We start from the raw sequence: 115,343 nt of genomic DNA on the forward strand, positions 1-115,343 counted from the left end.
GTGACGGCCGGGTGGAGGAAAACGGTGACGGACAGAGTGGGGGAATTCCGTGACGGAACTACCCCTCACCTGGAGGAATTACTTGACGGCTGACACCAGGCGGCCGGTCGGGTCGAGGGCGGCGGCGGTGATCGTGCCGCGGTGTTCGGGCAGTACCGCCAGCCGGGTGGGCCGGGTGGGATCGGTGACGTCCCAGAGCGCGGCGATGCCATCCAGGCTGCCGGTGAGGAGCGTGCGCCCCGTCGGCGCGAAGGCGTAGGCGAACATCCCGGTGAGCGTCGCCAGTCGCCTGCGCCCGGCCACGTCCCAGAGGATCGTGGTGTTGTCGTCGCCGCCGGTGGCCAGGATCTGACCGGTCGGGTCGAACGCGCTCCCGAAGATGCTCTTGCTGTGCCCGGCCAGATCGGCCGATCTGATCGGTGCGGCGTCCCCGACCACGTTCCACAGCACGGAGCTGTGGTCCGCGCCGCCCGTGGCCGAGCGGCGTCCTTCCCGGTCGAAAGCGACCGAGAACACCGGCTCAGTATGGCCGCCAAGGGTTTTCAGCAGGGCAGGGCGTTGTGGATCGGTGACCCGCCACAAGATGGCGGTGTGGTCCTCGCTGCCGGTGATCGCGGTGCGCCCGCCGTTGGCCAGTGCCACCGCCCGTACCGGGCCGGTGCGGCCGGGTCCGCCGACCAGCGTGGAACGCAGCTTCGGACGGGCCGGGTCGGTCACGTCCCACACCGTGGCCTTGTTCCGGTCGGACGAATTGTCCCAGCTTGCCACCAGCAGTGTGCGGTTGTCCGGGCTCAATGCCAGCGACGCGGTCCAATTCAGCGCACCGGCCATGGTGGCGAGAACCTGCGGACGCGCCGGTGTCGTCATGTCCCACAAGGTCACCAGGCCGGTGGTGCCCGCGGTCGCCATCATGCGGCCGTCGGAGCTGAAGACGATCGCCCAGACCTCGCCGTCGATCTCGCTCGGCATGGCCAGTCGCTTCGGATCCGCCGGATCGGCGACATCCCAGATCACCAGTGGCGCCTCACCTCCGCCGATGACGGCGATCGGTCCGCTCGGGCTGAATGCGATGGCGGATACCGGGATACGCTGCCCCTCCAGCGTGCCCGCGTAGTGGTTGCCGAGCAGGGTTGTCATCAAGCCCGCACGGGTGACTACGCACAGCATCGCGTCGGCACGATGCATTTCTCGGTAGATCCGCTGCTCCCAGTCCTCCCCGAAGACCATGCCGTGGTCGGGGGAGCGATCGAAGAACACCTCGTACCCCGCGGCGGACAGCCGGTCGTACACCACCTCGGAAATGGCGGAGTCCGGTCCGGCGTGACTGAGGAAAATTCGTTCCATGACTACCGCCTCGCAGCGACGACAGGTATCACCGAGATGGTCGGCGTCGAGCCGCTAATCGTTACGTACTAAAAGGTCGAATTAGCCTGCGCCGCCGTGGTTTCCAGAAAGGTTCGCGTACCGCACGGTGTGTTCTGGGAATTCGTTGACGGGTTACCGTGACGGGGCTCTAATGAAAACCATGAAGCTGTTCCGGAGCCGGTCGGCCTTCGTTCCGCTCCTCTCGACCGGATTCGCCATCATCGCCCTCCTTCTCGGCACAGCAGGCGCGTCGGCCGACCTGATGCAACGCGCCGAGCCGCTGCTGATCGCGCACTGCACCTTCGCCCAGGCCGATGCCGCACTGCACGTCGAGTCACCCCAACTGGCCGCAGCACTCGACTCGTATCCCACGTTCAAGGCCGACCTGCGCCGCAAATTCGATCAGCCGGTGGAGCAGCGGCGTGCCGCCCTGCGGCAGATGATCGAGCAGAACCCCGAGCTGGCGCGCGAGCTCGACGAATCACCGCGCTGGGCGCACCTGCGCAACGCCGTGTCGGCTGTGGCGGTCACCTGCCAGAACTACTGACCGAGGCGGGCATTACCCGGCCTGCCCGGCCCGCCGTGCACTAATGACCACAAGCCCAAGCCCGGATACGGCGGGTCAGCCGAGCTCGCGCGGCTGATGCGCTGAGCCCCATTGCGCATTCGACTGTGCGACAACGCTGTCCAGCCGTTCGGCGAGCAACTGCCGCGCGTCTGCGCCGTCGTAGGGCGCGAGTGCGGCGAGGTAGCGAACCTTCTCCTGTTTCAGCGTCTCCGTGGTGGCGCGATAGGTGAGCCAGTTGGCATGCCATTGGAACAGTTGCTGGGCGCCCTCGGCCACGACGACGATCGCCGACAGCGTGGCCGTGATCACCGCGGGCGCCGAAAGGGCCGCGACGACGGGCACCGCCCCGCCGACGACGATCTGCCCGAGTTTCACCCGCTTGTAGGCGCGTTGCATCGACGCGCTCTTCTTGCTGTACCAGTTCAGCTGATCGACGAACCGTACCCACACCGGGTCGGTTTCGTCGGGTTGTCGCGCGATGAATGTTTCCGGCAACGTGCCCCTGCCCGCCTACGTTGGTCAGCGCTGTTCAGTCAGGAATTGCTTCAAGGCCACATGGTCCGGAATACCGACGTTCCCGAACGTCGCGCACTTCTGAGCCGCCGTCCAGGACGCGATGTCCAGCGCCGCGTCCACCGGTGCGCCCGCTGCGATCGCCCAGGCCAGCGCCCCGTGGAACGTGTCGCCCGCACCGCAGCTGTCTTCCACCGTGACCTCGAACGCTCGATAGCGGTGCGTACCGGTCGCGTCGAGGTAGACCCCACCCCGCTTGCCTTGCGTCGCCACGAGGACTTTCGGCTCGAAGTCGGCGAAGACCCGCGCCATGCCGCGGTCCAGCGGCTCGCCCGGGTGCCTGCGGGTGAAGAACTTCTCCGGAGCGGCGATGTAGTCGACGCCGTGCAAGAATTCCTCGCTCGACTCTTTGTACCCGCCGGTGTCGATCACGATCGGTACACCCAGTTTTCGACACGACTCGATGGCGGCCTTGCTCAGTGCGGGGTCGGTGCAGTCGAGCAGCGCGGCGTCCGCCCCGGTGAACGCCTCCGCCAAGGTGCCGAGCATCGCCAGGTCGGCTCGCGGCTGGGGTGTCCAGATCGTGGTCCGGGTTCCGTGATCGGCCGCGATGATCACCGCGGAGTGCTGGCTCTCCTCGGCGCGCTCGAAGAGGACGAGTTCGAGCGGTTCACTCGTCAACTCGCGTCGTAGCACGTCCGCGTGGATGCCGGTGCCGCACATCGCGTAGAGGCCGACGCCGCCTCCGCCCAGTCGTGCCGCGGTGATGGACCCTCGACCGGCCGGTCCGCCTACCACGACCGTGTGCCTGCGGACCGGGTTCTCGCTGTCCTCGGCCGGGTGGCTGTCCAGAACGTAGAGGTAGTCGATCGTGGCCATGCCGACGACCGCCACCTTCGGCATCTCCTTCAGGCGAATCTGTTGACGATCCATGCGCTGCCTGCCTCCGCTGACTCCGGAAAGTGGGTGTTGTCGAGTTCTGCCGCTTCGGCGATGGGGCGAGTGGTGATGACGACCGCCCTGGGATTGCGGCGCAACAGGGTGGCCGGGACTCCGGCCGTCTCGGGGAAGTGCGTCATTTGATGGATGATCCGGGCCTTGGCCTTGTCGAAGGCCAGCACCATGAGGCCGGAACATTCCAGCGCCGAGGCCAACCCGATGGTCAGCACCGAGCGTGACGGCTGATGCGGATCGATGTACCGGCGGCCGTGTTCGCTCAGTTCCACGATCCGGCAGCCGTCGCTGACGATCTCGTCCGGATCGGTGTAGGCGCCGACCTCGTATCCCAGCACCTCACCCGCCGGTGATATCGAAATCCCGTGCACCGCAGGGGGATACAGGCGAAGGATGCGCTGTGTCCGCAGCAGTGGATCCTCGCGTTCGGAGATCTGGCCGGTCAGCAGATGCAACTGATCGGGGGTGGGGCCGAGCCCGCGTTCGGTCAACGGTTCGATCAACGTCTCGACGACATGCCTGGTGCGCGAGGTGTGGTGACCGGGGTGGACGCCGAAAGTCTCCGTGTCCGAGAGGATATGAGCCTCGCCGAACGGCGCGGGCGCGTAGCGATGTGCGATCCGCAGCATCGCGCGGAAGACCTGCGTCGCCGCGCGACCCGTCGGAAGGACCACGCTCCGGTCGGATGCGTCGCGCGCGATCCGGAAGTAGGTGTGCGCCGCCGCCTCCGCCGCGACGCGTTCGTTCTCGAAGACGGCGACGCCTGCGGGCCACCCGGAGACCGGTACGGGTTCGGCGTGGCGCGGCGTCGCGTCGGTATCCAGTGCGCGACCGCTCAGGCCGGGTCGTCGCAGGTCTTTGACGAGCGAGTCCAGAGTGGTGTCGCGCCGGTCCAGCCAGTCCACCCACTGTGTCGGTGACAGGTAATAGCCGAGCCGCTCCGGCTGAACCTGCTCCAGCCGGACCCAGTAGATCGGGATCTTCGCCTTGTCCGCGAGATGGACCTCCCGCTTGACGTGGACGCTCGAATCCGCTGAGGCGCAGAACAGCAGGACCAGCGCCTTGGAATTCTTGATCGCACGCGATATCGCCTCGTCCCAGTCCGACCCCGGCGGTACGTCGCGCGGCGCCCACCACGTCGAAATGTCATGGCGGGCAAAGTATGTGGCGATATGTTCGACGACGGGCCGCTTGCTGCTGTGATAGCTGATGAAGACGGCCACACCCCTCCTCCCCTCGAGTCAGTCGATATCCGCATCGTATCGACTTCGGCGCTCGCCTGCGGAGTTTCACGGCGGATGTCTGGCCCGAAGGTCAGGGACCCGCGGGAAAGCCTAGCTGGTGCCGAGTGCTGGCATGGCCGATCGACGCCAGGGGCCCACTCGTCGCGGCGTCGATGGTGTCGGCGAGATCGCCATTTCAGTCCAGGTACGGGTCGGATTCGTCGGCGCGCCCGCGCCGGAACGGAATCCACAGTGCGGAGCCGATGCCCAGCGCGACCAGGCAGGCGAGTGAGCCGATCACGGCGATGCGGCGGGGGCGGGGATCGGGGCCGGGCGGCGGGACCGGAGCCGGAAACGGCCGGGGCGCATCCGCATGTGCGCTCACCGGTTCGTCCGGCAGTTCTGCGGTCAGCGCGGCGACCGGATCGATCAGGCCATGTCCGATGCGGTCGTCACGGCCCGTGCCGGGCTCGTGCGCGGTGCGGACGATGCGCTCGATCACCTGTCCCGCGGTGAGGTCCGGGAATCGGGATCGCACCAGTGCGGCCAGGCCGCTCACATAGGGCGCGGCGAAGCTGGTGCCTTGGATCTCGCTGATGCCCTCGGTGGTCTGCACGCCGTTCACGAGTCCGGTACCGCCCGGCGTGCTGTCGAGGGAGACGATCTGACGCCCGATGGCGGCCGTGCCGACCCACGGCCCGTGCAGCGACGTCGGCGAAACCGTGCCATCGGGATCGACCGAGGCGACGGACAGGACATAAGGGTGAAACCAGGCGGGGCTGGCGACTGCTTGCACAGCGCCCCAGCCGGTTCCGGTGTTCTGCTGCGAGCAGGCGCCGTCGGACCGGAGGTTGCCCGCGGCCGCGACGACCACGACATTGTGGTCGTAGGCGTACTTGACCGCGGCTCCGAGCGGGGCATCGGCGGTGTCGGCTCCGGCTGCGGTGCAGGAGACTTCGGAGATATTGACCACAGTGGCGCCCAGGTCGACCGCGCGCACCACGGCGGCGGCGAGGGTGAGCACATTTCCGTATCCGGAGTTCAGGATGCTTCCGGGTGGTGGATCGCCGCGGCGGTCGGTCGGCTCGTAGGCAAGGCTGAGTTGGCGAATGCTGAGGATCTCGGCCTCCGGTGCGACACCGGCGAATCCGTCATCCGGACTCGGCCGCGCCGCGATGATACCCGCGACCAGGGTGCCGTGGGCGTCGCAGTCCGCTGTGCCGTCGGTGTCGGCAACGTAGTCGCCGCCCGCGTGCAGCGCGGGCAAACGCGGATGGCGGTTGACCCCGGTGTCGATGACCGCAACCATCTGGCCGGCCCCACGGCTGAACTGCCAGGCCGCGGGCAGGTCGAGGACGCGCTGCCCGATCGGCGCCTCGTGCGGACCCCCGCCGGTTCGAACGGGCTCCGCGCAGACCGCTCGCTGCTCGGTCGGTTCCAACGGAGCCGGTCGCCCGCTGAGCGCCTCCGCGATGCCCAGCGCGGCCGGATCGATGACAGGCTGCGTGACCGACAGGCGTGGTGGAACCGCTGCGATCGGCCCTGTCTGCCACATCAGCGCCGTCGATATGAAAAGCGCTGCGGCGCAGGCGCGACCGATCCGGCGGGTTGGGTTCTCCGATGCATCCCGGCTCAGGCGGCTCATAGGTTCCTGGCGGCGGAGTACACGTCCATGATCCACAGCACGAGCGGGATCACTGCGACGATCAGTAGGTATTCGAAGATCTCGTTGGCACGCCGCAGCACGGGGGTGATCTCGATGCGCGGCCCGATGACGCCGAATCCGGCGGCGGCCCCGGCAAATCCGAGCAGCAATGCCGCCGCGATCAGGCCCGTGTCGGGATCGCCGAGGGCCAGTGCAATGGTGAGGAGCACCAGGGTCGCGCAGCCGCCGACGATCAGGGTGGCGGCCTGGGTCAAGTCGGAGAACGAACGCCCACGCAGGCACAGGATCACCGCGGTCACGACCAGCAGCGCGATGCCTTGCCAGCGCTGGACATCGAACGGTTCGGCAGCGGTGACGGCGCCGAACACCGCGATGATCGTGCATCCGGCGAGCATGCCGGACTGAAAGCAGTTCGCGGCGCGGGCCCGGTCCGCGAGCCCCGCGGCCGACGGCAGCGCAGTGGCACCGATGGCGCCGATTCCCTCGATGGCGGGTCGTGGTTCGTGATCGCCCGGGTCGATCGCACCGCCCGCGGTGGGCACCGGCGGCACCGGCAGCCGCGCCAGCACGGATGCCAGCCGTGGCACCGCGGATATGACGGTGAGAGCGGCGACGACCAGACCTGCACTGATCTTCGGCAGCGCCGGATCCCACACCAGCCGCACCGCCGCGGCCGGCCCGCCGAGCAGCGCGACCGTGCCAGCGGTCGCGAACACCGTCGCCCCTGTGGCGATGAGCCGGTAGGCGAGGACAGCGGCCACCAGCGTCACCGAGAAGCCCAGCAGCAGGTGGGGACTGCCGAGATCGCCAGGTACGAACAGCGCCGCGCTACCGCCGAGCAGCACCAGCCCGGCCGACGCCAGCCAGGTCGCGGTCAGTTCGTCGAGGTATCTGCGTGCGGCGATCCACGCCGCCGCGAAGGCCGCGACCCCGCACCCGCTCGCGAGGAAGGGCGCCGCGAGTCCGTCACCGGACGGGCGCGCTACCACCAGCACACCCAGCGCGGCGACCACCGCAACCACCGCCACGGCCAGCCCGGTCCAGCGCGCCGCGACCGGGGACCAGCTGTGGAATTCCGCGGTGGTGAGCCGGGATACGGCATCGATGACGTCGTCGAACAGCGCTGGAGACACCGTGGTCCGGACCGGGCGAAGCACCAGCAGTTCGCCGTCGTGCACCTCTGCATCGGTCAGCGTGCGGTTCGGCGCGATCGGTTCCCGCCCGATGCGTGCCAGGGTCCAGTGCTGCGTCTGCTGTGGCGCCGCACTGTCCTCGCTCTCCGCCGGATCCGGGTTGCGTGACTCGATGAGCGCGACCAGATCACCGATGAACGCGACGATAGGCACCGCAGCCGGCAGGCCGACATCGAGCTGGGTATTTCCACCGATGACGGAAACCCGGCACAATTCGGGCCCGGCGGAGCGCGCGGTGTCGCTCGGCGACTCGATCAATAGGGGAGCGACCACGACTCTTTCCGGAAAGACAACGACCCTGGCACTTGCGAAACAACTCTTCCTGCTGTCCGAAACATGAGCGAATCCGAATAATCGGATCTCGATCGGCCCAGGGTAGAACAGAAGATACGAGCCGACGACCCTATGTGCATGGAATTTGCACTCCATTGAGCATGCCGCCGGGAAGGCGGCTCAGGTAAACGTAAAATCGACGCGAGAAAGGGTGGCCCGCCGCCGACTGCGGCGCCGGCCGGATACGGTTGTTTACTCACAACGACGCTCGAGGAAACGGTGATGCCTGAGTGACGGACGCGCACCCCGCAGACGCGCAGTGCCCGGTCTTTGCCGCGACTTCCCTGTCGGGTGCGATCACGGTGCGAACCACGGAACAGGGCCTGCCGCTGAGCCTCTCGATCGAGGCTGCCGAACTTCGCCGTGATCCTGCCCAGCTGGCCGGTGAGATCCTGCGCCTGTGCCGGCGATCGGCCGATCGGGCCGGACTGCTGCGTCGCACACAGCTCGAGGAGTCCGGCCTGAGTGCGCAGGCGCTCGCGCTCGCGGGACTTCCGACGCCCGAGGATGTGGCTCGGCGAGAGGCACTGGAGGAGCAAGAATACGACACGGAGCCGGGCAGCTGGCTGCGGCCGGTCTGATCGATCAGCGGCGAGGAGACAGCATGGTCGAATCGATGGAAGAACTCGAGGCGCAGGTGCGCCGGCGGATGTACCAGATGCAGGACCTCGCTGACCGGCTGGTCGCGGTGCGGGTGCGGGAGAGTTCGCCGGATGGCACAGTGGCGGTCGAGGTGGACGGCAATGGTGCACTGCTCGCGCTCGAGTTGTCTTCCGCGATCTCGGGAATGTCGCCCGCGGAATTCGAACGCGTGGTTGTGGATACATCCGGTTCGGCCGCGCGGAAGGCGTTCGAGCAGCGGGCCGAGTTGATCACGGCTTTCAACGAGGAGACGACCGGGCCGAGATAGCCGATCAGCGTACGGCGATGAGAGATTCGCCGATGTAGCGCATCTCGTCCGGCGTGGTGACCATGTGGACGGTTGTACTGGCGCCGGCTGTGCGGACCGTGATCTGGTTGGGTGTCCTGTCGTCTTGGACGAGTGTCACATCGGCGTCGAAACTACCGCCGGGATCGCGCGAGGGCCGCACGTGCACGATGGTTGCGCCGCCTGGTGAGGCGGCCGGGGCGATGCCGTCGAAGACGAGCATGGACGCTGTCGGTGCCGGTGCGCCCGGTTGCGGCGCCGCCGGTGGATGGCTGGCGGCGGCCGAGCGGGGAGCCATCGAAAGCCAGTACGGGGAGCCGACATTGGTCACCATCGAGTGCCAGGCCTCGGGCCGGTCGCTGTGTACGACCACGCGGGCGCCGAGTGCGATGGCTCGTAGGATCACCTGCTGGGCGAGGGCGAGTGTGCCGATCACGTCGAGGTGGCGGGTGCCGTCGCCGGCCAGCGGGACCGCGATTCCCTGGCCGAGTTCGTCGGCGCCGATCAGCTGGCCGCAGCCGCCGGTGGGCACCACCAGCCCGGTGAGAGCCGGGAGCGGGCCGCGGTGGCTGGTGCGGGCGCTGCGGTGGGCGTGGCTGCCGGTCGGCAGGCACGCCAGGAGGGTGGGCAGTTGTCGGCCCGGCAGTGCGCGGAGCCCCGGGACCGGTGGTTCGGCGAATTCGTGGGTGGTGTCGAAGCGGACGACCGCGTCGAGCGCGATCATGGGTTCGCGGTCGCGCTGTGCCGGGTTGTCTGCGGCTGTGCGCAGCCGAAGAGTCACCGTGGTCGACCGGCTCTGGGTGGCCCAGATGTCGGCGAAGCCGCGGGAGCTGATCAGGCCCGCGCCGATTTCATAGCTGGTGAGGTGCAAATCGTTGTGCCGCAACGTGGTCGGTGTCTCGGTGAGTTCCGCGAGCGTGATGCCGCGGGTGAGTTCCCGTACCGCGTTGTTCATCTCGGTGGCAGTGAGTACCGAGACCGCGATGTCGCGGGCGGCCAGCCGGTTGGCCACCCGCCGGGTGGCGATGATCGCGGATCGGGTCACCCCCGTGCCTCCGCCACCGCGGCGGTCGACTGCGGCGGCGTTGGCCAAGGGATCCAGGCGCAAGACCAGCCACACGGTGCGGTGCGCGATCGCAGGCAGCGGGCCGATGATGCGGTCGTACAGTTGCGCGACGAAACCCGTTTGCGCGGTGCGGGCGCCGATGCTGATGACGTCGATAGAAGCCAATGCGATGTCGAATTGCACCAGGCAGCGGGCGATGTCGGTGAGCGGAAGCACCTGGTCGGTGCTCAGCGAGCCGGGCCGCAGCAGGGTCAGCGCGTCCGGCGGCGGGTTGATGCGCAGCATAGTGAGCAGTCGGTCACCGTCCCAGCGCAACCCGTAACTGCCGCCGTCGGGCAGCGGCACATCGAACGCCTGCGGAAACTCCTGGGCTCGGTGGGTGCGACGCCGCCACAGGTAACCGAGGCGGTGGGCCAGCATGCCCGAGGCGGTGCGCGGTTCGGCACGCCGGAGTGGCAGCAGGCCGATCAGCGCAGCCGCGGCACCAACGGCGACTGCAGCCACGGCCGGCGCGTCCAGCGCTATCGCACACCACGCCACCGCGGCGGCCGCGAGCAGCACCGGAATCACCGAGCGCAGGGACAACAGCCGCAGCAGTGGTAATTCCGCATCCCATGATCGGAAGGCTCCGGGATGAGAATCGCCGGTGCCTGATGTATTCGTCGGTCCCGCTACCATCGTTTCGTTCTGCAAAAGTTTTACATTGATTTGAGTTTCGGCCCGTTCCGTTGTCGATAAACAGTTCCGGTCCGTGAATTACGGTACCGTACCGTAGGAAAAAGGGCAGTCGGAGATATTTGGAGATTCAGTGCCGGCACAATTGACGACCCGGGCTCAGGTCAACGGATACCGTTTCCTGCTGCGTCGGCTCGATCACGCTCTGGTGCGCCGGGATGTGCGGATGCTGCACGATCCGATGCGCTCACAGCTGCGTTCGTTGGTCGTCGGCGCCATCCTCGGGGTGCTGGTCGTGGCCGGTGCCGCGATCCTGGCGTTCCTGCGCCCGCAGGGTGCGATCGGCGATGCGCATATCGTGGCCGGAAAAGACAGCGGCGCATTGTATGTCGTGATTCGTGACGGCGAGAAGGGCGACCGGCTGCATCCGGTGCTGAACCTGGCCTCGGCCCGGCTGATCACCGGGACCGCCGAATCCCCGAAATCGGTGAAGGACGCCAAGCTCGGCTCGATGTCGCGCGGACCGATGCTGGGCATACCGGGGGCACCCGCCGCACTACCGGGTTCGGGGCAGGGGGCGCGGTCGGAGTGGGCGCTGTGTGATGCGGTGCAGTTGTCCAGCAGCGGCAGCGCCACGGGTGCCGGTGTGCACACGACCGTGCTGGCCGGGCATACGCACCTGGGAGCGCGTGTCCGCGCTGTCGGGCGCGACGAGGCGTTGCTGGTGCGCGGTGGTGACAAGACCATCGGCGACAAGACGTATCTGGTGTACGACGGCAAGCGGGCCGAAGTCGATCCGCGCAACTCGGTCATGGCACGGGCCCTGAATCTATCCGCGTACCAGCCGCGTTCGGCGAGCCCGGGACTGCTCGCCGCCACCATCGCGGTGCCGATAGTGGCGCCGCCTCAGATTCCGGGGGCCGGGCAGCAAGGTCCTGGCAAGCTGTCGGGGGTACCGATCGGCGGCATCATCGCCGTCAGCACACTGACCCACGGGGCGCGGCCCGACCTGTATGTGGTGCTCGCCGAGGGCGTGCAGCCGGTGTCGGCGTTCGCGGCCCAGGTGATCCGCACTGCCGACTCCTACGGGATGAGCGAGATCGCCACGGTGCCACCGGATGTGCTCGACGGTGTGCCGGTGGTTCATGCGCTGCCGATCGAGCACTTCCCGGTCGACGCCCCGGAAATCCTTGCCGCCGAGGATGCGCCGGTGGCCTGTATCGCATGGTCCAAGGCGCCGGGTACCGGGCCGGCGGCGCGTGCTTCGGCCACCGACGGTCCCGCCGACCGGGCCGTGGCGACGCTGCTGGCAGGCACCGAACTGCCGCTGTCGGAGGCGGCGAGACCGGTGCGGCTGGCTACCGCCGATGGCACTGGCGACCGGGTCGACCAGGTCTACATTCCCCCGTCGACCGGGGAGTTCGTGCAGGTCACCGGCATCGATGCGGGAAGCCCGCGGCGCGGCAGCCTGTTCTACATCGCCGACAGCGGCATCCGCTACGGGATCCCCGATGCCGAGACGGCCGCGGCACTCGGGTTGGAGAAGGATCCGCGCCTGGCGCCATGGGTCATCGTCGGCCAGCTCGTGCCGGGGCCGACTCTCGCGAAACAAGAGGCGCTCGTCAGCCGCGACACCCTGCCGACCGGGCGATGACACCACCTGGGCGGGATCCGACGGGAGGCCCCACGGTGGCTCACAAACTCTGTCGACCTGTAGGCAGTGCTACGGTCGCGCGCCAGGAACATCGTCGTGCTGTTGTGTTCTGATAGATGTGCGATGCTGGTCCGGTCGGCGGTGTTCGGGCCAGCACAGGGCCGTGACTACGATCAGTATCTCTATGCCGATAACGGCGTAGATCACAATTTGAAGCATGGTCATTTCCACGGGTGCCCAGCTTTTCCAATCTGCGGGACGGTTCTCTGATCTGTCCTGACAGATTTCACGGCAAGCCGCATAAGAGGCTCATAAGAGAGCCTTAACGACGCCGTAACTGATCAGCAGGTTGCAGGCAGCCGAGAGTTGCCCTAGGCGCGTGCGACGAGGGTTCGAAGAGTTTGCAGCCCTCTTTTGCCGTCGTGGAAGTGTTTGCCGTAATCGGCAGAAGTGATCGCCGCCGGATGTGCTGCACAGGCCACCAGAGCGGGCGGCCGAGGCCGGCGCCCACGCCTTCCACCTGCTGACGACCGTCGACCCGCGCAGGTAGGCCGCGCGGACGCGGCTGGCTCGCCGAGGTGGAGGTCGCCTACGGCGATCTGGTTCGCGATGTGCGGGGCCGGTCGCCGGTACCTGCCGGCCTTCGACGGCCCCGACGACCCTGTCGTGTTCAGTCCTGTATGCGTCGCTTCTGCCACTCCTATGGCGCATGGCCGACCTTTATGGTCGTTCTGTGACGCCGACGTCACTCCGATCAGACGTCCGCGGCAGGTACCGAGCAAGGAGACGACCGATGATCCAGATAGTGGCGTGGGCGGTCATCGCCGTGGAAGCTCTTCTGATCATCACGGCGCTGTGCTGGCCGGAGCGCAAGTGGCACGGCCTGGACGGCGAATCCCCCGATACGCTGCACCGTGAGCGGGAGCGGGAATCCGTCGGCAAGCCGTAGCGGAACTTGCCCGTTTGATCCGCCTCCGACGTGGCTGTGCTGAGGCCGAATCGATCTACACCCCGGAACGCTGGCGGTCGCGGAAGCGCTTTTCGAATCCGGCGACGAATTTCGTGGGCGGAACCGAGGAGGAGGACAGTTCCAGCACGCCGTCGTCGGCGATGTAGAAGATGGCTCGGCCGATGGCGATTTCGCCCTGCGGTACAGGAACGTACACCATCCAGCCGCAGCTGATCCGGTCGGCGACGAGCTCGTCGAGAGGGTACCCGCTGGTATCGAGACCGCGCCCGAGCACGTACTGCCGCACCCGGACGATCGCGAGCGGCTCCGGCATCGAGTCCGGCACCTCGATCACCGAATCGGCCAGGCGGAGTTGGTACAGGGCGCCGTCGACATCATGAACACCGTTGTCCCCGAATACATTCACGACGGTGTCGCGGGTCACCACACCCGCTTCCGCCGCGGTAACCAAAGTCCCTGCCGCGGTCCGCTGCTCCGCACTCGGCTGCCGCGTCAGCAGGCGAGCCACGATGTCGGCTACGGTGTCGGCGCTCCACACACCGGGCATCGCGGGGGCGCACTGCTCGGCCGCCGGGGACTCGCCCCGATACCATCGACCGGCCTCCCACCAGTAGCAGAACGACATCAGGCCGGTCTCGGCCCGTGGGTTCAACACCGGGTCCGCCACCCATTCCGGCGCTCCCGCAAAGAAATTCGGCATCTCGTTGCCGCCGTTGAAGACGGCGTCCAACGCCGGGGCATTCCACACGCCGCCCGACAGCACGGCACGGCCGCCCGGTAGCGAACACAAGGTGGAGCCGCTGCGTCGAGAACCTTCGAACCACGCCAGCGACGGCATCATCCGCGGGCCCCACTCGGAGCCGACCGCGACGAACGCCGCCGCGATTGTCGCCCACCGCGCCCACATCACCGGGAACGGAGGGAGTTCGTTCTCCATCAGTTCCGACCACACCTCGGCGGCCCGGTCTGCCCGCGCCGCGACGGCGGCCCGCTGTGGGCTGCGCGTCTGCCTGCCCTCGTGCCCGATATAGGCCGCCAACCACACCGGAAGCCGCTCACGCGGATACCGATCCAGGTCCGCGCGGTACTCCGCGGGAGAGAACAGCTGCTCTTCCGGGAAGGGGCGTTCGCCGTAGTCGTGGTCCACATCGACCACGCCGTCCGCGGTCACATGCAGCAGCAACCGCCACCACGGGCCCGAATCGTCGTCCGCCGCAACTTCCCGATGCGCGCGGACCAGTTCCAGAACCCCCTTCGACACCTCCGCCACCACCTCGGTGTCGCCGACGGAGAACACGGCCTGCGCTGCCTCAGCCGTGACGGTCACCGCGAACTCCGCGTAGAGCGCACGCCACTGGTCGGGCGCCGCGCTCGTCAACTGATCGACGATCCGCTGAATGACGTCCGCAGGCTCGTCCGCGGCGGGCGGCTGGTCGGCGCCCTCCCCATCGTCCGATGCATCGGCGTTCGAGCCGGAGATGGCGGGTTGCGCCTGCTCGTCGAGACCCGCGAGGGTGAACGCGACATCCGGAGTGCTCTCCGCCGCAGTCTCGTCCCGGTCATCCTTGTCCTGTCCCGTCATCGGATGTGAAACCTTCCAGCCATTGCCGTTCCGCACACCTGCGCTCTCGAAATACACCGGCCGACATCGATGTCGCGCCGATCGCGGACGAAATACGACTGGTCGATACTTCGCCCATCGGGCTCCGGTTCATAGACATGGTTCCACGAATTTCCGCGGGCGGGTTCGCTCAACGGAATCACCGCGCTCAAGGGATTGTAAATTCCCCATATATGGCATCACTGTTCGAATAGTTTGCGCGGTACTACACGGATCACCGGGCTCGTAGGTGCCGGGCAACTATACCGCCGCGCGACTGTTGGTGAACGGCAGCGCGCCCGTGCCGCCAGCTGTGAAATCAGCCGATGCGCGTATCTGTCCAGTTTCGCCGCCGGCAGCGCGAGATCCGCACTCCCGCAGTCGAATCCGGTGGGCAGGTATTCCGCTTCCCCACAAATATCGTCTCGGCCACGGTGAACGCGGCATCCGGTCTGGCAAATGTCGACGTACCCGCGTATGACGTACTGTATGGATGCGCCATCCCGACCACACCACTGGCCGAACGTTCCGCACCGCCCAGCACCATTGCCGAACCGCGGGCCTTCCGGGCGGCCTCATGAGTCCGCCATGTGTAAGAGGTTCACGCATGGCGGAATTTCAACTGCCCTTGTACAGCGGCGCCCACCTGGCACCGCTGACACCCAGCACACCCTCCGACGGCCGCCGCTACCGGCGGCGATACATGTCAGTCGTAGGTGGGATCACGAACTACTGCCGGAGGCTAGACGCCGAAGGGGTGGCAGGTGGCCACGGCCTCGGCGAAGTAGGGCCACTTGATCTTGACGAAGGTGTTGCGCCCATAGATGCCGTCGGCGGCGGTACCCGCATTCTTCTGGGCAGTGATCAAGGCATCTCTGGTCCTGGGGCCGAATTGGCCGTCAATGGACAGATTGTGACCGTAGCACTGCTTCAACGCGACCTGGAGGGCTTTGACGGCGTCACCCGAGTCGCCCTGGCGCAGTGTGCAGCCGCCGCCGTCCGTCGGCACGTTGGCGACTCGGCCGTTTCGGTCTTCGTGGTGGAAGGTGTGGCGGCAAGCGTCGGCTGCGTGCGCGGGCGCCGCAGTGATCACGCTCAGCACGGTGCCGCTCAGCAGGGCGGCGGCGATGGACGCGGCCGCCTTGGTGCGCATGTTTCCCATGGTCCCTCATTCTCGTTCCTGGGGCATTCGGATAGTTACTACCGCAATCGATAGTCCGGGCGGTCCGGCCGTTCCCCGGCAGGATCGGTTCCGTTACCAATATCGTCACAACCGAGGTGAACGAAACGCTCGGAAGGGATTTCGGTCGAGTCTTTACGGTGTCTTTGGAAAGATCGGGTTCCATATGGATGCCGAAACTCAAGGGACCGTAAAATCGGCGTCGCAGATCCATATGAATCCATCGGCTGGAGGTGCGGCCGGACGGTTCGAGATGTGGCCCACCTCGATCGGGTATGGACCTCAAAGAGATGTAAAGAACGTCCTGCGGGCTCGGATCGACGCTGACACTGTGCCGCCGCACGACCGACCCGCCTGTAGCGCCAATCGACGCTGCGCCCACCCCAAGTCACCGGACCTGGTCGGGGCCGTGGATCATATTGTGGCACAACACAATCGACTGCACACCGTCGCAATTGGCAACCACCTGACGGGCTGGCCGACACGGCCCCGAAACCGACATCGACGTGGAAAGTTGGGCAGGCAGCGGCTACTTCACGCCAGAACACGCCAACCGGCGTCCCGGACCGGCCCGAAGCCACCTGGTGGATTGAGGTCAAAGCTCATCTCGAGGTGTTGATGTAGTGCTCGGAATTTACGAAGATTTGAGCATGGCGACCGGTTCGTGGCGAGGTGAAACTTCGGTACATTGAGTCCAATGGACGGACTTTGGCCAATACTGGATGGAGCGGGTAGATCATGAACCAGGTGAACCAGGATGCGGATGTCGTCTCCGTGGCACAAACGGAGTTCGTCGACGCGCTCGACGGGTTCCTCGCGGACGTACGAGCATTCTCGAACGCGGTTGAGGACGCCGGATACGGCTGGGGAGGAAGGGCGAGGGATGCGGCGGTCGGCAAAGGAATCTCCATGCGCGACGACGGCGAGGGCATCATTGCCCTGGCAACCGATCTGGTTGAGATGCTGGGGATATCGAAAAATGACCTGATCGCGACCGAGGAAGAGAACGAGCAAACCTACACAACCCTCGTCTGACAGCGTCGGGGAAGGAAAAACGATATGCATTACGACCGCGGGGTATTCGATTCGCTGGATTCCGATCTTGCCAAGGTGGTGGGCAGCAACGAGGCGAATACCGAACGATTCCTCAATGCGGCAAAAACGGTGGCTTACGACGCTTGGGCTGATACCGACATGGCCGAAAAATTCTTTGCCAAGGCCATGGAGATGGTGAAACGCTTCGAACACATGAAAGATCAAGTCGTAAATTACCAGACTGCGGCGTCGACGACCTGCGAAAATGCTTTCGAAACCCAACGCCATATTGTCAGCAGGTGGTGTTGACGAGATCTGCCCGGCATAACCGCACCTCCGGCGCTGGACAGTTTGCAGATCACGGAGCTGCCGCGGGAAGCGGCGGCACATGATGAGAAGCTGGCATCTCACCGGGCTGGAATTTGCGGCGCTGTGGGAGGACATGCGAGAGTCGGGGCAACTGCCCAGGCCTTTCATATTCACGTGCCGGATACCGGTGTATCGAGACTATCTCGAGGCAAAGCGGGCGGCGGGAGCAGCGGTGCGGGACCGGCTCGGTGGCGAATTCGAGGAGGTGCTCGATGTCGTGGCCAGACCTGATATCCGGATCGTAGTCAACGGCGTGAATCTCGCCGCGGACGGGGCGAAAACCCGGGTGCACGCGGCGCGCCGGGGGAGTGACGGGTACTTGCTGGAGCAGGTCTGGGGTGAGCCCGGCGAACACGGTGGCGAATTCATCGTGCGGGAATACGGGGTGGTGGAACTCGGCGCGGCTGTGGTGGAACGGATACCCGACGCCGAGCCCGGCAGGCTCGGTGCAATCGACCTGTCCGGTCGTGTCGACGAGGGCATGGACCATGAATACGGCCAGTCCCTGGTCAGTGAGCCGACCGAAGACCAAGCCCGGTACCGGGCCGAGCAATTTCTGCGGGCACCGGTCACGACCATCGGCACTATCTTTGTCGGCCAAGGAGTTTCGAGATTCGGGCCACGACACGCGGCTCGCCGGGTGCTCGAGTGGCGCGATCTGCGCGATGACGGCAGGTATGTCATCGCAGGGCAAGGACATCCGATGGCTTTCGGTGTGGACGCCCGAGGCTTGACCGCCCGTATCGACAGCGAGCTCGCCGAAGTGGTCCGGGCGATCAAGGACGAACGTCGTTGATTCTCAGACAGTGCTAGGACAAAGACAGGTGACCGTTCCCGGTGCGGCGGCGACAGCTGGCGTGGACGCCCGAGCGCGGCAGAGAACGGGCAGGAGAATGACCAATGGCTGGCGGAGAGGACGAACAGTCGGCCGGGACCGGGGAGGAAGCGACCGATCCGGTGTATGTCAGTCCCGAGGACCTCGGTTTGACGGGAACCGAGGACGGTGGGACCGATCCTGCCACCACCGCGGTGAGCTGGGATGGGCTGCAGGACGCAGTCTCCAGCGGCAAATTGAAGCTGGACAATGGCGTCGCCTATAAGACGGCGGCACTGTATCGCGACATTTACTATGATGTGACCGCGGTGAAGTCGTACGGAGAAAAGAACGCATTCGTCGATCTGGCGCTCTCACCGCTGCCCGAGGGCGCACCTCTTTCGGAGAAGCTCTCGGCAAGAACTGTGGAATTCCTTGGAATCGTGGACCAGGTGCTGGAGCGACTGCAATCGGGATTCGAAACTCTCGTGGACGCGGGAAAGGCCTTCGATAGGGCGGACGCCGACTCGCAGAAATTGTTCGATGGCCTGGGTCTGTCGGAGTATTCGGAGTATTCTACGCCGCCTTCGATGCCAACGGGAGGTGCCTTGGCCGGTGATTCGTACGACTCCTTACCGCAGAACCCGCACTTCTCGGACAATGCGTATATTCCCGAGCCCTCGGTTGATTACGGGAAGGGTGTGGCAGCGTACCCGAAAATTCTGGGTGCGAGTATCACATTCGAGAGCCCATTTTTGTATGATCTCGACAATCATGCCGAAGGTATGGAGTTATGGTATAAAATGGCGTCGTTGGGAGAGTATCTCAAGACCTACAATATCTCCGACTACTTGTTCAATCTGGCCCGCACCTGGCAGCAGTTGGGCACAGTGCTTTCCGAGACCTTTTCCGACTTTCGGAGTCGAGCTACCACCCTGACCAATGAGGATTGGGAGGGGGATTCGAAGGACGTTTGGATGGCTACCCTCATGAAGGATGTCAATGACGTCCAGAATATCCAGCCGGCGACCGAGGCGATGCGTGATCTCGGCACCTATATGGCGTACTGGATGAGGGCAACCGGGGAGGCGATGCCGACTCTCAACGAACTGAGTGAAGTAACCGTCGCATCGGAAGCGGACTGGGAACAGGTGAAAGAGTTCGTCAGAGAAGATCGCGACGCCATGGTAGCAAACTACACCAGTAAAATGGAGATAGCGGATTCCAGTTTTCCCGACCTCGCCGAACTGATCGCTTTGATGAATGATGTAGGTGCAGAACGCTACACCGGGCTCGAGTTGAAGGCGTATGATGATTTATTGGATTCCCTCGGACTTGATCCCGATGACATACTCGGTGGTGGTTCGGATTCCTCGGCCTTCACCCCTGCCGCATTGGCATCGCCCGCCTCGGACTATTCTTCCACCACACCCGGCTACCCGTCCTACACCGACGACCTCGCTGCCCAGCAAAAGGAATGGGCTCGGGCGCAGCGAGAGGCCGCACAGCAACAGGCGCTGCAATCGGCGCTCCAGCAGGGTATCGGCGCCGCCCAGCAGGCCCTGGATCAGGGTATGAGGCTGGCTCAGCGAGCGGCGGAATCCGCTGCGCAGTCGATGGCGCCGTCGACGCTGCCTTCGGTTCCCAGCAGCCTCGATTCGGCCGAGACGTCGGCCTTCGAACCGAGCGCCCTGGGTGGTGCGGGAAGCGCCGGAGTTGGCAGTGGCACTGGTGCCGGTACGCCGAAGGGGACCTACGATGCTTCGAGACTGTTTCCCCGGGCAGGTCTGGCTCCCGGCGCCACGGCATCTCTTACTGCCGGCACGCCGATGGCGGGTATGCCGATGGCCGGTGTCCCTGGCGCGCCGGGGGCCGCTGGTGCCCCCGGTGCTGGTGCTCGGCCTGGGCAAGACAGTAAGCATGAGCGCGCCAAGTACCTGGATCGCGCCGACAATATCGATGAGGCGCTGGGCGACGCGCCCGACATGACGAGGCCGGTGGTGGGCGACGGTTCGATCCGGCCTGGTTCGGGACAGTCGTCGGCGGGGGCCGTGGCCACGCCTGCCCAGGAGCGCTCGTCGGCGCCTGCGGCTCCGGCAACCGGCCGTAGGCAGGTACCGCCGTCGCAGCGGACAGTGTCGCTATCGGACCAATGACGGGGTAGCTTGCCGGGTGTTGCCGTCGGCTTCGATTGAGCGCATAGAGATTTGATGTTTTCTTGAGGCGGGATGGTGGCTGATTCGTGAAATGATTGCTGCGCAGATTTATCGGCGGCTGTGGTGGGTGAGGAGAACGGGATGACCGGGGAACTGAACGTTGATCCCGACGAGGTGCGAGCTGTTGGCAAGCGTTTGCAGCGTGTGGGTCACGACATGATCTCCATCGCCGAACGATTCCTCGCCGACACGGCTGCCTATGACTGGGTCTGGGGAGAAGATAAATACAGCAAGCAGATCGAATACGGGGACAACGGTTATCGACCGTCGCGCGAGAGTCTTGCTGACGTCGATCGGTCGAGGGGTGAGTTGACCGTCGAGTACGGGACCGGTTTGGAAGACTCCGCATCCGCGCTGGAGCAGACCGAGGCGGACAACGCGGAACTGTTCAGGTGACAAGCGTGCGGTGACCGCACGCGTCGCGAGACGGCAACCTTATCTGTGTCGAGGACGGGAGGATACGTATGGCGAACCAGGCAGCCAAGGAACAGCTTGCCGCCCTGATGGATTCGTTTCGCTCGGACATGCAGACGCTGCAGCAGATGCAGCAACAACGAGCGCGTCTGTCGGCCTCTGCCTCGGCCGCCCAAGGACGGGTCACCGTGACCGTCGATGCCGATGGCATTCCGGCGAATATCGAATTCTCGTCCCGCATAGGCACATTGAGCTACCCGGAGATCGCGGAGGCGGTGCTGTCCGCCGCCCGCGACGCCGCGGTCCAGGTGCGGCAACAGTCGGCGGATCTGGTGAAGTCGATGCAGGACCCGCAGAATCTGCCCAACCTGTCCGATTTCCTGCCTGGCGCCCCCGACCTGACGGCTCTGATTCCCGATCCGCCGACGGCGCTGCTCACGCCGCCGGAAACCGACACCGCGCCAGGCGAAGACGACGAACAACTGGTGTTCACCAATGTGGTGGAGTTGCCACCCGCTCCGGATTGGGGAGTTCGCGACAGCGGCTGGCACGGTGATCCTGCGGCTGATCCGGAACCGCAGTCCATCGACTCCGATGATGACCTCGAGCAGCTCGCAACTTCGGATTCGGAGGTCACCGATCGCGGCTGGTGAATCCGGGCCGATCGCTTCCGGATTCCGGCCGTGCACGGTGAGTCGCGTGTATGTCTGTTACTGATCTGTGGGCATGGATAGATCCGAGAATTCTGACGGCGCTGAACTTCTTCGACGAGTACAACGACAGCAACCCGGACGGGATGTTCGAGCTCGCGGAGGTAGTGAGATTCTTTGCCGACGAGGTCCGGGCACTTTCTCCCGAACTGAAGGACACCGTCGATTCTGCACTGAATTACGACGTGCTGTACGGAGACCTGGCCGATACGGTACGCAGCCAGCTCAATGACCTCATCTCGGGGGAGCTTTCGTTCGAAAACCTGGCCGTGGGATTCGATGACCTCGCGGATTTCATCGAGAAGGCCGCCACCCAGATCGAGTACGATCAGATAGTAAAGGCGATCATCGCCGCTATCACTGCTCATGCGATCATCAGGCTCTTGATGGTTGCACCACAGTGGGCTGCGATGATCATTCCGACATTGCTCGGCTGGGGCCGGAAGGCCATCGCCGCAGCCGGGGTGCGGTCGGGGGAGACACTCGCCCTGATGGCGGCAACGCCGGGACCGCGAAATTCGCTTCTGCCATTGTTCAAGGAGATCATCATCGGCCCCGGCTTGAAAGCCGGCGTAAAAATGGGTGTCATCGGAGCGGCCACAGACGCGGGAATCCAGCTTTATCAGAATGCAGTCGGCCATCGGCAGGGTTTCGACGTATGGCAATTCTTCGGCACATTGGTGCAGTGGGCAGCGGGCGGCATGGTCGGCGTCTCGGTCGCGAAACAGGTCGAGCGGTGGCTGAGTCAGAGCCTGTCGATGATGGTCCGGAACACGATCTCGGGCGCGGCCGGTGGTGCGGCCGGCGCGGTCGGCATGTGGACCGCAGGCATCATGTACCAGGCGGCCATGCAGCTGGGGCAGAACGGTGCTATCGATTTGGGCGCCATCGACTGGACGTTCCACAAGGAACTTCTGTTCGGCGGTGCCGCAACCGGGGCCATGCATGGTGCCGCCTCGGGCATGCGGGCCGAGCTTGCGATGGCGCAGCCATATCGGCAACCGAACAGCGATGGTGCGGTATCTGCGCCCAAGGCCGATGTGCCTGCGCCGGAATATGGGACGAGGCATGAGGCGGAGCAGCTGTTCCGCACCCTGCTACGCGAGACCCGAATAAACGAACACGCCATGACTGCCGAGCAGCGAGCCTTCTCCGAAAGCATCGCGAAGGAGGCCTCCGCAGCGTACGAGGACATCAAACGCAGCCATGACGCCGGTGAGCCGATCGACCTTGCTCCGCTGAAGAACCTGCATCGAGAGGCGGGCGCGAGCACCGGCGCGCCCACGGCGTCGGCGGCTGCCACCTCGTCATCCGCAGGTTCGAACACTTCGGCATCCTCTGCGCACACCGCACCATCAGCAGGCACGACGACATCGTCTACCACTGCTACATCCGCCCCGCGGGCCATCGCAGCGACCCCGGCGGAAGGTGTCGGCGCGAAAGGCGCTGCACCGAAGGCGCCTTCCGCACCCAGTGAGGCCGGAGCCGGCAAGCCCGGTCCATCCGGTGCCGCGTCGGTGGATGGCACGCCGAGATCGAATGTGGCGGCCGGACCGCAGGACGCACCAGGTGCCGCCAAGCCGGGCGGCGCCGACGCGGCGCCGGATCCGCGGGTGCCCGCCGGAGCTGTCCCGGAACGGTCTAGCGCGGTCCCAGAATCGTCTGTGAGCGTGGAGATTCCGCGCGGACATTCGGCCGGCACTATGAAGGCGGCAGATGCGGTCGCGGCGGCAGCAACCAATGCAGGTTGGTCTGGTAGGGCGGTCGAAACGTTGCGTCAGGCGGTGGCCGGAGACGTGGCGGGTGCCGTGGACGCCGGCGGTCCGGTGCGGGTCGACGCTGCGATGCTGCCGGACGGGCGTCTGCGGGTGGATGTCACGGTGACGAACGGCCAGGCGGCGACGATGTCGCGGCCGGGTGGAGCTTTGCGGTCGTTGCCCGACAGCAGCATCGAGGTCGCTTCGGCGAATGGTGCCGAGCGGATTCGGTTCGAGATCCCCGAACCGAACAGCGGCCGAGTCGATTTCACCGTGCAGATCCGGGCCGGTGACGAGGCCGGACCACAGCTCGAGCCGGTGCTGGCTCCGTTGCGGAAGGCCGGAATCGACCCGTCTCGTATCGATGCGATCGCCGCGGCGTTGGGCGAGGTGGTCGAGCACGCTGCGGCCCGCGGTGCCGGGTCAACCGTGCGGGGCGCGGTCATCCCTACCGAGACCGGGCAGGTCGGGCTGTTCGTGAACGTGTTCGCCAGCAGCGGAAGGGTTTCGGCCGATGTGTTCGACGGTCCGGAGGGCCGGAACTTCCCCAAAGCGCGCGCCGCGGCCGACAGCTTCCGGATCTACCAGGAGGAATGGGGCGGCACACGGTATCAGATGCGGTTCGACGAGCTGCCGATGCTGTTCACCGAGATGCCATCCGGCAACCATCCGATGGAGAGCCGGACCGGCTTGTCGGCCGGGCCGATGGCAGAGCTGATGTTGCGGCAGAGCATGGCGATCCTGCTGCGCGGTGTCCTCCCTCCGCCTCTGGCCGGCGAGTCGGGTTCCTCGGCGGTGTCGGTGATGGGTGGTGCCCCGGCAGGGCCGTCGCGGGTGGCGGACATGTATGCGGCGTGGGCGTTGTTCGAAGCGGCTCACCGTCTGGTGCAGACAGGGTCCCCGGATGCGACGATCCCGGGGGAGACGGCTCGCGCCGGTGTGGCCCCGGACTCGACCCCCAGTGCTGTTGAAGTCCGGCGGACCCAGATAGCGCCACCATCGGAAGCCAGTGGCCCCATGACAGATATCCGCTCGGCGATCGAAGCGGTGGAGGCCAGGGCACGGTCGGAGTCGATTCTGCAGCGGCTCTACCGCGAGGCGCATCCGGACTTGTTCCCGGAAGGGCCTGCACGTACGCGCGCGGAGACGTTCCTGGGGGAAGCTTCGCGGACCGCGAATGGCTCGCCGATCGACGGGCGCGTGCTGAGCGACGGCGAACGACTGGCGCGACTGGAACAACTGGCGAAGGATTGGGACGCCGGAGCCGCCGGGATTTCGGATTCCGGTGTCGTGGGTAGGAAACCGGATGCGGTATCCGGTGCGATCGGATCGAATACCTCCCACACGGTGGTTTCCGGAGACGCGGCCGGGGCAGCGGATGCGGTAGCGCGCCTACTGACCCGTGCCGGGTGGCAGCTCGAGCGGGTTGCCGAGATTCGGCAGGCGGTTGCCGATGCGGTCGGTGTCGTGGATGCCGACGGTCGGACACAGGTGGAGGGGCGGCAGCTCGGAGACTCGGTGCGGGTCGACATTATCGACACCACCGGCCATGCTTCGGCGCAGGATGTATTCGGGAAACCCGCTGACCGGCCCTCCACGCGGATGCACAGTGTCGAGCCGATACCTGTTGGTGGGCAGCGGTTTTCGATCGGATTCCGGGCTGCACCGGATCCGGCCGGGGTGGGCGTTACTCCGGGTGATGCCGCCAGCGCGGCGCAGGCGGTGTACGAAGTCGGTGTCCGGCTGGCCGAGGCGGGGGTGTCACCAGACGAGGTTTCGCGGATTCGAACTGCCGTCGGCGAGGCCATTGAAGTGGTGTCGCAGACTGGTGGGCCGGTGCGGGTTGAGGTGCCGCAGGGCGAAGGTGTGCGCGTCGACATCATCGATGTCGAGGGGCGCGTTGATCTGCTGGATCTGCTGAACGAGAACAACGGATGGTTGACGGCGCGGGGGGCGGCAGCGGGACTCGAGTTCGAACCCATTCGCGGTGGCGGCCACCGCATTTCGATGCGTTTCGATGGTGAACAGGCGCGGCCCGATTCCGGATCTGAAATCGCCGGCCAGCAGAACAAACCCGCCGCCCGGACAGGAGGCGACGGTTCGAAGTCGGCGTCGGGCGGCTCGACCGCAGGACCGGGAAGTGGCGGCGGAACCCGCACCGCCACCCGGATGCCCGGGATCCGTTCTTCGGATGCGAGCCCCTCTGTTCCCCAGCGGACGGATCTGGTGGAGAACGTGCTTGCCGGGACGAAGGACGCCGGTACGGATATCGCGGCCAAGGCCGACGCCGCGATGCAACGGCACGGGTGGTCGCCGGAGCAGGCCGGGGAACTGGCGAACAAGATCGGGAATGCCGTCGACACAGTGGTCGGCAGTGGTAGTGCAGCATCAGCAAAGATATCGATCTACGGTGATCACGGTGTGTGGGTCGAGCTCACGGCCGCCGCCGGAAGAAAATCGGCCGATGTATTCGGTTCTCCCGAATCGGAAGAGGGTGCCGCATACACGACGATGCAGACCCGCACAGCGAAGTACCTTGGTGATGGGGGTGTGCGGTATCGGGTCTTCTTTGTATCGGCGGGAGCTGATGACGACGATCAGCGCGACGATGTGGCGCTGCTCGAGGATCATGCTCAGGAGCTGATCGCGGCCTTCACCGCTGCCCCTTCCCCCGAGGTAGCCGAGCAAGCACGGAACCTGCTGCGGTTCTATAAGAACCCCACCGTCCCGAGAGACCGGTTGGCGACGATGCTGGCCGTCTACGAGTCGATCGATGAGCTTCGCGCCGCTGCTTCCGACGCCGCGGCCGCGCGGGCCCGCGAGCTGCTGTCGCTGGTCGGCATATATCCGGACAATCTGCGCACCGAACTCGGGAACGAACTCGCCTCGTATGAGGCCGCGACAGTCGCCACCCTGGCGGAGCAGCTGTCGACCGATCCTTCAGCCGAGGTCGTGGACCGAGCCCGGGAGCTGGTACGCGAGCGTGGCCTGTCACCGGAGCTGCGGCAGGCGCTGGTGCAGGCGCTGGCAGCGGTCATGGATGCCGAGGCCTGGGCCGAGGTCGAACAGCTGCGGCTGCGGTGGGATGGGACCGCGGCCGAGATCAAAGCCTGGCTCGAAGAGCGGTACGGTGTCGAGGTTGTCGGCCTGGATGGCCGATACTTCATCCCCCGGGACTTCGTGGCGAGGGAGTTGTTGCGCCGGCTATCGGCGCTGCTGGGGCGGAACCCGGACATCGCTCAGGCGCTGCCACGGATATTCGTGGGAACACACTTCCAGCATTGGAGCACGGGTTTCCGGGCTGGTCAGAAATCTCACTCGGATATCGCCGGCGAGGATCGTGCCTTCCACAGCGATCTGGCCCGGCTCTTACTCGATGCCGGGGACGGACGGGCGCGAAAAGCTGTTGTCGACAAGCTGACAGAGGCCTTCAGCGCAGCGCGTCCGTACCTCGAAGACGCGGATGAGGAAGAAAAGGCCCGCGCCATGCGCGCATGGGTCCGGGAAAAGCTCGGACCCGACGCTTTCCCCGGCGAAAAGCTCGACGCCACAGCGGTGATGGCTGTGGTGGTCGACCAGATGACACGGCAGCAGGACAGCGTGTCGGACCTGGCGGCGCAGTTGTATGCCTTGCTGATCGAGCAGGCGAGCGAGTCGTTTACCGAGCAGGCGCCTCGCAGCGGCGGGCTGGGGACCGCCGAGGAGGTGAAGGCCGCACTCGACGCCATGCGTACGGAGATTCTGGGCGCACCGGATCACGACGACGACATCGATGAGCTGAGCGCCCAGATTCGCGGCATCCTCGAATACCTCGACGCGGTAGCCGAATACGCCGAGATCTACCAGTCCGCAGGACTGGGGTTCCCCATGGCGACCTTCGACGAGCTGCGCCAGAAGCTGGCGAAGGCGTATGAAGCCGCCGAAGCGGATGCACAGCAGGTTGCCGATCTGCTGAACAAACTATCCGGTGATTCGGCGCTCGAGGCCGTAGACACCGCACTGGACCTGGTTCGCCGCGACTACCTGTCGCGCAATCAGCGACGAACGTTGCGTGAAGCGGTTCTCCCCTACCTGGACACCGAGGAATGGACCGAAGTAACCGAACAGGGGCTGCAGGACGAGGGAACCGCAGCCGAAATCGCGGCGTGGATCGAACAGCGCTACGGGGTCAAGGTGTTCGGATTCGACGCACCGTACTTCGAGTCACCGGACACGGTCGCCCGAAACTTCCTGCAGCGGCTGTCACAGCTGTTCTCGCTGTATCCCCGTCTGGCCGCCGGAGTTCCGCGGATCGTCGTCGGGAAGAGCTTCCTGGAGTGGAGTCGGCGTTTCCGTACCGGCGCCACGCCGGAAGCCACGCAGTTCGCGGCAGACGAACATACCTTCGTTCGAGAACTGCTCAGCCTGCTGGTCGGCTCCGCAGGCGAATCGATCCGGAACCTGGTGGCCGCCGGGCTGAATCAGGGATACCGGAGGTATGTCGACGAGCAGAGTGAGGGGCTGCCGTTCTATCAGCCACCTGGTTTCTATTCCTGGGTACAGGAGCGGATCAAGGCCCCGATCATGCGCGAGGGCAACCTCGATCCGATGGCGGTGCTGGTTGCGGTGGTCGAGCAGATGACGCGGCAGCCGGAGGACGTGCCGGAACTCGTCACCGAACTGCACATCCTGCTGGGTGATGCGATCCCCACAGCTGCCGGATATCAGCAGTACAAGAAGGCGTATCACGCCCTGCTGAAAGAGATTTACCCGTACCAGGATCGCCCAGTCGGCGACATCGACGACGATTTGCGTGCACTTGCCCGCGACATCGTCGAAAGAGCCAATGCGGAATTCGCGGCGGGCGAAACGGCTGCCAGGCAACGCAGTGGCGTTGACCAGGAATTCTCCACTGCGGTATTCGACGCTTTGCGCGCACAGTGGCAGCGTGCGCTTGTCGGAGCGGACCACATCACCGAGATACCGAAGGTGAAGCAGCCGCCCGCTGACAGATCCGGCGAACCGCTTGCGCTCACCGAACTTCCACATGCTGCCGAAAGGGCAAGGGCGGCGTCGGATGCCGTCACACAGCGGCTCTACGGCTATATCGACAGCCGGGTCCCGCAGGGAACCGCCCGGAAGGATGCCCACCAGGCCCTGGCCAACAAGATCCTTCAGGTCAATACCGGAGTCGACGGTCAGCCGCCGACGGAATCCGAACGGTTCGCTGCCCTGGTGCATATCGAGCGTGAGCTTCTCGAGTTGTTCGCGAACGATGCGGACGCGCTGCTCGACCGCATCGCCGAGACGGAACTGCAGGAGGCCACGGAGACCGAGTCGCACGATGGGCCGGAAGTGGAAAGCTCGGCACCGGCTCCGAAATCCGACCTGGAGTCCGCCGATGCCGGCGGGGACCAGTCCGGACGAGCGGCACCTACGGCTACGCAGACCGACAATCCGTCGGCCGGAGATGATGCCCGCAGACGCGGGCCGCGCGGGCCGATATGGCGACCTGGCGAGCCCTGGCCGCCGCGGAAGTTGCCGGCGGAGATCGGATCGACGGCCTCGCATCGTGGCCTTTCCGGTCACACCGAAAGCCGGGCTTCCGCACCAGTCGAAACCGATGAGGGGCCAGAGGTTCTCACCCTCGAGGAGATGTCGGCCGAGTGGGAAGCACTGTCCGGCCGGTTCCCGTGGTTGGAGGTGCGCAGCGCCGCCGCGGCGGAGTTCGACAGTGACAGTTTCGGGCGGGTGCAAGCCGTGCTCGAAAACGGTCGGCTGGTGGTGGATGTCGTCCTGAACGCGCGGCTGCTGGCGGACCGGGAGTTGTTGACCCAATCCGTCGTGGAGCGCGGCGGTACCCCGGAACATCCGGGACGTTTCGCCGCCGCTTTCCTGATCGGCGCTGCGATGGACAGCACCGTCGCCGGCCGCCGCTTCGACGGCCTGGCAGATGTCGAACTGTTCGAGCAGTACTGTGCGGCGACGGATGTTGCACCAAGCAGGGCGGGAAGCCTGAAATGGATAATCGACCAGTTCAGTCCGCGCAGTACCCGTGACGGCGCGCCGAATCTGAGGCATGCGGCGGCGGAGTCCCTCGCCCGCGTCGCCGTTGCCGCCACCACCGATGCGTCCGCGAGCCCGGCCGTCGATACGCTGTGTGCGCTACTTGTTGCCGAGACAAGTCGTGCGCTGCGTGTGGAGACCGAGCAGGACCTCGATCCGGACCCGGGCGGGCGCAAAGCCGCCCTCGTCGCCGATGTGTGGGACCGGTACAAGGTGCGGCTCGTGGGGTTCGTGGAGCGGGCGAGGGTACCCGTGGAGACGGTCGAGCAGATCGTCGAAGCGCTCGCCCGCATCAGCCGCATGCACCCGGATCTGATGCCGGCGGAAATCTGCGTGGAATGGCTGAGCCGCGACGCGGTGGCCGCCGCGTTCGACTACACCACCGACGGGCAGCGGTGGGGGGTGGTCGCGCTGGATGTGACCATGGCAGAGAATCCCGACCTGTTGCGACGCAAGACTGCCAAGGACATTGCCACCGGTTTTGCTGTCGGTTCGGTCGAGAATCCCTGGTACGCGGTGATTCTGCACGAACTCGGGCATTTCGCGCACCAATCCGTGCAACAGCGGACGGACGCGGAGGTAGCCGGTCTGCAATGGGAGGCCGACCGCCTCACCAGCTACAGCTTGCGGGACGGCGACCTGAACAAGCCGGAAGCGTTTCCCGAGGCTTTTGCCGCAGCGGATCTCCACGGTGAGAACATCTCCGAGGAACAGCGGTCATTGGCGGACACGCTGGACCGGGCCCGGGCAGCGGTCGGCACCGAGCCTCTCGGCACACCACCACATCCCCTTGGCGTTCACACAGTGGATGGCGAGCAACGCCTGATCGTGCGCAGTCATGCCACTCTGCGGGGCGGCGAACTCGATTCGACTCTGCGCGACTGGGGGTACGACGACCTGCGGCCTACGTTGCGCTACTTGGTGTGGCTCGGATGCAACGACTTCGACGGCCAGACCGTGGTCACTCGCCCGGAGGGTGCTTCCGGTCCGCTGCGTTTCCGGGCCACCGCCGAAGACGGCGCCACGTGGCTACAGCTCTCTGTCCGCGGCGAGGCGAACAATCGCCGACTGATCGCGACCTGGACGATTTCCGCTGGCGAAAGGGCGGCCTTGATCCGCCAGGTCGAACAGTTCATGGATGACTGGGCCGATCCGCGTCAGATCAGCGACGCGACAGAAGCAATTGGGCAGGCATTCGGCTACGGCGGCGGTGAACTCGTCGCCACCTGTTCGGGTGCGTATCTCGACCGGGTGGTGACGATCAAGGTGTCCGGTGTGCCCGGCGCCACGTGGACGTTCCGCGAATCCGGTGACCGACGGGATGGCGGTAACGCGGGCCTCCTGAGACAAAGACCAGACGGGGATGGTGCTGGTGTCGCGCTGGGCGAGTCTGAGGCCGACGCCCACGAGGCTCCGGTGTCGTCTGTCGAGGAGCTGGTCACCGGGACCGACGCGGCCGTCTCGAACGAGAACGACGCCACGCAGCCAGACCCGGGCGGTGCGGACACAGGTCGCGTCGGCGGCACCGACACCGAGCGAGGCGGCAGGCCCGAAGGCGGGTCCGGTCGTCGGGATCGGCTGGGCGGTTGGAGTGGTCCCGACCGCAAGTTGATGCGGGGTCCGGAAGCGCATCCCAACATCCGGAGGTTTCCCGGGGACGCGGTCGACGGCGCCGAATCTGCGGCGCCGGATCGAAAGAAGGTCGACTGGGAGCAGGCCGGATCCGCCGGAGGTGTTGAGCCAGAATTGATGTCGGAGTCCGGCAGTAGGCAATCGGGATCGCAGAGCGAATCCGGTGGCGACATCGCGGCGGCACGGGCGGCGGTGTTGGATGCGCTGGCGGAGGCGGCGGAGGCATATCCAGGTGTGCGCGGTCTGCTTGAAGGTGGGCAGCCCGATCTGAGGGCGGACCTGTTCGAACCGGACAGGCACTTGCGCGCTTTGCATGCGATTCTGAGCAACATTCCGCTGAACCTGCTTGTGGCGCAACCTGATTCGGAGTCACCGTACGACCGGTTGCGCAAGGCGGTGGCGGCCTACCACCGGTTCCCGCTGGAAGACATTCGGGCAGACCAGACTTCCGCGCGTTCGGCGGCGGAGCACAGTGCCCCGGAGGATATATCCGCCGCGGACCAGGCCGAAGCCTCGCCCGGTCCTGTTTCGCGTGAGGTTGCTTCGGCCGAGCCAGACGATCCGTCGTCGATGCGGCAGGCGGCGGCTTCGGATGATCAGGAATCCGGACGGAATGGTCACGGGGATGGTGAGCGTTCTTCGCGGCCGGAACCGGACGGAAGGGTGCTGCGGAATCTGGGTTCGGTTGCCATTATCAGCGATCCCGGCGAACAGCTCGAGCACCACGGCGGGGCGGCGTCTGCGGTGGTCGAGCACGGTGGTGCGCCCGTCAGCTTGGGTGTGGTTTGTGACCCGCTGCCAGGGAAGACGGGTATCGGACAGGTGGCGCAGGCCGCCGCTGACGCGGCTCGTGAGCATCTGGAAAGCTTGCTGCGGGATTCGGATCCCGACCGATTCGATGCGGAACAGGCGGTGCACGGCGCGCTCGAGGCGGCACAGCGAGTGGTGCACGCCGCGGTCGCACCCGGATACCTGGTGGGGGCGAATCCGCAGGCCTGCTCGATCGCGGTGACACTGGCGCGGCCGGGGCAAGTGACGGTGGCGTGGGCCGGTGACGTCCGGGTGTACGCATTCGGGGACGCCGAGGGCGGGTCGGGACTGCTGACCGAGGACCACACTGTCGTCCCGGTGCATATGAAAGGCGGCAAGTCCGAGGCAGCGGCGCTGCGGATGCCATTCGCCGGTATGAGGTTCTGGGCGCTGGGCAAGGAAGACCGGGAGTTCGTCCGGGATAACGCGGTGCGCCCCCGTGCGGGTGTGCCGATGGGCACGGAGTTCATCCGCAGTTTCGCGATCTCCGGCGAGTGCACGATCGCGATCCTTTCCCGTGGTATGTGGAACGCCGGTGTCGCGGATGCTGAGTGGTCAACGCCGGGGCTGGCACGGATAGTCGGTGCGGCTGCCAGCGACGTGGCCGGTCAAGCGGTCGAGCTGGGCAACGCCGCGCATGCCTTCGCTCACAGCGACAACGGCTACGTCGAGCTGAACCGGGTCGGCGTGCTTCTGCAACACCCACCGGTCTCGGTCGACACGCAGCGGGAGCGTCAGACGCGCCGGCCGTTCCGGCTCGGGGACGGCAGCATGGAAGGCCCACAGCATTGGACGCAGCTGCGTTCCGGCGAGGAAGAGTTCATCGCCGAGCAGTTTGCCGCCGAGGCTGCTCGCCAGGCAGCCCGGGATGGCCGGGCAGACGCCAGTCCGACGGAGTCATCAGGGACCGGGTACGCCGAGTGGGAGTTCTCGCTGGGCACGACCGAATCGGTCGATCATGTGGTGCACCAGATGAAAGCGAAACTGTCCGGTCTGCCGGGGTGGAAAAACCCGTTGTCGCAGGCCGTCATCGCGGCCGCGGAGGCCATGCTGCGGTCCGTGCCCGAGGGCACGGCGGCCGTGCATCTGGGTGCGGAAACCGGTCTGCGCGTCGGTATCGGCGAATCACACCGGCTCGAATTCGGCGTCCGCGGGGCGAACGGCCGGTCGGAACTGACCGCGGACCTGACATCCGAGGCCGCCGGTGCTGTCCTGGGCGCGCTCGCCGCGGTCGGATTCACCGACGCGCCGTCCAGGTTCCGCGCGTGGGCCGCACCGGCTTTCGGCGACTCTCCGGTTCGGATCGGTCTGGTCGCTCCGAGCGAGGCGGAGATGGCGCGGCGCTCCACGGTGGCGATGGGCGGGCGCGCAAAGCATCGCGCTGTTCTGACCGTCGGCGCGGATGCGACGCGCATCGACTTCGATCGTGACGGAGGAAGCACGCGGTTCACCGCGATGGCCGGCCAGCCCCATGGCAGCAAGAAATTGGGCACGATCGTGGAGTCGCTGGTACAGCAGGCCCAGCCGCGCACCGACGCCTCCTGGGTGAAACGCTGGGTCGCCGAGGGTGTGGGTTCCGGATCCGTGACGGTTGACTGGCGGGCTGACGGATCGGTGACCATCGCACTGCTGGATGGACACGGCCTCGAGTGGAACACATTGTCTTCCAGTCAGGATGGGCGATGGGTGGTCTATTGGGATGTCCTGTCGGGCGACGGTCGGCGGGAGTGCGACATCGCGGTGAAACAGCTGACGGCGGCGTGGGGGAGCGGCTGGCGAGACGGCCTCGATGTCCGGCCCGTGCTGGAGGCGTGGTTCGGCATTCTTGCCGAGGGCGGAATTTTTCGGGCTGAGTTGTCCCGCACGGCCGCAGCGGATTCCGGACGGCACAGCAGTAGGGCGCAGGAGCGTTCCGGGCCACCGCGCCGTCGGCTCCGGTTGGTGAACAACTGGAACTCCGAGGACGCCGTCACCTACACCGAACCGCCGCCTCCGCTGGGCGTGCTTGATCGGACGGAGGCGGAGATACGGGCGATCGACCGGCAGTTGCGGGACGCCGAGACGGCCGCGCAGAGCATCCGCGCCAGGATCGATGGCGACAGCCATCAACGGTGTCTCTCCGATTTCAAAACCATTGCCGCGCTACAGAGGTCGATCTCAGCCGCAGAGCAGGGCAACAGCGAGGTCTCGGGCCTCGGCGAGTTGCTCCGTGAACATCTCGCGGCATTGAGCCAGGAATTCGCGGACGGCACCGACGGCATCGAGCAGCAGGTCGACACGTTCCTGTCGCTGTGGAAGTCGAACGACCTGGCCGCATTGGACGACGCACAGCGGACGCTGACCATCCCCGCCGCGCGCGACACGCTGCTGCTGCGAGGTCTGAAGTTGCGCGGTGACCGGCTCCGGTCCCGGAGAACGCTGCTCCGGGATGCGTTGGACCGGCTGGACACGGACCCAGACCTGCGGGCGACCCTGGACGCAGGCGATGTCGAGTATGTGTTCATCGGTGAGGGTGGTGTTGAAGGCTGGTATCCGATCGGCGGTGAGGATTCCGCCACCGCCGCCGCGAAGGATCCGGAGGCGCTGCTCGATCAACTGGTGGGACAGCAACAAGCGGACGGTGACTGGGATCTGTCGGATCTCGACGACAGGCAGCTCGCGGTCCTGGTCGACCATGTCAGGCGCGATCAGAGCCTGCGCAAGGAGCAACTGGAACGCCTGTTGCGGCCCAACCGCTACGCCGATAGCCCCGAAAGCGATCAGCAGCGGGTGTACCAGCAGGTGACGAAACTGTTCCGCGGTGGCCGGAAGGCCATCAAGGCTCGTCTGATGGGCGAGGTTGCTGATTCCGGTGCGCGCCACGAGCTCTCGAATTCGTCCTACACGCCGCGTGATCGCTTCACCGTCCCGGCGGAGGCCGAGCTGTTCGACGGCGGTCTCGACGCCGACACTGTCTATGCGGCCGTGCGGTCGCTGTTTCTCGACGGCGTCGAGGCGTCAGGGCAGCTGGCCGCGCTGCGTCTGTCCGACCTGGCCGGTGATTCGGAGCGGCTCGGTGCGGCTGTCGATCTCGCGATCGATGAGGCGCAGCAGCGGTACGAGCGGGCCGTGACCGAGGCCGACCTGCACCAGAGGAGGAAGCAGTGGAGCCTGCCGAAGGCAGGGAAGGATTACGACTTCGCGCGTGGGCGGCTTCGGGAGCTGATCGATCACGTTGCGGCGCTGCGGGATCGCGAGGACGCCGCGACCGCGCGGCTGCTGGGGATCCTCGAGGTCACCAAGGAGGCACTGGCGGCTCTGGGTGTCCGGGCAGCACAGGCTCCCGCCTATCGGGGAGTGCTCGCCTGCTGGATGTTGGACTCGCTGATCGACGAGATCGAGGCCGCGGGACCATATGGCTGTAAGTGGACCGTTCGGCTGGAGAACGGCGTCCTCGTCGTCCGGCTCGTCAAGAACCTCGAGGACCTCGGCAAGAATGCGCTGGGCCCCGTCAAGAAACCGCTCGACGAACTCGCCGGAATCGAACAGGGGGTGCTGCTGGACGAAGTGCTGAAGGGGCGTGCGCATTTCGTCATGCTGGCCGATCCGATGCACGAGCTTCCCGAATACGCCGAGCACCTCCGCATCGGAAAGTCCGAGAAATTCCTCGTTGAAGGAAAGGATGAGGACGGCCGCTACCGCTACACCCGCGCCGGGCAGGAATTCCTGGTCAAGCTGGAACTGTTGTTGCGATCGCGCGGAATTCCCGGGGGTCGCCTGCTGATCATCGACGAAGGCAACGTCCTGACCGACGATTTCCTCCCCTATGTGTCCGAGCGTGCGGAACAGACCGGCAGGGTTTCGATCTTCTACGCCTGTCCAGACCATCCCGGCACTCGCTCGGAGGTCCCGGGCAACTGCGGTGAACCGATCCGCGGTGGGCGCGGTGCAGCGATACGCCGCGGCCTGCTATGTGGCAAAACGTTGAGCCGCTTCCTCGACTACGGCAGTGGTACAGCAGAATTCGATGATGACGATTGTGTAACGCTGGACGCGGCCAAATACGCCAGCGACGAGCACGCCCTGCTGCGCAATCGCAATGCGGCGCATCTGCTGATCCTCAACGACCACATGGCCGACCAGATGGAGGCGGTCTCGACGCTCAACGAGCTGTCCGGATTGCTGTACAGCGCAGACACCTTCAGCTTCGACGAGGCATCCGGGCTGACGCAGGATCAGATTATCGCGGCCCTGCGCAGTGCCCAGCTCATCGAAATCGAAACGGCGCTCCGGCAACTCGACGAAGATACCCGGACTGTCGAGGGCCTCGCTGACCTGATCACGATCTACGGCCGTTCCCCCCTTCAGGGTGATCTTGCTCAGGCTCTGAAGGTCATGAAGCAGCGGCAGAAGGCCCTCGCCAACAAACAGCAGTCACCGGAGGCGCTACTCGCCGAGATCGAGTGGCTGGGCAGGGAGCTCGAACGCAAGACCAAGGAGGCCAACAAGCTGGCCGAGGCGGCATGGCGAACCACAGCATCCATTTCAGACCTGGAGCCCTACGGTTTCCGCTACTCAGGCCCGGGCGGCAATGTCGACGATCAGCTCGAGCGGTTGGCGAGAAAAGCCGCGACAACATCTGCCTCCGCGTCGGAAAGCGTTGCTGGAGAGCCGGAGTCGACGCCGAAGCACGCTCTGTCGGGCGGTTCCGGCGATATGCCCGTCGATAGCACGCCGTCGACATCCGAGATCGACGGTGTGGCGATCGATGTCATTCTGGAGTTGTCCGCTCGGTATCGCGCGCCGCGGGGTATCAGGATATTGAGTGAACGGGACCGGACGTCTGAACCATCCGGGTGGAGTGTTGCCGCCGGTGGTGTTCGGGATGGCTGGATAACGCTCAGCAGTGAGCTGTTCGTCGGGACCGGAGTGTCGCCGGATTCGGTGCGGGAGTCGGTGGTCGCGGAGTTCGGGGCCTGGCTTCTCGAATCGGACGGTGCCCCGGACGATTCGCTGGTTCTCGACATGCTGATCGATCTCTACCTCGCGGATGCAGATCCGGTCGAGACCCGATTTCGGGATTGGGTGGATGCTCTGCTGGGCGACCAGGCGCTCGGCAAGTCTGGCACGCTTTTTCCCAAGCGGGCGTTGTTCCTGGCGTTCAGGGGTGCGCACACTGCGGGTGCTGCCGCACACCCTGCGCTGAACGCCTTGTGCGATCTGCTGGTGGCGCCGGAGATGGTGGTGGTGCAGCCGGTGGCCGAGTTGTCGGGTTCGGGTTCGGTGCGTGACATGGCCGGTGCCCTCCTCGCGCCGGGGGAGCGGATTGATTTCGGACCGGAAGACAGGGACGGCGGGACGAGGTTCCTCGCCGGATTCTTGGTGCGTCCCGAATTCCGCACCGCCGCACCGGATATTTTCGCTATCACGCGCGCTGCTCTGGATGTCGGCAGTGATACCCGGTTGTTGATCGAGCGCACCGGCGAGGAAGTTTCGACGGTTCGGGTCGCCGACGATGCTGGTGCTGGCATTACGGTGAGGGCGTACGGTGAAGGTCCGGTGGAGGTCGTGCTGACAGCCGGACCTACCGATACGGCATGGGTACAGTTCGCACGGCGCGTCTTGGTGACGCTCGAGGAGCGGCATGGGATCGACCGAAACCATGGGGCGCGTTCGAGGGCGCGGCAGAAGATGGTGGACGGGTTCGGCGATGATGTCGAGGTTGTATTCACCTGGCGTTTCGGTGATTTGACACGCGGTTTCGATATTGATGTCTTTCGAGGTGGACGCCGGGAGCATGTCTCGCACGACATCGGCGGGTCCGCCGACGGCGGCGGCGCCCCGAATGGTGAAGACGGGCGCTCGCCCACACCGGATCCGTCCGTAGATGATGGCCGCACGGATCCCTCCCACAGGGTTTTCGATGCCGACGACCCGCTCACCGTCGAGGACACGATCGTGAGCATGCTGCTCGGGATTCGCGCTGGGGCGGGGGAGGGCCTCGACGGTTTGGTGGAGGTGTTGCAGGGTGCGGATGCGCTGGATTACGAGATGCTGTTGGGCCGGATCGCATCGCTCCGTCTTGCTGACGAGTGGGTGCGGGCGCGGTGGGCGGCGGGCCTGCGGCCGTCGGCAGTGGAGCTGTCGATGTTCCTCGGTGGGCAGGTGTCCGCTTATCTGACGATCCAGCTGGATCGGCTTGTCGCCGAGGGTGTGCTGATGTCGGACGCTGTTTCCGAGATCGTGGACGATCTCCTGGATTCGGTCGTCGAGCGTGCCGAACGCACGATGGGGGATCGGGTGGACCCGGTCGCTATCGCTGCGCACATGTCGGTGGTCGCCCGCAATGTCGTCAGCGAGTACCGCGACTTCGCGGCACTGCGGCGCCGGCTTGTGTCGGCCTACCGGAGCGAGAAGTGGGTGCGGGATAGCGATCCTGCGCTGGCGGTTTTGGCGGATGCTAGCCCGGCCCAGTTGCGGTGTGCCATCGGGGGATTCGACCGCATCACGAGTTCGGCGGTTGTCGCGGAATACGGGACGGGCGCGGCAGCCGAGGCGGCTCGCTTGGTGATCGAACGTTGGATCGGCGACTGGGGCGTAGAGCCTGAGACGCGCGGCGACGACGTATACGATCCTCGGGCAGATGCGCAAGCCAAGCGCCGGGCAGCGGTGCGGCGGATCGCTGCTCGGCTCACTCCCGGGCCGAGCGGCAACCCGAGAGCACGCGACGCCGCGATGTGGCGCGCGTTCGACCGTGATCCTGGATTGCTGCAGTCGGTGCCGCCACAACTGAACGCTGTGATGCAGTGGTTCCTCGAGCAGAGATTCGTGCAGCGGCACTCACTAGTGGCGATGGCATTGCAGCACGGTATGCCGATCGCCACTGTCGAGTCGCTCCAGCGGCAGCTGATCGAAACCCTCGAGCATCTGAATCCTGGCGTCTTCGTCGATGAGCCAGCCGCGCGCGCGGTGCGGCAGGACAGCCTGGCGGCGTCGACCAAAATTGGCTCTGCGCAAGAGTTTCTCCGCGAGATGAGGGACCGCGACGCACAGTGGTTCGACCGCTGGCTGATGGTGCTTCCGGAAAAGCAGCGCACGGCCGTCGAATTGGGTGTGCTGGCGGAGTCGCCGTTGTCCGATGCGGAGATTGCGGCCGAAACCCACTGCGAGCGCACGGATGCGAAGAATGCGCGCAGCCAGGGCACAACGCGGCTCGAGGAGTGGCTGCAGCAGCTGGAGTTCATCCGAACCGTGGATTTGCCGGTGGTGGGGGACGTTGCGGCCGAGCTGGCTGCTACTGGTGAGCTCACCTCGTTGCAGGCGGGGACGTTCACGGCGCTCTTCGTGCACGGGACGCCCGTCGATCAGCTCTCGGAGAGCTTTCGCAAAGATGCGGAGCGCACGTTCACCAGGGCGCTGCGCAAGGTGGCACGGCATTTCGCCGGGCAGCACACCGACGTGCACGCGGAAGGATCCACCGATGAGGCTTTCTCACCGGAGCAGTCTCCCTCACCTGAAACGGGATTCGCTGCGCCACAGCAGAATGCCGCTGGTCCACAGGGAAGAACGGATGAACGGGAGAGCGGAGAAGCGGGCTCTTCGGATCCGGCCGACGGCGAGAAGGGACAACAGGCGGGATTCGTGTCCGAGCCCGGCGGGCCCGAACACGGGGCACAAGTTGCCCGCATCGTCGAGCAATCGTTCGATTTCCGGATCGGTGAGGATGGCACCGTTGTAGTGACGGGGCCGGTGCGCGACGACCTGCCCCAGCGAGTGGCGGCGAAATTGGACGAGGATTCCGCGCTGAAGCTGGCCGTGTGGAACCGCCAGGGTGCGATGGTCTACCAGAATGTCGACGTTTCCGGCGAAATGGGCGAGCGTCGCCCGATGCGCGCGATGGTTGCGTACTCGTCATCCGGGGCTTCCGCCTTGGTGCGCGGTGCGGACCGGCGGTGGTACAACAGCGAAGGTCCCGCGACCGAGTCCGAAGTCGCGACGATGCTGGACGTTCAGACGGGTGGCGGCCCGGACCGGCTCGGTTCGGGAACACCGAGCGATAACGCGGATTCGGGCATCTCCACCGCTCAGTTGAGTGGCGAACCGGTGACCGACGGCCCGGATGCCCTGCCGATGGGGGATCAGCTGTCGGGCGCGGTCGCGGATATTCGGAATCGGCTCGAGGCGATGACGGCTGCCGCGGAACAAGCTCGTGAAGCATTGGCGCCGAATGGATTCGTGGTGCAACCCCGGTCGCTGAATGATCTCGACCATCTCGACCGGGAGATCGAGCGAGCCGCTAACTCGATGCCGGGTGACCGGATATTCGCTGCCGGCGCACTGCGGCTCGCGGCGGATGTGGGCCGTCGCGCTGCCAAACATGTTCAGGATGTGTGGATTCTGCCGGGATCCGCACCTCATCAGGTCTCGCTGCTGTTCGCGCAGACCGGTGAGGTGCCGTGGTATCGAGTGGATGTCTCGAGCGAGTTCGGAAATCAAACCTTTCAGGTCTCGTTCGGTGTCGGCTCGGGTGTCAAGGAACGCGCCGAGAATGTTCGGCAGCTCTTCGGCAAGATGACGGGTCTGGTCCCCGAGCGGGTGTCGGCGACGGAACGCCGACACCTTGTCGACGAAGCGAAATCGGTTATGCAGGAGCTGATTGCGAAGCGCAAAGCTATGGCGTTGCGGCTGGCGATCGCGGCGGACGGTGTGATATTCACGGTCGATGTGCTGGGTGCCGGGGCATTCAACAGGCCGGATGTCGCGGTTACGGCACGACCTGAAGCCGTCGAGTCGTCACCGGAACGTCCTGGGCATCGCAGACCGGTATCCGGTACTTCGCCGAAGGCCATGAACAGGGCGACCGCCAACGCAGCCGTCGAAGCCGCGAAGGAATTGCTCACCACCGCACGCGATGTCGGCGCTCCGCAGTTGAGCCGCATGTTGAAGGTACTTTCCGGGAGTCGGCTCGAGGTATTCGAGCGCTGGCTGTCCGGTGAGATGGACGTGGATGCACTGGAGGCGGTCAGCTACGGAAAGAATCGAGCCGGGCGCATGGCCATCCTGCAGACGGCCGATTACCTTTCGGGATTGAAAGAATACAAATCTTCTGATTCGGCAATCGCCGAACAGATTCGGCGCCGCCCCGACACATTGTTCATTCAGGCTTATACAGCGCTCGTTGCCCAGCACCCGCAGTGGAGGCGCGAAGGCGAGCGCGCCGATCGACGGATGGTCGCATGGCTGGCCGAGAACCATCCGAAGGCTATTGCGCAACCGACGCTTTCGGTGTTCGGTAGTGCCGTACCTGAGTGGGCGGCGAAACAGATCGCCGAGGCGCGAAGCAATACGGATGGTGTCACCGACCACGAGTTCAACGCCCTGCACTACCGACTCGCCAAGGAGCACCTGGAAGCAGTCGCGCTCACTGATGGACAGACCTCGGCATTCGCACTGAACGACGGCACCGCACCAGTGCCGCCGCCGAGCGCCTCGGTGGATGACCTCCCGGGCATCTGCGTACAGAACACGTGCTCGGTCATCAATGCCGTCCAGCCCGGCACCGTGGACGACTCACGGAGTTCGAATGCGGCATTGGCGGGCGAAACCGTCGCGCAGATCCTCGCTCGGCTGCGTGTCAACAATCCGCACGCCGAACTCGAACTGATCCGTCCCGAGCTGGGAAAGACCGCCCACGACAAGCTCGCCGAGTCTCTCGAAGACGGCGACGTGGCCTTCGTGGCCGATCGGCACCCCGGTATGCCCGGTGGCATGGAAGGCCACACCTACGCGGTCACGAAACTGCCCGGCGGCCTTGTCGTCGCCTGGGAGCGCATCAACGGTCGGTGGGTCGCCATCGAACATCATCGCGGCGAAGTGTTCGGCACCGGTGCCTATGGCGAACCGACCGCCACCTGGGCGACAGTCTTCCGCGACGGCCACGTGGTTCCCGGTGTCGGCGATCCCGGTGCCGAGCCACTGTCCGGCGACACGGTGTTCGCCGGCCAGGGCATCGGTCCGATTCCGGGCGGCGGCGATGTCGATCCGCTCGATGCTGGTGCACCGTACGAGGTGACCATCCGGGGCCAGCGGTGGTCCATCTGGGCGCGCGCGGCGGTCCTGGCCAACGTAACCGAGAGACTGCGTGCCGCCCCCGGGCTCGACGGCTCTGTCGACCAGGACCCGGCACAGTTGGGGCCGGAGCGCATGGCCGCGCTGGACCACGCCAAGCGTCGGCTCGAGAGTCTGGAACAGTTGGCCGTCGAGCTTCGTGACGCTGCGGCCGTGACCGCCCGGGCCGATGCCATTCTGAGTGGTCGGCCAGTGGAAATGCCGCCCGAATTCGATTGGGAGCAGCGGGCCGAGGTGCTGGCGGAGGCGGCTGCCTCGTACCCGCGTGTCGCGGAAGAACTTTCGCGTGTCTTGGCGGCTGCGACCTATGCTCGCAACCTGACGGAGGCGGTGTCCGCGCAGGGTGCCGGCACAGCGGCCGTCCACCGAATCCTGGACGAGATCTACGACAGCACAATCGGTTCGGGTGTCGGGGCTTGGGTGGTGGAAGCCCAGGGCCACCGGGGCGCTCGTGGCAACTGGCCGGAAAACATCAACCCGGCCTTCGCGCGGGCGATGGCGGCGGGCGTGCATGCCATCGAACTGGATATCCAGGTGACCCTGGACGGCCACCAGGTCATCTACCACGACGAGGTACTGCAGGCCGGCACCGTGCCCGACGAGTTCGTCGGTCGGCGGATCAGCACGATGACGCTGGAACAACTCCGCAGGATCAACGCCGCGATGGCGAATCCTGCGTATCCCGGACAGCGCCCGGTGGGGTGGGCGCCGATCCCGACGCTCGAGGAACTGCTGGATCTGGCCGAGCATCTCCACTGGAAGGGCACCTTCCTCATCGAGGTGAAGACCAACCCGAAGACCTTGTCGGCGTACGAAGCCGAGGATCGGCAGAAGAAGCCCTGGTCCGAAAAGAAGACGCGCTGGGTGCTCGACAAGATCATGGACGAGTTCTCGTACCGTGATCAGCGCTATCGGATCCTCGACTTCGACTGGCGCGGCGTAAAAATCGCCAGGGAGCTGGCCGCCGAACGCATCGCCGATGCGCCCGAAGTCAACGTGCCCGCAGAATTCGTCGCCCTCGTCGACGAAGACAGGTTCGACGACGCACCGGCGAACCTGCGCCGGTGGATGGACGCCCCGGACGCCGACGTCACCGACCTGCCCGCTGCCGCGAAAGCCGCTGGCGCGACTGTGATCTCGGCCAACGACAAGCAGGTCGACGCCGCGTTCATGGCGCAGGCCCGCGCGGCCGGCATCGGCGTCACGGTGTGGACCGTCAACGACGCCGACCGCATGCGCGAATTGATCGCCCTCGGCGTGGCCGGCATCGTCACCGATTGCCCGGACGTGCTGCGCGCCGTCCTCATCGAACTCGGCCTGGACGTACCCGAATCGGTCACCGGCACAAGCACCGCCGCCGACCGTGCTGCGGCAGCGGACGGTCTGCGCCGGGCCCGCGACACCCTGATCCAGGCGCCCCGCGCATCCGAAACCGCCGATGAGGGGCGGGCCAGCAAGCTTCAGCTCGAGCAGGTCCTCGACGATCTGCGCCAGATCGATCGACTCACTCGCATTACCAACGCGTCCGACACCCCGCAGGAGGTGCGGGCGGATGCACGGCGCAAGCTGGACCAGGCCCGGGAGAAGGTGGTCGAGGCTGCCGATCGTCTGGGAATGCAGGCACCGGAAGAGTTCTACTCGACTGACGACGGCCCGATAGCAAGCCCGCGCGCCCGGCAGATCCGCGAATTGCGTGCCCTGGACGAGCAGCTCGAGAATTTCGAGACTCGCCCGGTGCCCGGTCACTCCGCGCGGATCGTCGGTGTGGGTGACGGCCGCCGGCTCGTGGTGGTGGCGGACTCCGAGGTCGAACTGGCCCGCGCCGTGGCGGATGTGCTCACCAAGGTTCCGTCGAATAATGGATGCCCCGAGGGGTTTTCGGGTGCGGAGCTGGCGGCGCGAGTCGAGGCGCGCGGTCTGGTGCTGCAAGGCGGGAGGATCGAGGGCCGCCTGGGTGGCAGCGACGGCGAACTGATGCGGATACGGGCATTGGTGTCCACGTCCGGGGACGAGGTCCTGGTTCGGGTCGGCAGCGGCGACGACGAACAGTGGTATGGATACGACCGCGACGGCAACTGGCTGACTGCCTTCGATGAGGAGGTGGCCGGGCGGATCGCCGAGGAGGCCGCCGCCCACGTTCACCTGCCGGAACTGAATATGCCGCGAATGGAGTCGGGGCTGCCGGAACCCGAGTCCGGCGACACTGCGCGTTACGTGGCAGGACAGGCTGAGCAGTCACAATCGGATGCCGATGACGCCGAGCCGGGGACCGGCCGTGCGGCGAGTGCGCGGATCGCGCAGCGGGCGCAGGAGGTGCAGGAGAAGTTCGAGAGCGCCGAAGCGAATCGTCTCCAGTTGGAGAACGAAATAAGGGACGCCGCAGACCGTTTCGGTATTGTCGGGGACGTCGGGCCCGCCGGGATCGACGGCACGCTGGCGAACAACGTGCCGGGGGATGAGACCTCGCGTGGCGAGTACTTCGACCTATTGGAAACGGCCATCGCCTACAAGCAGGCGGTGTACGCAGCCGATCGGCTCCAGCGGCGGGCAGACCGCCTCCGTGATCTGGCGGACCGGGTGCGGGATCTCTCCTCGGTACCGGACGGGCTGGTGACCGAATACCTCGTCGCCGACCTCCACAACGAGAAGGCGACCGCGCAACTGCACAGGCATATCGCCCAACTCGAACTGTGGATTGCACCCGAGGACCTGGCGGCAGCACCGTTCATCGAGCGGGAGATAGCTACTCTCGTGGGGCGTCCGCTCCACGAGGACGAGTATGTGAACTTGAACCAACCGCTCATGCGAGCCCGGCACGCTGCGCGGAAACTCGCGGAATGCGAACAGGACGTAGCTGAGCACCGTTTCAAGACGCTTGCGGCTCTGAACGGGGTATCGCCCAGTGAACCGGCGGATGCGCGCGGGGTCGAGCGGTTCCACCACGACTGGAATGACGTGGACTGGGCGAAACGGTTGCGCGTCGTGCGCACCAGGCGTGCTCAGGCTGCGCATCTGCTGGCGGGATCGCTCGGGGTACCGGACGATGCGGTCGATGGCGCGCTGCTGGAGCGTGAGCTGGTGCTGATCGGCGTTCTCCGGCCCGAGAATGCGGGTGCGGACGACTCGGTCCTCAGAGATGTCATCGAACGGTTGCTGCGGTTCGACGAAATGATCGCTATCGCCGAGTCGATGCTGCCGGAGGGTGAGCAGGATTCCGGCCGGGCCATGGCCACCGCGCAGCGCGAGCTGTCGCAGCGTGATCTCGTCGCATGCGCTGTGACGTTCGGTGCTCTCCTGAAGGAGATCGGCATCGACGCGGCTGTCGTCGGCGGTGTGGCCGAGAACTTCTTCCGTCACCGCCCCCGTGAAACCGGCGCCGTCGACTTCCTCGTGCGGGAACTGCCCGACGATGTGCGGCAGACGTTGAGCGATGAGTACGGGCAGGCTTCCGGCACCGATGCCGCGGGGCAGACCGGCTTCGGCGGCCGTGACGTGCTGCGCTTGCGGGTCGGGGGTGTCCCGGTGAACCTGCTGGTGGCCACCGAACCGGTGGAATTGCTGGCCCTGGATGGGGCGGCGGTGGAAACCCCGCGGAACAACCAAGTGCGCAGTGGCTGGGCCACCGCCGAGGATCTGATCCTGCTGAAGCTGCGCAGCCGCCTGCCCGATGGGGTACGCGATTTCCTCGACATCGTGTCGATGGAGCGGTCAGGCCGAATATTCGATATCGCGCACCTCATGCTGAAGGTCACCGAATTGGGCCTGGGCGACAGCTTCGCCGACATCGCCTACGGCATGGATGTGGTGCTGCGGGCGCGGGCACTGGGCGAGAGCCGGGTGGCCGATGCCGCCGTGGACGAGGTTTTCGCGCGGTTCGAGCAGGCGATCGGCAGCCCCGGCAGCCGCGATCGCCAGGAATGGCTCGACGAACTCGAAGCCGAGTTCCGCGTTCCCGAGCCCGGTGGATCCGGATTCCGCACCATCGAGCCCGGCGAATGGTTGCGCGATGTGGTGGCGACGTTCGTGATCGACGCCAATGCGCGGGCCGTCGGGTTCGCGCGCTGGCTCGACGAGGTGTTCCGGGACCAGCTGACCGGCGAGGCCGAGCTGCCCAGCGGACTGGCCACCGTGACCGCACCGGAATGGTCCGCCGCCATGAACGCGCTCGACCCGCACGCTCATCGCCTCATGGAAACGCTGTTCCATCTGTATGCCGAGGGCACGCGACCCGACGACAGGGCGAGAGCCGAATTGTCACCCGTGGTCCGCCGGATGCGGGCACTGCTGGCCTCGATCGGTTCGGTGCCATCGCTATCGCACGCCGAGATCGATCGTGACGTCACGGAACTTCTCCCGGCCTACTCCACGGCCAGCAGCATCATCGACGAGACGTCCGCGCACGCCGAACCCCTCGAACTGGACGACCTCCTGTCGGCCGTCGAATCTCCCCACCCGGAAACCGATTCCGGCCGTCCGGAACTGGATGCGGTGCGGGAGCGCCTGCAGGCTGCTCTCGCCGTTGCGCGCGACACCATCCGGCAGTTGGGTGGCGACCCCGACACGGACGAGGCCGACGGCGATGACAGCCCGGCATTCATCGAGGCGGCCGAACTCGTGCGGGAGTTGCACGATCTGGTCATCTCCTTCGAGTCGGCGTCCGGCCCGGATGCCGAGGCGCGGCAGATGGCGTTGCGGCGGCAGATCGGCGTGCTGATCACAATGGCAGCCCAAGCCAGCGTGAGACGCGCCGAACTGCCGCACGAGAAGGTCGTCGAACTCGGTCGTGCCGTGGCGTCGATGGCACCGGATTCCGGTGAGATACCGCGGAATTGGTACGACCGCTCGGAGCAGGGCGGGACACCCGTGATGCAGCGGGTGATCGCGGCGCAGGCGCTGCGCCGGGCACGGGCGCGTGCGCGGCATCTGGCGAACCGCCTCGCCGGATTGGAGGTGCTGTCGGGGCCGGATATCGTTGCGCTGACGGCTCGGGTGGGACTCGAGCGTGGCCAGCAGGTGATTGTTGCTGGTACCGATGGTGACACCGAGGCCGATCTGGCGCGGGTGGTGATATCGGCGGCGAAGGCGAATCCCGATGCCGTCACAGACGGGATGCCGGTCGAATTCCGCTGGGTCACTGCCACCACCTCGGCGGGCCGCACCGTTCGCGGCGAACTGCGCGTGACTGATGGCGAAGTTGCCGTCAAGATTTACGGCAGTGTCATCGTCGAGCGTGCAACGGGCGTCAAGGCGGATCGGCTCTACGACGACAGCGGCGCGCAGTATCCGGTGCCTACCTGGCTGTCGCGGGGCAGCATGGCCGACCGGCTGGCGGTTGCCAAGAACGTGGTGGCAGGGTTGGCGCTGCGTGCGGACCAGCAGGCCGATGCGCGAGACCGGCTGCTGCATGCGTTGACGCTGGCCGACCCGGATGACGAGTCACAGCAGGTGCGGGTGACGGTGAACCACGCCGAGGGCGTGACCCGCATCGCGGTCGACGGGCTCGAGGAGCCGCGCTACTGGGACTACCCCGTGGATTGTCCGGGGCCGTCGCCGCTGCCGCCGCACGTTGCGCCGCCCGAGCTGTCGCCTGATTCGGCGAGCAGCGATACCGAGCTCCCGGCAATGATCCAGTCCTGGTTCCCATTCGGACACAGGGAGTCGGGGCCGTGGTATACGATGCCCCCTGCCCCGGGAGAATTCGGCGAAAATGCCGGGTCGGGGAATTCGGATCTGCGTGATGTCTTGCGGCGGGCACAGTTCGAACAGCGGTGGGCGGAATCGGATGAGGATGTCGAGATCGCCGAGGCACGAGTCGCCACCCGGGCGGGTGCCGAAGCCTGGGGATCCGCACCTCAGTCGCAGCGTGAGAAGGCGATGTCGGATCCGGATACCGGTACCGCGTGGGGTGTCCCGTGGGCGGACCGTCACGCGATCAATTGGGCGTGGTGGGGTAAGGCGTTCGGCAGCGTACCGCTCGAGGCTGGGAAGCTGCCGCAGGTACTGTCGCCGACGCTGATGCGGAAGCTGAGCCAGATCTTCGGCACCATGCCCATGTTGTCAAAGGATATGGCGGAGACGCTGGGCATCCCTGCTCATCCGCAGCTGCACCTATTGTCGATGGATCCGGTCAGTGGACGGGCCGTGTTCGCGCTCGGTGATGTGTCGGCCGATCGAATCGTCACACTCGTCGGTGACGGCCCGCTCGAGGACGATGTGGACCTGGTGGGTAATGCCCTCGACATGTACCAGCAAGTCGCCCTGGCCGATCCGGATCATTCGGTGGCAGTGGTCGTCGCGATCGGCTACGGGCAGCTGCGGCCGGACGGGTCGGCGCTGAATGGCTTGCTGGCGTCGATCGCCTCGGAAGCGCAGTACCGGACGGGGCGGGCTCCGCAGCTGCATCTCGTCGGCGAGGGCAAGGGCAGCGGGACCGTGGCCGTGGCGGCAGTTCGCGACGACCTACCGACGGAGGTCAGCACGCTCACGTTCGTCGATTCGCATGAGGCGCGGATCGATCCGTGGCAGGACATCGTGGGCGGCGCGTCGGAGTACCGGGTCGGCAAGGTCATGGTGATCACCAGTTCGCGGGCGGCCGAGACGTTCATCCCGGACCAGCCGCCGTTCACCATCGGCGCAGCCCGCATCATGCGTGACGAGATCGGCGTGGAAATCGTCGGCGAGAACTTGGGTGCACAAGCAGCCCCGGGCGCTTCGGCACCTGAGCCGGAAACCACTGATGATGCGCAATCCTCCACTGCGGACAGCGCTGCCGAAGGCATCCCCTCCTTCGGTCTTGGTGACAGTGAGTTCGACCTGCTGCTGCAGGATATTGCGAAGGCTCGGCAGCGCGACACGATCCGCAGCAATCAGGAACCGGACCAGTTCGGCGTTGCCGTGCTGTGGGAGCAGCTGACCGGAATCGATATCACCCAGGCGCACAGCGGTGCCCACAGCTGGGAAAAGCGGTTGCTGCGTGAGATCACCGACGATGACCGCGCCCGGGCGGACGCGGTTGCCGAGCGCTTTCTCGATGAGGTGCAACCGGGGTGGCGCAACGAGTACGGTCCGTCCGTGGCGCAGGCCCGCAGCGCGGGTGCCTTCTTGCCACAGGGTAAGGACATTCGGGCCTACGCCGCCGCATGGCACAAGCTGGAATGGCGGGACAAATGGCGGTGGACGTGGGGCCGGCCGGAGGACATCGCCCACCTGCCGGGTACCACGAGTCAGTGGCGTGATCTGGCGCACCGGTACCTGTTGCTCCGCGGCATCCGCTATGTCGAGGGTGTCATCGACCAGATCGAGGCGCTCGGTGACACAGGCCTTGTCGCGGAGCGGGGCTTCTTCGAGCGTGTTGTGGAGGGCCGTCTCGGGGATGCCCTCCGGGAGTCGTTGTGGCAGTCGAGGGCGGTGCTGCGGGCATGGGGTGATCTGAAGCAGTGGGGTCGCGAAGCAGGTGTGCCGGTGTACTTGAGGCACTTTTCTGCGGACGGATTCGTCGAGTTCGAGATCGGCCAGCGGGCGGACGCTGAGGCTGTCGACACGTACGTGGTCGAAGGAGGCCTGCGGGACACGTCGTCCGCTCTGGCTGCCGTCGCCGCCGAACATATGGACCGAACTGGGCCGGGCTCACCGCGGCGGTTGTCGATCCTGCGCCTAGGTGCCAAGGTGCTGGATGCTGGGGCGGATACCGGGCAGGCTGCCTACTACGGCTATGACGATATGGTCACGACCCGGCAATTCCAGACCGGGCTTGCGGGTGCGGCGGAAGCTGGGATCGCCGAGTTCGAGTTCGATGTTTTCCATTGGGACCGTGCGGAATTCGCTCGACGGATCAACGCCACGCGGTACTTGCCGGCGATCTACGACTATGAGCCACCTGGGGTGACCGAGGAGCAGAAGGCGTGGCTGGACACGGTGATGTGGGCACCCCAGCGGTGCGCCCTGGTCGTGTGGGGTGCGGCGTCGGTCCTGGCCGACGATGTGGCGGCACCTGAGCCGAAGGACTTCACGGAACTGCTCGCCGGCACCGAACTGTCCAAGGCACTGCGCACCGAGTGGGTGGGCATCGACTCGGGCGCCGACCTGCGTGCCTGGTTGAGTACACAACCTGCGGGCACCTTCGTCGTTGCGGCGGTGGACGGGCACGCGGTGCTGTTGCGCCATGTCGGTGCGGGCGTCATCAAGATTCTCGACCCGCGCGACGTAGACCCCTCGGACGTCGATATGGTCGCCGGCGATGCGGGGCCTGCCGTATCGGGCGCTCCCGCATCGGCATACGAGTGGCTGCTCGAGCACTACAGTCGCGACCTGCGCGAGGACGAACTCACAGACGAACCCGTCGACGTGCTCGCCTTCCGCGGCCGCACCCGCATCGTGCCCGCCGGCACCAAGGCTGGTAGCGAGGTTGATATCGAGATTCCAGGTCGCGGCAGGTGCAGGGTCTCCGATGGCCCGCATTTCCTGGCCGGTCCGGTAGCGGGCATGGAAGCCGGGCGGTTGAAGCGCATCGCGGAGCTGAAGGAGCAGACCCGCGTCAATCACGGGTTCTACGGCGATAAACCCGCGGAGTGGAGCGCTCCCGCGGGCTCACATCTGGAAGAGCTGGCGCGGTTGGCGAGAGGCTCCGCGAAAGGTGGCGCAGCGCTCACGGGGCCGTCGCCGAATCGCGGTGGTTTCGGTGCGGGTCTTCGCCGTGCGGAAGAGCCGCTCGGGGGTAAAGGGGTTCTGCACGAGATGTTGGGGGGAGGCCCGCGGAATGCGCCGCCGTTTGGACTGGGGATGCGGGGAGGCCCCCATCCGCGTTCATCCCGGCGAGGTGGAAATGACGGTGCACCGTACGAACTTGCCGATGGCTCCGGCCCGTTCGAGAAAGTAGGAACTGAGGAGCCGGGGCCGTCGGTTGACGTCACCGACGCCTGTCCGCACGGATATCCCGTGACGGCCGACGACGCAGCGCCCCTGTCGAACGTACGTTTCGTCCAGATCAATCGTTATGGCGGGACGCATCGTTCGTACATCGTGACGGAGCAGGCACGGCGATGGATTATCAAGTCCAGCGACTGCCCGGTGTGTGGCGACTCCGCCGCCGAGGGCGCGGCGTCGGTCCTGAATGACGCGATGGGCTTGAAATTGGTATCGACAACCCTCGAGGTTTCCGATCCGCCGCCCTACGTAACGACGAAGCCGGCGGTCGATCCCGGTTCGCAAGCAGAGTCGTTCGACTCCGACGGAGGCTCACGCGTCGCTTCCCTGGCCGGCCGGATAACGCAACTCGACTCCGTGACTGCTCAAATATGGCAGGGCCAAACCGGACTGAAGTGGGACCAGTATCCGGTTCGGGTTCAACAGGAAATGGCTGTCCTCGACTATGTGCTCGGAAGTTGGGACCGTCACGGGGGGAACTGGCTCACCAAGTGGCGCAACGGTGAGGTCGTCGGTATCTACGCCATCGACAACACGCTGGCGTTCCCGGAACATTGTCTCGGCATCTGGTCTCCCTTCACGCTCGCCTACCACGACAAGGCACTTGATCCCGACCTCGTCAGACATCTCGAGTCGTTGGACTTGAAGGCTGTCGAGGCCCAGCTCCGTCAGAAGACCAGATTGAACGAGCACCAGATAGCCGGCGCCATGGCACGTTTGAAGGAGGTGCGCGATCACGGGCGCATCAAAGGTGATGCGGTAGACCACGTCATCATGCCGCAGCTGGCGATACTGCGCGCCCTGTACCGAGGTCTCGATGAATGCGAGCCGCAGGACCGGGAGGAGAAGGCCAAGGCCATCCGTAAACGCCTCCTCAGTGCACGTGTTGATGCCTGGGACGGACGGGAATCCGACGAAGAGCGTGCAATTCTGACTGAATGCACCGACAGCCGGTGGCTCGAAGCTGTTTGCGTGCTGGGTCCGGCGATGCGGCAGTTCATGGCGGCGGGAGTTGTGCAGGGATGGACGGCCCAGCAGCTGGGCACGTCCGACGATCAATTCGAGGCCTGGCGCGACGATCTCCGGCGGAAACTGGTTGCCGTCATCAGATACCTCAACGGCGTCGACGCGGACGATCCCGCATGGCGAATGTCGCTGGTTGCGCAGGCGCGGGCGCGGACACCCGAGCCGGACAATCTGGCAGAGGACGAGGTAGACACTTCGCCGTGGTGCGGGGATGTGCCACCAGCCGTACCCAAGTGGGGTGCGGAGCGTTCGGTGTGGGATCCCGGCCCTTCGGAGCCGGTGGTCTGTGACTCGATCGATGCGGCAATCGCAGCGCTGACGGGCAACCCTGGAGCGCGGGTCGAGGTGACAGCCACCGGAGAAGCCGGGTCGGCCGCGGGTACCGGCGCGGCACAGCCGATCCGCATCGAGTTCCACAACGCGGGCGACCCGAGCGCCGATCGGATCGCGGTCCTGGATCCACGAAGCCTCGACGACATCGATGTCGGGAGGCTGATCGCCGGTGCATCGGCAGGGATGCTGAAGTTCTTCGAGGGAACGATGCCGGGTGATGGATTGTCTCCCGAGCAACGACGGGAGCTCACGCGTGCTCTCGCTGATTCCGAGCGGCAGGTGTCGTCGAGCACGTCGGCGAGCATTCTCGACGAGCTACTGCGCTTGTCGAATGTGCCGAACAGCGTTATTGGCAGGGCCAGTGCTCTGATGACGGAGCTGCTGAATCATGGTCTGGCCGACATATATTCGGGTCGCCTGGCGACGGCGGTCGTCGGTGATCCGGGTTCGCAGCGGTTGGTTGTCGGGTTGACGATCACGGGATTGGATCGGTATCTCAGGGCCGAGCTGGTCAGGACGTTGCGGGGAGGGGCCGACAGCTCGGGGTGGTATCCGGCCGTTGCCACGGAGCAGGCCACGGTGGTGTGGTTCGAGCTGCACGGGGTGCCTGAGACTGCACCTGCTGAACTCGAGGGTGACGTGGTCGGCCGACTCGGGCCGGTCGAAAACGTCGCCCTTCCGCGCGACAAGCGAATTACCGCACTGACAGAGTCGGAGGACTCCGCTGAAAACGGCACGGCGTCAACCAGGGGCCACGCCGCTGGGCGCGAGGTGCACCTGACGGTGGACTTCGCCGAGGGGAAGGCCGAGGTCGACGAGTCCGATTCCGGTACGGATCGGTCCTCCGGTCGAGATATCCGGCCCGCTGTCGGCCCGGTACCGGATGGGGACAGTGGCGCACGGCAGCCGCTCAACCATTCGGGCGAATGGCCGGATAACTTCCCGAATTCTGAGGGCGGAAATTTGTCCGGCGATGGGCGGCGCAGGGTCTGGAATCCCGATGCGAACACCGTCGTCGAGCTCATGGGGCAGCCGGGGGCGCGCATCATCGGCGTCGACGAGGCGGGCCTGGGTTGGTTGTGGCTGGACACCGGCGCGGAGCCGAACGGCCGGCAGCTGTCACTGAGGTGGTCGACACGTGGTGAACCCGACTCCGAAGAGCGCGCGTTCGCCACGGACCTCGTTTCCGCGCTCGGCCTGCGCGCCGGGCAGCGCGACGACGCGGTCCACCGCCTGCTGCACGCGCTGACTCTTCCCGCGCGCGATGCGCGGATGTCGGTGAAGGTAGAGCGGTTCGACGAGACCGATCAGCACACCGGTGAGGTCCTCGACACCGTGGTTCGGTTCCGAGTCGAGGGTCTGCCCGAGCCTTGGGAATGGAAATACCGCGCACAATCCACGGGGTCGGCGCCCGCCGTCGAGCTGTCGGCGGAATCGAGGACGGAGGAGCCACCGCCGACGCCGAACTCGAGGGCCGGCAGCCGGCATCCCGGTCAGCGAACGTGGTTCGCACATATCGGCGGGCCGAACTCGGGTGATGGCCGCTCCGATGGGACGGAGTCGGCGCGCGATATGGCCGACCGCAACGTGGCTGGAGCCGCTGCTGTGGTTGAGGACGCGGCTGTCATCGTTCACGAGGTGCCCGTCGACGATCTGGATTCCGTTCGCGTGGTCGCTGAGCACATCGCACAGGTGCGGGAGTTCGCGGGATCTGCCAAGTCGGTCAGGTTGCTGCTGATCTGCGCGGTAAAGACAATCGGTGGCGGCTCGGTGACCATCAGCGTCGCGCATGACGTGAATGGCTCCAGGCTGAGAGTCGTGTTGCGGGACCATGCCGGCGCGATGAAGGTGGGACTCGGCCTGCTTCGCGAGAAGGGGAGTTACGAAACCAAGATCGCGGTCGACATTCATGGTGGTGCCGGTGGCGCGGAACGGAGCGAGTTCGCGCGCACTGTACTGACATCACTGGCGGATGGTCGGCTGAGGCCCGATGACATCCCCCGAACACGATCCGAAATCGAACGCCGCCTCGGCGATGGAACCGATCCTGACCGGTCGGTGACTTTGTCGGTGTGGAAGGCTTCGGAGGGGTCGGTGCTCGGAGTCCGTGGGGCAGGCGGTCCGTGGACGGAATTCGGCCTCAGAAGAGTGTCTGGTGCTGCACGTACTGCCTGGACACCAGCCAGCTTGTCCCCGGACGACTATGGTCCGGAATTCGCTGATCGGGTTCGTCGCGAGCTGGGAATCGATGCGATCCTGGTTGGGGGCGTCGCCGCCAATGTCTATCGGGACCAGCGACGCAATACTCAGGACGCCGATATCCTTGTGCGTGACTTGACCGGCGTGGCCAACTATTTCCTGGCGCTGGGTTACGACGTCAAGCCGAAGGCAGACGAGGACGGCGTGATCTTCGCTGTCGAGGTGCGAGGGCCGCGCGCACGAGTCGATCTGCTGCTGGCCGAGTCTCCGGTGGCGTTCGAAGCCCTCCGCCGCGGGGCGGCCGATGGGCGGCTGACGGTCGAGGACGCGATCGTGGGGAAACTCAGGGCGTTCCGAAGTCAAGATCGCGATGATGTGGCGGCGATCCTGCGGAATTATTATGACGGCGACACCGGACACCTCGATTTCGATACCGCATATCTTGGACGCTGGATCCGCGAGTTCGGTCTCGGTGCGGAGTGGACCGAAATGTGCCTCGCTGCCGGAATCGAGGGCGAGTCGATCTCCGCGGCAGTGGTATTCGAGGCAGTTGCTGACGGGCCATCCGAGCCAACCCGGCGAAACGACGACGACCCTGAAGGGCAGACCGGCTCGATGTCCGAGGCGGGGCTGGTCTCGGACGCCACCGTGGATTTCCTCGCCGCTGTGAGCGGGCCAGGGCCAGCTGTGCCGACCATCGGTCGGTCGCGCTCCCCCCTGGCGGATCTGGACCGTCCACTGTCGGCGTACGCGGACCTGGGGCAGCACGGACCGAATACCGGTTGGGACCGCGAGGACGCCGAGATTCTGGCGGTGCGTGATCGCTTGGAGGAGGCGATATCTCGCGCGAGTGCCGAGGTGGAGCATCTGCGCGGTAGGCATGCGGTGCTTGCTCACCGTTTCCCTGGATCCGAGTTCGTCGAGGCGTCCGCGCTGATCGATGAGCTGGGCGCGTTGGTCACCAAACTCGAGACGGTATCCGGGGAGGACATCGAGTCGCGACGTGTCGGACTGCTGGTGCAGATCGATGAGCTGGTCCAGATGGCATTGAATTTCGGTTCCGATCCGGCGGTCCTTGCCGCTGCGGTACGGGGGATGGACTCGCCGCCTTCCCCGCGAACCTCCGATGTGGCGGTTTCGTTGATCGAGCAGGTAATCGACCTGCGTGCCGAGCAACGTCGAGCAACAGCCCAAGTCGGCCTGCTCGCCGATCGGCGAGCCGGGCTGGTGGCGTTGTCGAATACCGGAGCGAGCTTCGTTACCGGGCGGGTGGCGGTCGCGCCGGGCGGGGCGATTGTGGTTGGTACGCCCGCCGATTCGGAAGCCGACCTGATTCGGGTGCTGGCTACGGCGGTGGATTCGAGCCCCGAGTTGCGGTTCCGGGCCAATGACCGGCTGCCGGTGAATGCTCTTCGGACGTCGGCAGATTCGCTTGAGCAGTCAAGCGTCGAGTTCGGTGACTTGTATGTCATCGACGGCCACGTGGTGCTGCACCGATCAGATGACCGATGGTACGACCGGGACGGCAGTCCGGTGACCGAGGAGTGGATCGCTGAGGCGCGCGAACGCGATCGGCAGTCGGAGGTTGTTGCCGCACACCGCATTCTGCTGCTGTGCCAGGAGTGGGATCCGAACAAAGGCGGGGTGAGCAGCGTCAATCAGAGCCTTGCTCTCGGCTTGGCCGAGGCTGGGCACGATGTGTATGTCATGGTCGGGCATTCGGTGGACGGCATCGAAACACTACCGAACGTGAAGCTCATCGGCCCACCGCATTACGACCCCGAAGTCGATGAGCAGGATCAGCTGGGTTTCTACACACCGGACTGGCCCGACGAGGTGGATATCGTCGTGGGTCACGATCGGTTCACTGGTCCGATCGCGACGCAGTTGCGCAACCTTATCTATCCGGCGGCGAAGCTGGTGTGGTTCAACCACATGGTGCCCGACGTTGATGCCGTGGTGCTCGGCAATGGTGAGGCCAGCCGCGAACTGCTGGAGATCTCGCAGGGCCTCGCGGCGGCGGCCGATGCCGTTGCCGGGATCTGTCGGGTGCTCGCCGCCAAGGGCGCCGCTCTGGCAGATCCGGCTGAGCGTCAGCCGTTGATTCACGAGATGACCCCAGGCATCCGCTTCAAAGACCAGCCCGATCTTCCCTCGAGTGGCGAACCGAAGCGGATCATACTGTTCGGCCGCGCTGACGACGTGGGCAAGGAAGCCCAGGAAGCGGCTCACATGGTGCGCATGCTCGGTGAACGCGGTGAGAGCGTGGAGCTGGTGGTGCACGGCGTCGCGCCCGAGAAGATCGTTGACGTCAGTAGGGAACTGTCCGAGCTGGCCGGGCGGCCGGTGATCGTTGAACCGCGCATGGGCGCTGGCGAACTCCGCGCGAGCATCCGCCGCGCTGCTCTGGTGATCAAGCCGCGCGCCGACGGCTTCGACCCGGTCGCCTTCGAAGCCATCGGTATGGGCATTCCGGTGCTGGTGCCTCGCGGCAGCGGGGTTGGACAATTCCTCACCGACCCGTGGCGCGTGCCGACACAGCTGGCCCAGTACTCGGTGGTGGAGCAGGATTTCAGTGAGCCGGTGCCGGTCGAAGCCTGGGTGGACGCGATTGCCTACCTTGTCGGTGATCTTCCCAGCGCATGGGCGGACGCCGCTGCGCTGCAACAACATCTGCGCGAGCGGAATACCACGTGGAAGCAGGCGGGTAACGAACTCGTCAAGGCTGTCATGGGTGCCGACGAGAACACCGATGACGATTATCTGTCCCTTTTCGGACCGGCTCCGCGCACCGAGAGTGGCAGTCCGCGCGTACTCGTGCTCACGCCAGCATGGGACCGCGGCCAGGGTGGCCTCGAGGCGCTCAACATGGACATGTGCACCGCCTTGGCGCGAGCCGGGGGCGAGGTGTTCGTCCGTGTCGATCACCCAGCGGACGGAATTGTCACATCGCCCGGGGTGACACTGATCGGATCGGACGATGATCTTCCCGACGATATCGATATCGTCCTCGGGCACTCCTCCATCACCGGACCGGCCGCTCTGGACGTCCTCGACGCCAACTACCCCGACGCCAAATACGCGCACGTTGTGCACTTGGTCGCAGACGCCTACCACCGGGTACTCGGCACACCAGAACGCGGGGAGCAGATTACGGCTCAGCAAATGCCAGCGATTAAGAGAGCCCATCTGGTGCTTGCTCTGGGGCCGGTTCTACTCGATCACGCTCGCGACCTGGTGCGCCGGTCCGGGCGTGACGACATGCCGCGCTTTTTCGAAATCACCCCCGCCGTTGAGCGGGTCGAGCTATCGCAAGCCAGCCCACCAGAGGGCGATGAGCCGTTCCGTGTTCTGTTGTTCGGGCGGACGGAGGATCCGCAGAAGGGCGCGATTGAAGCGGCTCGGATCGTACGGCGACTCGCGGAGCAGGGGCGCAACGTTGAGCTCATCGTCCGCGGAGTGCCCGCAGACCGTATCGAAACCGCTCGGCGAAGCCTGGAAGCTGCGGCCGGTTCGGTTCATGTCGTTGTCAGGCCACGCACGCCTTATCTCGCGGACCTCCGGGCCGACATGGAGGAAGCGCATGTCGTCATCTCGCTGGGGCCAACGGAAGGGTACGGCAAAGTCATACAGGAAGCGGCTGAAGCCGGTGTTCCTTTTGTCGTGTCGAGGGGCAGCGGTGCGGGCCGCGACTTCGAGGAACGGTTCCCTGCCGAAATCGTCGGACCCAGCATCGTGGAGCAAGGTTTCGAGGACCTGGTGCCGGAGGAACTCTGGGCCGAGGCATTGGGGGAGATCCAAGACGATCTGCCCGCAGCCCAGGAACGTGCGCGTGCGTTGCAAGAGTTGATGCGGCAGGAATACTCGCAGCGACGACTCGGCCGGGCTCTGCGGGCGATGCTGGTACTTCTTGTCGAAGAGCCACTGCCCGAGTCCGCCCAGAACCCGGCGACAGCCACGCACACCCAGCGAGTGCTTTGGCAGGTCGACGACGACGGCACGATCACCACCTCCGATCCGATCGCCGCGGAGCTGCCCGAATCCGAGATCGGTAGACGTTTGCTCCTCGACATGCGGGCGCATCCGTATTCGAATCGGGTAGGACTGCTAGGCGAAGGCCGTGACGCGCGTGTGATCGTGCTGGAATCCGAAGTATCCGAGGATGATCCGGCGTCGACATCCGACGCGGAACGGGTCCAGGTCGTGGTGGCTGCGCTCACCGACCGGGCGATGGCTGCGGTGGAAGCAAAGTTGTTGGCCAGGATCGGCGCTAGGACCGGAGTTCCTGCGCGTTCGGGTAGGACCTGGGGGGTACCGGTTGATTTCTATCGGGTCGGTGCGTTGCAGAGCGCCCTGGTGGAGACCGCGGAGATACTGGTCGACGATCGCACCGTGCTGATCCGACTCGGCGACGTCTGGTACCGCCATGACGGCAGCCGAGCCGATGCGGACGAAATATCCGCCGCCCGCAACTCACTGACGCGAAAGGCCGCTGGGCCTCGGGTCGACGGCCTGTTCACCAACATGGGAAGTCTGGGTGACGGAGGCACCAGTGGTCGCCGGGACGCGGAAACGACCGCTCTGACCGACGATGGTCGCCTGCGTCTGCTGGAGGCCGTTCAGGAGGACCACGGCCTCGATCGGTCCGAGGTACATCGCCTCCTGGAACAGTCCGACACCGAACTGATCAATACCGGACTGGCGCAGCTCACCGAACCTCAGCGCACCGCGTTGCTCCTGCGCTTCGGCCCGCGTCAGCACAGCCTCTCGGCGGTCGCCGTCCAAGCCGGATTCGGTTTGGACACGGCGGGATATCTGGCCTCCGAGCAGGCCGCGATCGAGGCACTTGCGGCCGACCTCGGAGGTGCCGACCACGGTTCTCCGAGCAGCGCGCACCGAGAACGCGAGCCCAACACGTCCAGTGCTCGGGAAAGCGACTCGGACGCAGTCGGTGGGGACACCGGCAGCAACCTGGAGGCAGTCGCGTTCGCGGCGTGGCCGGAGGGCCTGCGGCCGTGGTTGCAGGAGCTGGACGGTCGGGCCGATGCCGAGCGGGTGATGGCCGACCTGACCACAGTGTGGGAATTCCTGTGCGGCCCGGCACGCAATCCCGTCGGCGATATCGCCGCTGAAGCGGATGGCCGGCGCACCGCGGGCGTCGGGCCCGATTCTGCTGATCGGGTCGGTGCCGGCACCGAGACCGAACCCGGCACCGAGCCGGATTCTTTCGCCAAGCCCAAGGTCATTGTCCTCACCGGCAGCGAGGATCTCGGCTCAGCGGCGGTACTCGCCAATTGGATCCGTGACATCGGATCGTCGAATGCCTACGTGGTGCTGTCGGGATTCAAGGGTGAAACCGCTCGATTCCGTCTGGTTCTCGAACAGATGGGGGTCGATCCCGACCGGATCTTCGACGAACCCGAGGCGCGCAACTCCGTCCAGAACATCACGAAATCCCTTGCGAAGCTCGAGTCGATCCTCGGCGAGGGGGCGGTGGAGGAAGTCCACTACCTGAGCAATCCGCATCACGCACCGCGGGTGCTGTGGGAGGCGCGGCGCCTGTACCCGGGAATTCGCGCTACGGGGGTGTCGGCGGAGGTCTCGCTCGACGCCTATCTGCTCGACGGAATGCGGACCGATCCGGATCGGCGGACGCCACCGGAGGACATCGCGGCGGTGATCCTGCTCGAGGCGAAAGGAATGCTGGAACTGCCGAGGCGCCGGAAGTCCCCCGGGATTCGGTTCCCGGACGACGTTCTCGAGGCCTTCAGCCGCCTGTCCGCAGTATTCCCCGCGGTATACGCGCTCGATGTGCGAACGAGTCTCACCAAGAAGTTCGGTGCGGGGCCGGTGGTCGAGGCGGCCCTGGCGGAGGTGATGGCGCTGGCGAAGGGGCGGTCGTCCGAGCTCTACGCGGCGTCGGGCGATGCGGGGCTGCACCAGTTGCGTTACAGGCGGTACCTCCCGTGGCTGGAGAAGGAGGCAATACCGCTGGTGGTGGACCGGCACCGGCGGTTCGCGGATCGAGCTGGCGTCGGTGTTCGCGAGTTGAACGCGATTCTCGGCGATGGGTTCGGCATCGATGTCGAGGTTCGTCGGCGGGTGGCGGACGCGCTGCAGCAGGAGCGCGAGAATCCTGAATCATCTTTCGGCCCTGTCGGTTTGGTTCCGCCGCCGAGAATGGGTCCTGCTCGACCGGCGGCGTGGCGCTCGAACGTGTGGACGCGGGCGGAGTTCGCGGCCGCACGAACCGCGGACGGGACGCCGACCGAACTCTCGACGCTCACCACGACCTTGCGCGAATTCGGTTTCGGCACGGCCGCGATAGAGGAAGCGGCGCGGGTGTATTCCGCGGCGGTCGAGGAGGCGGTTCGGCACACCGGAACGTCAGCGAGCGTGGCGATGGTGGTGAAATACGAAAACGGGCGTGCCGTATTGCGACTCGGTGTCTTCAGCTCATGGCCGGTAACCGCCGACATCACCGACATGTCGAGGCAGGGGGCGCAGGGAGAGTTCATATCGAAGGTCAGTGCCGAAACCCTCGCACACGACGAATGGCGGACGGTCACCTATGTCGAGATGAGCGCACCAACCGATGCCCGGATAGCCGGGACGGGTCGGCCGGAGGAGCTGGGCGTGCGCCCGGATGACGGTGGGGCCGTCGTGGAGGGCGCAGAAACGTCGCCGTTGGACGGACTGTCCACCCCGACCGAGGAAGCTTTGGCTCTGGCCAAGGCGGCTCGCCGTCACGTCGGGTTGCTGCTCGCCGAAGTGGTCGAGGGATTCGGTCCCCTTCGCCGTCAATTCCTCACCGAACGGATCGAGGCGGATTGGGCGCGCGGCGGGCCCAAGGGCGGGATCAAGGCAAATGAGGTGGGCAGTACTCCGACCGGCATGTTGCTCGAGTTGGCCTCGCGTGCGGTGACGAGGCGAACCGCTCGTGGCGAGCATCTCGACGAGCTGGCCGATGTTCTCGATCGTGATACCGGCACCTTCGAGGCGGTCGCACGGACCATCCCCACGGAGAATGTAGACCTCGTCCGCCGGTATCTCGAGCACAGGCGAGCCGGGACACGTACCGAGGAGATATTCGCCGCGCTCGCAGCTGAAGTCAAAATCGACGGCAAGACACTGACGGCCGAAGCGCTGAAACAGCGCATCTATGGCGCGGCCACCGCGATGGCCCACGCATTGCCGCCAGGTGCGGCCGCACTGGGAGATATCGCCCTGGCGATCCAGGCACACGACCCGGGGTTGGTCGAGGACTGGCTCCACGACCTCGAGCGCTTCGGACTGCGATCCATGGCGGAGCGGCTTGTCCTGCGGGGTGAATTGCCGACGACGGTGGCACGTGACCCGAAGGTGCGTGCGAATGCGCCGACTTTGAACGCAGTGCGCTTCCGGTTGTTGCGAACCCTGATCGAACGTGTGCCCGAAGGGTCGCAGATTTCTCACCAGGCCAATGGGGTACGGGCATCGGTTGAGAACGGCCGGCTGGTGGTGGTTTCGCACGGCGAGGCCGATCTCGCTCAGTGGTTGGCCCGTCTGCTGGACCAGGACTCCGAACTCGCGCTCGCGGCGTGGCGTGGACAGGTGACGCACCGCCATGTCGATGCCGACGGATCTGAGCGCGAAGGGAGGCTGCTGCGCGTTTCGGTGGGTTACTCGTCCGGGCATGAGCCCGCATTGGTGCAGGTGGACGGTGAATGGTTCGACAGCACGGGTTCGGTCGCCGCTATCGAGGTGTCGGAGCTGCTCCGTCGGCGCGGTAGGGAACGAGAAGGTATGTCGGCGCGGATAGAAGCCGCGGATGCCGCCTGGGCACTGTTGCCCGACGGGGTAGACGGTGTGCGCCGGCAGTCGCAGTACGACGACCTGGACGACGCGGCAGGCGAGCCCGGTAACGACCTGCTCGGCGATGCTCTCCAGGGTTCGTGGGCGTCCGCCGAAACTTCCAGGCCGAGTGAGGAGCCGGAGTTTGCGGCGGGGCGAGCGGTCGAGGCCGAGGCGGCCGCAGCAGGGCCGGATTACGCGCCCGCAGGTCAGATCGGAGACGACGCCGATGCCGACCACAGGGCCAGGCGGGGCGCGGGCCACCTGGAAAAGGACACATCGGGCGTCCCGACGGTACTCGAGCCCCACGGCGGACCGCAGGTGTGCGCTCCCATGTCGCTTCTCTTCGCGGCCGAGCATCTTCTCGAATTCGATGACGAGCAGATGCGAATTCTGCAGGAGGTCCTGCAACGAATCGAGCAAGCAGAGCAGGTCAGCGAATTCGGGATGAGTCCGCGTACTCTGTCGCGTCTGATGGGTGCGCCATGGCACGTGGGCGGATTCGAAGATCGAGACGACGCGGCACAATGGGTGGCGTCGTTCGGTGGGTTCGTCATTCTCGTCGAAGAGTACGAGAATGCGATCGACCCGGACCGGTCCGGTGCCCATGTGAGTGTCATCTACCGCGACGGGGGAGCACCCGGAACACTGGGTGACGGCGACGTACGCATTTTCACCGTCGAATTCCCTGACGGCAAGCCCCCGGTGGGCACCGATACGGAATACGAGTGGGGACAGCTGCCGGAGAACGTTTCGAAGACGTTCGGCATGGTGGTCAAAGCCGATCGGCGTCCGGAAAGGGAGCTGTACGACGGCGAAGACACATCTGTGTTGGCGGGGGTTCGATTCTCGAAGTTCGCATCGGGCGGGCCAGCCCCCGCCATGCTCGAATCGCCGACGTATGCGCGGACGGCTCTTGCGGTTCCGTCTCCCGTCGCCGACTGGGACGAACTCGATGCCCACCACCGGTCGGCGATGCTGCGGGACCGGGAGACGATGCGTGACCTGTCGACCACCGAGGCGGCGAACTTGGAGGCCTCGCTCGCGCGGCTCGCCGTCGCGGAGGTGATGTCGCGCGCGGCGGCCGCTGCCGGAGGTCGGCTCCCGGTTTATGTGACCTCGTATGACGCGGTGGCAGATGGTGGTTCGGGTGTTGCGACAGTCGTACTCGGTGGGTCGGAGCCGGTGGACCCGGCCGACTGCATCGGGAATCCACTGGTTTTCGATAACGGTGTCGACCTGGATGCGTGGTTCATCGCCGAACATGGGATGGCGTTCACGGGAACCGACCATCCCGACGTGGATCGGTCGGTGGCGCTCGCGTTGGCACGCGCGTTCGACGAGCGTCTTCTCGAACACCCCGAGCTCATGCTGCTGGGGATCGGGATCGTCGAGGATCGGTGGATGGGCCGAGTCGATGGCAACACTGTGCCACCGACGCGACATCGTCATGGCGTCATCGTTCCCGATGAGCTCGGATACGCGGAAATCGAGATCAGCCGAGCATTCGCCTCGAATGGCCTGCGTTGGCGCGGTCTGGCGGCCCAGGCGTTCGGCAAGGGCTCCCGGTCGGCGGCGGTCTTGGCCCGGCCGGTGCTCAATGTCGCCGTCCACGAATTCGGCCATGCCCTGCACCTACTAGTACACAATCAGGTCGATGAGCGATTGTTGGAGGTAATCGACCACACCTACATCGCCGAGCACGGGATCGCACCGACGACCACCCAACGGATCGCCTGGGTGAAGCGGGAGCTGGGCGACTACATCGCCGAAGACGGGACGATCGATGCGGGGGAGTTGGTCGCGGAGTCCTACGCGAACCATATCGTTCGCGGCGCCGGTGCATCGGCGCTCGCCACCGCAATCCACGACCTGCTGATCGAGAAACTGCGTGCGGCTTATGGTGATTCCAGTCAATTCGTCGACAACGCACTGAGAAGCGCGGCCGACCGAGCACTCGCGTCTCGGTGGATGCTGCCTGAGCACACGATGGTGAGCCGGTTCAACGGCTGGTGGTCGGCGCTGGCCGAGGGACAGGAGATTCAAGCCAACGGACTCTCGTGGTTGCAGCAGGCAGTGGTGCACACCTACCCGGAGTACGTGTGCAGATCCCCAGATGTTCCGCGTCAGATCCGCCACCGCGCTGCATTGCGTGCCATGACGCGAGATCAAGCCGACCTGCAATCGATTCCGCCGGAGCTCCGCAGCCCTGACGACCAACGGCGCCTGCGGAACCTGCTCGACGCGCGCGCTGAGTTGGCCGAGTTCGAGCGGGCTGTCCACCACGCGGTCGAGGACTGGATCGATCTCAATCGGTCGTTGCTCGGGAAGCTGACCGGGATGAGCCACGTGCCAGTGGCGCCCGTGTACGTCGACGACTACGTCTCGCGAAGATTGGTGGGGCACCAAGCTCTCGATGTGGGGGACGTCGATGGCGACGGCATCGTCCGGGGCGACTGCCAGGCGAGAATCGTGATCGGTGGGGTCCAAGTGGTGGACGGCCGACCGGGCTTCGATATGCCGTCGCCGGGCACCGATCTCTCGGATGTGCCCGGACTGCGGCTGCTGCCAACGGTTGGTGCCGATGACACGAATTCGATTTCCGTACCACGGAACTCGGTGTACTCGCCAGGCACTTTCGTGCCGACAAATCCGGGCAATTCTGTCGGGCAACAGCTGTGGAGCGCATCCAGGCGGCATTCAACCATTGAGACGTCGAATGTCAGCACGGAACCTCCGGCCATCGATGGTTCGGCGACCGGAGCGCCTGCCCCGGGCGCCGAGCGGACTACCGATGATGCGCAGAACTGCGCGTGGTTGATGCTGTTGATCAGGCGTGCGAACTCGATGTCGGCAGGACTCCCGATCAACCCCGCCGACGAGGAGAACTACCGAAGTGGCCTCGCCGGCATCGAGGGCGATACCTACTCGGCCTTGACCGGCGAGCGCTGGACACAGACCTACTACTCGCCAACCGGCCTGCGGACGGCCATCGAGACCTTGTACACCGCCCCAGCCGGGACATACATTGAACTGGCCGTCGACTGGATCGCAATAAACGACAACGGCGAATACACATGGGGTACCCACCTCATCGGAGGCCGCAACACCGACGACGGCAAGATCCAGATCCTCGACCCGAGGGACCTCACACCCGGCGATAAGGCCCTTCTCGAGGAGGGCAAACCGGTCCCCGATGATCGCTACAGAAATTACCCAGAGGGCCTGCCGGAGTGGGTCGGCGACACATCCCGGGTGAGCGTGCTCGGTGGCAGCCCTGCCCCGAGCGAACAGCACAACAGCGGCCCGCATTACGCGATGCGCGGGCTCTCATCAGGGGCGGGTGCCGAGGGTGACTCCCGGCGTGGTAACGGAGCCGGCGGCGGTGGCATACGGCCGACCGGCGGGCCTGCAGATCCCATCGAACTTCCTGTCGAGGAGGCGGATTCGACGGTCGGCGGTCCGCGCGTCCGGGCAGGCGCTGTGGCTGCGGCGGTGACACGCAACCCCGGGGTGCAACAACAAGTCCTTGCTGCGTTGCACCAAGCTCGCGACGCCGTGGTCGAATACCGTGCCGGTGACGGTTCGCCCAGCCGGTGGCCGGTGGCGATCAGCAGGGGCAGGGTGTACGTCCAGGATTGGGACGGGGACGGCCGCTGGTACCGACCAGACCGGACAGCTGTCGAATCGTTCGACGACGGTATGGACTGGACAGAATCCGGACTGGAAATTGCTGGGCCGCCCGCGGATTGGGTGGACTTCCCGCGTAGCGAGTCGGAGGTGTTCCCCCGCTGGGAGGATTCGGCGCTGGCAGGGATGGGGGCCGGGTTCTTCGCGGGCGACGTGGCACACGAGTTCGTCTTCGTGATTCCGCACGACACTGTGCGTGAACGAGTGTGGCTGGCGAGCGGGTTGACCGACGCTGTGCGGATGTCGGCGCTTCCCGCGGAGTGGACGGAACTCATCCGGAACCGGTTGTCCGCGGCCCTGCGCTCGGCTCGGGACTCGGACCGGGATGTGCGCGAGGTGCGGGTTCAGGTCAGGGAAGGTCAGGTCTCGCTGGTTCTCGTCGAGAACGGCACACCGTGGTACGAGCTGGCGGTGCACGAACGCGACGGTTCGCTGCATACGTCCACGACGGTGGTTCCCGAGAAGTCACTCGGTGTTGCGGACCCGATGATCGAGCGCAGCATCTACGATGCTGTCCGGGACCTGCCGCCGGACGAGCAGGACGCGGTCCTTCCGAAGATGCTCGCGGATGCGCGGGCGGTCAAGATCGGCTCCAACCGCCCGGCGGTCCGAGTGGCGATAAACGCCGAGCGGGGCGTCTGGAAACCGGAAGTGGTTTCGGACCGGCGCATGCCGATCCGTGCTGCGAAGCGAACCGTGCTCGATGCCGATCTCATGGCCGGGCGGCAGGCACTGTCGGCGATCGCCGCCGCGCGGGGCGATCGCCGGCCCGTGGATTCGGACACCACGGTGAGCCCCGGACCGCGCCCCACTGATCGAGTGTCGATCACGGCGGAAAGCGGAAGCGATTCGGGAACTGCTGCCATGGAAATCGCGGACTGGCTGAGTAGCCACGGATTCGGTGCGTGCACCGCGGAGGTCGCCGCGATCACGGCGGAGCGGCCGTCCGGTTCCGTCACGGCATCGATATGGTCGACCGACTCCTCCGCATGGCTGCTCGTGGAGTTCTACGACGGATCCGGACAGCGACAGGTCACGCTGGACGTCGTCGGTCCGGAGGGTGATCCCAGGACAGTCAGGCGTGTGGACGCCTTGTGGTCCACGTCATCGGAGCAGGCTCCGGCCGAGCCGGAAGGCGTGCAGCACGCTCATGCCCGCGCGCAGGTGCGGCGGTTCGGAAAGGCAGTGTCGCGACCGGACACAGCGAGCGCCGAGCCACCGGCAGACATTCTCTCCGATACCTATCCGGTGGTGGATGCGGCTCTGCGGTGCGCCGGTCCGGCATACGCGACGACCGAGATCCTGGACGGCTCGAGCGTCCGCGTCACCGTGCGCGATGCCGAAGGCGCCGGTACCCGGCTGATACTCACCGAGCAGGCGCCCGGGGACGAACCGTGGTCGGCTGCCGAGCTCGGTACCGCATTGACGGCGGAAGAACGCGACGAGGTGCTGGACGCCGTCGTCCGGTGCCTGCCCGCGGATCGGCTGCCCATGGCCGCCTCGTGGATAGGCCGGCTGGCGGATATCCAGAACGGGGCGGCACCGATCCGGATCGAGATGAAGGGTACGCACCAGCGCACTCTGGTCGCCCACAACGTAACCGGTGTCGGTGCGCGGTCTTCGTGGATCGAGCTCTCACCGCGCACCGCTACATTCACCGGGCGGGTGGACGGCGAGGTCACGATCGAGAAGCTGGCCGCGCTCGGGGCCACACTGACCGACACCGTTCCGGAGTTGTCGATTTCCTGGCTGGCCGAATGGCTGGCGGCGGCGATGACCGAAAACACCCGGCTCACCGTGACGGCCCGCGACGACGGGTCGGTGGAAATCGCGCTGTACGAGGGCTCGCACCGGACGCCGTACCACCGGATTTCGGTACCCGCTTCTCGGCGGGCCGATCGAACCGATGTCACGGTCCGATGTACATGGGACACGCGCAATATGAGCGACGGCGCGCGAGACGCTTTGGTCGATACCGTGCGGACGCAGCTTCTCGAGGTGTGGGGGCGTGGGTCGAAAATCGTGAAGCGCAGGGATTACCGCAGCCCGCTCGACGCCTTCCTCAGTGCATTGGCCGCGGAGTCCGGCGAACTCCATGCGATTGCCGCGGAGGTGACCAGCGATACCGGCAACAGGCAACCCGCGGTGCGATTGACCACTAATACCGGCAGGAACACCGAGTACGTCACTGCACCGGAAACCATGGCCGAGCTGGTCCGGGACGAGCTGGAGAGCGCCGAACGGGCACAGCGCCTCGCGGGAATCGACGCGAACGCCGCGGGGCTGACCGGGTCTTCCCGGGTGATGCCCAATGCCGGGGAACGGCTCGCGGAGGCCACCGCCCGCGTCGCGCGGCTGCGCGAGGAATTACGGAACCTCGAGGAGAACCCCGCCTTGCGGGGAGCGGTTCCGCGCTGGGATCCGTTCACGCGGATGTTCCTGCCGTGGTGGCCGGATGCGTTTCCGGAACCGGCCGTACCCGATGGCATGGGTATTCCGGCCGATGTGGCGTCCATCCTCGACAAGGTGCGCCGAGCCACAGTCGACGAGCGGAACGGCCGGCCCCTGTACCGGACCGATGTTCTCACTTCGGAGGAGATCGACCGCGCCTACCGGTATCTGGTCGAGAACCAGGCGAATCGCCCATATCAGTTCGAGAATATGCTCGGTGTTTCTCGCGATCTGTTCGGCCCCGTCGGGTACCGGCTCAAGGCGTATCAGGCCTGCGACCAGTTCTTTACCGAAAAGCCCCCTGCCAAAGACCCGGATTCCGACGCGAAGGTGTATGGGCGCCGGGCGCTGGTGCGGCAGCTGAAGGCGGCCCTGGCCGATGATGGTGCGCGCGGCGAAATAATTCGTTCGGCGGCGGGGATCATCGCGGATCCGGACCGGCGAGACGATCTGCTGGCGATTCTGGACGACAATCTCTTGGTCCTCCTGTCCACGAAGAAATGGTTCACGGACGGAAATCTCATCTACCCGGAAGACCGGCCCGGCCCTGGAGAACTTTCCGGAAAGAAGTTGAAAAAGGCCACGGCGGAGTGGAAGAAACGAGAGAATGAATGGAAGGAAGCCGAACGGCATCGCCAGGACCAGTTGGCGACGGAGATGCTGGAGGGGGGCGCGGTCGCTGGATTCGTCCGGGCCGCACTTATCGACAGGGTGGCCCACAGCATCCTCGACGACTCGTCGGTCCGCGAGTGGAATTCCCAAGGGGCCAGCGCCGAAGACATGATAGCCGACATCCTTGGACAAGAGGACGTCGTGGAGCGCTGGATCGAAGAATCCATCGACCGGGTGCACCAGAAATACAAAGAATCGATCAATGCGGCGGACATCAGCGAATGGGCCGAGGAATGGTCGCTGCGGGAAGCGGACAGGCGGCAGCACGATCTGCTGCACGATCTGGACGAATGGTCCCTGTGGATCGACAAGATCACGGCCAGATATGAATACGGGATGCGCCGCGCGTGCGGTGGTGACGCGTTGTTCGACGGAGAACGCTGGAACGCCGAGCACGGTATCGAACCGGTAATTCCCATAATCGGTGACACTCCCGTCCTCGAGATCGCCATGGCCTATCTCAAGGGATTATTCATCGAGGTCGAGGGTGCCGGGCCGTACTACTGCAAAGCCATGGAGCTGAACGACGACGGAAGCATCACGATCACGCTCGCGAACGCGCCGCTCGACGAGATCCTGGGCGCCGTGATCGCGGCCACGATCTACGAGATCCTGCGTGGCACACGGGTACATATCGTCATGCTCGAGGACAGCCTCCATGAGGAGCCCGGCAGAACCGAACTGGCGGAAAAGCAGAAACAGCTGAAAGAACGGAACCCCGTCCTCGCCGACCTCGAACTGGACATTCCCCTCATCGCGGAGCAGTCGGACGGTATCACCACCTACACCGATGACGCCAAGGCGTATTCGCTGATGGTGGGCTTGTTCTACGCCGACGAGCTCGGTGTCCCGCTCCGAGATCAGGTGAAAGTGGACGAGGGCAATGTCCCCATCGACTATCTGATCGAAACTCTGGAAAACGCGACCCATCTCCAGAACAGCGGTTTCCTGGAGCTGTATTGGGCCTGCCGGGATCATCACGCACCCGATACAGGCGACCTGCAGTTCGATGCCGGTGGCCACTGTGCGGTGCCCGGGGAAGACCCGGAGCCAGGTAAGGACAGGAAGCCATGTGGGAAGAATCTGTGCCGGTACGTGCGGTTCGGCGATGTGCACATGCGGCTGACCGAGGAGGACGGCACCGGTACGTGTGAAGCGCTCGATCTGGGCGCGTATCTGCGGGATGCGCTGGCGTACATGCGCAACAAGAGCATTCTCAGCGTGGTCTTCCTGCGCCAGTACATGAGAGATCAGATGGTGCCGGTGGGGACGGGAGCACAGGCGCTGGGCCTGTACTACAACAGTGCGGGGTTCGAAGTCGACGAAACCCTTGCTACCGAGCCGCAGATGATCGCCGGCTTGCGATACGGGATGGCGCGGGAATTCCAGCGAGCCGTCGAACTTCTCCGCGAGATATTCGCCGACCGCACCAAGCTCGCCGAGAAGTTGCGGGAACACCCCGTCACCGCGCAGCCGGGCGACCTCATGCGTCACCGAACGAATTACAATAAAAATCAGAAGGAAGCCGATGCACGCCAGGCAGCCGAGGCGGAGCGGCATATTGCCGCACTCGAAGCACAGCTCGCCGAGGCGAACGCGAAAATCGCGCGGCTCGAACAGACATCCCGCTGGTCTGGCAATCCGCCCCCCGGATTCCACGCCCAAGGCCCGGATGGGTTCTACACCCCACGCGACCCAGCGGATTCCCAGCGCCGCCGACTGGCCTCCCGCGCGAAAACCGTCGCGGATTGGTGGCACGGCCTCACCGATGCCGTGCGCACCGACATTGTGGAGAATCGCAGTTCGGACCTGGGCCGGATCCTCGACCGGCCGGTGCTTGGGGAAGTCACCAGGCAGTTGGAAGCACGCCCGGGTGCCCGGACCACCGGGGTCGGGTCACCGGCACTGGCAGCGTGGCAATTGCTGCTAGATGTTCTCGGCCCGGCCGCCGCCGATACGCGACCCCGTAGCGGCGAACGTGGATCCGCCTCCCCTGCTGAAACTCCGGCCGGCCCCGACGCTAGCCCTGATCCGTTGGTGCCCAAGTGGCGGCGCAGGGCGGATCACGAAATGGCCGCGCTGCGGGAACGCATCGCGACGTTGCGCGCCGAGATCGAGCAGGAGCTGGGATCCGGTGCGGGACCGGACGCTCTCCTGGTCATCGTGCGTCGCGCCGAGCATCTCCTCGACGCCGCGGCGCAGTCACGGGAAGACCTCGCCGAACTCGACGCTTCCAGTCCATCGATGGGGTGGAAGCGCCGAGATCTGAATCTTCTGCTGGATCGCGCACGAGCAACCGTCGACGATGCTCGTCGCGAGCTCACGTCCGCGTGCTCGGGCGAGGCCGAACGACGAGCGCGCGCGGGCTATGCCGAGGCAGCGGAGATCCGGGACCGTGTGCGCGACGAGATCACCGCGCTGGGTGCGGATCCGGCGTCCGTCCTCGACCACGAGCGTTTCGCCACCGCGGCCGAAGCGGCCGGGTCGGCGATCGGCAGCGACCGGCCGGAGTACGCCACCCTGCTCGAGCTGATCCAGCAGGATCGCACGGCCTCGATGAACGTCGACTACTACGGCGCGCGCATTGCTGAACTTTCCGCCCTATCCGAACGGCTGCGCTCTGCGCAGGTTCTGCCGGACCTGCTGTGGGAGCTGTTGGCGGCCGACCGCCGTCGCGCCGCACACGCCGAAGCGATCCTTTCGACCATCGCCGAACTCGGTCTTCGGACGGCGGCCGATGGCTTGCATCCGAACCGGATCGGCGCGACGGTCGACGACTTGGTGTCGGGTTCCTCCGGTGGGCAACTCTCGCCCGAGTCCGGAGCGGTGATGGACCGGCTGGCGGAAACGGCTTTGCTGTACCGGCTTTCCGATGCGGAAGTTATGGGGTTCGTCCGGCTGGCGGACGATCCCTCCGCCAGCACCGGCGCTGATTTCGCGACGGCGACGCACGCATACGCCGCTGCATTCGTCGAGCACCGCAGCGTCCGGGCCCGGATCACGGCCGCCGATCCCCGGCTGTGGCTGACACGAGGCGATAGTGTCTACGAAGACGTGCTGGCAGCGGACCCAGAGCGGCGTGCGGCGCTGATCGAACTCGCGCCACTACTCCGAGTCGCGGAATGGACGCGAGTGCACTACGGCGAGCGTGCGCGTGCCGCGCTGCTCGCGAAACCCGCTGAGGGAGACGCCCGCGGTGTTGACGCACCAGTCGTGCTGGGTCCCGAGGTTGCGAAGTTGTACGCCGAGGATGTCGTTGCCAGCGAAAAGACGCGGAAGCAGCTCGCCGATCGGTTGGCGGCAGATCCCTCGACAGCGGACCTGCTCGAGGGGCAGGTCGATCCACGGACGGCGCGAGATCTGGCAGCCGAGCTCGACACGCTGCTGGAGGAACTGGACGAGCGGATAGCGGAGCTTTCGGACGACGAGCGGCAGGCCGGCGAGATCGCCGATCTCGAAGAGCAATCCGATCGCCTCGAGACTCTTGCCGATCTGGCAGAACGATATTCGCAGCTGGTCGGCAGGGTCCGCCGACTGGAATCGATGCTGCCGCGCGAGGGTGACGATCTCGCCGACGTGGTGCGCGCGCACATCGACGCGCACGACGACTTGCAAGCGGTGCCGAACAACGACCGCACTGCTCAGAACGAGCGGTTCGCCGCCGCGCATCTGTCCGATGTGTTCGCCGAAGGTGCCGCCGCCGACACACCGTTCACCCTGGCCACCACAGCGTTGTCCGAAGCGCTCGCCCGGTACCTGCGCGCGGTCGAGGAGGCGGCGCGGTTGGGCACGCAGGAGGCGGCCCGCGCAAGAGCCGGGGACCTCGGACCCGAGGCTTTCCACCGCGAGCACATCGAAGACACCCTGCATCACCTGGGTGAAGTGCCCGGATTGCGTGCGGCGGCGACAGCGCAGGAGAAGGCCTATCTGGACGTCGTGTATCACGCTGCGCGCGTGGGGGATACGATCCGACCGACCGAGTCCGATCCACCCGAACTGGTGGATCGCTACATCAAGGCCGAGCAGGTGCTCGGCATGCTCGCCGCGCGGATCAACGAGCTGGTCGCCGCGTTGCCCTCCCGGGTGAACTCCGCGGATCTCTACGCGTATCGGTTGCCTGGTCTGGTGCGCGAGTTGCGGCTGGTCCCGGCCGGGTCCGTACGCGAGGTGGCGATCATCGGCGCGCTCGAGGAACTGGCGCTGCGGCAGGTCCTCGTCAGCCAGGTACTCCTCGACGTGCGTGCCGAGCTGCGTGCGGCGCGTGCGGGCACATTGTCGTCGCCGGCGACCGGAACGCTCGTCGAGACGTCCGCCACCACCACACCTGCCCGGGACGGCGCGGGAACCGTGACCGTCCACGCAGGCGATGCTTCGGATCAGGACCTGCCCGAATTCGTCCGTGAGCACGACAACGAGCGGTATCGACGGTGGCTCGCGGTGTTGCCGAGGGACCAGCGCAACGCCGTCGAATCCCACCTCTCCGTGGCAGGAACGACCGACGGGGCAGAGGCTTCCGGTGCGAACTCCGAAGGCACCGAACGGTACCGCCGCGGCTACCGCAAGCTGGCGGAATTCCTGCGGTGGGAGTCCCAGCTCGCGGCCGCGACGCCACGCGTTGTGAACCAGCGACGGCACAACTTGTCGCCGGTGGAAGCGCAGGTTCTCACAATGATGTTCAGCCCCGACGCGACGGTGACGAGCACGGCGGAAGCGACCGGCCTCACCGCGTCCGAGGTAGCCACGGTTCTGCACCGGGCGATGGGCGAGCTGGCCACATGGGTTGCCGAGCACTCCGCTGTCGGCACGGACAGCGGGCTCGGTTTCGAACTGGACCTCGCACTGAGCGAAGCGAGGGCGGCGCGCGCGGGATTCCTCGCCCAGCTGACCGACCACGGTCGTGACCCCGCAGACTTCCCACCCGGTGTGCCGCTGGTCGACCTGCGTCGGATACGGAAGCAGTACAGCGATCAACTCGCCGGACTCCCGGTGAGCGAACAGGCCGCGGCCGCGCGGCTGAACCTGCTGATCACCGCCCACGACAACTGGATCGAAGGTGCCGAAGGCTACTACCGTATGGAATCGCGCGTCAGCGCGCTCGTCGCCGTGGGCGATGCCTATCGCGCACGCGAACAGGCCGCCGCTCGAGTCTCCACCCCCGCGGCGGCTGCGGGCGTCGACGCCCCCACGGGGGACCCGGGGCCGGACGACATCCGTGAGCTGGTTGCGCTGCGAGCGAGGTTCAAGCCAGTACTCGCGAGAGCGTTCGCCGACCAGCCGTCCGCGTCCGTGCTTCGACCGCTCGTCGATCGGTACGTTCGGCTCAGTGAACTGATCGAGGCGTCGGAAGCGTACGCGGATACGGTTCATCGCACCGGCTGGGCGATCGATCATGCGACCCGGCTCGTGGCGGCCTCCGGGGACGAGGCCGCATTCGACAGTGCCATCAGCGACGCGCTGATCGCGGCGTACGACGCGGCGCTGGCGGAGCCGGACGAAGACCGCGGGCCCACGCGGCGGACGAGCGGTATTGCGGCCGAGATGGATTCGAGCGCCTTCGGACCGCGGCACCTAACCGGGATCCGCGCACTGATCGAGGCCGACGCCCATTTCATCACCGACCGAGCGGCATTCGTCACCTCGGGTGTGGTTCGGAAACTGGTAGTGCTCGTCGATCCGGCCGATGACGACTTTGCTCGGCGCGCGGCCGTGGCGCGGATCACGGCGAGGTTCGGCAGGGCCGTCGTCGACCCCGATGCGACGCCGATCGAGTTCTGGCAGGTCGATGCCGACGGCTCGGTCACCGTCGCCGAGCCCAACGGCGCTTTGATCGAAGGGTTCCCGGGTGCGACGGCAGGAGCCGGCCCCGGCGCCGAGCAAGGACCCTCCCCGGCCGGAGATCGTGTCGCTCCGACGTCATCCGAGCAGACGCAGCCTGGTGATGGTGAGCGTGGCGGCGACGGTCACGGTTCCGACCCGGAATCACGTTCCGACGCTGGGGATTCGGGTGTTCCGAGCTTTCGGCTCGAAGCCGGTGAGTTGATCGTGTCGTCGTCGGAGCGCCCGGATCTGGCTCAGCTGGTGGCCGCCGAACTGGATCGCCGCCCGGACTTCCGGTCGGCGGTGTGGCGGCGCGACGGTGCGTTCTCGGTACGGTTCGTCGCTGCCGACGGCGAGCTGGGGCCGAAGAAGCGGATGCAGGCGATCGTGGCGATGTCCTCGCGCGAGACGCCCGTGGCGGTGCGGGGGGCGGACCGGAAGTGGTACGGCGGTAGCGGCGTGCTGTCCGACGATGCTGTCGCCGAACTGGCCGCGTTGACCGGAACCGGTGGCATAACGCTCGGGGACATTCCGATGCTCGGCGGGTCGGCCGCGATGTCGGACATACCGGTCGACAGCGGTGACGAAGACTCCCAGCTGGACGGCCTGGCCGGGACGTGGTCGGGTCTCGCTGCTGAATCTCGGACCGGCGAGGAAGGACCCGAGCGGCGCCGCGGGCACGAGATCTATTGCACGGCACGGGCGGACACGTGGGAAGCGGCGATGGAGTCGGAGGCTTCCGTCATCGAGGTCTCGGTCACCATGGACAGGGCCGGTCAGGTGTGCGTCGACGAAGGACTGCCGTTGTTGTCGGAACTGGCAGCAATGGCAGAACGGGCCGGGAAGGTCATCTCGCTTCGTGTCGATCCCGAACCGCACTGGCGCGGCGACATTCTGCTGCGCCTGCGGGGTGTGCTCGGTGCGGCGGTCCTGGACATCCACGGCACGGGGGTTGCGTACGAAGTGGGCAGTTCGTACTGGCCGCTGTTGGAGACCGTTTCCGAAGTCGCTCGGGATGCTCGCGCCAAGGTGGCTCATGTCGGCGGCGGTCCGGAGGTGATGCAGTGGATCGGTGATGCCGAACAGGTGAATCTGCCGAGGACCGCGTGGGCGTACGGTGCGACAGACATCCGGTTCAATGAGCGGTCGCTCACCGGAGAGCTCCTGCTGCAGGCCAGGCAGATTCGCGAGCTGCGCGTCATCGGGACCGCGGACAGCGCCGCGGAAGTACCCGCATGGTCGGCGCTCGGTGTGGACGCGATTTCCCTCACTCAACCGGAACATGTTGCTACCGCGAGAAATTCCTTGACAACCGGTGGCGGAGTCGAGGCGTCGAGTACATCGGCGAGGCGCGGGCGGACCGCCGAGGGCGCTTCCGAAGGGCTGTCCCCGAAGGACATAGCGGCCGGGCGGCTGGCGAAATTCGAGGTGCAATTCGACCTGGCAATGGCGACGCCGAGCACGGTTGCCGCCGCGGTGAACTCCGGTGCCAATGTCATCGGTATCGATGTCTGGATGATCGAAGGCGTGCCGATGGTTTCCCATCTGAACTGCCACGACACCGCGCAGCTTCCGACACGCCGCGCCATCGCGGACGGGACCGTCGAAGAGGCCCTCCGGGCCGGAATGATGTCCCTCGATGAATTCGGACGCGTGGTCTCCGGTCGGGGCAAAGCGGTCGTGATGCGCTGCAATGGCAAGGATTGGAACGATGATCCAACCGAGGAGTTCGTTCGAGAATTCGCGGTGCGCAGTGCGGCGGTCCTGGCGAAATACGATATCCGCTATCGCTGGGAGAGCAAGACGCCGGAAATTCTGCGTTCCTTGGCAATTCCTGGACTGCCGGTCGGCCGCACCCTGGACGCAGGCGCGAGTCCTAGCAAGGTCGCTGCTATGGCGCGCGAGTGCGGTGCGACGATGGTGATCGCCCACAACGGGGCCGCGGCTCGCAGAATGGTCGAGTGGTTCGGGCGGCGGCGGCGCGGCGCGCGGCTACCGGTGGTGTGCCGCGCGGTGAACGGTGCCGTGGCAGCCCGTGAACTGGCTGAGTTGGGTGTCGTCGGCGTGGTCACGGACCACCCCGGTCGAATGCGCGGTGTTCTCGCCGAGTACGGCGTGGAGTCGAATTCGGATCGTTCACCGGGCCCCTCGATGGCGCCGGGTAGTACGAATCCGGGCATCGCGGTCCATGCCGTCGCGGATCATGGCGGTATCGAGGGGCTGGGACGAATGCTTCGATCCGATGTGGCCTCGGTTCAACTGTGCCTCGCGTGGACCGCGGATCACGTAGCAGTCGTCGTGCCCGCGGGAACCGCTGCGAAAGACATTGCCAAGATTGCCAAGAGAGCATTCGGCTACGTGTATGCGGAAGGAGCGTTCTCGCTTCAGCAAGCTCTCATGCTCGCCGCCGAGACCGAATGGAGTGGCAAGTTCTCGGTGGTCTTTCTCACCGACGGTCTGTCGGAAATGGACAGCGACGCCTTCGTTCGTTCGGTAACGGCGTCCGGTTCGGGCGTAACGAATGTTTCACGTGTGTGCAGCAGTGATCCGCGCGTATTGGAAAAGGTGCGGGAACTCCTCCCGTCCACGACGGACGCGGCCGAGACAATGGACTTCGTCGGTGTCGTCAAGCGGGGCAAGACGCCGTCCGACGAGCTGCTGGAATGCTCGTCGTCCCTGTCGATCGACTTCCGTGACCTGACGGCGGATCTCCTGCTGGCTACTCGGGAGATACCGGTGATCGCCCGCGGCGCGGACAGCGCGCAGGACATGGCCGTCGCGATCGGACGCGGTGCCGACGGTGTGGAAACCCGTCGCCCCGATCTGGTTCCGGCGCCGATGCTGCCCTTCGAGATCGATCGCGTGGAACCGCTGATTGCCCGATCGGGAGGCACCGGCGGCATTGTCACGGTCGACTACATCTGCGAGAACGGTGACCGCGCTGATTTTCTGCGGGGACTGCGATCGGGGGCCTCGACGGTCTGGGTCCCCGTGATCGTGGTCGATGGCGTTCCGGTCCTCGGTACGAAAGCACCCGTTGCGGGTGCGGCGCTCGAGGATCTGAACGCGATCACCCTCGGCGAAGCAATGCGCCTCGCCCGGCGAGCACGAGTTGTGCTCTCGGCGAAGAAGAAAGTAATCGGTACGGGCAAACGCTCCGCTGAAGCCGAGACGTGGTCCATGCTCGCCGTCTTGGAACGTTCTCGAGGACAATACGAGATTCGATCCAGCGACGAACGTGAAGTCGCCATCGTCGATGAGTGCGCCGAGAAACACGGCGATATTCTGGTCGTCCTCGATAACGTCACCCCGGAGCGAGCGAGCCGAATGATGCCGGCGCGCCGCCCCCGTGAGATCCGGCATCGGATGGCACCCCGGGAGAGGGCCATGGTGTTGGAGGGCGAGGACGCGAACAGATACTCGGACATGCTGCCGACGTCGACAAAGGCCGGTCTCCGTACCGTGCTGTACGAACCGCTGAGCTCGATTCAGATCAGAGAGCTCATGTCTGGAGGCGTCACCCGCATCGCCTACCGGGCTTGGGCGCGCGGCACCGTCCGCCGCCACCTGGCCGCCGTTTCGGGCGAGGACTGGCTCGACACACAGTTCTCCGTCGCGGGTGGTACATCGGAAGAGTTCGAACAGGTCGTTGCGTGGGTGGTCCAGCGGATGGTGGCTCATGGCCTGCCTGCCGCGAGCGATCAGGTCCGAGTCATGGCGGCGGCGCTGCGCAACGGACTTCCCTCGGTCCCGGGACCCAGTGGTCGGTGCACGTTCGAGTATGTGCATTCGGATGCCGCCCCCACGGTCGAGATCCATAACACGCTGCCAACGGACCTCCTCCGGTCGGACAGCCAAGTCGACCGTTCGGGCCTGGAATCCGTGTGGGACGTTGACTTCGTCGATGAGATGGCGACCCTGACCGTGAAGCGTCCTAACGGAGCCGGTAGAGCGAGGTTCAAGAAGGAACGGCTCGGTGGGTTCCGGCTTTACGCCCCCGCGACCGATGAGCATCCGGCGCGCGATCAGGTCATCAGCCTTCTGGAGAAGCAGCGAGAGGACGCACCTTATCCCGAAGAGCTGGCGGTTCTCGTACAACTCATCGCGGTCGAATCCGGGCAGGAGCTGGCATGTAGCTTGATCAACGGCACGCTCCAGGCTTCCTGTCATGGTGGTGGAAGGCGATTGTGGACGTTCAGCGCGTCCGGGGAACAGGCATCGAGGCGCTTGCGGCTCAGCTGGGACCTGCTGGACTCGCACTCATACACCCGCGTGGTCGAGGCGCAGGGCCGAATGTTCGAAGGTCTGCATCCGTTGCTACAGCGGCTGTTCGGGGACGGTCGCATCGACGGACTGCTGGCGGAATACGGAAAACTGGCCCTGGCGGCGGCGTTCGAGGGTGACACGATCGAAATCGGCTGCGCGGATACCGATAACGCGCTGCACGGCTTCGAAGACGCGGCATTGATCGTGCGATTCGACCTTCCCCATGGCACCTCGGCAGCCACCAGGATGCGATTCGTTGCCCGGCGCGCCGTTCCCATCCCGAGTCTGCACACCTGGCTGACCGAGGTGGCCTCCGGGCTCGAGGGCACTGTGCCTCGTGCCTTGAGCATGCTGAACACACTGCTCGAGCGACACCATCCGCTGTCGGTGACCGTCGATTCATCGGTGGTCGAGGGACGGCGGGCGCTGCGGGTGCACATCGAACGTGGCGGAGCCTCGTTCCCCGCCGCGGACCGAGAATGGATCGGCCGCCAAGCGGACGGTTACGAAGCGGGCCGGCGCTCCGACGACGATGGAACCGTAATCGACTGGGTCACAGCCGTATTCGTCACCGACGAGGAGCCCGGTGATGCGCCGGTGGACGCAATCGGATCTGCCGTGATGCCGGAGGACGGAGCCGCCGCGGCCACGTCCTCCGCCACGACGGCAGATCCCCACGCCGACGACGAAGGTGGCGAGGCGCTCGCGTCATCTGCACCGGGCGACCGAGGCGTAGGGGCGGGCGACAGGTTCGGCGAGTCGGACCCTGGTGGCGACAGGCAGGTGCCGAGCGGCTTCGGCGCCGACGTCCGTCCCGAGGACGAGGCGTTCGGAGGGGGGCTGCGGCACTTGCTGGCAGGCGGCCCGCGGCGACCGGCCCCCTCCCGCAAGCGGATGCGCGGCGGCCGCCATGCCGGTTGGTCATCGACCGGTGGCGACGGGGATGACGCCGAACGCGGCGTTCCCGAGGACGGTGCGAACTCGGTTCCGGGCAATGCAGACGAGGGCAGCGGTCGTGGGGCCGAGACCGACTCGGAACACGGTCCGATATCCGGTCGCGACGAATGGGAGGTAGCCGTCCAGCGGCGGAAACCGGTCAGCTGGAACAGCTTGCTGGAAGGCAACCAGGTTCTGCTGCTGGGGGAGAACCATAGCAGTACTCCGATCCGCATGTACCTGGCGCGGCAGGCGGGCGCGTTGCGGCGGGCCGGCGTTACTCACTGGGGTATCGAGGCACCGCCGAATCCAGTGTTCGACGCATTGAATGCGGGAAAGGCGGTGAGCCTCGAGGGTGTGCATTGTGGCCCGTTCGAAGGCTGTACCGAGGTGGTGCGTGCCATGGCTGCCGAGGGGATCACCATTGTCCCGATCGATATCGATCAATCGACACGGCCATCCGAGGAGGCGCGCGAAAAGTACTTGGCCGCTGCGGTAAGCGGGATCGTCCGGAATCGAACGGATGTCAAGATGGCCGTTCTCGTCGGGCTGTTCCATGTCGGACGCGAACAGAGGAGGCATGGACTCCTGCCGATGGGTGGACGTCTGCACGCGAGCGGCATCGACACAGTTTCTGTTTGCTTCGCTGGCGGGTACCAGACGAAGAGCATCTTTGCGAGTGCTGCCCGCGCCGCCGGAGCGGGTAGGGAGACATTCTGGACAGATCTACGGATGAGCGACGCTGATTCGGTCCTTCATCTGCCACAGCGGTATCTCTCGCAAGAACGTTCCGCATGGCAGCCCGGTTTCGTCTGGATGGACTCTCTCTCGTCACCGTCCACATTCAGTGGTGGTGTGCTGGGGGCGCGGGGCTCGAACTTGGGCAAGTTGACCCACTACATGAGTTCGCTGCCTCCGTCTGGGAGCCGAGCAGGGTGGCGTGCTCTTGCCGAGTCGATGCGACACGACCATGGAGACGGTACATCTACGCATGTGCCGCATTTTTCCGTCGACGATCCGGAAGCAGCGCCGGACGGCTCGACGGCAGATCCCCACGCCGACGACGAAGGTGACGAGGCGCTCGCGTCATCTGGACCGGGCGACCGAGGTGTAGGGGCGGGCGAGAGGTTCGGCGAGTCGGACCCTGGTGGTGACAGGCAGGTGCCGAGCGGCTTCGGCGCCGACGTCCGTCCCGAGGACGAGGCGTTCGGAGGGGGGCTGCGGCACTTGCTGGCAGGCGGCCCGCGGCGACCGGCCCCCTCCCGCAAGCCGATGCGCGGCGGCCGCCATGCCGGTTGGTCATCGACCGGTGGCGACGGGGATGACGCCGAACGCGGCGTTCCCGAGGACGGTGCGAACTCGGTTCCGGGCAATGCAGACGAGGGCAGCGGTCGTGGGTCCGAGACCGACTCGGAATACGGTCCGATCACCATTGACCGGTCGGACTGTGTTTCCGATGACGAGTTCGTCGCCGAGGTGGCGCGGCGTATTCCGGATGCTGCGATCGCGGAGATCGTTGCGGCTACGGTGCGGCGAGGGTTGCCCGATACCCCCGATGGATTCCGGGTGCGGGTCACTGCGGCCGGCGACGAGGTGAGGGGGTTTGTTGAGGAGTCCGAGGAGTGGTGGTTGCGGGTGACCACTCCTGCTCTCGATCGCGTCAAGATCGAGGTGTCGGTGGCCGAGCACGATGTCGACCTTTTCTACAACACCGCCGATCGTGTTGGTGACATCGTTGAGCGCGTGGTGAGCAGTCAGGGTGCATTGGCCCGCCACTGCGTCGAGGTGCACGAATCCGCCTGCGCCAACGGTGATGTGACGGTCACTGTGGATATCAAGGGCGCTCCGGGCAGCCGGACGGTCACCGCCGAGATCAACGGTGAGAAAGTAGGAAAGGGGTGGGAGACCGGCGCGCGGTGGATCAGCGATCGCGGTGGTGACGCTGCCGGTCTTGCCTGGACTGCGGCTACCGCAACGAAGCGGCTTTCTGATGCGTTGCGAATGAAATTGACGTCACGGTTCGAGGACGTTCGCCGGCCGATCATGGAGTTGATCGGAAGTGCGTTGCAGGCCGTTGACGGAGGACGTTTCGTTATCGATCGTCAGGACGTCGGTCCGGCCCCCTCGTTCACCATCTCCCTGGACGATCGCGGCAGGCCGTGGCTTGCTGTCACCGCTGAGGGCGCCAACCGTGTCGACCGGATGCTGCGTGTGACATGCCGTTCGACCATGCCGAGCTACGCCGTGATCAATCCGGTGCATGTCATGCTGGACTATCTTGCCGGGACGCGCCGTCTGGACCGCAGTGATGTCGAGCGGGTGAAAGACACCATGACCAGGCGTCATGCCGCCGGCCGCGACGTGCGTCTGAGGGTGGACTTCGCCCAGCGCACGGTCGAGGTCGAGGAGTCTGGTGACATCACACCGCCGGGTCTGTCCCTTGGGCACTGGCCGGAGGCTCATGGCGAGGGCCCGGACTGGCCGTGGCAGCCGCATCCAGATGGTTCTTCCTACGTGCTGCTCGACCGTTCGTCCTTGGGGCGAACGCCCGACGACGGTGGGCACACCCCAGATGACGGTGCACCGCACGAACTTGCCGATGGCGACATTCGATTCGAGCAGGACGTCGACGGCAGCACTGTCTCGCGCGCCGCCGCGCTCGCCGAGGTGGACCGGCTGCTGGACGCCCTGGCGGTGCCGGCGACCCGCATCCGGGCTGTCGTGGAGGCGGCGCTGACTCGTGGTGGACTGCTGCGGATTTCGGGCCGCCGGGTGGGCGGTGGTGTCGTCATCTCGATCGCGGACGCCGAGGGGAGTGATTACTGGGTCAGCTGTGTCGCGGGCGAGCCGATCGGTGGCGCCGTGCGTGTCGATGTGCGTGTATCCCGTCAGGTCGAGGACAGGTCGGTGATAGCGGATCGCATCAGCGATGCATTGGTACCTGCAGACCGGGGCGTCGATATCGCCGCAACCCACGCCCATGCCGCACGACTGTTGGCCGACTTCAGTGCCGTCGCCTTCACGGCTGCGGATCGCGAGGGTGTGCCTACGCTGGTGGTCGGTCGTCCCGGTGGCGGCCGCACGGTCGACTTTGTCGGAAGCCGACCGTTGCTTGCTGATCCGGCCGATACAGAGGTCGAGATCGGAGTGGTCTCGCTGGATGGTCAGCGAGGCGTCACCTCGTCCACCGATGACGCACAAGCGGCCACGGTGCCGTCGGCGAATCGCGGTGGTTTCGCTGCGGATCCTCGCCACGAGGCGCTAGGGGGTAAGGCGGTTCTGCAGGCGATGTTGGGGGGAGGCCCGCGGAAGGTGCCGCCGTTCGGACTGGGGATGCGTGGAGGACCCCATCCGAATCCATCCCGGCGTGGTGGAGACGGCGGTGTACCGCGCGAGCTTGCCGATGGCTCCCGCCCGTTCGAGGAAGGGGGAACCGAGGAGCAGGCGCCGAGTGGATCGGTGTTCGGTGGCGATCCGGACGCCGAGTGGGATGCGGAGGCCGAACGCGAGTACTGGGCACAGTTCGCGGCAGACGCGAGTGGTCAGCATGATCCGGACAGGGCGGTGCTGGATCCGCCGGGTCAACCGGCACCCCGGCTCGACGACGTGGGTTCGTCGGAGACTATCGGCGCACCGGAATCCTTCGCGGTACTCCCTGACCCGGATGGTGGTAGCCGGCTGCGGAATGTCATGTCCCGACGCGACGAGCTGGCTCGCGCGGTGCATCGCCTGGCGGCCGATGCTGTGGCTGAACTCGGTCTCGACATAGATCGGACCTTCGATCGGGAGGCGTTGGGGCCGGGGTGGGTTCAGAACACGATCGCCGGGTTGCGGGCTGTGCTGGGTGATACTCGCACTGCTGAACTCGCCCGGCTGGCCGAGCAGTATGTAGCGGCCGACCGCGAGGTGCGCGAGCTGAACGATCGGCATGTGGCTGCCGGTTTGCCGCGGGTCGACACCGGACAGGCCGTCGATCGTCGCCGCGCGGTGGTGCGCGTGGATGGTGGTGCGCCGGTGGATGGTGCGGTCGCGCACGCGGTGATGGATGCGATGCCGCCCGGTAGTGATCCGCGGCGGGTGGACGTATTGCGCACAGCCACAGCCGAATTGGTCGACGAGGCAGCAGCGTACAGCCGCGGCGAGATAGTGCTGGTGGTGGAACTGCACGATACGCAGGACCGGACGTATGTGAGAGTCGCGGTATTCGACACCCGCGGCGACCAGCCGTCTGTGCCTGGGGTCGCGCCGGTGGTCGGGGACGCGCATCACGGCTCGTTCGCCACCGTCGATGGCCGGGTGCGCTGGTTCGAGGTCGACGTCATCGCGCGGTCTCGAGCTCGGTTGCCCGAGTCGGCCGCGCGCCGCGAGGACGCGATAGAGATTGGCGATCCGTTCGACGCGATCACCGGCCGGTGGTTGAACGGCTGGTTGGATGCGGCCGGATGCACTGATGCCGCCGGAGAGAAGGCGCGTTCGACGGTGTACGACGCACTGCTCGAGCGTGGCGGGCGCGCGCTGCTGAACAGGGTCGCCGGATCCGAGGTGGAAGTCCGAGTCGAGGATGGCGATCACCTCTGGCTCACGCTGCACCTGTTCGGAGCCGATAGCCGGCGCCGCGTAGTGGAGGCGATGTGGGAGGTGCGTCAGGACAGTGCGGACCTGGGGTTCCTGGAGCGCCACATCCGATACCGGTTGCTGGCCGACTGGACGAACCGCGACCAGATCAACGACGCGGTGGGCCGGGTGATGGTTGCCGTCATCGGAACACACGCCCCGGATGTCAGCGTGCGCGCGACGATGACGGGCGCACCGGGCCGTCGGGTCGTCCGATTCACGGTGCTCGTCGACGGCGCCAAGTGGTACTGGTGCGAATATCACGAATCATCTACTAACCCAGGTCCGTTCGCGCAATGGCCGGACAGTGGACCACCGCCCGCGCCTGACACCGACCCCGGCCCGAGCCGCCCCGGCCCGGCGGAACCCGAAGCGCCGGTCGATACTGTCATCGGCGGTGCCGACTCGCCACCGGCGAGCATGGAAAACCTCGAGCGACCCGGTTTTCGTGGCTTCGGCATCGCCGGGCTGCATGCGGAACCACTTGCACCATCGTCCGGCGGCGGATCCGAGCATGCCGAGGACGATGCGGGTAGCAGTGCGCATGCCACCGTCTCCGAGCCGTCGAACCATCGCACTGAGAGTGACGATTTGAACCGGCGGGCGCGACGGGTGCGGCGGTTTGCGGATGCGCAGGGACATACCGCGCCACTGCGATTCGGGATAGGTGCACCGCCGCGATGGGGTTCGGGTCTGCCGCCGTCTGGGACACCGTCGCGGGACGATGGTTTCGAGTTGGGACCGCGCTGGCCGGACGATGATCGGCGGCCACTGGATGCCGTCGAACTCGGGGTGGTAGAGCGAGTCTTGGCGACGTTGGCCGCGATAGAAGAGGAGGTCGCGGGCGAGGAGGGGATGCTGAGCGAGGTTGAGGTTGCCCAGGAAAGTGCGGCCGGAATCGCCGACTTGTACATCCACGGGGAAGGCGAGGGCGAACTGTCCTGGGAAACGCTGCAGTTGCTGCTGCGAGAATGCCCGGACCGTCTGATTCGGGAGGGTATGCCGGAGCAGGTGCTCGACGCCGCGCATCGCAGAATTCTGATGCGTCGGATGTCGGAGGCTGGGTTGCCGCTGGCTCGGATGATGAATCACAAGATGGTGAGTCTGATCCGGGGTCTCGAGAAGCTGGCCGATGGGCTCGTCCCGCTGGCCGCGGATGATGGTCCGGTGCCGGTGTTGGTGTTGTCGTCGGATCCGACACCGATCGCGGACACGGGGGATCCGGGACACCCGGATCGTGAAGTGCTGATGCCGCAGATGCGGGTCCGGCTCGGCCGTTTCGACACCGCGCAGTGGCGAATCGTGCACGTGCTGGCGCCCGATGCGAGCCCGAGCAATATCGAGTCGGCGATGCGTGCGATGGTATCCGACTACGACGTGCTGCGGCGCACGGCTGGCGACTCCGGCTCGGTGGCAGTGGAATTGCGATTCCAGCCGGGGGTACCGAGACAAGATGAAAGTCTCGCGGAGGCGACAGGCCGGCGGTTGCGGGTCGATCTGTCCGCGTGGCAGATCGCCGCTGATCTGCATGGTGATGACGCGCCGTTCGTCAACCTGCTGGTGGCGCACGGTTCCGCGGTGACAGCAGTCGATTCCCAGGAGCTGACCGGTCTTGTGTACCGGGTGCTGTATCGGAAATCGGAAGGCGCCGCAGAGCTTGTCGACACATCGGAATGGCACATAAGTGGCGTGCCGATAGCCGGGGAAATCACGCCGCAAGTGCTGGCAGAAATAGCAATGGGAAGGTACGGTTCCAACGGCCCGAACGCAGCTCCTGCCGTACCACCGGATCCAGTTGGCGCAGAGGAAGGCAGGAGTGCCGAATCCGGTACATCCGACTCGAGCATGGGCACATCGGAATCCGGTCTGCCCGTAATGGATGGGCTGGTGGTGCACGCCGATACCGAGATGCGGTCTGCCGAGCTGGAGGCGCAGCAGTGGCTGGCCGAATTCCTGTTTGCGTACGGATGGGGTGACGGCAGTCAGGTTGCCGACGCGCAGTCGATGGTGCGGGAGTTGATTCGCAACGCGCACATCGACAGCGGTGGGGGCGAGATCGCGGTGACGGCGGAGATCGTGGTCACCGAATCGGGTGCTCGTGAGCTTCGTGTTCAGGTCACCGATGAGAGCCCCAGCACCATTGCCGAAGCGGGTCATGATCCCTGGCGAAAATTCGTTGTGCCACCGGACAGTCCGCATCCGGGACGGCTCGTGTGGCTCGTGCCGATGCTGGCGTCGAGTTGGCGTGCCACTTATCCCGCGGGGCCGCTATCCGGCACGGGCACCAGGACCGTGCAGTTCACGCTGCGTGAATCACAGCGCGGCAGCTGGGGTGAACTGATGTCCGGTCCGGACGATCAGGCGTGGTCGACCAACAGCCTGGAGGTCACGGCGGCGGAGATCGACCGTGCGGCTGTGGCCGAGCAGAAATTCGTTTCGGCCGTCGATCGTTATTTCTTCTGGAACGGCACGGATGCCGAGAGAGCCGATCGGGCGACGATGATCCGGGCAATCGCGCACGCCTGGCACACCTCGGATTGGCTGGATCTGTTCGCGTGGGCCCGCAGCCCCTACGAAGATCCGGATACCGGCGACCATGACATCTGGAATCATCCGATGCTCCAGGTTCTCGACGGTGCTTCGACGGTGTGGCGTGACCGCGTCCTGAGCCTGCGGCTCGACGATTCGCTGCGCCGGTTGCGTGATCCGCGGGTGCGGCTCACAGCCGCTGGTCGTATCGGCCTGTCGAATATGGAGACGGTACGGCGCGCGCTCGACAACGCCGACCGCTGGGCTGCCACGCAGCCGGATCGGCCCTCGGTTCGGTTGATCGCATTCAATCCGGCGACCGGATACGTGGAGATCGCGATCGGTGACATGGACAGCGCCGAACACGTGGACAGGTACCTTCTCGATGAGACACGTCCGGGCGAAACACCTTTCGAGCTGGTCGAACCCAGCCTCGCATATGTCGCCAACCGCCATCGGCAGGCCCCGGGATCCCGGGCAGCGATCCTGGTTGTCGGTTCGCGTCTACGGCAACAGGATCCGGCAGCGTCGGGCACCACCGGGGTCACGGGTACTGAGCACCTGGATCTCGCGCGCACGGAACTGCTCGAAACCAGGCGCTACTACGCCGCGCGCGACGAACCCGCCGCCGCGACGGTTCCAGAGCTTGCGCCAGACGACATTACCGACCACTGGTTCGACCACCGTGATCTCACGGCCTTCTTCGAGGAGTATCGCCGACCTGATCCGCAGCGTGCGCCGGCGGAAGCCGACTATCAGCCGCCGCTGTCGTCCGGCACGCTGGCGCATCTGTTCGAAGGTGCGCCGGACTGGTGTTCCACCCTTGTCGAAGGCGCCGCGGCGGCGCTGCTGCCCAGGTCGCACAGCCTCGACCGTGAGCCGGATGGAAGCCTGCCGACGGCGCGTCGCGGCTCCATGCTGGCGCGGGCGCTGCTTGCGCACTGGAACAGTCCGTGGAATGACGAGAACCGGGAGGAGCCGTTCGCATCGGTACACGATGCCTACACCTGGGCACGGGACCAGGGCGACGGCGCGATGGTGGTCCTCGCCATCGAGAGCCACGAGACCGCCTGGCGCAACCGGGGGGTCGGCACCCATATTGCGCTGATATTCAATGTCGACGACGTGGTCATGCGGTTCGACCCACTCGACGTCCCCGCCGAACAGGCCGCCGCCGCACTGCTATCCGCCGATCCGATCGCCGCACTCAACGTTCTGCGTAACCACTACGCCCGCGAATACCGCCGAGGCACCTGGTGGATGGATTCGATCCGAACCTCGGAATCCGATGGGATACAGCTGCATGCACTCGATTTCGCCGAGGGCAGGGCGGTGCAGGGAATGGCCGAAGGTGACGATCCCCGTGGCGGGCCGGTGACGTTGCTCGGCGCACCCCTTGACCTGCGCAGCGGTCGGTCCGCGAGCGACGGCTTCACCGCACCGCATCCACCGGCATCTGCCGCCGGACAAGCGGACAGGGCTGCCGACGCGGCGACCCTGTCCGCTTACCCGGCGGCAGGCGGCGGTCTGTCGGTGCGCGGACCGGAATCGCGGGATGGCAATCCTGGCGAACGGGACGCCGATCAGACGGGCGTGAACCACGGCTGGCGCAGCCACGGGCATGCTTTCTCGGACCGAACCGAGCCGCTGTCCAGCGGACCGAGAATACGCAATCCGTATATGCGTCGGGGGACTGTCCGTCAGCCGCTGCGTGGGCCCGGTGGCGGCGGAACTGCGCATACCGGCCGCAGCCGCGCAACCGACACTGGATCCCTTACCGAGGAACCGGGCGCGACAAGCCCGGAAACGCAATGGCATCGTGGTGACCGGCACCAGGTCGACAACTCGATGGCCGCGTTCGTGTCGGCGATTCAGGCCGGGGCACGGGTGATCGAGCTGGATGTGCAGTACTCCGCGGACGGGACGCCGGTCATCTTTCACGACCCGCGACTCGGCAAGAACGTGAGCGATCCCGCGTACGTGGGTAAGCGGATCAGCGAGCTCACCGATGCGGAGCTGCGCTCGATCCGGGTCGACGGCGAACCGATCGCGTTCTTGGAGGATCTTGCCGACCACGTGCGGGTGTCAGGGTGGGACGGCACGTTGGCGGTGGAGGTAAAGGCTGTTCCGTCGTGGTCGGACGAGCAGGTGTATGCGCTTGTGCGGCGGTGCGTGGCGGTCCTGGAGCGACAGGGAATCGCCTACCGGATACTGGGTTTCGATGGGCGTGTTTGGTCGTACGCCGAGCAGTTGGCTCCGCATGTGCAGCGGGTGGCGCTGATATCGCCGCCGACGGCGAATGCGAAATGGATGGGGGCGAAAGGGGCGCCGTTCCTCTCGCGCCTGCGCATGTCCGCCGCGTTCGCGCTGCGCACACCACACACGCCCGGTGGGGACATTCCCGCTGCCGCACGGGCGATGGGCGCGACGATGCTGTCGATGCACTCTTCAATGATCACCGAGGAGTTCCTGCGGCAGGCCGCGGACATGAAAGTGGTCGCGTGGACAGTCAACGACCGCGCGGAAATGGTGCGCCTCGTCGACCTGGGTGTCTTCGCGATCACCACCGACTATCCAGACGTGCTGGCGGAAGTGCTGGCGGCCCGCGCGCTCACCGAGCCGGCCACCTCCGGGGCTCGGCGACCCCCCGCGATACCGAACCAGCGACCGGTGGAATCGCGGGCGATCGCCGATGTCCATGCTGGTGATGTTTCGCTCGTCCCACCGCTGGTGCGGGAAGCGTTGAGCGCGTGGATGGCGGACACCAAGGTGCCGCCGCGGGCGGACGACGTCGAGGGATGGCGGCGGGTGGCCGACCGGTTGCCGCGTGAATACCCCTCGCCGGGAAGCGTTGCGGGTGACCATGGCGCTCACGTAGAACGAGTGGCGCAGTGGTGGGTGTCGCTTCCCGAGGAACAGCGCGGCGCGCTGCTGGAATTCTGTCCGCGATCTGTGGGTAATGCCGACGGCATCTTCTACGACGTGCGTACTGCGGCAAATTTGGCTGTGATGAAGCAGGAACTCGCGGAGTTCCACGAACGCCGCGCGCCACTGAGCAACGCCGACCGCGCCCGCTTCATCAGCATCCAGGCCGCGTGGAGCGCGGTGGCGGACGCGGTGGCTCGTTTCGGACCGGACCTGGTACACGTCCTGGAATACGACAGCACAGCATTCGGCGGGTCCGGACGTGCGGTTGTCGCGATAGGCAACCCCGCCACCGCCGATCGCATCGGCGTTGTTGTTCCCGGCGTGCTGACCGAACTGAGGAAGCTGCCGACCGAACTCATGCAAGCCGGAAACCTGTATGTGGAGGCCAAGCGGCTGGCTCCGGATGCTGACCTCGCGGTCGTAGCGTGGGTCGGATATGACACGCCGAACGATTTCCCACAAATGGTGGGCACGGCGAAGGCATTCGAGGGTGCGCCGCTGCTGGCGCGGAAACTACACGGCCTGGAGGCATTCCGCACGTGGCAGGCCGGTCGGCCCGGCGGACGGCCGTCGCCGACGATTGCGCTGTACACCCACAGCTACGGTTCGGTGCTCGGCGCTGTCACCGCGGTTGAGGGGGGCCTGCCCAGCTCGGTGAAGGATTTCGTGAGTCTTGGCTCACCGGGTGTCCCGGTCGAGCACGCTTCGGACCTAGGTCTTCCTCCCGACCACGTGTTCGTGCTTGCGACCCCAGGCGATCCGATCGCCGAATTGCCGTCGGCAACACCGGGCAGGAAGGGACGCTATGCCGGACAGGGACATGGAATCGACCCGGCCGCAGAGTCTTTCGGCGCGATTCGGGTACGCGCCAACTCGCGGAGCGCCAGTGGTATCACCAAACACCTCAACTACCTCAGATATGAGGAGGGCGGCATGCCCTCCGAGTCGCTGCTCGGCTGTGCCAAGATCCTGGTCGGCATACCGCCGATGGAGGAGGACCACCGCCCCGCAGTACCGAAGCCGACGTTGCTCCAGAAGATTGTGACCCTGACGCCCGACCCCGCGGCCGATCGGGAGCTCGACTTCCACAGCGGCGCTTCGGAATTGCCGGAAGCGGACTCCGAGGTCCGGTACATGACGGCCGAGGAACGCAACTACCTGGATGCTCTGCGGTTCGCGGCGGCGAACTCTACCGACACGACCGATTACTTCGATCCGGCTGCGGCAAGCCTCCGAATGCGACAGTTTGCCGACCGCGACAGCGCTGCCGAGCGGCTTACACGAATGCCGGCCGGAGCGGTGATCGCCGGTGTCGACGAACTTGCCGACGGCAGCCTTGAGTTCTGGGCGATGGCGATGACGCGCAACGGAATTCGAGTCTACGATCCGGTGACCGGTATCGACTTGCCGTACACCCGAGGAGCCGCCTCAGGCGGCCGTAACAGCTACGGCACCGTGTACAGCCACGGAATCCCGGTGGCGGTCCCCGCAGCCCGCGTCGCCCACCCAGCCCGCTGGGGTGCGCTGGTGCCCTCTGCTGGGCCTGCCGGGAATGGTGCACCGGCGGGTGTCGACGCTGAGCATGAAATTCCTGAGGCATTGTTGCCCGGGGCGGGCCTTTCCCCCGAGGAGCGCGCGGAACTTCTTCGTGCCCTTGATGATTCCGATGGCGAGGCAGCCCAGGGCGGGGGTGACGTGTTCCGTGGGCTGGTGTCGGGGTCGCTGGATGGCTGGCCGGAGGGCGTTGTCGAACTGGCGGGCACGCTGGTTCAGGAGCTTGTGGACAACGGTCTGCCGCACGGCGGTGGTGGGCAATTGGCATTCACCGTCGCGGGTGAGTGGGGTGCTCAGCGGCTGGTGGTCCGGTTGACGACGACGGCGCTGCGTGCAAATGGTCAGGATGCCGTGGTCAGAATGGTTGGGCTGGTGGCGGACAGGTCCGGCTGGTATCCCGTTGATACGGAGGAGCATCCGTCCACCGTCGTGTGGTTCGAGTTGGATCGGCCCGAGTCCGATCCTCCGGGCGGGTCCGGCATCGACCTGGATGGTCCGAAACCGGACTCGCCGGACGGTGGGTGGTCGCAGGGAACGGATCCTGCACAGGATGAAGCCGACAACCTGGTGCTGGGCGAGGACGAGGACTACCTGCTGGCCGCCGCCGCGTTCGAGGCGAGGCATTCGGAGGAGCCTACGGATTTCGAACGAGCTCATGACGATGGGGTATCCGAGCGCGATTTGCCGAGCAGCGACGCGGGTACCGCGCCATCGCCACTCGAGACAGGGGAGAACGTTCGCTATCGATGGGGTCTCGGCGGCGGTCCTTTCCGGCTGTGGATGTCCGATATCCCACGGGGGCGCTCGGGTGCGGGCGACAGCGGCGAAGTCGAGCCGGAACCGCAGGACGCAGACCCCGTGGTGGTTGAGGGGGCCACTGCCACGGGTCCAGCTGCCGACCCTCGCCGGCGCGATTTACCGCAACCGGACGACGGCCCGGTCGATCGATCGAGTCACGCCCCGCCTGCTGATGACTCTTCCGGTGACGGAAGCGCCGAGAACAGGACGGGGCCGGAAGTTCCGGCCCCGGTCCTTGTGAAAGGCGCTGGTGCGGAGAGTCGCGGACGATCCCACGGCGACAACGGTAGCGACGCCGACATCGCCGGTCTGGTGCGGGCGGCGGGGGACGGTGATACCGCGTCGTTCGAGCAGTTGTGTCAGCGCTTCGAAAGCCGGGTACTGGCCCACTTCGCCGCGGCGGACGTCGTCGAGGGCGATCGCGCGGTTGCGGAGCGTCTCACTCGCAGAGTTTTCGAGCGTGCCAAGAGCGCATTCATCAACGCGCCGGAGGATCTCGATGTCGGGGTATGGATCGCAGAACTCGTTGCCGCTGAACTGAAGTGGTATCCGTTCCGCGAGCGTCTCGTCGAGGACATCTGTGATCTCGAGGAGATCGATCCCGTGGCCGCGCCGTCCCATCCGACGGTCAACGCAGTGCGTACCGCCTCGATCGAAGCCATGGAAGGCGCGCTCAATACGTTGCAGAACGGGTACACACTGCAGGGGCGGCACACCAAGCCGATCCTGGTGGCGGTGTATCGAGACGGGCGTCGCCTCAGCGATGTCGCGCGCCGGCGCAACGTCGACGTTCAGCACGCCGCGCAGTGGGTGGAATCGGGCGTCGGATCGTTCTTGGAGACGATCGTGGCGGATGTGGCTATCGCCGAGGGCTGGAAATCGCAGGGTCGGTCGATTCACGAGGCGGTGCCGGGGGATGCATCAGGGGATGAGGTGGCGAGTCCGGCCAGCGTCGATTCCGAGCCACCGCAGGTGCACTTGCCGCAGGAACCGGTTGCCGCGGAGACGAATGAACCCGGCCCTTCGTCCATCGAATCGCGTCGTGATGAAGGTCGGGCGACTGCCGGCATTCCGCCGACCACGCAGGCGGCCTGGCGATTGCTGCTCTCCGCGTACGAGCGCTTTCCCGCTGCGGTGGAGAAGGCCCTCGGCCACGTGGAACGCACCGACCGGTCCATTACGCGGGGCACCGTCGAGCGTCTGCTCCCGGCACTCGCATCCCATGATGCAGTGCCGCCCCAGCATCCCCTGATTCTCTCGGTCGTCGATCGGCTCGCTGGGCGGCTGACCGATGGGCACTTCGCCTCCCGTGGAGTCCGGATTGCGATCGCGCGCGCAGCGGTGGTCGACCCGGACAGTGAAGCGGTACACAGAGCGTTCTCATCGCTGGCTCCGAATCAGCAGTGGTACGTACGCGAGTATGTACTGAACGATCGAGACTTCGCTGATCTTGCCGCCGAGTTGCACCAGAATTGGAAAAAAGTCGAGAATTCTGGCACCCGGGCGGTTGGGGCCTTTGTCCGAAATCTGCTGGCTGAGGGCTACATTTGGCGTGGTGAAACCGACGATCTGATCGCGAAGGTGCGTTTCGGATACCCGCAGGTTCTGCGCGAAATGTACGAAAGGTGTGACGCCGATGAGGAGACGTGTCTGCGTTTGCTCATCGAAGGGCGACAGCCGGTCAGTGCGCTGGCTGACCAATTGGGTCGCTCCCGCGACGAAGCCACCGTGTTGTTCTTCGATGTTGTGCAACGGTTGATCGAATCGAGCGACGACCCCGGCACCTCGTATCGTGTCGTGCAGACCCGACCAGCAGGCCGTGTCCTGCTCGAAGCGGCCTTGTCGCTGATCGAGGTGACCCGAGCGGTCATGCCCAAGGTATTGCACTCCGCCATCACATGCCTTCCCGACAAGCATCAAGCCATCGCGGAAGGCTGGTTGCGCGGAGAGTCGTCGCTGGCGGGCTCGCGTCGCACCGCGGTGCTGCTGGCTGACCGGCTGGCCAGTGCTGAATCGTGGCGGGGAGAGAACCGCTGGCGCGTGAAGTACGCTCACGGCCTCGACGACGGGACTTATAGCGCAGCGTTCGAACAAGTCGATGCCGAATACCAGCGTTATGTGGACTGCGCCATTGCCCGCGGCTTGACGGTGGCGAAAATAGCCGAACACATAGGCGTGAGCGTGCCGACAGTGAATATAAAGCTGCGCGAAGGATTCCTGCGGATGATCGACCATCTGCCCGATCCGCCGACGCCGAGCGTGATCATCGCGGCCCGTCAGGAGCACCCCGAGCTCGTCGAGAGCTGGGATGAGCGACTCGATCCTGAGGAGCGGCGTTACCGGGCCGCTCATATCGAACCGCACGAATCACCCGACCACACCGGTGACGTGTTCGACACGACGGCGGATCTGGCCAAAGCTGTCGCATACCGGGCTGCCCGCAAGCTGATCGAGCCGCGCCTTGTGGCAGCACCGAATTCGGGCACGCCATTACCGCCGTTGAGGACGGACCATGCACCGACGGCTGCTGCGCGAGAGCCTGAACCGATTGTGGACCAACCGACGATATCGTCCGATGACGCTGGCGGCGCGCCTGCGTCGGCACCGGATAACCGTAGCCTGGACGAATTCCCTGACACCCGTGAGGTGTTGGCTGGCAACACCGTTGACGAACCGGCGGAACGGCCGATGTCCGGGCCTGATCGGTCCGTACGCCCGAACGCGCAAGTGCGGGAGAATGATTCGCCCGAGGGCAGGTCCGGCCTGCAAGCTGCCGCGGCAGACGTTGACGAGGACCGATCGGGACAGCATCTGGGTGAGGACGCGAACTCGGCTCGAGGCGCGGCGACTCGTCGGCAGCCTGTCGCGGGCAGATTGCCTGGCAGGGTGCCAGCCGACACCGACGTGTTCGGCGAGCTCTACCAGCGCACTGTTCAGGAAGTACGGCGCCATCTCGGTGGGGAAGTGCCAAGAGAACAACGCGCCGATATCGCAGCCGAAGTGTTTGTGCGGCTGCTCGAGCAGTCGCGTGCCGACGTCGACCCGGCCCGCGCTTCCCTGGACACCCTGGTGAACAAGATTGTCGCTGAGACCCGACGGACGAAATCCCGGGAGATTCCGACGGCTTGGCAGGATTCGACGGAACTGCCGCAACCTGCATCAACGGCCGAGCCTGGCGTCGACCTGGTGGCGGTAGCGGTCGCGTTCCGGTCGTTGACGGAGATCGAACAGCAGGTGCTGCGGTTGACCGTTCTCGGGTATTCCTGGACGGAAGTCGCCGAGCAGGTCGGCAGAACGCGTTCAGCCGCCAAGTCGATCGGTGCTCGCGCGCGTCGGAAGCTCAGGGAGCTGACCTCGCTATCGCATAGGGATGAACTGCTGTCCAGTGGAGATCCCGCAATGCATGCCGGGCAAGTGCCGGAGGAGTATTCGGCGCAACAGCCGTCCGCTGCCGAGGACGATCAAGGTGCCCGCGGCAGTATCGTGCCGCGTTCGGCGCGCCGCGATCTCGTCGATGAGGCCGCGGCGCTGATCGATATTGCCGGGAAGATCATGCCCGACGTGTTACTCGCCGCGAAAGAGCGTCTCCTCGGCGAAGATCGAGATCTGGTGGACCGGTGGGAGCTCGGCGAGGCATCCGATGCGGAGGCAGGTCATGCCCTGTGCTTCCTGGCGGATCGGCTGGCGAGCGTGCAGGAGTGGAAGCACGAATATCGGCGGCGCGTCGAACGGTCGTATCAGCGCGATGACGGATCGTATCAGGCCGCACTCGGGCAGCTCGATCCGGTACTCAGGCCCTATGTTGTGCACGCCATCGAGGGAGAGCTGAGGGAAGACGAGGCGGCCGAACTCATGGGCGTGCACCGGACGAACGCGCAATCGAAAACGGCCCGCGCCTTCCGCGAAATGGCTCAATGGTTGCCGGATCCGGGAACGCCCAGCGTGATAGTCGCCGCGCAGCACAATCATCCGGAGATCTTCGACGATTGGGCCGAACGGCTGGATGCGGAGGAGCAGCTCTACCGGATCTCGCAGGTAGAGCGGGGTGAATCGTTCCGAGCTACCGGAAGAGCCCTGGGAAAGTGGCACGATTACACAAGGGCTGTCGGCTATGCCGCTGCGCGCAAGCTGATCGAGCCGCTGCGAGTTGTGCGGCACGGCACGAGACATCGCGCGCCGGTGCCGAAGAACTATGAGGATGCGGTGTGGCGGTCGAGATTCGGTGCCGGGCCGAACCGGTTGTACATGTTCGATATACCACGCGGTCGTGTTTCCGCCGGTAGAGATAACGGCGGCGAGACCGGTGAGGGGAGAGAGCGAACGACTGGCAGACCAGATCCGCAGCCGCCCGATCCCGTTTCTGACGACCAGCACGTCGAGGAAGGGATGGTGCCGGATCACCCGGCACCGGCTGCTGTGTACGGCGAGCTCATCGAACCGCGGCCTGACGCGGCCTTCGGCGGTGATGGGGCACATTTGTCCGTTGGTGGTTTCGGTGCGGTAGGGGGACGGCGGCCAGGGATGTTGTGGGGTCCCGGTGCGCACCTTGGGTCCGGCGATGAGGCTGGCAGCGGCAAGGAAGCTCTGGCCTCGTTGTGGAGCGGGGGTCCGCAATTTCGCCTACTGGGAGGTCCGCGGCGGCGGCGGTGGCCGACGCGTTCAGGTGCGCATCCGAGGGGTGGTGACGGCGTGTCCGATACCGACGCGCCCCCACCTGATGGCTCTGCGCAAGACGGTGACACAGCTGGGAAAAAGCCGGAGAACCCGGCCAGTTCTTCTGTGAAATTGGCTGGTGACGTTGCCGCCGAACGAGACCGGTTGATAGCGACACTCGGTGCGGATCTGGATCGGATCGCGGTTCCGCTGCGTGACGCACTGGAGGAGATGCGGAGGATTCTGATCGAGTCCGCTAGGCAAGATGGCGGTGCCTATCCCGGGGCACTGCGCGATGCCTATGCCCGGGAGCCCGATGCCGTCCGTCTCGTGGCCGAGCTGATGGCGGATGAGGATCGGGAGCGATTGCTTTCGCTCGTGCAACGTCCGGGCCAGGGCGAACAAGCTGCGACGAGTGACGAAGGAGCGGGTTGGCTCTCTGCGTTGGTCTTCGCGACGACTGTGCTCACGTTCTTTCCGGACCCCGCCGGTCAAGCGACGAGTGCGCCGTTTGTGGAGTACGTGCTCGGCAGATTCATCGAACAGGTCGACCCGGATCTCATTCGGATTGTCATCCGCGACTACCCCGCCGATCTGCGAATGATTCTGGAGCTGTCCGTTTTGCGACCGGACAGCGACGAGGAGACGGTGGCGACCATCCGGGCGGCGATCCACGACGGACCCCTGTGGAACAACCCATTCGTTCACCTGTACACCGACTTGACCGGCGGCAGCACTCCGTCTGTCGAGGAGCGAGCCCAGTGGGACAAAGTCTGCCGAAATGCGATCTTCCACACCGGAAGGTGGCAGGCGTGCCTGCGTGAACTCGACGAAACCGACGAGGAGGCAGTCGATTTCCTGCTCGAGTGGTTGTTCGCCAACCGGTTACCGCGAGAACTGGCGCTGGAGTGGGAACTGGACGTCGCGGAGATCAAAAACCTGCACCACCGTGCCATGAACCAGATGCACAATCTGTTCACGAACTGGCGGTCGGAGTCGCAGCGCCGGAACGAGGGACTGGCCGGCCAGCCATTGACGGACGGTGAACGCACGCTACACCGGCACGGCGAGCCCATCGACGCGCTCGTGGACGGCCGCAGTGACGCGCACTGGAGCATGCGGTTCGCCGACAACCCGGACAAGCTCTATCGGTTCACCCGACTGGCGGTCGGCGTAGAGGAACTTCCGGACTTCGCGGCCCTCGCGATACGAGATGTCGACCTGCACCGGGTGGATCACAATCTGCTCGGCTATGGCGTGACACCTGTTGCCACGCCGTACTATTCGTCGGATCTGGCTGCTTGGGGAGTGCTGACCGAGCCGCCGAGCGCTGAATTGCCGGCCGCCTCGCGGGCTGGTAATACGACCGATCCCGTGCCCTTTGCGCGTTTCCTCGATCCGGTATATCGACAACAGATGTTCGTGCTGTTCTGTCTCACCCAACCCTGCGGTGGGGTGTCGATGAGCATGAGCGCCGACGGGCGGACGCCGACTTTCCGGTATCAGCCGTTCATGCTGACCGAGGACGGCGTGCCTCCCCGGTACGCGGAGTGGGCGGATTTCGTCCTGACCGGTTTGCGGCAACCGCTGTTGCCCGAAGTGCTCGAGCCGGTGCTGGAGATCGACCCCGACGAGTTCGCGGAGTCGCTTCGTCAGACGGCGATTCCGGGTCGTCCGTCGCCGCTGTCGGAAGCCGAGATCGAGCGCCGTGTGCGCATACTGGAAGAGATCCAAGAGCATGGGATGGTCACCGGTACGGCATGGCCCGAGATCGAGGAACTGGTCCCGACAGCGCTGACCGACGACCTCGTTCCGCCCGCCGCCGCGCTGCGGACGATGGCCGCGCACTGGCGCTCTCAGACGCACTACGCATACGAGTATGGCCCGCTCGGCGCTGCGGAACTCGAATGCTATTACGGGGTCATCTGGGAATTGGCAGAGATGCTCCAGCACGCCGCCGACGCGGAAGGAATCGTGATCGGCATCCGCCCCATGAGTGTATGGGGGACGGGTTTGCTGCGATTCGGTCTCACGCGGCCGAAACCGCAGAGCATCAAATACAAATCCTCTTCCATCGAGGATGTCGCTTTCGGCCGTCATCCGAGCCTGATCGGCCTGGTCCTTGCCGGCGAGCCGGTTCTGCCGCCGGTGCTGCCCGCGGATCCGGCCGCTCGGATCGCACTGTTCACCCGATTCGAACGGCGGTTGAGCGAGTGGCGGGCGGCCTGCGCACGGCCGGATCTCACCATCGATGAGCACCAGATCGTGCGCCGGGCTGGCGAGGCCGAACCTGTCGGTCCCGATACCGACCTGTACGAGTTGCTGTCGTACCCGGACATGATTCCAATCAAAGACCCGGCCACGTATATGCGGAAACTGACCAGGCTGAGGCTGGTGCACACGCTTCCGATCGAGCACGGCGCGCTACGCCAATGGGATCCGGCGGATGCGGCGGGAGCCGAACTCAAAAGGCGACTGATGGAGGACCATGAGCCCGGCGGGGTGCCGATAGTCTGGTTCATCCCGGGGCAGGAGTTCCCGTGGGCCGTATCCGGGGTGACGCCGGACGAGGGGCTGGCGGTCGGCGACATGCCGGCGGAGGTCATGGCAATGCCGATCGGTGCGCTCGCGCCGGGCGCGGCACCGCTCGGCGCTGCAAAACGTGTGCCGGAGAAGGGGCGGTTCACCAGGGGATGGTCGGGACGGGCCGGGATCGATCCTCTGGTTGCCGCCGATACCCGAGAGGCGCCCACAGGACCGGCTGACAGACCCGATCCGCAACCATCCGATCCCGTTCCTGACGAGCACCACGTCGCCGAGGAAGGAAAGGGACCGGATGACCCGGCCCTGGAGCGGGTGATCGCGGCCGCGTTGCGGGAGGGGAGGATCGATGCCCGGTCGGCGGAGTCATTGCGCAAGGCGCAACCCGAGGTCTCGGCGGACACTACCGAATCGCGGGATGGCAATGCCGCCGAACCGGACGGCGAGTGGACGGGCGTGCACCATGGCTGGCGCAACCACGGGCATGCTTTCTCGGACCGAACCGAGCCGCTGTCGAGCGGGCCGACAATGCCCAATCCGTACATGCGTCAGGGGATTGTCCGCCCGCCGCTGCGTGGGCCCGGTGATTCGGGGCAGTTCGCGCAGGGCGGTGCGTCATCGTCCTCCGATCCGGGCGCGATCCAGCCAGCGGATGAGCGCGTTCCCGAACCTACCGCTCCACAATCGTGGGATCAGCGCGGCGCCGAGTCCGGCGTACCGGGTATCGCCGCGTTGGCGGGGTGGGTGCGGGTGGCCGCGCTTGTTGCGGATGACCCGTACACCGAGCTGGTGTTGCGTGTCTTGGGTACGTTGCCGGACCGCGACCAAGCCGTGTTGTGGTACCTCGATGTCGAGGGTGGGACTCACGATGTGGCGGCGTCGGTCTTCGGCGTGCACGATGTCGCGGATCTCCGTTCCCGGGCCCGGCGGAAATTGCGGCAGGCTTTCGGGGCGTTGCCGCGGGGCGATCTGAACGATGACGTGGCCGATGTCCCTGACCCCGTGGATCTCCTGCGGGCCATCAAGCAGGACCCCGATCTGAATCGGCTACTGCCGCACAGCCGCAACGGTGTCTGGATGCTGACGCATGAGGCGATGGTGCGGGCCGATCAGGAGCATGAGTGGTCCCGGTATGGAAATCCCCGCGGTGCCACGGGATTGTGGCTGCTTCAGGATCTGAACCCCAATGCGGTGGTGACGCTGCCCGAGCGTGCACTGGGCTCGGCCGGGATGCATAGACTCGAGTCGGAGCGGCGGTCCGGAGGCCGGCACCGGCCGTACCGATCACCGGATGACGCCGAATCCTGGCTGAAGCGTCAGGATTCGGGGGCAGCGGTGTTGATGACCGACCGGTACGCCGACAATTCGGCGCACCAGTGGGTGGCGGCGCGCGACGGCAATGACGACGCCCGCGCTGTCGTGGTGTATCCGAACAAGATTCGCGGGGCGGTCCCGCATCTGTTCCCGCCCCGGTTCACCGAGGAGGCCGACGAGTACAGCGGTATCCCCGTCCGCGCCAATGGCAAGGCCCTGTATCCGGTGGATGAGGTGGATGATCGGGGCGCGGGTCTGGAATCGCGGACCGAGGTCATCGCATCACTCGGCCGGGTAGCGCAGTGGAACAAGGCCAGCCGGGCGCGGGTCGACGACGTGATGCGGTGCGGGGTGGACGGGATCACCATCGATCTCGTCGACATCGGTGATGTAGCGGTTCTGGAACGAATCGCGCAGCGCGCTATGACGTTGCGGTGGCAGGGAACGTTCACCGTAACGTTGCGCCCGGAAATACCCACGTTGAACGGGCCCTTCGACTTGGCGGACCGGACGGTGCAGATCATGGAGGCATACGGGCACCCGTACCGATTGGCCGGTCATCGCAGGGAGGTGCTCTGGTGCGCCCGGCAATTGACACCCGCGGACGTCGATGTCGTTGCCGTCTTCGAGCCCGGCGGGGAAATCACGACGGTCGACGACGCCCTGGCAGCGGGTGCGACGATCTTGTCCCAGACCAGCGGCCGGATGACCGAACAGTTCCGCGCCGAAGCCGGTTCCCTGCCGGTGTTGGTGCGCGACGCCGACGATCCAGACGTTGTTCGGGGACTGGTCGATACGGTCGCCGGAATCGTCACCAGCGAACCCGAACACGTGCGGGCCGAACTGGCACGGCGCGGTGAGGCGTTGCCCGCCTCTGTGCCGATGCCGTATCGCATTCCAGGGATTTCCGCCGTGTCCCGCCCGCAAACACGTGGCGGTGGCGTCGCCGCAATGCTCGGTACCGTCGTCGAGCTGTATCGGCGACGTGGCATCGATATCAACATCGACCTGCCATCAGCCGGGACCGGCGCAGTGATGAACGTGATCGAGCTGGAGCAGCGTGCCCGTGGCCGGATCCGTCACGTGCTTTCTGACGCCTCCACCGAGGCGAAGCTGCTCGACGCCGGTGTCGGGGCCACCGCGCTCATGCTGCGTCAGTATGCCCTGCCGATGGACGAGTATGGGGTTGCTACCGAGCCATACGTGATGACTGTCGAGGATTCCGGCGACGGTCCGGCGGTGATGGTGTACGAACTGGGTGCGGAAGAACCGGTCCCATACAGCGATTGGCAGCCCCCGCGCGACGGTACGACCTGGGAGATCTTCTGGGATTCCCTCGGCGCGGCCGAACTTCCCATCGCCCTCATTGCACCGGGACTCATCCGGCCGATTTCCTTGATCGGCCCATACCGCGATCCCCGAGCTGTTGACAGGCCAAATGATGATCTGCCGCAGTCTGATTCGGATCGATTCGGGCAGCCAGGCCCGAACCCCGGCGGGGCTGCCGCCGATGGGAATGCCGGCAAATCGGGCCCCGAAGCTGCGCCGCGCGAAACCGATCCGCCGCCCGGCAATTCAACCGGTGAAGATATCGCCAGTGATACGGAATGGCGGGATACTACGGCGCTTTCACATGTCGGGCCGGTGCCGCAGAACGGTGGCGGCGCGGAGCCCGGTGCGCGCCGCCAGCCCCCGGCGGACCCGCCGGACGACGGTGGTCGCTACCGAGGCCCAGGACCGCTGGGTCGCCCCGAGCCACCTCGGCGCGGTGGCCGGCACCCGCAACGCAAAGGAGGAATATTCGCGCGCGCCTCCCATCGTGGTGGAGGCGAGCCGCAGCCGTCGCGGGGGCCGGCGACCAACGCCGAAGGTGCGGAGACGGTGGAGGTCGAGACCCCTGAGGTGCTGGATCGGCTGCTGGCATCGATATCGCAGTACTGGGTGAGTGATGTACCCGCACCGGGGCTGGCAACGGTTGAAGCACTTCGCCTCCGGCTCGGGATGGGCACCTCGAACGAGGACGACGATCCCGAGGCCATGGAACGGGCCCGGTACGTTGCGGTTGCGGCGCAGCGGTGGTGGGAGGGGCTAACCGATGATGAAAAGCGCGCGATGGCACGCGATTATCCGGAGGTAATCGGCAACCTGCCGGGAGCCGATGAGCGCATTCGGCACAAAGCGAATCTCACGGTCATGCAGCGCGAACTCGACGCGCTCAACAAATCCCTCTCTCATGGTCGGTGGCCGAGTCGGATCAAGATGAAATTGCTGAAGCGGGCCAACGATCTCGAGGAGATGTTGAGTTCTGTGGCAGAATTCACGCGGGATGCGCGGCGCCCGAACATCAGATTTGCCACTCCGGTGTACGTTCTCTCGTATGTGCCTGGATCGGGCGGAGACCGGGTGGTGGTCCTGATCGGACCTCCAAATGCCCAGTCGCTTTCGTGGTATCAGCCATCGTGGTCGAATGCACAGATGCTCGGTCGGGAGATGGCGGTGGCGCAACAGCACAACGAGGCGACGGTGATGGCGTCGTTGCCGCCCGGCAGGCCAATGCCACTGCGTTCGGATTTGACGGCCGCGACGGCCGTCTGTCTCGATTTCACCCTGAACGCGGTTCCCTTTGGCAAAGAACGCTTCAGCGTTCCATTCCAGGCGGGCAAGGCTCTGGCCGCCGAGATAGTGTCGTACACCACGATTCGTCAAAGGCGCGACGGCGAGGCGCGACAGGGGGCACTGAAGAATTATCTAATCGGTTGGTTGATGGGTGGCTATGTCGTCGAGAACGCGTTACGGTGGCTCGGAGATGCCGGTAACTATTGGCAGAAGGCGGTACTTATCGACTTCTTCTCGGAGTCGAGCTTTGGTGCCGACGATGTGTATCTCGCAAGCGTCTACGGCGGTAATCTGACTCGTAACGGCGGGATGCTGAGAGCGGTGAATAAAGCCCTGGTTCAGTCCAACTATCCATTCGGCTACAGCGACCGCAAAAGAAATCTCTTGCGGCCGATGCAGGCAAACCTGGCGTTGATCGCGTCGGCTCGCTACGACGAGGTGGCTCTCGAAGAGTCGGATCTGTCGGAATACAGGCCGGGAGTGTGGGTCCGGATCTTGGCGCCTAATCAGTTCTTCTGGCCATGGCACGGTCGTGTCGGCCGCGCGAAGAAGCTGACGTCGGATCGCGACGCGCTGGCGCATGGCGCGGTGCCGGATCTACCGGCGACAGAATTCCTGAAGGAGGCTCTGCCGCAGAACTATCTGGTGCCGTTGATAGTGGACATCTTCGGAGTTTGCACAGGACGCGGTCTGCGGTTCGACCGGGCGGTCGGGATGACCGCAGTAAGCGAGGAGGAACTGGAGTCGGTGGTGGGCGGACGGTTCCGGCCATTCCATTCAGCTGACAAGGTCGTAGACTCCCGGCACGTCATCGAGCACCTTCTGGATCAGGAGAAAAACGGCGGACAAGTGGGTGCGGCCCTCGTGATCGGTAAGGACGGTCGTGGTGACGGTTGTCTGATGGTCGTGACCATCGAGGACGGTGATGCGAATGTCGTAGCTGATTCGCGGTGGCAGTCCGGCGCGACACCCGACTTCGAATGGCTGGCCGCGATTGTCGCCGACACCGAGGGCGAACTACTACATCCGATCGCGGATTGGGAACCGGCGCAACGGTTCGGCGTGCTGTTCGGGCCGGTGGTCGTCGGGGATGCTCCGTTTTCGAAGATTGGTACCGTGCTCATAGAGAGGCAGAAGCCGGTTTCCGCTCGGGCAATAGACGAGCAGGATGAAATTTGTCGCGTTCTGGATGATTTTCTCGATCCCAGCGACCACGACTACCTCGGGAGGCTGACACCGGAGGATCTCGAAAGCAAGTACGGAATCGCACTCGAAGAACAGCAGAAAATTCAGAGCCTTCTGGATTCCCTGGGGCAATTGCAGCTCGCCGTCTGGGATTCCAATCCGTATGCGGCGCGGTGGCGTGCCAGCGGGCAAGGTATTCCGAAACCTGCAGGGCTCTATGTCAAGAGTCTCGACCCGCTGGACTGGGTATTGGGTGCGAAATGGGAGCACCTCGGCAAGGTGGGGATCTATGAGCCGCAACTCCCGGCGTGGCTCGAGCGGGTTGTGACACCCGAACAGTGGTCGGCACTGAAAGATCGTGCGGCTAAGCGGCGGCTCGACTATCTCATGTGGAGCGAAGTTCCGCCAGCGGTTCCATACGACATTCGGATCGGCGCAGACGGCATATTCCTCATGCAGAACGATGACGGTAAGTGGCTGCCGGTCGTCTCCGATATCGACGGTGCCAAACTGTGGAAAGTCGACGGTTCCGAAGTCGAGCCCTTCGTCTACGACTTGGTCATGCAGATCCTGCACGAGAGGGGTATTCTCCAGCACGGTGCGACAGCGGGATGGGCGACCGAGGGCCTGCTCGAGGAAGCACTGCAGCGCAAACTGCTGGCCGAGTACGAGCGGATGAACACCTTCCGCCCGGGTGAGCCGCCGCGACGTGAGCGCAGCCCCCGCCCTGAACAGGCCGTTTCGATCGGAGATCTCCCGACACTCACTGAGCCGGCACTGACCAGCCAGACGTTCCGGTTTCACGCGCTGACCCGTCGGATCGAGGCGGCGCTGGCGAATCTGCCCGCGGGCTGCATTGCCGAGATGCTGCGGTGCACCGCGCGGAAGACCGGCTGGCGCGGTCTGAAGCCGTGGCTGCTGTTCGATTCGCCGATCGGGCTCGACGGGCACTACTCCGGTTGGCTGCCAACGGTTTTCGGTGCGGACTGGCATGTGGGCGGGTTCGATGGCTTCGGCGATGTCGCCGATTGGGTGATGACGCACGGTGGGTTGGTGAATGTGGTGGCCGGACGGCCAGGGGCGGTGCGGGCGGATAGGCAGGAAGGCCATGGCTGGTCGTTCTACTGCGAGGGCGAGGGGACCGACCGCGTCGTCTGGGTTCACGAGTGGACCGACGACCCCAGCGGACTGCCGGCTGATGCGCGGGATCTGGGCGGGGGAGTGTACGAGTACCGATACGAGGATCGGACGCGGTGGCCTGATGTCGGGGAGCCTGAGGTTGATCCTGCGACAGGGGAGAAGAAGTGCGTACTCGGTGGGATGGTGTTCCTCGACGGCGGTGTACCGGAGATCAGCCTGGCATCCGGCGGCTTGTCGAATGCGCAGGCGCGCAAAGACTTTCCGATCACACGAATGGGATCGGCGGCGGCCATCTCCGGCGGATCCGATGATCCCCCGGACCAGAGGGATGGTGGTGGCGTCGGTCGGGAGTCTGATGCGAATGCTGCCGGTCGCATGGCGAGTGAACAGCGCAGCACGGAATGGGCGGAGGCCGACATCGACCGTGAACAGGCGCTGGAGCGGTTGGCAGCCGAGTTCGAACGCATCGCGGTGCCACTGCGGGATGCGATCAAGAAGTTGACGTCGTTTTTGAAAGCTGAGCCGATCGACACTGACAATAGTGTTGTGGTTGCACTTCACAGGGCCTATGCCGCAGATCCTGAAATGGTTCGAACTCTTGCTGAATTGATGCCGGAGGACCAGTGCGAGGCTTTCCTGCGCGGGGTCTCCGAATCTGTTTACCGGGACGAAGGAGGATATTCGGGTGCGGCGGTTTCTTTCCCCCATGCGAGGTTCATGGCGCTGATGTTTCGGCTCCAGGAAGATGGTCCGCACCTGAGTATGTTGTTCCAAAAGCAGGTGCTGTCGCAGCTGGCTGCGCGAGTTGGCGATGAGGCACTCGGATCTCTGTTGGACGGTTGTCCGCCGGATCTCCGGGCGACCGCGGAGGAAATCCTCGATGCGGCCGGCGGCAGGTTCGCTGCCGCGATGGAAATAGCGATGCGGCGCGGACTGCCGGTCTGGGACAACCCGTTCGTTCATCTCCTCGCGGAGATCTCCGGCGGTGCGCGCCCTACCGGCGCGGAACGCGCACAGTGGGATTACCTCATGAAACGCGTGGGCCACAAACCAATCATGTTGCAGCAGTGTATCAACGAACTGGCGCGCGTCGATCGCGATACTGGCACTTTTATCCGTAATTGGCTCCTGGGGCAGCGTTTCCCGTATGAACTGGCGCGAGAGCGCGGTTTGACTCCGCAGCGGGTTCAGGAGTTGCAGCGACGCGGAATGCGTGAGCTACACACCCTGCTGAGGAGGCCGCGGCAGGAATCCGGATCGGCGCTCGATGCGTTGCCGGATCAGCCGTGGACCGCCGAGGAGATCGCACTGCATCGCCGCGCTCTTCGCCCGGAGGTGATTAGGAACACCAAGGTGAACATGGGGGACAAGAGCTGGTCCACTGCGATCGATGAGGATAGTGGTAGTCTTCTTTTGTCCGGGGTGTATTCATGGAATCCAGCATTCGAGAAGCAGGGTGGCCCGCCTGCCAGTGCTCCCGCCGCAAACGTCGTCTACTACCGCCTCGACCGCAGGCTGGGCTATCGGATCGCTGCGTTGGCGACTTTCTATTATCTCAATGATGAGCACAGGTGGACGACGCTGATGGATCCTCCTGGATGGTCCATACTGCATTGCGTAGATTATTTGACGCGCTGGGATATGCGACCAAAGCGAGTGTGGTATCTCGATCCGGTCCGTCGGCAGCAACTCGCGGTGCTGGACTACCTCTCGGGGATGTCCGGTGAAGTGCTGGCTGTGCCGGACATTGTGGATGATACAACCGGTCGTGCTTATCGGTTCCCACTCGTAACCGGGTTTGTGCAGGTCGCGGAAGACCAGGCTGAGAATATTCCCACTGAGTATCTCTCGGATGCCGTGATCAGCGCCCTCGGGCAACCATTGCTGCGGAACGTGCTGGAGCCTCTGCTGGAGCTGGATGAGACCGAGTTGGTCGAAATGATCCGAACGACAAGGGCTGCCGACCCGCCGTCGGAGTCGTATATCGACGGCGTGCGCCGGCGGCTACGGGAGATCAAGACTCTCGGGAGGATTACCGGAGAGGCATCGGAGAAGTTACTGCGGTCGGTGCCGGCTGCCCTGGTGGAAGGTATTCAAGCCCAATGCCGGAGAACCGAGGCGGAAAGCATCGGACGCGTGATCAACGCTGTGGCACGCACTTTCCGGCCGCTCGGACCGCTGACGCCGATCGGTGCCGAGGACCTCTACGGTGTCCCGATCGAGACGCAGACGGCTTTCCAACGGGTAGCCGACGAGCTCGACGTCACCATCCGGCTATGCCCCGTACAGCGGGACGCGACCGACGTGATACGCCTCGGCCTCGGGCGGGGCAAGGTCCGCAACGTCAAGTACAAAGCAGTGGACCTGATCGACCTGCTCTTGGGCGCCAGGAGCGAGGACCTGGGGAAGGTGGTATGTTATGAACCCCGAGAAGTTCCCGACGGCCTCAGCGAAGAACACACCCGTATATTGCAGCGGCGACGTGAGCAGCGAATTCGAGACCGGCAAGATGCATTGAGCCGCAACGATATCGAATTCGGGCCGCGGGGTGAGGTATTCATCGTCGGGCCGAACGGCAAGAGCGAACAGCTCTGTTCTGATGTGGACCTCTACGACATCGCGGACGCCGACGGAAATCCCATCACTGACCCATTGCGGGTGAAGCACGTCCTCGAGGTCCTGCACCAGCGCGGCCTCATCGAGCACGGCGATATCGTGCACTGGGCGCCGTCGACCCCGGAGGAGGCCGAACTCAAACGGCAGCTGATGGAGAAGTTCGGGCCAGACGGAGAGCGAGTACTCGCCATAGCATCTGGCAAACCTCCCGCAGGTGAAATTGGGCTCCCGCCGGAAGCTGGGGTGCCGATGCTGGAGGAATACAACCACAACCATGTACCCGAGTGGGTGGTGGCATCTGACTACCGTGGTCCGATGCTGCGTCGGCTGGCCGAGGAGCTGTCGGCCTCCGGGTTCGGGACTCGGCCGCCGGTGGAGCTGGCCGAGGACATCGAGCCGCGCGGTCCCGCTGCCGAGGCTGCCGCTCGCGACGCGGAAGCTGAGCAATTGATCGACGATGAGCCCTCGGTCGGTGAGATGCCGCAGGCGGTGATGGATGCCCCGGTCGGCGCGGGGGAACCGGGCGGGGACGACGCCGATGGTGGTGATCCCGCGGAGCAGGCGGATTCCGGTGGCGCGCGGGACGGCTCGTCGAGTCGGTGGGGACCGGATGCGTTACTGGGAATCGCGCCGATACGAGGGATCGGTCGACCCCCGCGTTTGTATTCGGGGCATCCGCACGGAGGTTCGCGCGCAGCGGATGGCGGATCGGAGTCGGATTCGGCCGCTGGCGGCGATACGGCCGCCGAGCAGCGGGCTGACGATGTTGCCGAGCTCGTCGGTGCCGGTGAGGATGTCGTGACAGGAGGGTTGCAGCGGGCGGACTTCCCTGACGGCCCTGGTTACCGCACGGACGACGCTGTGGGAGAGGGCAATTCGGCGCAACCGGACGTTGTCCCGAGTGCCGTCGACCTGGACCGTGCCGATGTGCTCGAGCTACTCGGTGAAGAACTGGAACGTGCTGTCGCCGAACAACGCGATGCCGTGCACTGGTTACAGGGGTTTCTGCGGCAGCGTGACGAATTCGAACTGGTCGATGAGCCGCGGGCGCGCGCGGCCATGGTGGTCGATGCATATCGTGCGGATCCGGACGCGTTCGAGCTGGCGATCGCACACTTCGATGTCGATGTGCGTGAGAGCCTGATGCGGCTGGTGGATTCGGACCGGGCGGGCTGGCCGGAGGATGCGGGAGTGCATATGCTCGCGATTCGGTTGTCCGAATGGGTGCCGCTGCTCGAGCTGGGCGGTCAGGAACTGGCGTTGCGCAGGGTTGCGCGGCGGGTGGGATTCGATACGTTCCGAATCGGATACGCTCACTTTCCGGAGCAGGCGCGGATGTGGATCGAGCACCGGATTTTGCGTCCGTACGATCCCGACGCCGTGAAACTCAATACCAGGCTGTTCCACGAAAAAGCGTTGTGGGAAGCCCGGCAAGAGGCGGTCACCGGGCTGTTCCTCGAGCTATCCGGTGGGGCGATGCCGTCGCCGCCCCGGCGCGACAAATGGGTGGATGTCGTACAGGGGCCGGTGTGGTGGCCGCACCTTTGGGAGCCCGCCTTGAAGAAGCTCGCCTCCGCTCACCCGGTGCATGCGGATCTGCTCGAGCAGTGGGTGGTCGGGCATTTGCTGCACCGGGAGATTGCCTGGCGGTGCGGGCGCGACGTGGACGAGGTCCGCCAGATCCTGGACGAGGCCGTCGTGTGGATGCATGTGCTGCTCGCCGACGCGAGCGCTGGAACGCCCGTCGGGCATGACTTGATCGGTGACGTTCTGGAGGGTGACGAGCCCGACATACTCGACGCGAGCCTGCTGCTCCTGGAACAGGAGTTCGTGCACAGCCACGGCGTGCCGATGACGGCCACCCCGGAGCGGTTGGAACGCCTCGGATTCCCGCCCGAGCAACAGAATGCCATCCAGCAGGTCATGGAAAGACACGGGATCGGGAGTATGTGGTTGCCCGGTTCGCCCGAGAGCAGCAGGTGGTTCCGGGCTGAGCGCGTCCATCCCCGGCCCGCCGATATCGATATCGAGGAACGCACCATTCTCGACTGGCTGCTGGGCGCGCCGTGGTGGAGTCTTGGCCTGGTCGGACCATTCGAACCGCGCATACCCGCGCTTCCCGACGGACTGAGTCTGGAACAGCAGTCACAGATGTTCCGCCTGCTCTGGGAGCGATTCGAGTATCGACGGCGGGAATGGTTGCGGTATCACGATGACGCCTACCTGGATCACAACCGTACTTATCTGGACTTCGATGAGCACTTCATCCTGCACGGCACCGACGCGTTGGGGCGTCGGCGGCCGATCGGCCGCGGCCCGGAACTGGCCGGGCTGACCGGGCCGGACGGGACACCGATCCGCGATGCGAAGGTGCTGCGGCGAGTACTTGAGGACCTGTCTGGCACCGCAGCGGTAACCAGTAGCGCCCGCATACAATCGGAGACGTTCGGGGCGCACTACGAGTACGCCGATAATGCGGCATTCCCTCCGTACAATTCGGACAGAAGCCGGAAGATGGCTTTCTTTCTGCCTGGCAGGGAGACGAGTATCGCAACCGCCGTCTGCCCATCCGAGGGGTGGCCCCGTGTCGGTAGCGTGCCGGTCGAAGCACAGCAACGGATCACAGTCGTCAAGGCCCGGTCGGAGCTACTGGCTCCGGACTACCCGCTGAGCCCGGGGGAACGGTTGATCCATGAGAAAGGTCTGCCGGTATTCGGTCCGTGGAGGGACCGGTCGCCAGACGACACAGACGGTGCCGATCCGCACGGGCAGATGTATCAGTTCGCCGACCGGAGCGCGTATGTACTTCGTCCGGCGACAGTCACTTTCCAGCCGTATGACGGTGCGCCCGCACTTGCGCTCGCGGTCCGTGATGTGGGTTACTCGTGGATTCACGAATTCCTTGCCGAGCACATCGCGGACTACACCGGTGTTCCGGCCAGTACCCTGTGGTATTCGGAGGACGGGTGGGGATCGCTCACCGAGAATCCGAACCGCATCGACGGTCGCCACGTGTGGGACTACCCAGTCGAGTACTGCGATGCGAGAGCTGTCGGTGATTTCATCGCCGGACTGTTGCGCGGTCCGGACGGCCGGGGCTGGTGCCTGCCGCCTGAAGAGCTTCTCCTGGAGTCCATTCCCGACGTGCGATCGGATTTCGTCGCCGATGCCGTCGGTCGGCCACTGGATGCCGGAACCCTGACGGCGGTGCGCGCATTGCGGAAGGTGCTGGCGGCCAGGTTGTCGGAGATCCGCACCGAGAGTGTCCAGCCCGTCGAATGGTCCGCCATCAATGGTGCTGTCCAGCGATGCGATGCTGTTCTGCGGGACGGCATGATCACCGAGGAGGCATGGCCGGAGTTCATCCGTATGCTTCCCACACCGCGAGCACCGCGCGGGCCGAGAGATATCAAGCAGATCGAGCGGATGATCGATCGCGCCAAGCTACCGGTGCGCCCGCTCGGGCCGCTGACGAGGTTCGACGCCGAGGAGTACTACGGTATTCCGATAGAACTGCAGCAGCAGTGGGAGCTGGCCTGCGCGGACCTGTCGCGGATCATCGGGCGGCCGGTCGAAGCGTGGCTGTGCCCCGCGAATGCGACCGGACTCGCGGAACTGCGGTCCGGCGCAGGGCACGCTAAGGAACGCGACGTCAAATACAAGAGCCTGGACCTGCTCGATCTGCTGCTGTGTCCCCAGCTGACGCGGGCCGACCTCGGCAAGGTGTTCTGCTACGAACCCGGTCCGATACCGGAGGGGCTCGGGGTGCGGTACGTCGAAATCCTGCGCCAGCGGCGGGAAGAGCGGCTGCGAGACCGGCGGGATGCACTGAGCCGCGCTGACCTGCGGCTCGGGCCACGCGGTGAAGTGCTGGTCGTCGGGAAGGACGGAAAGCTCAGACAACAGCGCCTCGATTCGGACTTGTACGGTCTGTTCTACCGTGGTGGTGTCGATATCGACGATCCGGTTCTCTTGGCGTTCTGCCTGAATTTCCTCGCCGAACGTGGCCTGATCCAGCACGGTGGTATCAGAGACTGGTACGTCGTTACCCGACAGCAATATGCAACTCGACACGCTATGGAGGAAAAGTACGGCCCCGACGGTGAGCACCTGCTGGGGATCACACCCGATAGGCCACCGTGCGGGATGCGTGGCCTGCCGCCGTTGACATGGGCATGGGTATCGCTGGTCGTGGAAACCGACCATGACGGTGTACCGAGATTCTCGGTGAAACCTGGTATTTCGAGTTCGGACCGGAGACGATCGGCCGCCGATGCGCTTGCCCGGTGGGCCGAGCTCGACGCCACAGTCGAGGAAGCGGAGCATCGTCCGCAGTCGACCGAATCGGCAGAGGCGACAGACTCGATTTTCGGCGACATGCCCGGCACCGTCGGCATGGCCGATGCGGACCAAGCCCTGCGATATGCGTGGATCCGTTTCGGCCGCATGGTCCGTAGCCGGGTGAAAACCGTTGTCGCGGACTGGCTCGACATGTGGCCGGGCACTGATCCGGTGCGCGACAGCGCCGAATACACCGTGAACGAGATCATCCGGCTGATCACCGAGCGGGCGCGCGCGGAGGTCGCCCGCAAACCGGTGATACTCGACGATCAGGTGTGGATAGATGCGCTCACCGAGGATCTGCTAGTGGAATACCAGGATTTCTGGCGCTGCCGCACCGCACTGGCCGAATTCCTCACGGACATTGTGCAACTGGGCGCTGCTGATCGGCGGGTGCAGTGGGTGCAGCGGCTGACGCTGACCCAATGGAAGACCGCGGTGCGGCGCTGCCCGACCCGTGCATTGGCCCTGAACGCGCTATATCCAGGCGCCCTGGAACTGCTGCTGTCACGGCAGCGGTCCGCGAATATCGCTGACTTCCTGGGCATTTCCGAGGCACAGGCGGAGAAACTGGTATATCAGGCGGTGCTGCGGTTGGCCGACCACGTCGTGGCGGTGGCCGCCGATCAGGGGGTGGCGGTATCCGATCCGGTGTCAGGGGATGCTGCGCCCGCCTTCGTCCGCGTAGATGCCGTACCGGAGGATGAATGGGGCATCTCGTTCGGCAGCGGGGATGCGCGGGAAACAGAGTTGGCAGATGCGGCCGCGCAGGGTGATGAACAAGCGTTCGAACAAACATGGGCCGGCGTCGAAACCCGGGTGTACGAGTACGTGTATCGTTGTGTCGATAGCAGTGAACAGGTCGCGCGTGAGCTGCTCTCCGAAATTCGCGAGTCCTGCCGTAGCGATATCCCGAACATGCTGGCGCAGCTGAATTTCGGCACGTGGCTGGGCGGCCACACCGTGCGACGGCTGCGAGACTACTTCGGATGGCGTAACTTCCGGCGACAGGTCGCAGTCAGATACGTCAACGCCACCCACGTCGAGACCGAACATCCGATGGTGCGCACCGTATTCCAGGCCGAAGAGCATCAGATACGGGCCGCGCTGGAGAATTTTGCCGGCAAACCGATCCTCCGGGAAGTCCTGCGAATGCGGCTGCGCTACCGATTCTCGGTCGAGGAGGTCGCGACTTGGCTGGGGATACCGGCTCGTATCGTCGACCGCCTCGAAAGCGAGGCCGTTCGGGTCTATGTCGAACATTTCGCCGACGCCATCGAGGACCGCGGCGGACCGCCGGAGAGTCGCGGTGATGAGTTCGAGTTGTCGGATCAGTTCGTGGTCGATGTGCTCACCGCCTCTGCCGGCCCCGGCCCCGCAGATGTCGGGGTTCCATTGACACCTGAAGAGGTCGAGCGGCTGTGCAACATCCCGGCCGCCGACCTCGCCGATATGCAGCGCATGGTCGATGCGCGCGGCAAAGGGATCGCTGTCCGGATCCCGAGTGTCTTCGGGGTGCCGTGGGTCAAAGCCGGAATCGCCCTGCCCAAACCGCGGTTCATCGCGGACCGGTTCATCAAAACGGTTACCATGCTGGATGTTCTGCTCGGCGCTCATCCGGGCAACCTCGGTCTGGTAGCGATCTTCGAACCCACCATGCCGGAGCGGCCCTTCCCGCCGTCCTGGTTGTCGGAGGAAGAGTGGGATCAGTTGTGGGGCGTGCTGCGGGCTCGCTACGAGTACCGCTCGCGGGAATGGCAGGAGCTGGCCGAGTCCGATGAGATCGACCGGGACGACACCGGTGCGCTGTATCTCATCAGTGAAGACAGCCGCCGCCGGTACATCACCTCGGACTACGACCTATACGCCATCTACAACAGTGACGGCACCATCGTCGACGACCAGGACGAATACGAAGCCGATGTGGTCTACTTCTGCACTTGGCCGGGGAGTCGGCACATGCATGGAACGGTCGTCCAGTTGCGTGGTTTTCATCCGGAGCATCCCGCGGTCAAACGTGGCCTACTCGCCGAACACGCCGAGGGCGGCACCCCGGTCCTTCTGCTCACGCCGCACCAGCCGCCGATGCTGATCTACGGCCTGGACCCCGACAGCGACCATATCCCCGAAGTCAGTCCGATGTAGCGTCCAAGGTATTGCCAATTATTCATGCTCGTATTGTTCGCAGCGTGCGATACTCGGCGGCGAGGTCCTGTCCGTGCGAACACGATGATGCTGATTTGCTCTGGGCTCGAGAGGATGTAAAATGTATTCGGGTCCTCTTCGGCGGGTATCCCCTTGCGGGTTTCGGCTAACGATCCCTATTGATCGTCCTTGCCGACCTCGAAACCCTGTCAACGTCAGCACATTCATGCCGGGACCCAGAATCGGCAGTTGGACGCGGTTCCCGGACCGGTTTCCGTTGTGGAACTGCGCCGTCGGAATTCGCGTTCGTCGCTGTGGAAGCGGTGGGTCCGGCTCCCGGCGGAGCTTGCGATGAGCGGGTTCCCGGCCATGCGTAGTGGATCTTCCGGATCGGACGACATCCCGTCGGGTGAGTCGGAAGTGACGT

21 protein-coding genes are annotated in these 115,343 nt (G+C 65.5%); 12 read left to right on the top strand and 9 right to left on the bottom strand.

Annotation, left to right across the window (positions count from 1 at the left end; translation table 11 throughout):
* Positions 1-78: 78 nt before the first annotated feature.
* Positions 79-1,344 carry a TIR domain-containing protein gene (locus AB0M45_RS21645; RefSeq protein ID WP_364331873.1) on the bottom strand — a complete coding sequence of 422 codons (1,266 nt, stop codon included), beginning with the start codon at positions 1,342-1,344 and terminating at the stop codon, positions 79-81.
* Between the two features lie 181 nt (positions 1,345-1,525).
* Here AB0M45_RS21645 and AB0M45_RS21650 point away from each other — a divergent pair, with 181 nt between their 5' ends.
* Positions 1,526-1,912: a hemophore-related protein gene (locus AB0M45_RS21650; RefSeq protein ID WP_364331876.1), complete on the top strand. Its 387-nt coding sequence runs from the start codon at positions 1,526-1,528 to the stop codon at positions 1,910-1,912.
* 75 nt (positions 1,913-1,987) lie between these two features.
* On the opposite strand, the gene AB0M45_RS21655 is transcribed toward AB0M45_RS21650, so the two are convergent.
* From AB0M45_RS21655 to eccD, 5 genes are all read right to left on the bottom strand, one after another.
* Positions 1,988-2,428: a DUF4231 domain-containing protein gene (locus AB0M45_RS21655; protein WP_364331879.1), complete on the bottom strand. Its 441-nt coding sequence runs from the start codon at positions 2,426-2,428 to the stop codon at positions 1,988-1,990.
* A gap of 24 nt (positions 2,429-2,452) precedes the next feature.
* The gene (locus tag AB0M45_RS21660; RefSeq protein WP_364331882.1) at positions 2,453-3,379 is read right to left on the bottom strand and encodes a PfkB family carbohydrate kinase; all 927 of its coding nucleotides are present in this window, start codon (positions 3,377-3,379) and stop codon (positions 2,453-2,455) included.
* Positions 3,355-4,623, bottom strand: coding sequence for a TIR domain-containing protein (locus tag AB0M45_RS21665; RefSeq protein ID WP_364331885.1), 1,269 nt, complete (start codon positions 4,621-4,623; stop codon positions 3,355-3,357). Before AB0M45_RS21665 ends, AB0M45_RS21660 begins: the two co-directional genes overlap by 25 nt.
* A 196-nt stretch (positions 4,624-4,819) precedes the next feature.
* Positions 4,820-6,178, bottom strand: a complete 1,359-nt coding sequence (gene mycP, locus AB0M45_RS21670) for a type VII secretion-associated serine protease mycosin (protein WP_364331888.1) — start codon at positions 6,176-6,178, stop codon at positions 4,820-4,822.
* Between the two features lie 86 nt (positions 6,179-6,264).
* Positions 6,265-7,755 carry a type VII secretion integral membrane protein EccD gene (eccD, locus tag AB0M45_RS21675; protein WP_364331891.1) on the bottom strand — a complete coding sequence of 497 codons (1,491 nt, stop codon included), beginning with the start codon at positions 7,753-7,755 and terminating at the stop codon, positions 6,265-6,267.
* Between the two features lie 290 nt (positions 7,756-8,045).
* Here eccD and AB0M45_RS21680 point away from each other — a divergent pair, with 290 nt between their 5' ends.
* Together AB0M45_RS21680 and AB0M45_RS21685 are read left to right on the top strand one after the other, a co-directional pair.
* Positions 8,046-8,396, top strand: coding sequence for a hypothetical protein (locus AB0M45_RS21680; protein ID WP_364331894.1), 351 nt, complete (start codon positions 8,046-8,048; stop codon positions 8,394-8,396).
* Between the two features lie 23 nt (positions 8,397-8,419).
* Entirely contained in the window at positions 8,420-8,725 is a 306-nt protein-coding gene (locus AB0M45_RS21685) for a YbaB/EbfC family nucleoid-associated protein (RefSeq protein WP_364331897.1), read from the top strand.
* Between the two features lie 4 nt (positions 8,726-8,729).
* Here AB0M45_RS21685 and eccE read toward each other — a convergent pair whose 3' ends face one another.
* Positions 8,730-10,394 (bottom strand): type VII secretion protein EccE, encoded by a 1,665-nt coding sequence (eccE, locus tag AB0M45_RS21690; protein WP_364331900.1) that lies wholly within the window; start codon positions 10,392-10,394, stop codon positions 8,730-8,732.
* A 223-nt stretch (positions 10,395-10,617) separates the two neighbouring features.
* Here eccE and eccB point away from each other — a divergent pair, with 223 nt between their 5' ends.
* Both eccB and AB0M45_RS21700 read left to right on the top strand, forming a co-directional pair.
* Positions 10,618-12,138 carry a type VII secretion protein EccB gene (gene eccB / locus AB0M45_RS21695; RefSeq protein WP_364331903.1) on the top strand — a complete coding sequence of 507 codons (1,521 nt, stop codon included), beginning with the start codon at positions 10,618-10,620 and terminating at the stop codon, positions 12,136-12,138.
* A 793-nt stretch (positions 12,139-12,931) separates the two neighbouring features.
* Positions 12,932-13,087 (top strand): hypothetical protein, encoded by a 156-nt coding sequence (locus AB0M45_RS21700; RefSeq protein ID WP_364331906.1) that lies wholly within the window; start codon positions 12,932-12,934, stop codon positions 13,085-13,087.
* A 55-nt stretch (positions 13,088-13,142) separates the two neighbouring features.
* On the opposite strand, the gene AB0M45_RS21705 is transcribed toward AB0M45_RS21700, so the two are convergent.
* Both AB0M45_RS21705 and AB0M45_RS21710 read right to left on the bottom strand, forming a co-directional pair.
* Positions 13,143-14,690 carry a hypothetical protein gene (locus tag AB0M45_RS21705; protein ID WP_364331909.1) on the bottom strand — a complete coding sequence of 516 codons (1,548 nt, stop codon included), beginning with the start codon at positions 14,688-14,690 and terminating at the stop codon, positions 13,143-13,145.
* Between the two features lie 760 nt (positions 14,691-15,450).
* Positions 15,451-15,870: a peptidoglycan-binding domain-containing protein gene (locus AB0M45_RS21710; protein WP_364331912.1), complete on the bottom strand. Its 420-nt coding sequence runs from the start codon at positions 15,868-15,870 to the stop codon at positions 15,451-15,453.
* A 756-nt stretch (positions 15,871-16,626) separates the two neighbouring features.
* Here AB0M45_RS21710 and AB0M45_RS21715 point away from each other — a divergent pair.
* From AB0M45_RS21715 to AB0M45_RS21745, 7 genes are all read left to right on the top strand, one after another.
* The gene (locus AB0M45_RS21715) at positions 16,627-16,923 is read left to right on the top strand and encodes a hypothetical protein (RefSeq protein ID WP_364331915.1); all 297 of its coding nucleotides are present in this window, start codon (positions 16,627-16,629) and stop codon (positions 16,921-16,923) included.
* A gap of 24 nt (positions 16,924-16,947) precedes the next feature.
* Positions 16,948-17,232, top strand: a complete 285-nt coding sequence (locus AB0M45_RS21720) for a hypothetical protein (protein WP_364331918.1) — start codon at positions 16,948-16,950, stop codon at positions 17,230-17,232.
* Between the two features lie 82 nt (positions 17,233-17,314).
* Positions 17,315-18,088 (top strand): ESX secretion-associated protein EspG, encoded by a 774-nt coding sequence (locus tag AB0M45_RS21725; protein ID WP_364331998.1) that lies wholly within the window; start codon positions 17,315-17,317, stop codon positions 18,086-18,088.
* A gap of 104 nt (positions 18,089-18,192) precedes the next feature.
* Positions 18,193-20,262 (top strand): hypothetical protein, encoded by a 2,070-nt coding sequence (locus AB0M45_RS21730; RefSeq protein ID WP_364331921.1) that lies wholly within the window; start codon positions 18,193-18,195, stop codon positions 20,260-20,262.
* A 141-nt stretch (positions 20,263-20,403) separates the two neighbouring features.
* Positions 20,404-20,718: a hypothetical protein gene (locus AB0M45_RS21735; RefSeq protein WP_364331925.1), complete on the top strand. Its 315-nt coding sequence runs from the start codon at positions 20,404-20,406 to the stop codon at positions 20,716-20,718.
* A gap of 68 nt (positions 20,719-20,786) precedes the next feature.
* Entirely contained in the window at positions 20,787-21,389 is a 603-nt protein-coding gene (locus AB0M45_RS21740; RefSeq protein WP_364331928.1) for a YbaB/EbfC family nucleoid-associated protein, read from the top strand.
* 50 nt (positions 21,390-21,439) lie between these two features.
* Positions 21,440-114,916 (top strand): glycerophosphodiester phosphodiesterase family protein, encoded by a 93,477-nt coding sequence (locus AB0M45_RS21745; protein WP_364331931.1) that lies wholly within the window; start codon positions 21,440-21,442, stop codon positions 114,914-114,916.
* Positions 114,917-115,343: the final 427 nt, after the last annotated feature.

Origin of the sequence: Nocardia sp. NPDC051787 (genome assembly GCF_040681325.1) — a bacterium.
Taxonomy (GTDB): domain Bacteria; phylum Actinomycetota; class Actinomycetes; order Mycobacteriales; family Mycobacteriaceae; genus Nocardia.

Excerpts from the sequence above, each read along its gene's own strand:
- AB0M45_RS21645 (WP_364331873.1), bottom strand. The coding sequence starts at position 1,344 with ATGGAACGAATTTTCCTCAGTCACGCCGGACCGGACTCCGCCATTTCC.
- AB0M45_RS21650 (WP_364331876.1), top strand. The coding sequence starts at position 1,526 with ATGAAGCTGTTCCGGAGCCGGTCGGCCTTCGTTCCGCTCCTCTCGACC.
- AB0M45_RS21660 (WP_364331882.1), bottom strand. The coding sequence starts at position 3,379 with ATGGATCGTCAACAGATTCGCCTGAAGGAGATGCCGAAGGTGGCGGTC.
- mycP (WP_364331888.1), bottom strand. The coding sequence starts at position 6,178 with ATGTGGCAGACAGGGCCGATCGCAGCGGTTCCACCACGCCTGTCGGTC.
- AB0M45_RS21685 (WP_364331897.1), top strand. The coding sequence starts at position 8,420 with ATGGTCGAATCGATGGAAGAACTCGAGGCGCAGGTGCGCCGGCGGATG.
- AB0M45_RS21700 (WP_364331906.1), top strand. The coding sequence starts at position 12,932 with ATGATCCAGATAGTGGCGTGGGCGGTCATCGCCGTGGAAGCTCTTCTG.
- AB0M45_RS21705 (WP_364331909.1), bottom strand. The coding sequence starts at position 14,690 with ATGACGGGACAGGACAAGGATGACCGGGACGAGACTGCGGCGGAGAGC.
- AB0M45_RS21710 (WP_364331912.1), bottom strand. The coding sequence starts at position 15,870 with ATGGGAAACATGCGCACCAAGGCGGCCGCGTCCATCGCCGCCGCCCTG.
- AB0M45_RS21715 (WP_364331915.1), top strand. The coding sequence starts at position 16,627 with ATGAACCAGGTGAACCAGGATGCGGATGTCGTCTCCGTGGCACAAACG.
- AB0M45_RS21720 (WP_364331918.1), top strand. The coding sequence starts at position 16,948 with ATGCATTACGACCGCGGGGTATTCGATTCGCTGGATTCCGATCTTGCC.
- AB0M45_RS21725 (WP_364331998.1), top strand. The coding sequence starts at position 17,315 with ATGAGAAGCTGGCATCTCACCGGGCTGGAATTTGCGGCGCTGTGGGAG.
- AB0M45_RS21730 (WP_364331921.1), top strand. The coding sequence starts at position 18,193 with ATGGCTGGCGGAGAGGACGAACAGTCGGCCGGGACCGGGGAGGAAGCG.
- AB0M45_RS21735 (WP_364331925.1), top strand. The coding sequence starts at position 20,404 with ATGACCGGGGAACTGAACGTTGATCCCGACGAGGTGCGAGCTGTTGGC.
- AB0M45_RS21740 (WP_364331928.1), top strand. The coding sequence starts at position 20,787 with ATGGCGAACCAGGCAGCCAAGGAACAGCTTGCCGCCCTGATGGATTCG.
- AB0M45_RS21745 (WP_364331931.1), top strand. The coding sequence starts at position 21,440 with ATGTCTGTTACTGATCTGTGGGCATGGATAGATCCGAGAATTCTGACG.